The sequence below is a fragment of the Flavobacterium sp. F52 genome (genome assembly GCF_000278705.1).
Lineage (GTDB): Bacteria > Bacteroidota > Bacteroidia > Flavobacteriales > Flavobacteriaceae > Flavobacterium > Flavobacterium anhuiense.
In genome coordinates this window covers 173,014-285,600 of record NZ_AKZQ01000034.1, presented here as the reverse complement: position 1 = coordinate 285,600, position 112,587 = coordinate 173,014, and the positions used below count along the sequence as shown (strand labels likewise).

Here is a 112,587-nt window from a genome sequence, read left to right as displayed (position 1 = left end):
CAACTTAATCTAGAATAAGAAAGATTTTTTTAAGTTCTAAGATTGCTCAGATACTAAGTTTTTCTTGTTTTCGATTTCAGTTTTGAATAGAACTTCTAATCTACATTGCAAATGTATGCGATGAAGACAAAGAAAGCTCTTAATCTAGAATAAGAAATATAATTTTAGAGGCCATCTAGTTTAGAAACTAGTATTTTATTTGACAAATTTACGTTAAATAGAATTTTGGCAATGTTTTGCGGTACAGTAACTTAAGCTTTTAAGTTAAAGTTAAGAATGTTAATTTTTTCACACAATGAGGAAAACCGTAAGGTTATCTATTTTGCGAATTTTAATTTTGGTTTGTAGAAATTTGAAAACGGTGATGACCTTTACCTTTTTGGGAATCATTTAATTTCTATAAAAAACTGTTTTTGGAGAAACGTTTTTACATTGAAATTTTGACATATTCATTTGATCGTGGGTATTTGTATATAAGTTTGCAATATACATTAATGTCTAATTTTTTTAGGGTTTTAAGATTAAGTCGACGGACGTAATTTTAAAACCCTTTTTTTTACCACAATAATGAAAAGCCAATTAGCCAAAATTGAATACTATCGGTATTGATTTTGAACTTTTGAGGCGAGAAACCGTAATAGCTTTTAAATGCTGCCGAAAAATGCGAAACGTCTTTGTAGCCGCATTTATAGGCCGCTTCGCTTACCGTAGCGGTTTTGCTTTGAAACAATTCTTTGGCATGTTCCATTCTCAATTTTATGATATAGCTTTTGACAGTTGTTCCAAAACAAGCTTTAAAACCTTTTTTGAGCTTGAATTCGTTTAACGAAATAAGTCTCGAAAGTTCAGGTAGAGTAGGTGTATTTCTATAATAGTTTTCTAATATTTTTTTAGCTTCTAACAGTTTGCTGTAATCTTCATCGTTTATATTTTCTGATGCTAGAGGTTTAATGTTTAAAGTTTCTAGCTGATGAATAAGAAGCTCTTTAATTTTACTTTCGATATAAATTCTTTTTAATAAGCCTTCGCGAGAACAGTTTTTTATTTCGGATGTTACCCACTGAATTGCAGGTGTAAAAGGAAGGTATTTTGAGGTTAAATAAGTAGATTGTTTATTGAGTATTTTTTTTGAAAATTTCTCATGAAGCTGCCAATCTTCATTAATTATATTATAATAAAATTCTTTGGAAAGAATAATAGACATGTAATTGATGTTTGTGAGAGCCGGTATTGTAAAGAAACCTTTAAAATTATTGGTATAAAAAATATTATGCGTGTTTTTTTTAGAATACTTTTCACTTTCCAATTGATCAATATGGGTTTCAACATTACTGCTATAAATAAAATTCATCACAACCGATTCTTCATCGATTTCAAACATTACGGTTCTCGGAGTTGAATAATACATCTGAGTATCAAGGAGAACTAATCCTTCGGTGATCAGATGACGGCTTATAATTTTTTCAGAATTTCCATTTTGAATGTTGATGTTTTCTTCTTTTAAAATACTTTTTGGATAATATTTATCTCCAATTTGAATTTTAATGATTGGCGTTTCAGAGGTTAGAAGTGTGGCTTTGATTTTCAAAATATAATCCGTTTTTACAAAATAATAATCCGTTTTTCCCTATCTTTTTTCAAGATGTAGATGGTATTTTTGCAGCAAAGTTATTTATAATTAGTCTAATTAAATATATGTCAACTCAAAAATTTTTATTTGCCTCTTTATTTTTTCTAACTACGTTCTTATCATTTTCCCAGCAAAATCAAGGTTTTACGGTAACTGGCAAGGTGGTCGAAAATTCTGGAGAAACAATACCGTTTGCAACAGTCATTATCGAAAAAACTGGCTTGAGTGTTATTTCGGATGAAAACGGAAACTATATTTTAAAAAATGTACCATCAGGAAAACATACGCTGAAAATCTCTGCAATGGGATTTGCGGTTCAGAAAAAACAAATTGAAGTCTCAGGTAATTTAGAGGTTTCAATTACAATGGACAGCCAATTGCAGGAGTTAGAAAGTGTAACGGTACTTGGAAGATCGCAAACTGACAAGGTAAATAAACAAGCTTACAGTGTAACAGCTATTGATGCTAAAAAACTTCATAATTCAACTCTAGATTTATCGCATGCTTTAGACCGTGTTTCTGGTGTTCGCAACCGTGAAGCGGGCGGAGTGGGTTCAAGATCAGAGCTTTCTATCAACGGATTCTCAGGAAATCAGATTAAGGTTTTTATTGACGGAGTTCCGATGGATAATTTTGGATCCTCTTTTCAAATGAATAACATTCCGATCAATCTAGCCGATCGTGTAGAAGTGTACAAAGGTGTTGTGCCAATCTGGCTTGGTGGTGATGCCCTTGGAGGTGCCATAAATATTGTAACCAACAGCAAACCAAGAACTTTTGTAGATGCATCATATTCTTTTGGATCTTTTAATACGCATCGATCAAGTATAAATGCGGGTTATACGGCAAAAAGTGGTTTTACGACAGAAATTAATGCCTTTCAGAACTACTCTGACAATGATTATTGGGTAAATGTTGATGTGGCCGATTTAAATACGGGAGCTTATTTTCCGAATCAGAGAGTGCGACGTTTTCATGATAAATACCACAACGAAACAGTGATTTTAAATGTCGGAATAACTGGGAAAAAATATGCCGATAAATTGATGATTGGTTTTACGGGAGGGGAAAATAAAGCCGATATACAAACAGGTGCCAGAATGGTTAGCGTGTTCGGACAGATTTATAGAAAAGGTAGCATTGTAATGCCAACTTTAAAATATCAGGTAAAAGATCTGTTTACAAAAGGATTGAACGTAAATGTTACGGGTAATTACAACTTTGGTTACGAACAGAATATCGATACCGTTTTTAGAAGATACAATTGGTTTGGCGATTACAAACAGTATGAAGGGGCTGGGGGAGAAAGAAGCCGTACGCTTCGTAAGTTCTATAACAACAATGGTATTGCAACGGCCAATGCAACTTATACACTTAACGAGAGACATTCTTTTATGGTCAATAACACGTTTAATACGTTCGATCGTAAAGAAAGTGACGAATTGGTTCCAGAATCTTTGGTTTATAAACAGCCTAAAAAAACACAAAAAAATGTTTTAGGATTGGGGTATAAATTAGATTATAATGATAAATGGAGCACTTCTGTATTCTTAAAAGATTATTCATTAAAAACTACCTATTCAAGAAGTTATAATCCGTCTGGAAACGCTGGAGATATTGCCTATCAGAAATATGTAGACCATACTTCCACAACTGGATATGGGGCTGCTACGAGCTATTATCTGAAACGTAATCTGCAGATAAAGGCTTCTTATGAAAAGACTTATAGATTGCCAACTCCAGAGGAAATATTTGGTAATGTGAATGATAATTTAGAGGGAAATCTTTCCTTAAAACCAGAATCAAGCAACAACTATAATTTAGGAGCGAGTTATCAGACTAGTTTCCGCGAAAAAAATGCTTTATCATTTGATGTGAATCTTTTGCATAGAAATGCAGTCGATTTTATTCGTCCGACATTGAATAATAATCAGACGATGACTACCAATGTCAATCAGGGAAAAGTGACCAATTATGGTATCGATGGTGAGATTAGATACTCGTATGGAAGTCGTTTTACGGCTGGTTTCAACGCAACGTACCAGAATATTAGGAACAAAACAATGTACGAGCCAAATCAAAATTATGTGTCTCCTTTTTATAATGACCGAATTCCAAACATGCCATACCTTTTTGGAAATGCAGATGCGACAGTGTTCTTTAATAATGTTTGGAAAAAAGGAAATAATCTGTCTGTTGGCTATAATCTGCTTTATGTCCATACGTATTATTTGTCTTGGCCAAGTATGGGAAGTAAGGACAGTAAACTAGAAATTCCGCAGCAGTTCAGCCACGATTTAAATGCTGTTTATACCATGGCAAATGGGAAATACAATATTGCTTTTGAATGCAAAAACTTTCTTGACAACAAGCTTTATGACAATTTCTCATTACAAAAACCTAGCAGAGCTTTTTACATCAAGTTGAGATATTATTTCAGCAAATCAAATAATTAAATTTTTAATACAAACACCATAATACAATGAAAAAAAGTACAACATTAGCTTTATTATCAGCTGTTTTAGCCTTTACAGCTTTTTCTTGCAGCAGTGATTCAGATAAATCAGGAGGAGAAACTGGCGGCGGAACTGATACAGGAAAAACGAAATATATTATTACTGCAACAACTGGAGCAGCGGGAATTGCAGATTATTTATTAACTGCAGATGATGTGTCTACAGGTTCTATTACCACCACAGGAAACGGATTGGAGCAGGATGGAACATATCGTTATTACATTACAGCGCAAAATAACTTCTTTAGTTTGCTTTACGGACAAGGAAATCCAGGAGCTGTAACAACTTATAATTTAAACGGTGAAGGAAAATTGGTTAAAAAATCTGATTTCCAAGCAGAAACAGTACACGTATTTGCTGCTGTAAACAAAGATATTTTGACGATTAAAGTTCCAAGGAGCGGTGCCTCTATCGCTTCTATGTACAAAATCGACGCTGAAAAATCGCTTATTACTGGCGAAGCACAGCAAGACACTAAAAAATTGGCCGGAAACGGAGAAAGAGCTTTCTTTACTTGGGCGACTCAGGTGGGAGATAAAGTCTATATGCCTTACATGAGTATCAAAGGAGACGGAGTAGACAATTTTGGTACTGCAAATCCAGATAGTACATGGGTTGCAGTTTACAATTACCCAGAATTGAAATTAGAAAAAGTAATCAAAGATAACCGTACCAGTTATTTAGGGGCTTATTTCACAAACGGATTATTCCAAGACGAAAATGGAGATGCCTACGGTTTCTCTGGAGCAATTGCTACTAGCAACGCTGTGATGACTTCTACAAAACCTTCTGCGATTGTGAGAATCAAAAAAGGAACTACAGAATTTGACAAATCTTATTTCTTTAACGTTCAGGAAAAATCTGGTGGATATAAAATTTCTTCTACTACTTATATTTCAAAAGGTAAATTCTTATTGTTACTGTATGGAAATGTGGGTAAAAACAATGGTGCAGTTAAAATGGCAATCGCAGACGTTTACAACCAAACATTTACATGGGTAACAAATGCCCCAGCTACTTTAACTTCTGTGACTAGTCGTTACAATATTACTTCAGAAGATGGAAGTTCTGCAATTGTAGGTATCAATACTCCTGACGGAAACTGGATTTACTCAATCAACGGTACAACTGCCGTTGCGACAAAAGGTATGAAAGTTGAAGGCGGACAAATTACTGCAATCCAAAAATTAAAATACTAATATTTTTTTACCGTAAGTGCTTTTTTATGAGTACTTGCGGTTTTTTTATTTATCCTATTTATTTATCCAATTATGTTTTCTTCTTCAAAACCAAATAATAAGAAAAAAAGTAAAAAGTCGCTTTTTAAGCGTATTATGGCTTGGCTGCATTTGTGGCTTGGTCTAGCATCTGGAATCATTGTGGTCATTGTCAGTCTTACAGGCTGTATTTATGTTTTTGAAAATGAAATAAAAGATTGTATTGAAGACTGGCGTTTTGTAAAACCTCAGAAAGAAGCATTTTTACTTCCTTCGCAATTAGTCTCGATTGCTGATAAAAAAATGAAAGACAAAAAAGCAACCAGCGTGACTTTTGGCGGAAAAGATGAAGCGGCTATTGTTGGTTATTTTGTGGAGAAAAAAGAAGAGAGTGAAAAGGGAGATCATGGGGAAAAAGGAGAGCATAAAAAAGCAAGAAAAGATGTTGCTAATAATCAAAATGCAAAAGGAAAATCAGAATTAAAAGCTCAGTCCAACGAAAAAGGAAAAGGAAAAGGAAAAGGAAAGGGCGAAAAGCGTAAAGGCGGAAGAAGGCAAGGAACTTTTATAAGTGTTTACATGAATCCGTATACGGGAGATATATTACATGTAAAAACTTTTACTAGAGGAGAATCGCCAGATTTTTTCAGATGGATTTTAAACGGACATCGTGCTTTATGGCTTCCTTATGATATTGGGAGACCCATTGTCGGAGTCGCAGTTTTAATCTTTGTTGTTTTGCTGATCTCAGGTATTGTTTTATGGTGGCCCACAAAATGGATTAAGTCTATTATTGATAAAAGTTTTAAAATTAAATGGGATGCCAGCTTTAAACGTGTCAATTATGACATGCACAATGTATTTGGTTTTTACAGCTGCATTTTTCTGTTTTTTATTGCCGTAACAGGCTTAGTTTGGAGTTTCGGATGGTGGAGCAAATCTTTATATTGGGTAACATCTGGAGGAAAACCTTTGGTTGAGAATCGTGAATCTCCAAAATCTGATACCACCCACGTAACAGCATTTAATATTACAACAGCCGATAGAGTTTTAATGAATCTAAAAAAAGAAAATCCTCAGGCAGCCGGAATTATGATCAGTATTCCTGCGAAACCTGCAGATCCGATTGGTGCTTTTGTTTATAAACAGAGACATACCTTTTATAATATGGACCGATATAGTTTTGATCAGCAGACTTTGAAAGAAATTTCGATTAAAACCCCTTTTTCAGGAAAATATATTGAAGCCAATATTCCAGACAAAATCAGACGTATGAATTATGACATTCACGTAGGAAGTGTTCTTGGACTTACAGGGAAAATTATTGCATTTTTGGCTAGTTTGATTTCTGCCAGTTTGCCTATTACAGGATTTATTATCTGGTGGGGAAAACAGAAATTTGGCAAAAAGAAACCTGCTGCAAAATCAAAAGTGGCAACTAAAGCAATTTCCGTTCCTAAAGTGAAAAATACAACAGAACAAGAAGTTGCTGTTTAAACATATTAAAATTAGTTTTTTAATTCCTTTTTGTTTTTTTTTTGATAAAAGGCAAAACTTGTAAAAGTTTTGCCTTTATTTTTTTAATTATATCCGTTTGATTTAAGCCATTCTTCGCAATCTCTAGTCCAAAATTTACTAGTATCAGCAACTCCCAATCCAAATCCGTGGCCACCTTTTTCATATACATGCATCTCGGCTGAAACGCCATTTTTCTTTAATGCCAAATAATAATTGATACTGTTTTCTGGAATTACGACTGTATCATCTGTAGCATGAATTAAGAAAGTGGGCGGGGTTTTAGAAGTTACTTTCTTTTCATTCGAAAAAGAATCTATTAACTCTTTTGAAGGATTATTTCCAAGCAAATTGGTTTGAGAGCCTTTATGCGTGATTTCGTTTTCCATTGAGATTACAGGATAAATCAAAAGAGAAAAATCAGGACGCGCACTTACTTTGTATGCCGATTCATACACCTTATCATCATAATGAGTTGAAGCAGTCGAAGCCAAATGACCTCCCGCGGAAAAACCTAAAATTCCAATTTTGTTGGGATCAATATTCCATTTTGCTGCATTTTGTCTCACGTAACGAATAGCCTCCTGAGCATCTTGCAGTGGTCCAACACTTTTATTTTTCATAGTGAGATCGGTTGGCATTCTATATTTCAAAACAAAAGCGGCAATTCCAATACTATTGAACCATTCTGCCACTTTTGTTCCTTCTTTTTCAAATGCTAAATGCGTGTAACCGCCTCCCGGACAAATTACAACAGCAGTTTGATTTGGCTTTACTTCTTTCGGAATAAAAATACTCAAAGTGGGTACAGAAACTTGGCTCGTACTCTGCAATTTTCCGTCTTTTAAGATTTCTTTTTCTTTGTAATCGGTTGCTTTTATTTCATCAGGGATTTTGTTCCAAAGCGGTATAGTCTGATTTTGGGCCCTTATCGAAAATAATCCAGAAAAAAGGAGAAAACTCAAGGTAATTGTTCTTAAAGATTGTGTTTTGGTGTGTTTCACTTTAAATTGTAATTATTTGTTTTGTAAATATTTATGTTTTTTGTATTTGAAAATGCAACCGATAAACAGAAGAATTTAAAAATACATAAAATTGGTTTGCTTAAGGTTGGCTTTTGGGACAATTTTACCCCAACAAAAGTATAAATTTCACCTATTGGCTTTTAACAAATATATTGTTTAATGTGTAATTTTGTATTCCTTTTTTTATATAATATGTTTATTTTAACGAACTAAATTATTTTTTTACACAATATTATTTGGATTGTACAGATTAAAAACTATATTTGTGCAATCGATTACATTTGTTTTCTTTTAAGGTGTTAATTTATTGATTATGCTATTTTTAGAAAGCAGTAAATATAGTCTTTTAAGATTGCCAAAATTATAAAACTATAATACCCACTTACTATGAATCAAACCGAAACCGTTGCAGTAAATCAGAGTCTCAAAACCACAGGGAAATACCGTTGGAGTATTTGTGCATTATTATTTTTTGCAACTACAATTAATTATTTGGACAGACAAGTACTTTCTTTAACATGGAGTGATTTTATTGCGCCAGAGTTTCACTGGACCAATAACGATTATGGAAATATCACTGCTTTATTTTCTATTTTCTATGCAGTTTCATTATTATTTGCAGGCAGATTTGTAGATTGGTTAGATACTAAAAAAGGATTTCTTTGGGCAATTGGAATTTGGTCTGTTGGAGCTTGTCTTCACGCTTTCTGCGGAATTGCAACTTCGGGAATTATTGCGGGAGAATGGTTTGTGAGTTTTCATGGTTCAAAAGAGATAATCAGTACAATAAGCGATACAGCGTTGGTAATCAATGTAAGTGTGGCTTTATTTATTTTTGCGCGTTTCGTTTTAGCAGTAGGAGAAGCAGGAAATTTCCCTGCAGCAATTAAAACAACTGCAGAATATTTTCCTAAAAAAGACAGAGCTTTTGCAACCAGTATTTTTAATGCAGGTGCTACAGTAGGAGCTTTGGCGGCTCCGGTTACAATTCCTTTTATTGCAAAATACTTCGGTTGGGAAATGTCATTTATCATTATTGGAGCTTTGGGATTTGTATGGATGGGATTCTGGATGTTTATGTACGATAAACCAGAAAGACATTCGAAAGTTACACCAGAAGAATTGGCTTATATTCAGCAAGATGATATTGAAGACAGTAAAATCGGTTTTAAACCAGAAGCTGGAGGTAAAGTGTCTTTAGCAGATTGTTTTAAATACAAACAAACTTGGGCTTTTGCATTTGGTAAATTTATGACAGACGGTGTGTGGTGGTTTTTCTTATTCTGGACTCCAGCGTATTTAAGTTCGGTTTACGGAATGGATTCAACAGAAGCGGCATTGCCATTGTTTGTACTGTATATGATTACCTTATTGTCTATTATTGGAGGATGGCTGCCGACTTATTTCGTAGAGAAAAAAGGAATGAATCCGTATGAAGGAAGAATGAGAGCGATGTTAATTTTTGCTTTTTTCCCATTGTTAGCTTTAATAGCGCAGCCTTTAGGATATATTAGTTACTGGGTTCCAGTAATCATCATCGGAATTGCAGGTGCGGCTCACCAATCTTGGTCGGCAAACATCTTTACAACAGTAGGAGATATGTTTCCCAAAAAAGCAATCGCAACCATTACAGGAATTGGCGGTTTAGCAGGAGGAATTGGTTCTACATTGATCAATAAAGGATCTGGAGTATTGTTTGATTATGCAAAAGATACTAATATGGTTTTTATGGGGTTCAAAGGAATTGAGGCTGGATATTTTATCATCTTCTCAATTTGTGCCGTTTGCTACTTAACTGGTTGGATTGTTATGAAAACTTTGGTTCCTAAATATAGTCCAATAACAGATTTATAAAGATAAGCACACAAAATTGAAATATTTTTTTCATTTCAATTATGGTTATTCCATTTAAAAAATTAATTTTGTGCAATCGATTACATTATTTAAATTATGACAAAATATAGTTCAAGATACGCGTCAAGCCCAGAAGCTGTAAAAAAATATGATACGCAGCAATTGAGAGAAGAATTCTTAATTGATGATTTAATGCAGGAAGATGAAGTGGTTTTGGTTTATTCGCATTATGACAGATACATTGCAGGTTCTGCAGTTCCGGTAAAAGGAGATTTAGTTTTAGAAACAATCGATCTTTTAAAAGCGCCATATTTTTTGGAGCGTAGAGAATTAGGAATTATCAATGTTGGCGGAAGCGGTTCTGTGGTAGTAGAAGGAACAACTTATGAGTTAGGTTTTAAAGATGCTCTATACATCGGAGCAGGAAATAAAGAAGTAATTTTTAAAAGTGATGACAAAAACAATCCTGCGAAGTTCTATTTAAACTCTGCACCTGCGCACACTAGTTATCCAACCAAAAAAGTAAGCTTAGCTGAAGCTAATAAATTGCAGTTGGGAACAATGGAAACGGCAAATCACCGTACCGTAAACCAAATGATTATTGGTAGCGTGGTAACAACTTGCCAATTGCAGATGGGAATGACAGAATTGAAACCAGGAAGTGTTTGGAATACCATGCCAGCTCACGTACATGATCGTAGAATGGAAGTGTATTTCTATCTAGATATTCCACAAGATCAGGCAGTTTGCCACTTTATGGGACAACCGCAGGAAACACGACATATTTGGATGAACAATCATCAGGCAGTAATTTCTCCGCCTTGGTCTATTCACTCAGGTTCTGGTACTAGCAACTATACATTTATCTGGGGAATGGCCGGTGAAAACTTAGATTACGGAGATATGGATGTTTGTAAAATCACTGATTTAAGATAAAATGACAAATTTATTTGATATAAAAGGAAAAGTTGCCCTTATTACAGGAAGCACGCACGGACTGGGAATGGCAATGGCAAAAGGATTAGGTCAGGCGGGTGCTACAATTGTGGTAAACGGAAATTCTTCTCAGGAAAAAATTGATCATGCAGTAGCAGAATTAAAAGGCGAAGGAATCAATGCGGTAGGCTATAAATTTAATGTAACAGAAGAACAAGAAGTAAAAGAAGCTGTTGCTAAAATTCAAAGCGAAGTTGGGCCAATCGATATCTTGATCAATAACGCTGGAATTATTAAAAGAATTCCGCTTCTGGATATGGAAGTTTCAGATTTCAGAGAAGTAGTCGATATTGATCTTGTAAGTCCGTTTATTGTTTCTAAGCATGTAGCAAAAGGAATGATTGAAAGAAGACAAGGAAAAATCATTAACATTTGCTCTATGATGAGCGAATTAGGAAGAAATACAGTTTCTGCTTACGCTGCTGCAAAAGGAGGCTTGAAAATGCTGACGAAAAACATGGCAACAGAATGGGCAAAATACAATGTTCAGATCAACGGAATTGGTCCTGGATATTTTGCCACAGAACAAACCAAACCTATTAGAGTTGACGGTCATCCGTTTAATGATTTTATCATTAGCAGAACTCCTGCAGCAAAATGGGGAGATCCAAGCGATTTGGCCGGAGCAGCAATATTTTTATCTTCCAAAGCAAGTGATTTTGTAAACGGTCACATTTTATATGTAGATGGTGGAATCCTTGCCACAATCGGAAAACCTTCAAACGAAGAATAATTTTCAAATTATATTTAAAAAGATATGAGCCAGACTTTCATTAACGATAATTTTTTATTAGAAAATAAATATGCTGAAGAGTTATATCACAATTACTCTAAAAATCAGCCTATTATTGATTACCATAATCACTTAAATCCGCAGTTTATTGCCGAAGATAAAATCTTTGAAAATATTACTCAAGTTTGGATCAATGGTGACCACTACAAATGGCGTGCAATGCGTACTTTGGGAATCAACGAGCAGTTTGTAACAGGAAATGGTTCAGATAAAGATAAATTCTTAAACTGGGGAAAAACTGTTCCGTACACCATGCGTAATCCGTTGTATCACTGGACGCATTTAGAATTGGCTCGTTATTTTGATATTTATGATTTATTGAATGAAAAGTCGGCTGAGAAAATTTATTTAGAAACTTCTGAGAAAATAAATTCTCAGGCGTACAGCACGCAAAATCTTCTTAAAAAAGTAAACGCTGAATTGGTTTGTACTACAGAAGATCCAATCGACTCTTTAGAATTTCACCAAAAATTCGCAAATAATTCGACTGGAATTAAAATGAGTACGGCTTTCAGACCTGATAAAGCCATCTTAATTGCTAATGATGGTTATAATGCATATCTGGACACATTAGGGGATGTGTCCGGTATTGCAATTAACACGTATGCTGATTTACAGTCTGCTTTACGAAAAAGAATCGAATTCTTTAATGCAAACGGATGTAAATTAAGTGATCATGGATTGAATCAAATTGATTTTGAAAACTTTACAGAAAGTGAAATCAATGCGATTTTCAAAAAGAAAAGAGAAAATGGAGAGTTGTCTCCAGAAGAAGTTTTAAAATTCCATAGTGCTATTTTAGTTTTCTTATCAGAAACCTATCATGAGTTTGGATGGGTACAGCAATTTCACTTAGGTGCATTGCGTAACAACAACGCTCGTATGCACAGAATCTTAGGCCCAGATACAGGGTGGGATTCTATTGGAGATTATCCTCAAGCACAAAAATTATCTGCTTTCTTAAATGCTTTAGACAGTAAAGATAAATTGACCAAAACGATTATCTACAACCTAAATCCTGCTGATAACGAAGTTATGGCAACGATGATTGGAAATTTCAACGACGGAAGCGTTCGCGGAAAGGTGCAATTTGGTTCAGGATGGTGGTTTTTGGATCAGAAAGATGGAATGACAAAACAATTGAATGCGCTTTCAAACATGGGCTTAATTAGCTGTTTCGTTGGAATGCTGACAGATTCAAGAAGTTTCTTATCGTTCCCAAGACACGAATATTTCAGACGTATTTTGTGTAATCTTTTGGGAGACGAAATCAAACGTGGCGAACTTCCAAACGATATGGAATGGATCGGAAAATTAGTTTCTGATGTTTCATACAACAACGCTAAAGAATATTTTAAGTTTTAATTTTTCTAACCATTCAGACATTAAGAAAATTAAGTTTTTGCTCTAATAAGTAGTTACTTAAATAATAAAGATAAGTTAAGCTTAATTTTCATAATCTCTTAATGGTAAAATATAAAAAAGATAGTATGAGTAGAGTAGTTGCATTTGGAGAAATCATGCTGCGTTTATCGACAGAAAGACATTTGCGTTTTTCGCAATCTACAGCATTTGGTGCTACTTATGGTGGCGGTGAATTTAACGTATGCGTTTCTTTGGCAAATTATGGTGTAAATGCTGAATTTGTTACCAGACTGCCTGAAAATGAAATTGGTTTTTCTGCATTGAAAGAAATCAGAAAAATGAATGTTGAATCTAAAAACATTGTTTACGGAGGAGAACGTTTAGGAATTTATTTCTTAGAAACAGGAGCAGGAACGCGCGGAAGCAATGTAGTTTATGACCGTGCTCACAGCGCCATGTCGACTATACAAAAAGGGCAGGTGGACTGGGAAAAGGTTTTGGAAGGTGCAGAATGGTTTCACTGGAGCGGCATTACGCCAGCAATTTCAGAAAGTGCGGGCGAAGCTTGTTTAGAAGCAATTAAAGTCGCTCACAAAAAAGGAATTAAAATTTCATGCGATTTAAACTATAGATCAAAACTTTGGCAATACGGAAAAACTCCTAGCGAGGTTATGCCAGAAATGCTGAAATATAGCAATGTAATTTTAGGAGATATTGATACAGCGTATTTCATGTTGGGAATTCCAAAAGTGAATCCGAATTATCAGGATGAAAAATCACTTCCAGCTGTTTATGATAAATTGTTCGAATTGATTCCGAGTCTGAAAGTGGCAGCAACAACACTGCGTTATTCTGTTAGCGCTTCGCATCAAAGAATTGGCGGAATTTTATATGACGGAAAAGCGATTTACAGTGCAGCAGTTAAAGAAGTTACGCCAGTTGTAGACCGCGTTGGAAGTGGAGATGCCTTTATGGGCGGATTAATCTACGGTTTGTTGGAATACAATAATAACCAAAGAGCTTTAGATTTTGCAGTTGCAGCTTGTTGTTTAAAACATACAATTGCTGGAGATTACAACTTGGTTACCTTAAAAGAAGTTGAAAATATGATTGATGGTGATGGTTCTGCATTAGTATCAAGATAAGAAATATAAAAATGGCAAAATATTCACGAATTGAAGTAGCTCAGACCATGAAAGAAAACGGTATGGTTCCGTTGTTTTTTCATTCTGATATCGAACTAAGTAAAAAAGTTTTAAAAGCCTGTTATGATGGAGGTTCCAGATTAATGGAATTTACGAGTAGAGGCGATTTTGCTCATGAAGTTTTCGGTGCTTTAAATAAATATGCTCTAGCAGAACTTCCAGGAATGATTTTAGGAGTGGGTTCTGTTACAGATGCAGCATCGGCTTCATTGTATATGAGTTTAGGAGCAAATTTTATTGTGACTCCAGTTTTTAGAGAAGATATAGCTATAGCTTGTAATCGCAGAAAAGTGCTTTGGTCGCCAGGTTGCGGTACTTTGACAGAAATAGCAAGAGCAGAAGAATTAGGTTGCGAAATTGTGAAATTATTTCCAGCTGATACTTACGGACCAGAATTTATTAAAGCGATAAAAGGTCCGTGTCCTTGGACGAATATTATGCCGACAGGAGGGGTTTACCCAACAAAAGAAAGTTTAAGTTCATGGCTGAATGCAGGAGCAACCTGTGTTGGTTTAGGTTCGCAATTAATTTCAAAAGATATATTAGACCAGAAAGACTTCGATGGTTTAACTGCAAAAGTAAAACAGGTTCTTGACATTATAAAAGATATTAGAAAATAGATTAAGGGGTAATCATGCCTGACTCCTTATTTTATAAGTTTTTTAGATTTTTAGAGATTGTAATTGAACATTACGCTTGAAAAATTTAGCTAGCCATTCCTCACAGCCGGCTTTATTTTATCCAATCGGGTGTAATGTTTCTTTTGCAATTTTAAAGGCAGAAATAGAGAGTTAAGGTTATAAATGGTTATTTATAACAGATTAAAGAAGTAAATCAAAATGGAAAAAATAAACAGATCAAACGCAGGACTTACAGAAAAACTTCCAATTAAAATCGTGCAATTTGGAGAAGGAAACTTCTTGAGAGCTTTTGTTGAATATGCCATTCAGAAATTGAATCAAAATGCTGATTTTAATGCTGGTATTGCAGTGGTGCAGCCAATTGACAAAGGTTTGGTAAACATGATCAATGCGCAGGACGGATTGTATACTTTGTTTATGAAAGGAGTTAAAAAAGGTGAGGAAATTCAGGAAAAAGAATTGATTACTAATATTGTAAAAGCAATTGATCCGTATGCTTCTTTTCAAGATTATTTAGCTTTGGCTAAAGAAGAAGAGTTAGCTTTTATTATTTCTAATACAACTGAAGCGGGTATCGAATATATCGCTTCAGATTTGCCAACCATGCAGCCACCGGTTTCTTTCCCTGCAAAACTAACTGTTTTACTTCACGAAAGATTCAAACATTTTAATGGTGCTGCAGATAAAGGATTGACCATTATTCCTTGCGAATTAATCAATTACAACTCTGATACTTTAAAAGAAATTGTTTTCAAATATAGTGCTGACTGGAAATTAGGAGCAGAATTTGAGGCTTGGTTAACCAACAGCTGTTCTTGGCATAATACATTGGTTGACAGAATTGTTCCAGGTTATCCGAAAGATCAAATTGAAGAATACAATGCACAATTAGATTACAAAGATGATTTGATTGTAAGTGCAGAAACTTTCTTTTTATGGGTTATTGAAGGTGATGATAAATTGAAAGCAAAATTGCCGTTTGACAAAACAGATTTAGATGTAAAAATCATTTCTGATATGCAGCCGTACAGAACTCGTAAAGTGAGAATCCTTAACGGAGCACATACTGCAATGGTGCCATTCTCGTTGCTTTACGGAAACGAAACAGTAAAAGAAACTGTAGATAATCCGTTTACAGGAGATTTTATCAATAAAGCTTTGTTTGAAGAAATCAATGAAACTTTAAACATGGATAAAGCAGAATTGGCGAGTTTCTCAGAAGAGATTTTAGACCGTTTCAGAAATCCATTCATCAAACATTTATTGTCTTCAATCGCTTTAAACTCGATTTCTAAATTTAAAGTTCGCGTATTGCCAAGTTTAACAGGATATGTAGATGTTCACGGAAAACTTCCGGTTCATTTGACTTTTGCTTTTGCAGCTTTAATTCGTTTCTACAAAGGAACTTGGAACGGACAAGATTTACCGGTTAACGATAGCGAAGATATTACAACATTCTTCAACGGACTTTGGAAGTCTGACGATTACGAAAAAATTGCTCGTTTGACATTGCAAAACAAAAATTTCTGGGATGAGGATTTAACAGAAATTCATGGTTTAACAAGAGCAATTACAATTGCTTTGGAAGAAATAGATTCAAACGGAATTGAAGCTGGTTTTGCTAAGTTTCAAGAAAGAATAAAATAAGAAAACACAACAAAAAGAACAAAGAACAAAGGTTAATTATGGCAACGCAGAAAAAATTAATAAAAGTTCACCCGACCGACAATGTTGCGGTTGCTTTGGTGGATCTTACTGCAGGCGAAGTGATTGATTTTGAAGGACAATCAATTACAGTAGAGTCTGATGTAAAAATGAAACATAAGATTGCAATGGTTCCTTTTAATGTAGGGGATAGAATCATTATGTACGGTGTTTTGGTTGGAAAAGCAAGTGCAAGAATTGAAAAAGGCGGATTGCTTTCTACTGCTAACGTAAAACACGAAAGTGATAAAGTAACAGGAAAAACGGAAACCATTGGCTGGACAGCTCCTAATGTTGATAAATGGAAAGACAGAACGTGGCAGGGCTATCATAGAGAAGATGGACAGGTTGGAACAGAAAATGTATGGTTATTTTTTCCATTGGTTTTTTGTGAAAACAGAAACATCGAAATCTTAAAGGATATTTTTGAGAAAGAATTGATGAAACCAAAAGAAAACGATTACCAATTATTGTTGCGTTCTTTGGTAAAATCAGAAACAGGTGGAGCGGGAAATCAAGAAGCTTCAAACGATGCAAACTTGTTCAATAATATTGAAGTTAAATTCATTACACACCAAGGAGGTTGTGGTGGAATTCGTCAGGATTCTCATAGTTTAGCTAAACTTTTGGCTGGTTATGTAAATAATCCAAACGTGGCTGGCGCAACTGTGTTGAGTTTAGGATGCCAAAATCTTCAGATTTCAATTTTCAAAGAAGCTTTAGATGCGATTAATCCAAACAGTAAAAAACCTGTTTTAATTTACGATCAGCAGTCTATCGGGACAATTGAAACGATGTTAAGCAGTGTGGTAAAAGACACTTTCGAAGCGATTAAAAAAGCAAACGAAATTAAGAGAGAGCCAGCTCCATTATCTAAACTAAGAATTGGTTTAGAGTGCGGTGGATCTGACGGATTCTCTGGAATTTCTGCAAACCCAACATTGGGAGTGTTATCAGATCATTTAGTTGCTTTGGGAGGAACTACAATTCTTTCTGAATTTCCTGAATTATGTGGAGTAGAGCAGGAATTAGTAAATCGTTGTATAGATGATAAGGATGGAAAACGTTTCTTAGACTTAATGCAATGGTACGAAAAAACAGTTGTAGATGCAGGTTCAGGATTTGATATGAATCCTTCTCCAGGTAACATTAAAGACGGTTTGATTACAGATGCAATGAAATCGGCTGGTGCTGCTAAAAAAGGTGGAACATCGCCAATTACGGGAGTTTACGATTATGGAGAATATATTAGCGAACCAGGCTTTACGTTATTATGTACACCAGGAAATGACGTAGAATGTACAACGGCAATGGTAGGTTCTGGAGCGAATATGGTATTGTTTACAACAGGTTTAGGAACTCCAACAGGAAACCCGATTGCTCCAGTTGTAAAGATTTCATCAAACACACAGTTAGCAAACAAAATGTCTGATATTATCGATATTGATACTGGTGGAATTATTACAGGTGAAAAAACTATTGATGAGATGGCTGACGAAATGTTAGAATTCATTATTGACGTTGCCAGTGGTAACATTAAAACAAAAGCAGCTATTTTAAATCAGAACGATTTTATTCCTTGGAAAAGAGGGGTGTCATTGTAATTTTTTAGGTACAAAGTTGCAGAGATGCAAAGTGACAAAGGTTTACATAGAAGACGCACAATATGGTGCGTCTTTTTTTGTGTTAGATTTATCTATAGAGATGTACAGTAGTTTGTCTCTTGTTTTTAGAGAAAGCTTCGGAGAAGCGAAATATTTATAGCAAAAGGTTAACGGCTACAACATAAAGCTCCAGAGGAGCTTGCAAAAAAAAAAGCCCATTCTAAAAATGAGCTTATATAACTTATATGGTGAAAAAAAATTAAAAATTAGTTCTCGTAGAAGATTTACGAATATGTAATTCTGGTGCTAGAACTACCTTTTTTTCAATTTTGATCGCATCTGTTTTGTCGACTTGTTCTAAGAAAACGCGGGCAGACATTCTTCCCATTTCAAGCGGTGACTGATCTACAGAAGTAATCGATAATTCCATGAATTTAGTAAAAGGCTCGTTACTGAAACCCGCAACACAAAACTCACTTGGAATGCTGATATTTCTTTCTTTTAATTCTTGTATGGCACCCAATGCAGCAAAATCACTCGAAGAAAAAATAGCATCAGGAGGAGTTTGCAATTGTAAAAGTTTGTCAACCGATTCTTTACCTGCGTCAACGCTACTTTTGGTATAAATAACGTATTCTTCTTTAAAATCAAGTCCGCTGTCTAATAAGGCTTGTTTGTATCCTAAAAATCTATTTTTAAAGATGTCCAACGATTGGTCTCCAGAGAAATGAGCAATGTTTCTGCAGCCTTCATCGATTAAATGTTTTGTGGCCAAATAACCGCCTTTGAAGTCATTTATAGTTACAGAACTCACTCCGTCAATATGTTTGCTTCTATCAAAAAATATCAGTGGTACATTTTTTTCTAATACATTTCTAAAAGCGCTGTCATTCTCGTCTGAAATTCCGGTAACAGACATCATGATACCGTCGACCTGCGCGTCTACGAGTGTATGAAGATTTTCATTTTCTCTTTTGATGCTTTCATGAGTCTGACAGATAATAACCTGATAACCGTGGGGATAAAGCTCTTCTTCAATTCCTCGAATCACAGAGGCAAAAAAATTGCTGTCAATACGCGGCACAATAACTCCGATATTATTACTTCGGCCACTCTTTAAAGCTAGAGCCAATTTATTTTGCTTATAATTCATCGCAGCAGCAGTCTTGATAACTAGCTCACGCGTCGCCTCCTTTATTTTAGGATTATTGTTTAACGCTCTGGAAACTGTTGCAGCTGTGATGTTTAATTTTTCAGCAATATCGTAAATAGTTACTTTTTCACTCATTCAAAAAAAGTTTATCGAATTATTTTTAAACAAAAGTACATTTTTTTTCATTATGCAATGAATATTGTTATCGATTACCATAATTTAAAACTCAAACGTTTTAGATTCTACAATGATAATAAATTATCTAAATTTTTGCATTAAATGTAATTAAAATTTGTAATAAAAATTAAATATATAATTTTTTTCTAAATTAATTTGGTCTCTTAGAACAATTTTTCTACTTTCGTGTAATCGATTACATAAAACATGAAGTTTTTGATATTCAAACAAGAAAAATCTGTGCAAATGATTACAAATAAGATAGTCGCAACAAAAAAGATTCTTTTTTTAGCCTTTTTAGGACTTTTAGTGTCATCATGTGCAAGACATTCTTCTCCTGGTTCCTCAGAGAATCCATGGCAAAAAATGGATTTGGTTATAAGAAGTATTCCTCAAGTGCATTTTTCAGATAAATTGTATAACATAAACGATTTTGGAGCTGTTGCTGACGGAAAAACGTTAAACACTTTAGCATTCCAAAAAGCAATACAAGAATGTGCTGCAAATGGTGGTGGTCGAGTTTTAGTTCCAAACGGAAAATATTTGACAGGTGCCATTCATTTGGAAAGTAATGTTAATCTTCATTTAGAAGATCATGCTGAGATTCTTTTTAGTTTAAATCCGAAAGATTATCCTATCGTTCATACTTCGTGGGAAGGAACTGAAGTAATGAATTATTCTCCGCTTATTTATGCAAAAAACAAAACCAATATTGCCATTACTGGAAAAGGAACATTAAATGGTCAAGCTGACAGCACAAACTGGTGGATTTGGTCTGGCGGAAAAAATTATGGCTGGAAAAAAGGAATTCCGTCTCAAAATGATCCGACAAATCGTGAAGTTTTGGTCGATATGGCAGAAAAAGGAATTCCTGTATCAGAAAGAGTTTTTGGAGACGGACGTTACTTAAGACCAAATTTCATTGAGTTTTTTGAATGTAATACTGCTTTAGTAAAAGATATTAAAATTATCAATTCTCCATTTTGGATTTTGCATCCAATAAAAACAAACAACATGATTATTGACGGCGTAACGGTTAACAGCCATGGCCCGAACAATGATGGTTGTGATCCAGAATATTCACAAAATATTTTAATTAGAAACTGCACTTTCAATACAGGCGATGACTGTATTGCGATAAAAGCAGGACGCGATGGTGACGGAAGAAGAGTAGCTATACCAAGTAAAAATATCATTGTGCAAAACTGCAAAATGATTGACGGTCATGGTGGTGTTGTAATTGGAAGCGAAATTTCTGCAGGAGTAAATAATGTTTTTGTAGAAAACTGTGTGATGGACAGTCCGAATTTGGATCGTGCCATTCGTATAAAAACCAATTCAAGGAGAGGCGGAATCATTGAAAATATCTATGTGCGAAACCTTGAAGTGGGAACGGTAAAAGAATGCGTCTTGAAATTAAACATGTTTTATAATGTATACGGATCTCAGACAGGGAATTTTATTCCAACCATTAGAAATGTAAGCTTAGAAAATGTGACTGTAAAAAACGGTGGTAAATACAGCGTTTGGGCAGAAGGTTACGCAGAATCTCCAGTTGAGAATATTACTTTGAAAAATGTAAAGATTCAAAAGGTTGATTCCCTCTATTTATTAAAAAACGTAAAAAACATAAATTTTATAAATACCTACATCAATGAGAAAAAAGTAGAATCTATTACAAACTAAACACTATCAATTAACCAAACTTTAAACCACATGAGTATTAAACAATTATCTAAGAAAAAAGACAAGTACTTTGTATTTTTCTTTTTCCTGAATTTCTTACTGTGCAGTTCTATATATGCGCAGACAACCACAATAGAAGGGAAGATTACCGACGCTACTGGTATGTCACTGCCAGGGGTAAACATTAATGAGAAGGGGACAAAAAATGGAACTTCGACAGATTTTGAAGGAAGTTTTAAGATTAATGTATCAAACAGTAAAGCTATTTTAATAATAAGCTATTTAGGATTTCAGACGCAAGAAGTAAGTGTAGCTGGAAAATCAAAAATCAATGTAACGCTTGCTGAGCAATCCAATTCATTAAACGAAGTTGTTGTAGTTGGATACGGATCTGTAAAAAAGACGGATCTTACGGGATCTGTTAGCACCATCAGTGCAGCAACTATTACAGAAAGAAATACTACAAGTCCATTAGAGGCAATTCAAGGAAGCACGCCAGGAGTTCAAATTTCATCTGCTTCAGGACGTGCAGGAGACGGATACAAAGTGGTAATCAGAGGGAACAACTCATTAGTGGGTTCATCGCCTTTATATATCGTAGACGGCGTTCCAGTTGATAATATTGACTTTTTGAATCCGCAGGATATTTCTAGAATGGACGTTTTAAAAGATGCTTCTTCGGCTGCAATTTATGGTTCTAGAGGAGCGAGCGGTGTGATTATCGTAACTACAAAAAGTGGTGCTAATGTTAAATCTGGAATTAACGTAACTTTTGATACTTCTTACGGAACTAAAACAGCCACTAGAATGCCAAAAATGATGACTGGAGAAGAGTGGTGGAAATTCCATCAGGTAGCCTACATGAGTGCAACGCCTCAAACGCAGACGCCAGCACAATTGGCAGCTTTAGCAGGAAATCAGAGTCCTTTATTGGTTTCTCGTGCCAACAGCGGTTATAATTTTGACTGGACAGATGCTGTTCTTAAACCAGGTATGACGCAAAACAATTATTTGAATGTTACAGGACGTTCAGATTCTGGTTTGAGCTATAACTTAGGATTTGGTGTTCAAAGCGATAAAGGGCTTATCGAAAATGATTCGACAGATAAATATTCTTTTAAGTTAGGATTGAATCATAAAATCAATGATAAATTTACGACAGGCGCCAATATTACGGTTGCACGTCTTGATACTCAATTAGGTAGTGATCTAGCAATGCAGGATGCTTTCAGATTAAGTCCGCTAATGTCGCCTTGGGCTGTTGATGCACAAGGAAACGAAAAAGTGGGAACGCTATTTTTCCTTCCAGGGAAATTAACTTATCCTGACGGTTCATGGGCAATTAATAAAACAAGTACCGTAAACCCTTTAATGGAAATTGCCAATTCTTCTCAGACAGAAAAAACATGGCAAACTGTTGGAAATGTTTTCTTCCAATATCAGCCGTTAAAATGGCTTTCGTTCAAAACAACATTTGCAGCCGGTATTGAAAATACTGTTACCAGTGCTTCTTATAAAGCGCAAACCAATGCAGGTGTAACCTTAAATGGAAAAAATTCGGCATCAATTAAAAACTTCAACAACTTTAATTACACTTGGGATAACCAAATCGATTTGAAACAGACCTTTAAAGAAGTGCATGATTTTAGTGTTTTATTATTGCAGAGTTTGTACTCAAATGTTGATGAAACGTCTTATTTATATTCAAACAATCAGCCTTTTGATGTTGGATCAAATAATATGGGATCTGGAGTTCAGACGAGTTATAACATTAGCTCAGGTTATCAAAAGAATACTTTAAGTTCTTATGCAGTTCGTTTAAATTATGCTTTTAAAGACAAATATTTATTGACAGCTTCTACAAGATGGGATGGTTCTTCTGTTCTATCTGAAGGCAATAAATGGCAGAGTTTCCCTTCTGTAGCTTTAGGATGGAAAATCAGCAAAGAATCTTTCTTAGCAAACAGTTCTGTTGTTTCAGATTTAAAGTTACGCGCAAGTTTAGGTTATACAGGAAATGACAACGTTGCGCCTTATACTTCTCAGGCTTTATTAAATCAGCAGACTTTTTATGCAAACGGAGCCAATGTGGTTTCGGGCTGGCAGTCTGAAAATTTAGCGAATCAAAATTTAACTTGGGAAAAAACACGAGAGTTAAACTTTGGTCTTGATTACGGATTCTTAAACAACAGAATTACAGGTAGCGTAGACGTTTATGACAGACTTTCAGATAAATTAATTTATAAACAAGAATTGCCTCTTGAAACAGGTTATAAAAACACATTTGCTAATGTTGGATCTGTTAGCAATAAAGGAGTAGAGGTTTTGTTAACTACAAAAAATATCAAAAGCAAAAATGTAAATTGGGAAACTACTTTCACATTTACTAAAAACGTAAACAAATTAGAGTCAATTTACAATCAGGATCAAGTAAGTGATATTGGTAATAAATTAATCTTAGGATCTGAATTAAATCCAAACTACAATTATGTTTATGATGGAGTTTGGCAAGAAAGCGAAGCGGCGCAGGCAGCATCTTACGGAATGGCTCCTGGACAGGCAAGACCAAAGGATTTGAACAATGACGGGAAATTCAACCAAGATGATAGAACTGTAATCGGAAACGCAAATCCAGACTGGCAGGGAAGTTTATATTCTAAATTGACAGTTGGTAATTTTGATTTCAATTTTTCAGTTTTAACAAGCCAAGGGCAAACGGTTTTGAGTACTTTCCACCAAAATTTTGCTGATGTAAGTGATAGAGGACGTCAGAAATTGGCAATGGATTATTTTATTCCAACAAATGGAACAGGAATCGCGGCTAATGCAAATAATGAACACCCAAGACCAGGTCCTGTTGCTACTGGAGCAGGAGCTTATTGGACTTCTTTATTTGGGTATTACAGAGACGTTTCTTACGTGAAAATTAAAAATATATCTTTAGGATACACATTGGATTCTGAATTATTGAAAAGACTTAAAATCAGTAATCTGAGAATTTATGTGAATGTTTTAGACCCATTTGTATTTACAGATTTTGATGGATATGATCCTGAATGGGCTGGTGCTGCTTTTGGAGTAAACCGTCCAGCATCAGTGACTACGCAATTGGGATTAAGTGTTAAATTTTAATAAAGATATCAAATGAAAAAATTCATCATATTATTAGGAATCATTGTGGGAACTTTAAGTTCTTGCAGTAATTATATAGAAGAGGAAAGTTTGTCAAATGTTCCAGCTGACGGAACTTATAAAACAGCTGCTGGTTTTCAATTATTAATAAACACAAATTATGCTTGGCTTAAAAGTATTTACGGAGGAAATCCGTGGCTTTTTGAGGCAGGAACAGACATGTACGCCGAAGGAAGAACTCCAGAGCCTGCAGGTCTAAGTCAGTATACGCTACTAATTCCATCTTCAGACAATGTTGCTGATTTGTACAGACCTTGTTATCAGTTAATTCAATCTGTTAATAAAGCAATTTATTATTCAACAGTAACAGAACAAACTGCCAATTTGAATACGCTATTGGGAGAAGCTAGATTTTTAAGAGCTCAAGCCTATTTCTTATTAGTTCAGACCTATGGAGGTGTACCAATTGTAAGCGAGAATATTACAACACCTGTTTTGTCTTTTACAAGAAATAGTGCAGAAGAAGTATATGCACAAATTATATCAGATTTAGATTTTGCTTTGGCTAATGTAGGAACTGCTGCTTACAGCACATCTGGTAAAGTAAACAAAAGAGCTGTAAACGATTTATTGGCAAAAGTGTATTTGACAAGAGGATACGAAACTTTTGGTAAAGCGGACGATTTTTCAAAAGCTGCCGCTTATGCTGATGCGGCAATCGCCGGACAGACTTTAGCAATTGCTTTCGATCAGTTGTTTAAACCAGGAAACGATTTAAATGCAGAAACCATTTTTTCTGTACAATATGACAAGGCTTCAACAAGTACAAGTCCTACAACTTTAGGTAACAACCAGTTTTACTATTTCAGTTCGTATTTAGGAGGAGCAGAAACAGGAGCGCCATTAAGAAGCTACAATTTGTGTCCTACAGATTATGCTTTAGGTTTATACGAGAAAGGCGATGCGAGATGGAACGCGACTTTTATGACTGAAATTGTAGAAGGGCCAGAAACAACAAACGGAGTTACAAAAACAGTTTTATATTATCCGTACTATAGAAGTTCAAATCCAGCTTCTTTAAAAGTAAGACATTTTTACGAGCCAAAATGGTTTACGCCTGCTGATAAGACAGCTTGGATGACTGCTAATGCTTCTAGACTAGCTTCGACATTTGTATATCATCCTTGGGGAGAATATTCTGCAGCTCATACGTTAATTAAAAACTTAGACTGTTATACTATTCCAGTTAAGAAATTTGACGATCCAGATCCAACAACGCCATCAAGTACAGGACCTGTAAGCACAAGAGATATTATTGTAGCAAGATTGGGAGAAACTTATCTTGTAGCTGCTGAAGCGTATTTAAAAGCTGGAAACCCAGGAACAGGATTAGAACGTTTAAACGAGGTAAGAAGAAGAGCAGGAGTTGCTAATGCCACTTTAGCTCAGTTTAATATCGATTATATTCTTGACGAAAGAGGAAGAGAACTATTAGGCGAATACAAACGCTGGTTCGACTTAAAACGTACAGGAACTTTGGTAGCAAGAGCTTCAGCTCATAATTATAAAATTAAAGAAGCAAATTTTGTTGGTGTTGACGGCAAGCTTAAAATATTAAGACCAATACCACAATCTGCTTTAGATTTAAATCAAAATAAAGATTTCCCTCAAAATCCTGGTTATTAGTAATTTGTTAGTTTTTTGAGAACTATGTTTTTTGAAGTAGTTAAAAGGGAGTTTGACTATAGGTCGAACTCCTTTCTTAACTAAAGAGTAAAGAGTAGAAATGCGAAAATTGAAATTAATATTAGTGTTGTTTTTTAATGCAATTGTAATGCAAAGCCAGCAGTACAAGGTCGACACGTCGTATACCATTAAAAGCACTTATGCTAAATTAATTAAGAAATATCCATTTATCACGATTCCAGAAATAAAGTCAAATCCAGACGTTAAAGAAACATTCGATTTGGTTTACAATCAAGAACAAGATCGCGTTTTACATTTTGATGCTTTTGTTAATACCAAAAAGAAAAAAAATCCTGCCGTAATTATGATTCATGGCGGAGGATGGAGATCGGGAAATAAAAACCAGATGCAGTTTTTAGGTGCAGCAATGGCAGCAAAAGGCTATTCTTGTTTTTCGATCGAATACCGATTATCATTAGAAGCAAAATATCCAACAGGAGTTATTGACGTTAAGAACGCGATAAAATTTATCAAAGACAATGCAGCGAAATTTAATGTAGATCCAAACAAAATTGCGGTTTTAGGCTGTTCATCGGGAGGGCAAATGGCAGCTTTGATTGGTACAACAAATACTAATCCGCTTTTTGAAGATAAAAATTTTAAAAGCCGTTCTTCTTCAAAAGTTCATGCGATAATTGATGTAGACGGTGTTTTGGCATTCAAACATCCAGAATCTTCAGAAGGAGATATGGCAGCATTTTGGCTGGGAGGAAAATCAGATGAGATTCCTGAAAATTGGAAAAATGCTTCAGCACTGAGTCATACGGACAAAAATACACCGCCGCTATTGTACATCTGCAGCAGTATTCCGAGATTTCATGCAGGAAGAGACGACATGATTCAGATTTTGAACCAATATAAAATCTATAATGAAGTGCAGACTATTCCAGATTCGCCACATTCATTTTGGTTTTATGAGCCTTGGTTTACACAGACAATCTCGTACAGCGTACGATTTTTAGATAAAATTTTTAAATAATTTAGAATACAAATGAAAGCAAAAATCACCACAGCAGTTTTATTTTTCGCAGGCTTAACAGCCATAAATGCACAGAAATATGATATCAAAACCAATAAAACGTATGCCGAAATATCTGCAAAAACAGATGGAAAATGGGAAGGAAGAAAGTACAAAGGCGGTACGGTGTTTAAAAATGTGGACCGATTAAAGTTGGCTCCAGAGCATACTGACCATTCTTTTGACATTCGTTATGAAGGACCGGGCTGGGAAAACAACAGAATTGGATACCGTTTGTATTTGGATTGGAGAAATGCTATTGATATCTTCGGAAAAAAGACATCAGAAAATATTTTGCCAAAAGTAGGGCAGGACGGTTTCGATTCGTACCATGAAATGAGCGATTGGGGAGCAGATATTTTAAAAGCAGGAAAAGGAATCGGAATTGGTTCTATCGACCGTTATTTAAACAATGAAAAATTACACTTTCGTGAAGTTGATTCAACCATTGCAACAGTGGCTAATAAAGCTAAGGAGTCTACAGTAAAAGTAAATTATTATGGATGGAAAACAGCTTCAGATAAAATCGATTTGGTTTCAGAATTGATCATTAAACCAGATCAATTGTATACGCAACATACGATTAAAGCATCACAAGCAATCAAAGGAATCTGTACTGGAATCGTAAAACAAAAAACAGCCGAATTGCTTAAGAAAGAAAGCAAAAACAAAAAATGGGCCTATTTGGCAACTTACGGAGAACAATCTTTGGTTCCAGATAAGTTAGGAATGGCAATTTTTTATGAAATTAGTACTATCGAAAACATAGCAGATACAGACTTAGATTATCTTTTAGTTTTTAAACCAACTACAAAAGCGGTGACTTTTTACCTTTTGGGAGCTTGGGAACAAGAGGTAAACGGAATCAAAACAAAAGAAGAATTTGCTCAATATTTAGATAGACAATTGGAAGTGCTGAACAAAAAAGGCAAAATGTAAATTGTTTTTTGGCACTCCCGATATTATCGGAATAGAAGATTAAAATGATTTAAAAATCTGCTCAATCTGCCGAATCTGCGTGAGAATAATTCTAACACATAGAAACATAGAATTTATTGTATTTTAAAAGAGTATCAAAAGAAGCTCGCTTCTTACACAGCATACTATGTTTTTTATTGCAAGTGAAACACCTTTTATTAAGTATTCTAAACTATGTGTCTATGTGTTTTTAAAAAAAATAGTTGAATTTAAATATATGTTGAAATGAAAAATAGTAGAAAGCACAATTACTTCATCTCGGCTCTGATGGTCTTTGTTATGACTATTACGAGTTGTAAAGTAACCTCACAGGAACCTGCAAAAGATATCGTAATTGGAAAAAATGCGAAATGGTCTGATAAAATGGCTTTAACCTTGATGAAACGCCATCCAGAATCGTATATGATTGACGATGCTAAAAAGCCAAAGTGGGATTACGTTCATGCTTTAGTGCTGCATTCAATAGAAGAATTATACAAAAAAAATCCTGATGCGAGATACAAAAATTACGTAAGAAGTTATGTGGATCAGTTTGTACAAACAGACGGAAGCATTACTACGTATGAGTTCGATAAATACAATATTGATTTAGTATTGCCGGGACGCCTTCTTTTTGATGTATATGAAACTTCAAAAGATGAAAAATACTTAAAAGCATTACAGCTAATTCGCAAACAGCTTGCAGAGCAGCCAAGAACGCAAAGCGGCGGATTCTGGCACAAACAAATCTATCCAAACCAAATGTGGTTAGATGGTTTATACATGGGAGAGCCATTCTACGCAGAATACACAGCAAAATTTGAAAACGGAAAAAGTTTTGATGATATCGCAAAACAATTTGAAATAATTCAATCAAAAGCTACAGATCCAAAAACTGGATTATTGTATCATGGTTGGGACGAAAGCAAACAAATGCCTTGGGCAAATAAAGAAACAGGAAACTCTCCAAATTTTTGGTCTAGATCTTTAGGCTGGTACGTAATGGCTTTGGTTGATGTTTTAGATTATATGCCAAAAGACCATCCAAAAAGAAAAGACTTGATCAAATATTTAAACAATGCTTCTGAAGCGATTCTTAAATTTCAAGATAGCAAATCAGGTTTGTGGTATCAGGTTACAGACAAAGGTGGTCAAAAAGATAACTATTTAGAAGCTTCTGGTTCGGCTATGTTTGCTTACGCATATGCAAAAGGAGTAAACAAAGGCTATTTGCCAGCTAAATTTAAAAAAGCAGCCAACAAAGCTTTTGACGGATTAACGACAGTTTTAATCAAAAAAGTAGACGAAGACGGCGGAATCACTTTAACCAACTGCTGTCAAGTGGCAGGTTTAGGAGGAAATCCTTACCGTGACGGTTCTTACGAATATTACGTAAACGAAAGAAAAAAAGACAACGATCCTAAAGCAACAGGGCCTTTTATTTTGGCTGCTATTGAGTTGAACAGATAATTGATAATTGAAAATTGAAAATTGATAATTGATAATTGTCAATTGTTAATTATCAATTGCAATGCCTTGTCTTGCTGAGCGGAGTCGAAGCATCGCAAAGAATACGTAAGTTACAAACCCGACAGGTTTTTAAAACCTGTCGGGTTTAAATAAAAAGTATAGTTAAAAATGAAAAAAATAAAAATCATCCTATTCCTTTTCTGCATTATTTCTTTTCAAAAGAATACAGCACAAGTCTGGACGCCAGATAACGGAGACGGAACCTACACCAATCCTGTTATTCATGCCGATTATTCAGATCCGGATGTTGTTCGCGTAGGCGATGATTATTATATGACAGCTTCATCTTTTAACTGTATTCCGGGCTTGCCAATTTTACATTCAAAAGACTTGGTAAATTGGAAAATTATTGGGCATGCTTTGGTAAAACAGCCACCGTTTGAAACGTACGATAGCGTACAGCACGGAAACGGAGTTTGGGCGCCAAGCATTACCTTTCATAAAAATGAATTTTACATTTATTACCCAGATCCCGATTTCGGAATCTATATGATAAAAGCCCAAAAAGCAGAAGGGCCGTGGTCTGAACCGCTTTTGGTTAAAGCAGGAAAAGGATTGATCGATCCGAGTCCGCTTTGGGATACAGATGGGAAAGCGTATCTGACTCATGCCTTTGCAGGAAGCCGTGCACAGATTAAAAGTTTGCTAGTGGTTTGTACCATGAATCCAGAAGGAACCGTTGTGAATAATGACGAAGTAATGGTGATTGACGGGCATAAAGGCGAAGAAACTATTGAAGGGCCAAAATTTTACAAACGAAATGGATATTACTACATTTTTGCTCCCGCAGGTGGCGTTCCAACAGGATGGCAGACAGTTTTAAGATCGAAAAATGTTTTCGGACCTTATGAAAAAAAGAAGGTTCTAGAACAAGGTTCGACCGCTATAAATGGTCCGCATCAAGGTGCTTGGGTTACGACACAGACAGGAGAAGATTGGTTTTTCCATTTTCAAGATAAAGGCGCTTACGGAAGAATTGTGCATCTACAGCCTATGAAATGGGTAAACGACTGGCCGGTTATGGGAGAAGATTTTGATAAAAACGGAATTGGCGAACCCGTAACAACTTACAGAAAGCCAAATGTCGGCAAAAAATATCCTATAGAAGTTCCGGCAACTTCAGATGAATTTAACGAGCCTAAATTGGGATTGCAATGGCAATGGCAGGCCAACAAACAAACCAATTTCGGATTTCCGACAAGTTTAGGATATCTGAATCTGTTTTGCAACACTACAACAGCAAACATTTTTAATGCGCCAAATGTATTGCTGCAAAAATTTCCGGCAGAAGAATTTACCGCTACAACAAAACTGACTTTTAATTCGAGGCTAAAAGGCGAATCAACAGGTTTGATTGTAATGGGATTAGATTACAGTTTTCTATGTTTTAAAAATGTTGATGGAAAACTATACTTGAATCAGAAAACGGGAACTTTTGACAAAACGGTTTCAGAAACGGGAACAAAACCAATTTTAATAGAAAGCAATACGATTTACCTTAGAGTTCAAATTAAGAAAGACGGCATGTGCAGTTTCTTTTACAGCTTAGACGATAAAAATTATCAGTCTATCGGAAATGATTTCAAATCTAGAGAAGGAAAATGGATTGGTGCCAAAGTCGGACTTTTTGCTTTAGGTGAAGAAATAAAAAATGATTCTGGAAATGCTGAAGTAGATTGGTTTCGAATCACGAAATAAAAAAAGTGTAAAAAAGGAAGAAAAAGGGAAATTTTTAATTTTTTTCAAAAAAACGGCTTTCATAATTTGATTCTGCTGAACGAAAATTAAAAAGCAATATCAAAACACATTTCGTAAGAAAAAGGCTTCTTAAATATGTGTTGAAATGATTTTTCTTACAATTGCATTGAAAATAAGCTTAATTTTTCACTTTTTAGAAGATAAAATAGTTTCTTACAACAAAGCATTAAAAAACATTAAATGATGCAATTAAAAAAAACAGCTTTAATGCTTATTCTATTTTTAAGCATTGGAATTCATGCTCAAACAACCTACAAAAGATGGCCCGACATTATTCGTAAGAGTGATGCTGCTTGGTTTGCAACAGCTGATGCAAAAAGAATAGCCGAAAACGTATTGCTCTACCAAAGAGATATTGGAGGCTGGCCAAAGAATATTCAGATGCAGGATGAACTGAGCGAAAAGCAGAAAAAAGAGGTAATGGCACTCAAAAAAACGGCCGTAGAAACGACAACAGACAACGGAGCAACTTGTCAGGAAATGCTTTTTATGTCTAGAATGTACGCACAGGTAAAAGACGAACGCTACCGAGAATCTTTCTTAAAAGGATTAAATTATTTGCTTGAAGCGCAGTATGCAAATGGAGGATGGCCTCAGTTTTATCCGTTAAAAAAAGGCTATTATACTCATATTACCTACAATGATGATTCGATGGTGAATATTATGAATGTCATAAAAGCTGTAGCAGATGAATCGGATTATTACAGTATAAAACCATCAAAAGAAGTTGTAGAAAAGTGCAAAAAAGCATTTGATAAAGGAATCGACTGCATCTTAAAAACACAATACAAGCAAAACGGAGTTTTAACCGCATGGTGCGCTCAGCATGACGAAGTTACATTGGCTCCCGCAAATGCTAGAGCTTTTGAATTGGCTTCGCTTAGCGGTTACGAATCGGCAAAAATAGTATTGCTTTTAATGTCGATTGATAAACCTTCGAGAGAAATGGTAACCGCTGTAAAAAGTGCTGTGGAGTGGTTTGAAAAGACTAAAATCACCAATTTAGAAGAAAAAAGAGTCCTAAGTGACGCTGGAAAAATTATAGATAAAAAAATGATTCCAACAGCCAATGCCAAACCCATTTGGGCAAGGTTTATGGATTTGGAAACCAATGAACCTTTCTTTTGCGACCGCGACGGAATCAAGAAAAAATCATTAGATCAAATAGGAGCAGAAAGAAGAAATGGCTATTCTTGGTATACAGACGCACCGCAGGAAGTATTGAAAAAATTTCCAGAATGGGCAGTTAAAAACGGCACTAAAGTAGGCGCTTCCGAAAAGAAAAATGTAAACTATATTACCGTAGCACAAGACGGTTCAGGCGATTACACCAAAATTCAGGATGCCGTTTATGCAACTCCTGCTTTTCCGTATGAGAAAGTGACAATATTTGTAAAAAACGGAACCTATAACGAGAAAGTCCGAATTCCAGAATGGAATACCAACGTGGTTTTGCAAGGCGAAAGCAAAGAAAACACCATCATTACCTTTGATGATAATTTTTCTAAAATTGCTCTAGGAAGAAACAGCACCTTTTATACCTACACGCTTTTGGTTGAAGGAGACGATTTTTCGGCATCAAACCTAACCATAAAAAATACTTCGGGAGAACGCGGACAGGCTATTGCATTGTCGGTTACAGCAAATCGCGCCAAAATAACAAACTGCAATCTGCTTGGAAATCAAGACACTTTATACCTATCAGGAAAAGAAGCCAAACAGTATTTTAAAGACTGTTATATCGAAGGGACAACCGATTTTATCTTTGGAGGCGCGACAGCTTTGTTTGAGAATTGTACCATTCACAGCATCAAAAGTTCGTATATCACAGCTGCTTCAACTCCAAAAGGAACGCCGTTTGGATTCGTTTTTAAGAATTGTAAACTCACAGCAAATCCAGAAGCAAAAGAGGTTTATTTAGGAAGACCATGGCGCATTTATGCCAAAACGGTTTTTATTAATTGTGAAATGGGCAGCCAAATTAAGCCAGAAGGCTGGGAAAATTGGTCGAAACCCGAAGCAGAAAAAAACGCCTTTTATGCCGAATACAATTGCACAGGCGAAGGTTTTCAGCCAGCAAAAAGAGTAAAATGGTCACATCAGCTTTCTAAAAAAGAAGCGGCGCAATATTCTATTGAGAACATTCTTAAGGATAAGGTTGGAGCGTGGTATTTTTAGTATTCAGTCGCAGTCTCAGTTTACAGCGCAAACTGTAATGCTATGTGGTTAATTTTTTAACGCAAAGCACACAAAGATACGCAAAGAACACAAAGTTTTTGTAAAGGAGACAAAGTTCGCAAAGATTTTCACGTAGAGACGCGATTTTTTACCGCAAAATTTTATTTTAACACAATGTACACAAAGAATACGCAAAGTTCACAAAGATTTGATAAAGAAGACAAAGGACACAAAGCATCGACAAAGCTCTGTGTCCTTTGACAAAGTAAATAAAGAAAAAAACTTAGCGACCTTTGCGGTATAAGAAAAGAAAAAATAAATCTGCATAATCTGCTAAATCTGCGAGATTAAAATTTTCACGCAGATTTAAAAAAGATCAAAGCAGATTAAAAAGATTATTTAGAATTAAATCTGCGTCTATTTGCTAAAATCAGCAAAATCTGCGTGAAACAAAAAAATAATATTTAAAAAATGAATCTAAAATATCTGTTCTTAATGCTCGTTTCTAGTGTCTGTTTTGCACAAAACGCAGATTTTCCGTCAGCAAAAGTCGATTCTATTGTAAAGAACATAAAGCTTCCAGAAATTCCTTCTTTTCAAATCAATATCTTAAAATTAGGAGCAAAGGGAGATTCTGTTTCAGACAATAAAAAGGCTTTTGATAAAGCGATGGCATTGTGTAAAAAGAACAATGGCGGAACTATTATTGTTCCAAAAGGAATCTATAAAATAAACGGACCAATTCATTTTGTAAGCAATGTCAATTTGAAGCTGGAAAAAGGTGCAAAAATAAAGTTCAGCGACAATCCAGAAGACTATCTGCCAATGGTTTTAACAAGTTGGGAAGGAACGATGCTGTATAATTACAGTCCGCTTATTTATGCTAACAACTGCACCAATATTGCCATTTCTGGCGAAGGAACTATTGATGGAGAAGGAGGAAAGACGTGGAAAACCTTTAAAGCAAAAGAAAACGAAGGCAAAAACCGTAGCCGTGACATGAATCATAACAACACTCCATTAAGCGAAAGAAAATTTGGAGAAGGCTACTTTTTAAGACCGCAGATGATTCAGTTTTTAAACTGCAAAAATATTTTAGTCGAAAATATCAGAATCGAAAATTCGCCATTCTGGTGTCTGCATCTTCTGAAATCAGAAAGCATAACCATTCGCGGCATAAGTTATAAATCGCTAAACCATAACAACGACGGAATCGATCCCGAGTACGCAAAAGACGTTTTAATAGAAAATGTAACTTTTGATAACGGAGACGACAATGTTGCCATAAAAGCAGGAAGAGACCACGAAGGAAGAGCTAATACAGCCACGCCAAGCCAAAATATTATCATAAGAAACTGTAATTTTAAAGGACTGCACGGAGTCGTAATCGGCAGCGAAATGTCGGCTGGAGTTCAGAATGTATTTGTAGAAAACTGCAAAACGGCGGGATATTTAAAAAGAGGCATTTATTTAAAAACCAATGCCGATCGCGGCGGATATATCAAAAATATATTTGTTAGAAACATTCAATTAGATCAAGTAGAAGATTGCCTGTACATCACAGCAAATTATCACGGAGAAGGGAAAGGTTATCAATCGGATGTATCAAATGTATATTTCTCAAATATTACCTGTAACAAAGCATCAGAATCGGGAATTGTAATTCAAGGATTCGCAGATAAAAAAATCAAGAATATTTCATTAAAAAACATAGAAATAAAAGAAGCTAAAAATGCACTGTCAAACGAAAATGCAGAAAATGTCTTGATGACAGATGTTTTTATAGGCAAACGAGCAACAGTACCAACGGCAGTTTCGAAAAATTAGAGACAAAGTTACAAAGTAACAAAGAGACAAAGTTTTTAGTGCAAAGATTTTCACGTAGAGACGTACCGCAGTGCGTCTACTTTGCAGTTGATTTTTACCGCAAAGCACACAAAGAAAGCGCAAAGTTCGCAAAGTTTTTTTTGTAGAGACGCACCGCAGTGCGTCTACGCAAAGAATATTCGCAAAGCTTTGTCTTCTTAAAACTAAATCTTTGCGAACTTTGCGCTTTCTTTGCGCACTTTGCGGTTAAAAAAAACACGCAGCAGTAAAAAAAACTTTCGCAGTAAAAACAAAAACAAAAGAAAATGAAAAAATACATCATCCTAACATTCCTCATCACCACGGTATGTTTCGCACAAAAAACATCCCTGTATTGCATTGGCGACTCCACAATGGCCAATAAAAAAGACCCAGATAAAAATCCAGAACACGGCTGGGCGCAGGTATTGCAACCCTTTTTCAAGGAAAACGTAACCGTAATCAACAAAGCCGTAAACGGACGAAGCACTAGAAGCTTTATCAACGAAAAACGCTGGGATTCTATTTACAGCAAACTGAAAAAAGGAGACTATGTCTTTATAGAATTCGGACATAACGACCAGAAAATAGAAGACTCTGCGCGCTATACAAATCCGCATACAGCTTACAGATACAATCTGATTCGTTTTGTAAAAGAGAGCAGAGAAAAAGGCGCAATTCCGGTATTGCTAACCTCAATTAGCAGACGCAACTTTAACGAAAAAGGCGTTTTAGTGCCTACACATGGCGATTATCCTTTAGAAACCCGATTGGTGGCGCAAGAATATAAAGTGCCTTTTATCGATTTAGAATATCATACTGAATTATTAGAACAATCCTACGGACCGGACAAATCAAAACAACTGCATCTGCATTTTAAGGCGGGAGAGAATCTTTATTACGACAAAGACAAGGCCGATGATACCCATCTTTCTTTATTAGGAGCCACAAAAGTTGCTGAAATTGTGATTGCTCAAATTAAACTTTTAGATGATACTTCAGTTAAAAATTTAAAGAACGGGATTAAATAGTTGATTTATTAACAATTCACAATTAATGATTGTCATCTAGCTTTGTCTCCCTGAACGAAGTCGAAGGACATTTGCAAAATCCATTAAGTATGCTCAACTGGGTTTCCTTTGACTATGCTCAGGAAGACATAAAATAAGGATTTGGAGTTTGGACTCGAGCGATAGTGAACAGGCGAAGTATTTAAAAAAATGGAATTTTAAAATTTTGTCCTAAAATGCAATTTTTAAAACTTACAGGAGCAATTAAAATCTTTTACGAATAAGATATTTGCACGTGTAGATAATATTCTGGTTGTGAAATTCTCAGATTATTTTTTACATTTTTTACAAGCCATACGGAAGGAGGAAATTTATATTTCCTCCTTTTTTTTGTATAATTTCTAATTTAGATATCTTTTTTTTTGTGAAATATAATAAAGAGAGCAATTTTTAAAGAAATATTATTTTTGAAGATCATTGTCACTTATTGCCAATGATTCTAAGCCTTTTGGGATGTTTTTATATATGAAATGTTGCAAATAAAAATGTTTCATCTTATAAAATGAAACGTAATTTGTTGTTTATTAGTTTATTTTGTATACAATAACTTTTAATTTTATAAAAGTATAACAATCCACAAATTTAACTTCTAGATTATAGGTCTTAATCTAGTATTGAAGCCAACTTTATTTTTATTGCAAACCTTCAAATATAATTTTACTAATTTTTTTTGATTCTAGATGTTGAGTTTAAGAGGTTAAAAGTCTGGATTTCAAACCATAAATTTTTAAATCTATTTTATACACGCCCTTTTTAAATCTATTTTATACACCTTACTAAAGATATATTTCATTTTTTCGATGGTTCCAATATTCGGTATGACCATTTTTTGTTTGTTTATTTGTCTGATTACTAGATTAGTATGTGTTTTTTTTTGACTTTTTATGTCAGTGTGCATTAAAATTGTCCTAAACTGACATACTAAAACCTTTTACTGGTAATTTAAACAGTAAAATAGGGAGAATTTTGCAAAATATTCTCTAGTATAAATTTTATTTAAAACAAACAATTAAGAAAGATCTAATACAAGCACTTTGATAATTAAACATTTTATTTTTTGTGAATTATTGGATTTCTTTTAATTTAAAAAACGATTTATGAAAACAAAAATTACATTTATTTTGTTGTTATGGTTGTTTATGATAGGAGGTGTGGCATTTGCCCAAGTGCAGATAAATGCACCAACCACCTATCAGCCTGTAAGTCTTAGCCAAGGCGGAGCCCCCGGCACTTACAAGGTAGACATTGTCAACAATAATCCGGCAGTACTCAATGCGACATTTTCGTTGGCATTGCCTGCAGGGATGGAGTATGTGGCAGGAACCATAACGAGGAAGATTAACGCATAAATGGACGACAATTGAAAAAGCAATTCTGACTAAAAACTTTTTGTTTTTATATATAAAAGAGCAAAACAATTATATTATTTCTATTTCCAGAAAAGATTGTAGAAAAATGGAAGAGCTGTTGACTTTTGTTGAACAGAATGTCATACACATCATAAAAGTTTAAAATTAACCTTATAGTGTCAGTTTTATGGCATATTAGGGTTATTACTAATTTTTTACCGATGTAAGTTTGTAATATTTTTAAAAATAGGAGAGATGCAGAAGGAAAAAGTTTTAGTATTTGACAGCAAAGGGATTTTCTTAAGGATGTTCAAAAGAAGGTTTAAAGAAGAGTTCGATTTTGTGGAAAATTCTTTTTTTGACAAAACGGTAACCACAGAATCTGATCGGATTGTTTTTGTAATACATAATCATAACGAATTGCTTAATTTTCTGTCGCAGGAGAAAAGAGGATCAAACGTTTTGGTTTGCTTATTTAATTTACAGTTCTATAGAAGTTTATCGTTTTTGGAAGGAACAAATAATTTTATCTTGTTTGATGAATCAAAAACTAGAACTGAAATTTTAAAGGAATTAAAGGCCTTTTTTGATAATAAATTGGATTCTAATACAATTAAAAAAAGTTTATTACCGCCAAATGTTTCTTACCGAAAGTTTCAGGAATATTACAAGGCAATGTACTTTTTGATGTAATTTATTTTATTTTTTATATTTTTTCACTCGTACATTTAATAGAAATGGTACTTTCAAAGCGGGATAAAATGCTGTTTTTATCCTGCTTTTTCATTTTTTGATTAATTCTTAGAAAAACAGCTTTCTGCAAAACTAAATGTTGAAATAAAGTATTTTCAAATAATAACTGGCTTACTAAAAGTATTAATTTAAAAATACCTTTTTAGATCTTGCAGAAAAAGATGTAAAAGTGTGATTAAGCAATTTTAGATTTTGAAAATCTGAATATAGAGTCTATAAAAACTAAGATTAATAAAAGCATTATTGACGTATTTGTTATAAAAAATATGTACCTCAATAAAACTCTTATTGAGTAAATTTTCCTTTTTTGAGGATTTTTTACGCTCCAAAAATTAACAAATAGAAGAGGTATAAGCCATCTTTTTGAATAAAGTTACTTTTAATTTTATACTTTCTATGGAGTACTAAAACAGTTGTTATAAAAACACTTTTAAAGTAAGTGTTTGATTGTTAATGTGTTGTGTTTGCTGACATTTTAGAAAAAATGGAAGTCAATTTATTGTAAAGAAAATGAATGAAAAACTGCATTAAATTTAACAGCAAAATTGTTGTAACTATCACACAAACTTTTATTTTTGTGGCTTAATTTAACAATATATAAGCATGAAAGATTTATTAGTAAAAATCAACGCCGAAATTGAAACATTCAAAGCTGAAGCTGAATCTTTGACTGAAAAAGGAATTAAAGCTGCTGGACCAAGAGCACGTAAATCGACTTTGGAAATTGAAAAACTTTTAAAAGAGTTTAGAAAAGTTTCTATCGAAGAATCAAAAAAATAATACAACTAACCCCGCTATAAAGCGGGGTTTTTTATAACTCATAATGAAGGAAGGAAAAAAAACTTAGCATCTTAAAACCTTAGCAAGTTAGCGACTTAAAAAATCATATCCACTTTAGTTTCGTAGCAATTGAGCATGCCTCTGCCGTATTGTTAACTTTCATTTTTTCCAGAATATTTTGCCTATGGCGACTCACGGTATTGATGCTAATAAAAAGTAGAGCAGCTATTTCTTTGCTTTGCTTTCCTGCCTGAAGCATTTTAAGGATTTCTTTTTCTCTTGCAGAAAGGAAAAATTCATTCTCTTTTTCGTTTTGTTTTACAATATTTCCATTCGCCGTATTTAGAATCGCACCTTCGTATTGTAAAGCTAAAGAAAAATCAAAATTATAAAGGCAAAGCGCTAATTCTACATCTTCATAATCATTTGAAAAATAAAACATTTTGTGCTGCAAAGATTTTCCAGACGTTTTATCATTCATTCTTAATCTGCTGATTACGCAAAAATCTTTTCGCTCCTCTACAGGAATGGTTTTTATAAACTGAAAAAAATGAAGTTCTAAAAGATATTTTTGCAATACGTCATCAGCATTTAGTTTGCCAAAAAGTTCTTCTTCCCAAATACTCTCAATTTCCTGTACCTGATCTTTTTTAAAAATACCAAGTTCTTCGGAAATTTTTCCAGAATAAATATAACTTTTGTTATTATACAAATCGCTTAGGACAGCAATCCCGTTTTCTAAATCAGCAAATTTCTGTGCAATTTCCTGAAATGCTTTTAAATCCTGCATAGGCAAAGTGCCCGAGTTTTTTTGCTCTAAAAGCTGTTTGCTTAAATCATCTTTTATGTTTTTCATAAAAATGGTTATTTATCAGTATTGTCTTATGCTTTTATGGCGAATATATTTGTGGGATTATAGGACTGAAATATAATAAAAAATGGTATTTAAACTAATCATAAAATTCCTAATCATTTTATTCGACTTATTATCAAGCTCTTTTGCAAATGCCGTTCAATAGAGTTTGATGTAAAGCAGAAGTAATTCTTAATACTGAACCAAATCATGAAAAATCTTTTTTTAACTATTTCTTTTATAACTATCATTTCTGTTCAAGGACAGAATTCCACAATAAAAAGACTCGATGGGAGCACAATTTCGTCGGATAGTTTGACAGCCACAATTGAAAGTCTTATGGCTAAAGCCGACGTAAAAGGATTAGCCATATCAGTTTTTAATTCTAAAAAACCTATATACACCAAAACTTTTGGTGTTGGTAACGTCGAGGCTAAAAAGAAATTAGAACTGCAGACCAATCTTTACGGAGCTTCTTTGAGCAAAGCAGTATTTGCTGTTTTGGTTTTGAAATTGGTTGACGAAGGGCTAATAAGTTTAGATAAACCGCTTCAGGATTATCTTCCTAAACCTATATACGATTATGATTTTAAAGTTTGGCATGAAGATTTTAAGGAATTGAAATCGTATCCCGAATATAAAAAGATTACAGCCAGAATGTGTCTAGACCATACATCGGGATTGCCGAATTGGCGATGGTTTGAGCCGGATGAAAAACTGAAAATTAAGTTTGAGCCCGGAACCCGATATAGTTATTCGGGAGAAGGACTTACTTATCTTCAGGTGGTATTAGAAAAAATTACAGGAAGAACTTTAGAAGATTTGGCTCAAGAGAAAGTATTCAAACCGTTGGGAATGACTAATTCAAGTTATCGCTGGCAGGAAAAATTCGAAAAAGATTTTGCCTATGGATATGATAATGATGGAAAGATCCAGGAAAAAGACAAAGACAACGCGCCAAGAGGAGCGGGAACGCTAGAAACTACGATTGAGGATTATAGTAAGTTTATAACGGCTGTTTTAAACAAAAAAATACTTAGCGCTAAGTCATATAAAGAAATGTTCAGTCCGCAGATTCGTATTCGTTCCAAAAATCAGTTTGGACCAGGAGCGTTAGAAGACGGAAATTGGAATGATAAAACAGAGCTTTCGTATGGCCTAGGCTGGGGAATAGTAAAATCACCTTATGGATATGGTGCCTTTAAAGAAGGTCAGGGATCAGGGTTCCAAAATTATAGTATTGTATTTTCAGACAAAGGCATCGGTATGCTGATTATGTCTAACAGCTATAAAACAGGTGAAATAGTGAAATATTTACTGGAAACAGGAATAAAAGACACTTATACGCCATGGGAATGGGATCAGTACATTCCGTATGATAAAAAATAAGATGCTAAGGTTCTATGATGCTAAGACTCTAGATTAAAAAAACTTAGTATCTAAGCATTTTAGAACCTTAGTACCTTAAATAGAATTTCTATCAATAAAATTAAAGGGAACTTTTACCTGTGCTTTTTCTTTGTTCAGAATCATTCTCGCCGCTGTTTCTCCCATAATATTGAAATCGGTAGACATAACGGTAATACCCAATAATTCTTTTAGCGGAGTGTCGTTATAAGAAATCACGCCAATCTCTTTTCCTAAAACAAATTCTTCATCACGAATCTGCTTCATTAAATTCACTAGATCAGACTCTTCAATGGTGATAAATAAATCTCCTTTTTTAAGAATCATATCATCATAAACTTCACTTAAGATTTCAAAGTTAATTTCATGTTCCACACAGAACTTTCTAAATCCGTGTAAAATCCGTCTTGGATAAGGATAAACGGCTTTATCTGGGTATACTAGAATTAATCGTTTGTATTTTGCAATTTTAGAAAGACCTTCTTTTAAGGCATTATAAATATCATTTTCAAAATCCTGATAAATCTTAATGACATCGTCACCCGTTCCTAATTTGATATTATCTAAAATAACCAGTTTTTCTTGCGGAATTTTTTTTATGGCGCTTACCACATTATCAGTAAAACTTAAATGCCTTAATTCGTCTGTCTTAAAGTGCGTTGTAATGACATAATAATCGTAAGCTCCTTCAAACTTATCTAAGATATTCAAAAATAAAGTTTCGTCGCAGTGGTAAATTTGAAGATCAACATGAGCGTTGGCTCCTAGAGTATCAATAAATGAACTATAGGTTTTCATTTTGTAAGAACTCAATTTGTTGGTCAAAAACAAAATATTGACTTTAGATTCTAATTTTGTTCGAGTAATATAATAGCCTTTTCCTCTAATCGAAGAAATGATTTTTCTTTCTTTTAAAATGTTATAAGCTTTCTCAACAGTATCACGAGACATATAAAACTCTTCGCTGAAACTATTTATAGAAGGAATTTTTTGATTGATTTTTAAATTTCCGTTAGCGATGTTCTGAAGTATAGAGTCAACAATCTGCTTGTATTTAGGAACTCGAGAATCTTCATCTATTTTAATAAGTTTAATCATGTTCATTTTTCAGGAAATCTGTCTCGTATTTCAACGTGACTCTTTTTTAATTCTAAATAATTTAAAAAAATCTCTTCTATAAAAAGAATCTGTTAAGCAGAATCATTTTCATAATGAAAAAGAGAAATTGACAAGGCTTGTAATCTTTTTTTTATGATTTCTGAATTTTAACCCAAATGAAGAATTAATAATTACGAAATCGATTGCTAAAATAGCCATTTTAAATTTATTTACCCAATAATTGCAAGCCCTTATTTCTAATAATCCTTAGTTTTAACAAAAAATATGAAATCCGTAAAGGATAGTACAGGACAGTTTTCTTTTTGACATTCTCTTATTTTACAAAACCAAATACTAACAAACCTAACCTAAACCAAAAACAATAATATGGAATCATTATTAGGAATCATTTTTCATTCTATCGGAGGATTTTCTTCGGGTAGTTTTTATATGCCTTTTAAAAAAGTGAAAGATTGGGCTTGGGAAAGCTATTGGCTTGTGGGCGGATTTTTCTCTTGGCTGATTGTTCCGCCAATTGCAGCTTACCTAACGATTCCAAATTTTACTGAAATTATTGCAGCAGCTTCTCCATCAATAAAAACCTTCACTTTTACAATGGGTTTAATCTGGGGAATAGGCGGTTTAACTTATGGTTTGGGCGTTCGCTACTTAGGAATGTCTTTGGGAAACTCCATTACTTTAGGATTTTGTTCTGCATTTGGAGCTTTAGTTCCGTCAATTTATTATGATATCGTTCCGACTGAAGGGAAAATATCATTCTCTCATATGCTTTCTAATTCTGGCGGACAGCTGGTTTTAATAGGAGTTGTAGTGTATCTGATTGGAATTGCAATCTCAGGAAAAGCAGGAATGCTGAAAGAGAAAGATTTTGCCACTGGCCATGAAGATAAGGACAAAGACTTCAATTTAGTAAAAGGTCTTATTGTAGCCGTGATTTCAGGAATTTTAAGCTCATTCTTCAATTATGGAATTGAGGCAGGAAAATCAATGGCAGAACATGCTGTAATAAATGGCGCTAATCCGTTATTTCAAAATAACGTGACTTATGTTGTGCTGCTTTGGGGAGGACTTACAACCAACTTTATCTGGTGTCTTTATTTGAATTTTAAAAACAAATCAATTAAAAATTATACCGACAAATCTACTCCAATAACAAAAAACGTTTTGTTTTCTGCTCTTGCTGGAACCATGTGGTTTTTACAGTTTTTCTTTTACGGAATGGGAGAAAGCAAACTTGGAAATGGTGCCAGTTCATGGATTCTTCATATGGCAACCATCATTTTAACGGCAAATTTTTGGGGATTTTATTTGAAAGAATGGAAAGGAGTTTCTAAAAAAACATTAAGAACTTTTTTCTGGGGAATTGGGCTTATTATGCTTGCAATCGTTTTGGTAGGAATTGGTAACTCATTATAAATACAAGAAATAATTTAAAATACTATATGTCGAATACAAACACAATTAATAATATGAATTTTAAGCATGTAAGCTACCTTTGGGATGAGGCTAAGGCAGCAGCATTAGCAGGTGATGAAGTAGCGCTTTTTATTTATCGTTCTAACTTGCTAGGGGCTGATTTAAGATTGACCAACTATGGTGGTGGAAACACTTCTGTAAAAATTACAGACAAAGATCCTCTTACTGGAGAATCTTCTGAAGTAATGTGGATTAAAGGTTCTGGCGGTGACATTGGAACGTTGACAAAATCAGGTTGTGCAGCTTTGTATTTGGACAGACTTCGTAATCTTGAAAATGTTTACAGAGGTATTGAGTTTGAAGATGAAATGGTAGAATTATTCAACCACTGTATTTTCGATTTAGCGTCAAAAGCGCCTTCTATCGATACGCCTTTACATGGTTTTCTTCCATTCAAACATATTGATCACTTACATCCAGACGCGGCAATTGCTATTGCTGCTGCAAAAGATGGAAAGAAAATCACAGAAGAATTATTCAACGGAGAAATTGGCTGGGTAGGCTGGCAGCGTCCAGGATTTGATCTTGGTCTTCAGTTGAGAGCTTGTTTAGAAGAAGCAGAAAAAAAAGGTAAAAAACTACGCGGCATCATGTTAGGTTCTCATGGTTTATTTACTTGGGGAGATACTGCGTTTGATAGTTATATCAATACGCTGGAAGTAATCGAGAAATGTGCTTCTTACTTAGAAGATAATTATGGAAAAACGCGTCCAGTTTTTGGAGGAAAGAAAATTGACAGTCTTCCAGAGGCAGATCGTAAATTGAAAGCAGCAAAAGTAGCTCCGATTTTAAGAGGTTTCTGTTCATCAGAGCGCCAAATGATTGGTCATTATACAGACGATGCAAGAGTTTTAGAATTCATTAATTCTAATGATCTTTCAAAATTAGCCCCATTAGGAACTTCTTGTCCAGATCACTTCTTGAGAACTAAAATAAGTCCTTTGGTTTTAGAATTAGATCCAAACGAAGATTTATCTGATGTTGCAGCTGTAAAAGCAAAATTACAGCCAGCATTCGAAGCATACCGTGCGATGTACAAAGACTATTACAATGCATGTAAAAAATCAAATTCACCAGCAATGCGTGACCCAAACCCAGTGGTTATTTTATATCCGGGAGTGGGTATGTTTACATTTGCTAAAGATAAAACAATGGCGCGTTTAGCATCTGAATATTATATCAATGCGGTAAACGTAATGAAAGGCGCTGAAGCCGTTTCAGAATATACGTCATTGCCACACCAAGAAGCTTTTGATATTGAATATTGGTTATTGGAAGAAGCAAAATTACAGCGTATGCCAAAACCAAAAGCATTGTCTGGAAGAGTAGCTCTTATAACTGGTTCTGCGGGCGGAATTGGTAAAGCTATCGCGAAAAAATTTGCTCAAGAAGGAGCTTGCGTGGTAATTAACGATATCAATGAAGAGCGTTTGGAAGGTGCTTCTGCAGAGTTTGTAAAAGCATTCGGAAAAGATGCTGTTTCGAGCACTTTATTGAATGTTACTGATGAAGTAAGTACAGAAAAAGCATTGGACGAAGCTTGTTTAGCTTTTGGAGGTGTTGATATTGTCGTGAATAATGCTGGAATCAGCATTTCTAAATCTATCGCAGAACATACTCTTGAAGAGTGGGATAGATTATACGATATTTTGGTTAAAGGACAATTTATTGTTTCTAAAGCCGGAATCGAAGTAATGCGCAAACAAGGTTTTGGAGGTGATATCGTAAATATCGTTTCTAAAAATGCTGTTGTGGCTGGTCCGAACAATCCTGGTTATGGTTCAGCAAAAGCGGCTCAAGCGCATTTAACACGTTTAATGGCTGCAGAACTTGGAGCTGACAAAATTCGTGTGAATACAGTAAATCCTGATGCTGTAATTTCAGATTCAAACATTTGGTCTGGAGGATGGGCAGAAGGTCGTGCAAAAGCATACGGAATTACAGTTGAAGAACTTCCGGCTTACTATGCAAAACGTACGTTATTAAATGAAATCATATTGCCTGATGATATTGCAAATGCTTGTTTCGCTTTTGTTGGAGGTTTCCTAAATAAATCTACAGGAAACGCCTTAAACGTAGACGGCGGCGTTGCAATGGGCTTTTATAGATAAAGATTGTTTAGGTTTTTATATAAGTTTGTTTAAGCAAAAGTGGTTTTTTGTGGTCTAGCGTTCGAATTCTTTCGAACGTTAGATTTTTTTAGCATATAACAATTCGCTTTAACAAACAAAACTTAACAAAAAAGTGAAGTACAACCAGAGTTTGGCTACTGTGAAATTTATAAGTTCAAAAAATATTTAAAATACACTAAGATTTAGAAGGCGAATCCGTAAAATCCACGTCTAAAAACTAGGTATTGTGTGTTAAAAAAATATACTAAACGTATAAAATTTATATATTGTAAACTCTATAAAAAGATAAATAACTATGTTAATCTCATCAAACCACATCGATTCTCATAACGGGGATTTAATTAAAAAACACGAAAATAAGCTAATTTTTACGGCATCAGAAATAAATGATACAGAAGCGATTATTCAAAAATTAATCGATTTTCAAATTGCAATTCCATCTTGGGCCTTAGGAACTGGAGGAACACGTTTTGGACGTTTCGCTGGTGGAGGAGAGCCTCGTTCATTAGAAGAGAAAATTGAAGATGTTGGATTGCTTCATAAGCTTAACAGTGCGTCTGGTGCGATTTCACTTCACATTCCGTGGGATATTCCAACAAATTATAATGAAATAAAAACATTAGCAGCACAGCACGGATTGAAATTTGATGCGATGAATTCGAACACATTTCAAGATCAAGCAAACGCTGAGCATACTTATAAATACGGTTCTTTACAAAACGTGAATAAAGCAGTCCGCAAACAGGCAATTGCTCACAACATAGAAGTAATTAAACACGGAATCGAATTAGGATCAGAGTCTTTGACAGTTTGGCTGGCAGACGGTTCTAATTTTCCAGGACAATTAAATTTTAGAAAAGCGTATCAAAATACATTAGAAAGTTTAGAGGAAATCTACGATGCATTACCTTCAAATTGGAAATTATTCTTAGAATACAAATGTGCAGAACCTAACTTTTATTCAACAACTGTAGCAGATTGGGGACAATCTTATTCGTATGTGAAAAAATTAGGAGATAAAGCGCAGACTTTGGTTGACTTAGGACATCACTTGCCAAATGCTAATATCGAGCAGATTGTTTCTTTATTATTGATGGAAAACAAATTAGGAGGTTTCCATTTTAATGATTCAAAATATGGAGACGACGATTTAACAGCAGGCGCATTAAAACCATATCAATTATTCTTGATTTTTAATGAATTGGTAGAAGGAATGGACGCAAGAGGAATGAATCATGCTAAAGATTTAGGCTGGATGATTGATGCTTCTCACAATATCAAAGATCCATTAGAAGATTTATTGCAATCTGTTGAAGCGATTATGATTGCTTACGCACAAGCACTTTCTGTTGATAGAAAAGCATTAGAACAAGCTCAAGAAGAAAATGACGTGGTAAAAGCGCAGGAAATTCTTCAGAATGCTTTCCGTACAGATGTTCGCGCATTGGTAGCTGAAGCTCGTCTTCGTTCTGGCGCAGCATTAAATCCAGTAGCGTTATATCGTTCGCTTCAAGTTAGAGAAAATCTAATTGACGAAAGAGGTTTAAAAACAGTAGCAACGGGATTATAATTATCAATTATCAATTATCAATTGATAATTGATAATTAACAATTTACAATTAAAAAAAATGAATGTAGTTGCGATTTTTGATATTGGCAAAACAAACAAAAAGGTTTTTTTATTTAACGAAAATTACAAAATTGTCTGGGAGAAATCGGTTAATCTTGATGAGACCACAGATGAAGATGGTTTTCCTTGCGAAGATATCGAAGTACTGAAAAACTGGATTTTAGATCGATTATCTGAAATAAAAGAGCTGACAGATTATGTTTTAAAAGCCATCAATTTCAGCACTTACGGAGCCAGTTTTGTTTATATAGACAAAAACGGAAAAGTTTTAACTCCTCTGTATAATTATCTGAAAGATTATCCAGAGGATTTAAAATCTGATTTTTATAAAAAATACAAAGGAGAAAAAAAGTTTGCTGTAAAAACAGCTTCTCCAGTTTTGGGCAGTTTAAATTCGGGAATGCAGATTTACCGATTAAAAGAAGAAAAGCCAGAAATCTTCGAAAAAGTGAAATACTGCCTGCATCTGCCGCAGTTTTTAAGTTTTCTTTTAACGAATGAAGCATACGCCGATATTACAAGTATTGGCTGTCATACTAATTTATGGAATTTCAAAAAAATGAAATATCATAAATGGCTGAAAGAAGAAGGCATTTTAGATAAAATTCCGCCAATGCATTTTGGTAAAGATGTTATCAAAAATGCTGATAATCTTGCCATTGGCGTTGGACTTCACGATAGTTCATCAGCGATTATTCCGTACACAATCAATTTTACAGAGCCTTTCGTTTTATTGTCAACAGGAACTTGGAGTATTTCTCTAAATCCCTTCAATACTAAACCGTTAACTTTTGACGAATTACAAAACGATTGCCTTTGCTATATGCAATACACCAACAAGCCAGTAAAAGCGGCGCGTTTGTTTGCAGGAAACGAACATGAAGTACAGACCAAACGTTTGGCAAAGCATTTTAATGTTCCAGTTGATACATACAAAGAAGTTTATTTTGATAAGAAAATTGTAGCTAATTTGAGAGCTCTTAATTATCAGATTATCTATCCTAAAAAATACGATTTTGATATTCTAAAAGAATGTCCTTTTCAAAAAAGAGAGCTTTCATATTACAAAGATTACGAAACAGCTTATCATCAATTGATGCTGGATTTGGTAGAACAACAAGTTTTTTCTACCAATTTGGTAATTCATAACAGTCCGGTAAAAAAGATTTTTGTGGATGGCGGTTTCAGTAAAAATTCGATTTACATGAATTTATTGGCAGAAGCTTTTCCAGATGTTGAGGTTTATGCGGCTTCGATGGCACAGGCAAGTGCATTGGGAGCAGCATTATCCATTCATCAAAACTGGAATCCAAAACCAATTCAAAACGATTTAATTGACTTGAAATTCTATAAACATTAGGTTAAAACGGTCTGTATGTTGTAAATTTGCTGAGAAACGTATTTTTTACATTTACAGTACACGCCTAATGAACAACACACTAAATACTACAATATGAAAATTGGACTTTTTATACCTTGTTATGTCGACCAATTTTACCCAAAAGTAGGAATTGCAACCTACGAATTACTCCAAAAATTAGGTTGTGATGTCGAATTTCCGATGGGACAAACCTGCTGCGGACAGCCAATGGCAAATAGCGGTTACGCACATTTGACAAAAGGATGCGATGCCAATTTTATTGCCAATTTTTCTGGATTTGATTACATCGTCTGTCCTTCTGGAAGTTGTGTTTTGCATGTGAAAGACCATTTGCATGACGAAAAACAAGAAGAGAAAGCGACAGCAATTCGAAATACAGTTTACGAACTTACCGAATTTATTACCGACGTTTTAAAAATCGATCACATTGACGGAAGATTTCCTTATAAAGTAGGAATGCACGTAAGCTGTCACGGTCAACGCGGATTAAAGCTTTCGCAAATGTCTGAATTAAACGCGCCATTTTTCTCTAAACCAGAACAACTACTACACAGTATAAAAGACCTTGATTTGGTAGCTCTAACCAGAAAAGATGAATGCTGTGGTTTTGGAGGAACTTTCTGTGTGACTGAAGAAGCCGTTTCGGTAAAAATGGGGCAAGATCGTATTAAAGATCACGAAAGTCATGATGTGGATTATATTACAGGAGGTGATATGTCTTGCTTAATGCATTTGGACGGAATTCTAAAAAGGCAGAAAAGCAGAATTAAAACCATTCACATTGCTGAAATATTAAATTCACTCGAAAATTAATTTTTTCTACCATTAAGAAATTAAGTCATAAAGCTTGGTTAAATATTTCTTAGTAAAAAAATAAGAGATTTAAGAGATTTTAAAAAACTTAATTTTCTTTTAATCATAAAGAAATTAAGTTCATAAAGTTTAGCTTAATTTATTTAATATCTTAATGGTAAAAACAACTTTTATAAGATGTCATCAGAAAAAACAATACCGCACAGCGAAGCCGCAGCAAAGTTCAATAAAGATGTAGAACGTGTCAATTGGCACGATGAAACGCTTTGGTTTGTGCGTGCTAAAAGAGATAAATCAGCGCACCAAATAGCAGATTGGGAATTGCTTCGCGAAACGGCTTCTCAAATAAAATTTAATGTACTTTCTAATATTCATGATTATTTAGTCGAGTTTGAAGCTAATGCGCAACGAAACGGAATAATTGTACATTGGGCTGCCGATGCAAAAGAACACAACGAAATTGTACATTCTATCATGGCAAAACATGATGTAAAGCAAATGGTGAAATCCAAATCGATGCTTACAGAAGAATGCCATTTAAACGATTATTTAGCCGAAAAAGGAATAGAAGTAATTGATTCAGATTTAGGAGAATATATTGTACAGCTTCGTAAAGAACCGCCAAGTCATATTGTACTTCCTGCGATTCACTTAAAGAAAGAAGATGTAAGTGAGACTTTTCACGAACATTTAGGTACAGAAAAAGGAAATTTCAATCCGCAGTATTTGACAGAATCAGCTCGCCAGAGTTTGAGAAATACTTTTTTGACTAGAAAAGTAGCTTTAACAGGAGTTAATTTTGCTGTTGCAGAAACAGGAGAATTTGTGGTTTGCACCAATGAAGGAAATGCCGATATGGGCGCGCATTTAGCAGATGTTCATATCGCCTGCATGGGATTTGAAAAACTGATTCCGAAAAGAGAACATTTAGGTGTTTTCTTGAGATTATTAGCAAGAAGCGCAACTGGACAGCCAATTACGACTTTTTCAAGCCATTTCAAGAAGCCAAGAGACGGAAAAGAAATGCACATTGTAATTGTGGACAACGGAAGAAGCACGCAATTAGGAAGAGAAGATTTTAGAAATTCATTGAAATGTATTCGTTGTGGAGCGTGTATGAATACTTGTCCCGTTTACAGACGAAGCGGCGGACACAGTTATCACAATGCAGTTGTAGGACCAATTGGTTCTATTTTGGCGCCAAATTTAGATATGAGCAAAAATGCCGATCTGCCTTTTGCTAGTACGCTTTGCGGTTCGTGTACCAATGTTTGTCCGGTAAAAATTGATATTCATGATCAATTGTACAAATGGCGTCAGGTTTTGGTAAAAGAAGGGCATACGCCAAAAGCCAAAACCATTGCGATGAAAACAATGGCGACCGTTTTGGCAAATCCGACCGTTTTTAATATTGCCGGTAAATCAGGGCGATTTGTAATGAAGAATATTCCAGGAATGGTCAATAATAAAATGAACAAATGGTATGATCAGCGAGAAATGCCAGATGTTCCAGAAGAATCTTTTAGAGAATGGTACAAGAAAAATTCGAGAGAATCTAAAGCAAAAGGAGATGAGTAGTAAAGGTGAAATTTTAAAAAGAATAAAACTGAATCAACCCGATTTGGTTTCAGAACTGCCAGATCTTACAGTTTTAGGTTCAGAACAATTTGATGTGTTAGAAACGTATAAAACGGTTCTGAAAGGCATTGGAGGAGAGCCTGTAGAAGTTGCAGATTATAATGAAATCATCAATTACATCAAATCCAATTATAATCTTGAGAAAAGACTGATTACAACCCTTCCAGAACTTTCAGAGATTGCTTCTTTAGACTGGAAAACAGTAGATCCGCATTCACTTCAGGATGTTGAATTAACGGTTGTAAAAGCACATTTTGGAGTAGCAGAAAACAGCGGACTTTGGGTAACTGATGATATTTTAGGACAGCGTGTTGCTCCTTTCATTGCACAATATTTAGCTATTATTGTTCATAAAAAAGATCTTGTTCCAACAATGCAGCAAGCGTATCAAAGAATTGGAAACATGGAATATGGTTTTGGAACTTTTATTGCAGGTCCGTCAAAAACAGCAGATATTGAGCAATCTCTCGTTCTTGGCGCTCACGGAGCAAGGGGATTGATCGTGTTTTTATTGGATTAAGTTTTTCATCTTATTGCAAGGTGAAAATATTCGCATAGAAATAAAGCTCAGTAGGGAATAGTTTATTAAAAAGAAAAGACTAAACATAGAATGCAGGAATGTTTGCCATTTCTGCATTCTTTTTTTAAAATTTTCCTAAAATTAGCTTATAATTGTACTCTTTACACGAATATAAGAATGTACATTTTGAAGCGTTTAGTTCTACATCTTCTACTGTTAATTGGATTTTCTTGGGTAGGATATTCGCAGGATTATCCCATCAAATTTCTTGACATATCAGACGGTTTGTCTAACAATTCCATTACCACAATTTATCAGGATAAGGAAGGCTATATGTGGTTTGGAACCTATGATGGCTTAAACCGATATGACGGATATAATTTTAAAGTTTTTAGAAACCGAATCAACGATAAAAAATCTCTTTTATTCAATACCATTTATAATATAGAGGGTGACTCTAGAAATAATATCTGGGTAGGAGGAACCAGCGGAATTTGTATTTACGATAAAACAAAAGCATCATTTCATACGGTTCAATATACGCTGTGGAACGATAATCCCAAAGTGCTACAAGATATTATACATCAGATGCGCTCCGTGTCAGATAATTTGGTTTTGGTTGCTTCGCAGAAATTAGGATTATTGGCTTTTGAAAATGGTTCTTTCACAGGAAAACATATCCCGCTCAACGCATTAGGAAATAAGATTACGATTTCTAATTATGATGCTATTGCAATTCAGGAAAATAAAGAAAAATCAGGATGTTGGGTATACGTGCGCAATGTTGGAGTTTGCTCTTACAATTATAAAGCAAAAGACTTAAAAATTATTTTTCCACTTTCAATAGGAGTAAAGGCCATTAAACTTTCTTCTGACGGAAATCTTCTGTTAGGAACAGACGAAGGTTTGTTTTTAATGAATACCAAAACAGGTTCTGTTTCAGAAAATTATTTCACCAATAAATGCAGCGTTACAGATGTTATAGTAGATAAAAAAGGAAAAATTTGGGTTACAACAGATGGTTGTGGCATTTTCTACATTAATCCGAACACTAAAAAGCTTCTTTCTTATAACGAACAATTAGCCAAAAGCAATTCGGTTTGGAGTTTATACGAAGACCAATCAGGCAATAAATGGTTTGGCTCACTTCGTGGCGGAATAAGTATGCTGAGTGATACACCAAAATATTTTAAAAGTGTTCGTTATAATGCCACAGATCCAGCAGACAATTTTATTTTATCTTTTTGCGAAGATGAAAATAAGAATGTTTGGGTCGGTACAGACGGTGCAGGCTTAAAATATTGGGATAGAAAAAACAACAGTTATACAAATTATGGAAATTCTCTGTCTAGTCCTTTTATAACAGGAATAGTTCGTGATAATACTAACGATATCTGGATTTCAACTTGGGCTGGAGGAATCAATAAAATAAACAAGAGTACGAATAACGCTAAAAAATATTCTTGCTATAATCCTTATACCAAACAAATTGAGAAAAATATCTGGTTTGTCTTTAAAGATTCAAAAGCAAATATTTGGGCAAGTTCGACAAATGAAGGTACGCTGTATCTTTTAAATCGAAAAAAAGATGTCTTTGAACCTTTCGATAAAAGAATCGACAACCTGCAGTGTATGATTGAAACTTCTGATGGAAAGTTATGGGCAGGAAATTATACTTCGCTCTTATCTATTGACAAAAATACTCGAAAAATCACTAAAAAAGTAATTGGAAATCCTATCAGATGTATTCATGAAGACAAGGATAAAAATCTTTGGGTTGGAACTCAAGAAGGAGGTCTGCTTTTATTTGACCGAAAGACCAATACTTTTAAAAGATTAACAATAGACGATGGTTTGCCTTCAAACTCCATTCTAAGGCTTTTGGAGGATCAAGAAGGAAACTTGTGGATGAGTACTTATAATGGAATCTGCCGATACGATAAAAAGACTAAAACATTCCGTAATTTTTCTGTAAATGACGGACTTCAAAGCAATCAATTTAGTTTTAATGCTGGAATAAAACTATCATCTGGGGAATTTCTTTTTGGAGGCATAAACGGTTTTAATGTTTTTTATCCCCATACAATAAAAGGCTTTATCCAAAAAAATAATGTCTTGCTAACAGATTTTTACGTCAATAATCAGCTTATTGAAGAAAGTAAAGCTGAGGTTGATGTGAGTTCTAATAAAATCAAAGAAGTTAGCTTGGAATACGATCAAACCACTTTGTCATTAGAATTTGTGGCGCTAGACTACAATAATGCAGATAAGATAAATTATGCCTATTTTTTGGAAGGTTGGGATCAGCAGTGGAACTATGTGGGCCAAACCAGAAAAGCAAATTATTCGCGACTTCCAGAGGGGAAATACACCTTTAAAGTAAAGACAACCAATTTTCAAGGCGGATGGAATAAAGAAGTAAGTCTGGTTTCTATAACAGTTTTACCGCCTTGGTATAGAACTTGGTGGGCTTATGCCTTATATCTTTTAGCAATTGGGGGAATACTATTTTTATACTTGGATTATAACAAAAACAAAGAAAAATTAAAGTATAAGGTTAAAATCGCAGAGCTTGAAAGCAAGAAAGAAAAAGAGATTGCCGAAAAGCAGTCGTCTATGTTTACTTATATTTCGCATGAATTTAGAACACCGCTTTCGCTGATTATTAATCCGCTGAAAAAAGCAGTTCAAAAAGAAATTGTCGAAAAGGGCTCTTCTGGAAGTGATTTGGCAATTGCTCATCGAAATGCCAGAAGACTTTTAAGTTTGGTAGATCAATTACTTTTACTAAGAAAAGCAGAAAACGATGCCGATTCCTTGCGTTTGTCTCCAATAGATGTAAATAATCTTTCGAATGAAGTGTATCAATGCTTCGTCAATCAGGCAAAGGAAAAACAGATTAGTTATAATTTTATTATTCCAGAGCACGAAATTACCATTATTGGGGATTATGAAAAGATTGAAATTTCACTGTTTAATTTAATGTCAAATGCTTTTAAATACACGCCAATTGGAGGCGAAATCAATTTGACAGTAACTGAAAATGATGATGAAGTTTTTCTTGAAATAAGTGATAGCGGAGATGGAATTGATAAAAAAGATATTGATGTTATTTTTGAAAAATTCAGACAAATTAATTCGAAAGTTTCAGTTGGAACTGGTTTTGGCATTGGACTTTATATTGTTAAATATTTCGTTGACAAACATAAAGGATCTGTACTCTGCAGCAGTGAAAAAGGAAAGGGAAGTACATTTAAATTGGCATTTTTAAAAGGAAACAGTCATTTTGAGGATATAGAAATTACCAATGAAAAACCACAGCGAAGCCAATTATTTGATGAATTGATTCCAGATGAAATCGAAGAGCCGATTCCTGCTGCAGTAACTTCTATTGCCGACAGTGATTTTAAGAAGACTATGTTAAGCGATAAGCGAACCGTTTTGATTATTGATGATAATGCAGAAATTAGAGCGTACCTTATTAAGCTTTTTGCTGATAATTATATAGTCTACAGTGCTGAAAATGGCGAAGAAGGTTTAAAAATGACCAAAAAACATATGCCAGATCTTGTCATTAGCGATATTACAATGGAAGCTATGGACGGTTTAGAGCTGTGCCGAAGAATTAAAGAAGATAACGCTCTATCACATATTCCCGTTATTTTATTGACAGCATCTAAAAATCCAGAAACTCATTTGCAAGGAATTAATGAGGGCGCAGATGACTATATCACAAAACCATTTGATGATGATATTCTCACAGCAAGAGTCGATTCTCTATTGCGAAATCGCCATAACTTGCGAACCTATTTCTTAGATAGTATAACATTAAAAGAAAATACTCAGAAAGTTCCTGTTGAATATCAAGAGATATTAAAAAAATGTATCGAAATTGTTGAAGCTAATATTCATAAAAAAGATTTCACGATTCGAACTTTTGCCCTTGAAATGGGAATGAGCCACAGAACGCTTTATACTAAGATCAAAATTATTTCTGGTCAAACCTTAAATGCTTTTATTCGTTCTTTGCGAATCAGAAGGGCAGCGATGCTGATGCTGACTGAAGATATGAATATTACTCAGGCGAGTACCGAGGTTGGATTTGAAGATCCGAAATATTTCAGGCAGCAGTTTGTAAAACTTTTTGGAATGACTCCTTCAGAATATATCAAAAAGTATAAAACGTCATTCAATTCTGACTTGAATATCATTAAATAGGCTCTAGATTCATTTTTACTGTTGCAGAATCAGCTGCTTTTTTTAGTGAAAGCTTGAATTTTTTTTATCCAGCTCAAACGTTTTAGCTTAAAAACTGCATTTTATTCAATAATTATATATTTTGTAAAAAATCCCACATGATTTTAAATACTCTTTAAAATTTAATTCAAAATAATGGTTAATTACAATTTTGACCTCCTTTTTTTTCCAATTTACCCCTCATTAGAAGTTTTATTTAAACATTTCTTTGCAGTAATAGCAATCAACAAATAGGTTTTGCTGTTAGTCATAAGTGTTAATTAAGATAGTTAGTTATCTGTTTAAAGAACTGAGCACTCTTTAAACTTTCAGATCAGTAGTGGTTGGTTTTCATTACTTATCATCCCGCAGTTTATTTAGGCTGCGGGTTACTTAAAAAAGACATTTATTATAAACGGAAAGAAATAAAAAGAAATATCTAACCATGTAACCAAACTCAAATAATATGAAAATGACCACATAATAATCGTTTTACTTTTTTTACCGCCTCACATAAAAAAAGCATTACCTCGAGTAACCTACGAGATTTAAAAAACAAACTTTGACTTTTAGAAAAAAAACTAACTAACCTAACCTCAAAAATTAAAGAAATGAAAAAAAATGTATTTTTATTTTTTCTTGCTCTTTTTGGCCTTCTCGTAACAGGATGCCAAAATAATGAATCAGGATTTCCAAGTTCTGATAATCCTACGGTGGTAGTTTCTACAAAAGAGATTTATGGAGCTCCGAGTAGAAAATTTGAAATTAAAGCTGCGCTTGCAGACGATTTAGGATTAAAAAGCGTACAAATTCAGATTCCAGAATTATCTCTGGATAAAGTGATTTCTTTTGGAACAGATCCGCTTTTAAAATCGTATGATTTAAGTTATTTTTTTGAAATTCCTGCAGATCGAGGAACATCGGAATCTTTCAAAATTAAACTAGCTATTACAGACGTTTCAGGCAATGTTGTCACCGAAGAGATTAATCTGCGTTTAGATGGTGAGTTTGCGGCTCCCAGCATAACAATGATTACACCAAAAGAAGGAGCAGTTATTTTATTGTCTACAAGTAATGAAATGCCAATAAATTTTGTAGTAAACGATGATTCAGGAATCGATTATGTACAAGTAAAATGCGAAGCTTTAGGAATCGATGAAATGATTCAGTTGTCAGGATCTCCGCAGTCATATACATTCAACAAAACATATAAATTGCCAGTAACTGCTGCTAATTATGTTTTAACAATTACTGCTAAAGATAAATTTGCGATTCCAAATTCAGGAGCACTAAACGTAAATATTGTGGCTACTAATGAATATCCAGCTATCTATTTATGCGATCAGCCAAAAGGGACTAATCTGACTACAGATGCAGTTGGAGTTCCGATGTATTTCCATGAAAAAAGCGGACAGGATTTCGAATTCAAGTATTACGCCGATAAAGACAACAAAGAAGTATATTTCTTAGGTCAGGAATCTGATTTTGCCCCTCATTGCTTTGGTTTAAATGCTTCTGGAGAATTAGTAGATGATGTGGCTTCAACGCCAATTATTTTGCCAACAAAAGGATATTATAAAATCAAAGTAAATCCAAATACTTTAAAATATACTGCTGAGAAATATACTCCAATAAGTAAAGTTTGGGCAGATATTGCAAATGGTTTATGGCATGATGATGCTGCGTTAAGAAAACCATTTGTAAGTGTTTGCGGTGGCGGAATTCAAGGAGCAACTTGGGATACTTGGGATGCCTGGACTCAAAAAAGTTTACACTTAACTAATAATCCTGCCAATCCATATCAATTGGTTGGAGAATACACTTTAACGGGAACTATAGAAGCAACTTTCACAGGCCAATGGTGGGATCCTTCTTGGAGATTAATTAAAAATGGAATTGCAACCATGTCGCCGGGAGAAAATGGAAATGCGAAATATCCTGCCGCTCCAGGTGTTTACAAAGTAGTCTTAGATACCGAATTGGAAAGAGTATTTATAACAAAAAAATAGTTGGTTATAACGTAGTTGTAACATTAAACAAATAAAACAGCTTGATATGAAATTTAAATATATAGGATTTTTTATTGCCCTTTTGTGTACTGCTGTATCTTTTGGACAAATAAAAATAAAAGGTACTGTTAAGGATAAAGCCAATGTGCCGATTCCAGGAGTAAATGTAATAGTAAAAGGAACTTCGACATCGGCAGCAACTGATTTTGATGGAAATTATACTATCAGTGTTCCAAACAAAAATGCACAAATCGAATTCTCGTTTGTAGGTTTTACTTCCCAAATTGTCTCGGTTGGAGATAAAACAGAAATTAGTGTAGTAATGCAGGAATCAAGTCAAGCATTAGATGAAATAGTGGTAGTAGGTTATGCGGCCGTAAAAAAGAGCGACGTTACGAGTTCGATTTCTTCTGTAAAAGGAAAAGAATTGCAAACTATGACTGTTGGTAACGTAGCAGAATCGCTTCAAGGAAAAGTTTCTGGAGTGCAGGTTACGGGACAAGGAGGTCCAGGAGCGCAGCCAAGAGTTTTAATTCGTGGTATTTCGACTTTAAATTTAAACACAGATCCATTGTATGTAGTAGACGGAATTCCGATGGGAACAAGCATCAATTTCTTAAGCAACAACGAAATTGAATCTATGGAAGTTTTAAAAGATGCTTCTGCAAGTGCTATTTACGGTTCTCGCGCGTCTAACGGAGTTATTTTGATCACCACTAAAAAAGGTAAAGAAGGCAAAACCAGATTTACTTTCGATTTAAGCTCTGGTATGCAGATTATGAATAATCCATACGATATGGCTGATGCTGAAACTTATGCTCGAATAATGAATACGGCCAACAATAATTCAGGTTATGCTGATTATCTGCCAAATCCGTCACAATACAGAGGAAAAACGATAGATTGGTGGAAGGAAGGAATTAGAAAAGGAACACCCGTTACCAATGCTTCTTTAGGAATTTCAGGAGGCTCTGACAAACATACTTACGGAATAAGTCTGAATTATTATAATTCTGAATCTATTTACGGTATAGGCGGATGGGAAAGAATAACAATGAGAATTGCCAACGATTTTAAATTCTCAAAAAAGCTGTCAGCAGGAATTACATTAAATCCGCGTTATGAAACTTGGGGAGCACCTGGAAACTGGGCTGACTTCGATAAAATTGATCCCATTACGCCAATTTACAAACCAGCAGATCAGTTGAACGGAACAGAAAATGAATACAGCATTTATGCAAGATCTCCATCTTATGTATGGAATCCGGTTGCAGCTGTAAAAAGATATGATGACTATACCGATCAGTACAATTTAAACACAAACGGATATTTACAGTACGAGCCAATAAAAGGTTTAGTGATTCGTACACAAGCATCTGTTGAGGTTGGAGACAAAGTGAGAAATAAATTCGTTCCAGATTTTGTAATTGACGCAGCTCACGAAAAACAAGAAATTAATACCGTTGAAAAATGGAATACTACAAATGTAGATTGGACTTGGCAGAATACGATTACGTACTCTAGAAAATTTGCAGAAAAACACCATGCTTCTTTAATGGTGGGTAATACCATGGAAGAGTATAACGGCAATGATCTTTGGGGATATGGAGAAGGGGTGCCAAACAACTCAGATTCTATGAGAGAGTTAAATGCGGCAACCAAAAATAAAGACAGTAAAGGAAACAGCTGGTCAAGTTCCTTAATGTCTTATATCTCTCGTTTTTCTTATAATTATGATGAAAAGTATTATTTCACTGGAACATTTAGACGTGATGGCTCTTCCAAATTTATGACCAATAACAAATGGGCAAATTTCCCTTCTGCATCGGTTTCCTGGAGAATTTTAAACGAAGGCTTTATGGAATCTGCCAAAGATTTCGTTAGCGATTTAAGATTAAGAGCAGGATGGGGTAAAGTAGGAAATCAAGGTTTGCCAGATGCGGTTTATCAATCAAATATTGGGCAAGGATATTATGTAATTGGCGGAGGGGTTGTTGATACTTCTTTTCCTTCTTCAATGGCAAATAAAGACATTAAATGGGAAACGGTAGAAGATATGAGTTTTGGTTTGGATTTCGGTTTCTGGAAAAACAAACTTTCAGGCTCTTTGGAATATTATAAAAAGAAAACCAATGACATGCTGTTCTTAAAACAGTTTCCAACGTATAGCGGATTTCCAGATTATTCAAGAATGTGGACCAATGTTGGTTCTATGCAGTCAAGCGGTATCGATTTGCTTGTTTCTTATAAAGATAAAAAAGGTGATTTCTCTTATGGCGTAGACGTAACTTTTACAACGGTGAATGTAGATATGGTATCGCTTTCTTCTGATGGAGAAAGATTATACGGATCAGGAAACAGAACCTTAACTGTTAAAGGTGACGTTCCTGGGTATTTCTACGGATATGTGGCAGATGGATTGTTCCAAAACCAAACGGAATTAAACTCGCATACAGATGAGCACGGAACGAAATTACAGCCGTATGCACAAGTAGGAGATGTTCGCTTTAAAGATTTAAACGGCGATGGAAAAATAGATGAAAAAGACAGAACAAAAATTGGTTCTCCGTGGGCTGATTACAACATTGGTTTGAATTTAAATTTTGCTTACAAAGGATTTGATTTAGTGGCCAATTTCTATTCAAGTATCGGAAATGAAATCGTTAACCAGAATATATCGGATTTATACAATGGTGCAAGTTTAACTAACAAAGTAAGCGGATTAGAACAGATGGCTTGGCATGGTGAAGGAACTTCGAATTATATTCCTCGTTTGTCTAAAGATGATAACAATGAAAACTTTACCAAATTCTCTTCTCTTTATGTTGAAGATGGTTCTTTTGTCCGCATGAAAAACTTTCAGGTGGGATACTCTTTCTATAACAAATTTGGACTGGATAAATTGAGAGTATCATTGTCAGGACAAAATTTATGGACATGGACAAAGTATACAGGAGTTGATCCTGAGGTTGCTGGAGGAGATCCTAATCAGGGAGATAGAGTAAAAGGATCAGGTTTTGGAGGATGGAATTATCCAGTACAGCCAACAATCTTGATGGGACTTAATGTTGCATTTTAATCAAAACGATCATGAAAAAAATAATAGTATCAATAATAGCTTTTTCTCTATTAGCAGTTTCTTGCAGCGATTTTATTGAAAAAGAACAGAGAGGAACACAGACTTTAGAAAATTATTTTCAAACCGCGCAAGAATGCGAAAATTATGCCAATGAGTTAACACAGAGATTGTTGCTGGCCAAAGATTGGTGGACACTAACAGCTCCAAGAGTGACCAACGAAATGTCTACAGATGACGCTTGGATGGGAAATACAGGACAAGACAGCGGAGCTCATAGACCATGTTCGCAATACATTATTACTCCTGACAATATGGGAGATATGAATAGTATTTATACTGCGCATTATTATACCATTCAATCTGCAAACATTGGTTTAGAAAGAATGGCTAAATCGCCAATTACAGATGCCCAGAAAAACCAATATATGGGAGAATCTTTATTTGTGCGTGCATATTGCTACTACGAATTGGTAAATCTCTTTGGAGGTGTTCCTTTATATACAAAATCATTAGGAACAGGAGATTTAACTTTACAGAGAAGTTCTGCTTCAGAAGTATATGCGCAAATTGAAACCGATCTTAAAGATGCGGCGGCTAAATTAGAAAGTGCTCCTGTAAATAGAGACGGCAGAATAAACAAATGGGCGGCTTATGCTTTATTGGCACGTGTTTCTTTATTTCAAGAAAAATGGGCTGAGGCAAAAACCTATTCGAACAAAGTTATCACAGAAGGACCTTTTCAGTTAGAGGCAGATTTCTTAAATATCTGGAATGTCAACAATCATAACGGAGTAGAATCTATTTTAGAAGCGCAGTCATCTTCTGTTCAAAATAGAGATTTAGGAGCGGCTTTGCCAACTTTATCTGGAGCAAGAGGAGAAGACAAGAAGAATTTCCCGAGCAATGATGCTGCTGATGTTTTAGACGGATGGGGATGGTGTATGCCAACAAGTGACTTAGAAAATGCTTATCTTTCTGAAAATGATGTGATTCGTCGTAGAAGTACTATCACAAAATGGGGAGAAGCAGCTTATGGAGATGAAGTTTTAAACCCAACACATAAGTTTAGCTTAAACGATAATAAATCAGGACGTATTTGCCGTAAATATTATATTCCGATTGCAACTCGTCGTTCTTTAGATAAAAAAGACGGACACTTACCACTAAACATTCCATTAATTCGTTTGGCTGAAATGTATTTGACAAGAGCAGAAGCAAATTATCATTTAGGTGGAGATGCTTTAGCAGATATCAACATCATTAGAGCACGTGTGAAATTGGATCCAAAAACAGGAATTTCGGGACCAACTTTATTGAGACAAATCTACAAAGAACGCCGTTTAGAATTGGCTTTTGAAGGATTGCGTTTATTTGATATCCGCCGCGAAAAAGATCCAACAACAGGAAGACCGGTTATAGAATCTTTAATGGGACCAAACGGAACTTTTGTGAAATACAATTTAAGTTCTACAGATCCATATGAAACAACTAACTTGAGAGAACCGCAAGACAAAGGAATCAATTTTGATCCTTCTAAACACTTATTGTGGCCAATTCCGCAAGTAGAAATCGATTTAAGTGGTAATGTCATTAAACAAAATCCTGGATACTAACATGAAGTTTAATAATCAAAATAAAGTGAGTCTGCTGTGTGCAGGCTTACTTTTCGCAAGTTCCCTTTTTGTAAGCTGTGATGCTGAAAAATCTGAAAATTCAGGTTCAGAAAATGCTGTGGCGGAATTGAATGTGAGTTTAGACATGAATCTTCAAACCATGGAAAGTTTTGGAGCTTCGGATGCTTGGCAATGTAATTTTATTGGAAAAAATTGGCCTACTGATAAAAGAAATAAAATAGCCGATTTATTATTCAGCCAAGGTATGGATGCTGACGGAAATCCAAAAGGAATTGGATTGTCTTTGTGGCGTTTCAATCTTGGGACAGGAAGCGCAGAACAAGGTGACGCAAGTGATATTACAGACGAATGGAGAAGAACGGAATGCTTTACTGCTGATGGAGTTTCGTACAATATGTCAAAACAAGCAGGTCAGGTTTGGTTTATGAAAGCCGCGAAAGAACGTGGTGTAGACAAACTTTTAGCTTTTGCCAACAGCGCACCTGTTTATTTGACTCAAAATGGAAAAGCCCATGCGACGATCAAAGAATTTTACAATTTAAAAGAAGGTAAAATGCCAGATTTGGCCGATTTCTGGGCAACATCCTTAGAAAAGTTAAAAACAGAACATGGTTTGACTATTGATTATGTGAGTCCGTTTAACGAACCGCAATATGAATGGGATGGTTCTGGACAAGAAGGTTCTCCAGCGACCAATGCTAATATTTATAGTTTTGTAAATGTCCTTTCGCCAAAATTACAATCAAAAGGCTTAGATGCAAAAATTGTAGTGGGAGAGGCTGGGTCTTATGAATCTTTATACAAAACTGTTTCAGGAAAAGAAAGCAGATCCAATCAGATCGATTATTTTTTTGCTGCTAATTCTTCTAAAAATATTGGCGGTTTGAGCAATGTAAAAAAGACAATTTCTGGACATAGCTATTGGCAGGCTTGGCCGTTGCAAGAAATGATTTCTTCCAGACAGTCAGCAGCTGCGAGAATTCAATCGGTTGGTGGAGTTAGTCTCTGGTCATCTGAATATTGTGTGTTAGAAAGTCCGGGAACTGCTGAACTTCCGGGCGGATCAGGCGCAGGAAGAGATTTAGGAATGTCATTGGCGCTTTGGACAGCACGCATCATCAGCACAGACATTGCTGTTGGAGGTGTCACATCTTGGCAGTGGTGGACGGCAGTAAGTCGTGGTGATTATAAAGATGGATTAATTCACGTAGATGATGGAGCAAGCAACGGAGCAGGAAATGCCGATTACTGTAAAAATGACGGATACATCAGAGATTCTAAAACACTTTGGGCTTTAGGAAACTTTTCGTTCTTCGTTAAACCAGGAATGGTAAGAGTTCAAATTCCTAGTGTTGACAATTCAACTGCTTTGAATGATGTTATGGTTACGGCTTATAAAGATGCGACAAATAAAAAACTGGTAATTGTTGCCGTTAACATAAGCAAATCGGCGAAAGCCTACAAATTAAATTTTTCAGGCGGAGCTGTAACAGATAATAAATTAACGCCTTATACAACTTCTGAAACATTGAGTTTGAAAAAAGGAACAGCGGTTGATGTTTCTGGTTTTGAAATTCCAGCGAGATCTATAGTAACTTACGTAGGAACGTATAAATAAAAATAAAAAATTAACCGCAAAGTCGCAAAGACAAAAAACGTAATCCCGATAGCTATAGGGAGCAAAGCTAAAAATAAGCTTAGCGAACCTTGCTATAACTTGGCGTCTTTGCGGTTAAAAAACAAAAATATAAATGAGGAAAATATATCTCTCGCTTTTATTGGTAATTAGTTCGCTGTCTTTTGCACAGCGAACCGTTACCATCAGCACAGATAATGTAGTACAAACCATGGACGGTTTTGGAGGTTCTGATGCTTGGAGAACGCAATTTGTGGGTAAAAACTGGCCAGAACAGAAAAAAAATGCCATTGCAGATTTATTGTTTAGCAAAGAAATCGATGCGCAGGGAAATCCAAAAGGAATTGGACTTTCGATTTGGAGATTTAATCTAGGCGCTGGAAGTGCAGAGCAAGGAGAAAACAGTAAAGTTTCGGACGAGTGGAGAAGAAGTGAATGTTTCCTAAATGCTGATGGAACTTACGATTTTTCAAAACAGGAAGGCCAAAGATGGTTTCTGCAGGCAGCCAAAAAACGCGGAGTAGAAAAATTCCTGATTTTTACCAATAGTCCGCCAGTGCATATGACGAACAACGGATTGTCTTTTGCTTCTCAAAAGAATAAACTGAATCTAAAAGATGGTGCAATTCCAAAATTTGCTGATTTCTTAGTTCAAAGTATTCAGGGATTGGAGAAAAAAGAAGGAATCAAATTCGATTATGTAAGTCCGATAAACGAACCGCAATGGGAATGGATGCCAAAAAATGGGGATACCAACAGTCAAGAGGGAACACCAGCGACCAATCAGGAAATATATGATTTGACCAAATCACTTTCAGAGAAACTGAAAGCTAAAAAACTGAACACCGAAATCGTAATTGCAGAAGCAGCGCAAATCGATTATTTATATGAAAATGTAAATGCCGAAAATCGTGACAATCAGATCGATTATTTCTTCGGAAACACTAAGACCAATGTGACAAAATTTTCAAACGTAAAAAATGTAATTCTCGGGCATAGTTATTTTACTACTTGGCCAATTGAAAGACAAGTTTTAAGTCGAAAATTGATTGCCGCAGAAGTAAAACAAAAACCAGGATTAAAATACTGGCAGTCGGAATATTGCATTTTAGAAAATCCGGGAGAAGCTGAAATTCCGGGAGGTTCTGGCGGCGGAAGAGATTTAGGAATGCAGACTGCTTTGTTTGTAGCCCGTTTAATTCATAATGATATTGCCGTTGCCAATGCCGCATCATGGCAATGGTGGACTTCTATTACAAGAGTTGATTACAAAGACGGCTTAATTTATCTGGATGATGGAAAAAGTAACGGAGGTACGGCTCCAGATTATGTGAGAAATGATGGAGAATTTCACGATTCAAAACTGCTTTGGGCTTTAGGCAATTATTCGCTTTTTGTACGTCCGGGAATGCAGCGAGTTGATGTTCCAAACCAAAATGAATTGGATAAAGCAAACGATGTAATGCTGACCGCTTACAAAGACGTTCAAAATAAAAAACTGATTGTAGTAGCTGTAAACTGCGGAAAATCAGCTCATAAGTATAAAATCGAACTATCAAAAGGAACTTTAAAAAACAATGAGTTCATTCCTTACATAACTTCTGATGCATCAAATTTAAAAAGAGCTGAAGTTCAAAAAAATGGAAATTTAGAAATTCCTGCAAGGTCAGTAGTGACGTTTGTGGGAGAATTGCAATATTAAAAAATTGTTTCAAGTTTCAGGTTTCACGTTCAAACCTAACTTGAAACTTGAAACCTGAAACAAAAAATAACTAAAAACATGTTAACTAAGAAAACTCTAATTCCCGTCCTTCTCTTTTCGTGTGTATCGGCATTTAGCCAGATATCATTTGGAGATTCTAAAAAAATAAATGACAGCTGGAAATTCAATCTTCAAGAAACTCCAGATGCAAAAAATGTTGTTTTTGATGATACTAAATGGCAGAGTGTAAATGTACCGCACGATTGGAGCGTAAAAGGCCAGCTGAGTCCAACTCTGGCAAGCTGTACAGGTTATCTTCCGGGAGGGATTGGCTGGTACAGAAAATCAATCAATATTCCGCAAAGCAAAGCGGGAGAAAAAGTGTATTTGTATTTTGAGGGAGTTTACAACAGAAGCGAAGTTTTTATCAATGGAAAATCATTAGGAAAACGTCCAAACGGCTATATTTCATTCGCTTATGATGCTACACCTTTTGTGAAATTTGGAGGAGAAAACACCATTTCAGTACGTGTTGACCATAGTCAAAGTGCCGATTCAAGATGGTACACTGGTTCAGGAATTTACAGAAATGTTTGGTTGGTTTATGCAAACCCAGTTCACATTGCACAATGGGGTGTATATGCTTATCCAGAAGTGAAAAAAGGTGCTGGAACATTGAACGTTGAGGTTGATGTAGAAAATGGTTCTGCTTCTAAATCTACATTGACTGTTGTAAACGAACTGTTTTCAAAAGATGGAAAATCGGTTGGAAAAACAACTTCTAAAGTTGAAGTGGCAGCAAATCAAAACGGAAAAATTTCAGCCAAAATCAACGTTAAGAATCCTCAATTATGGGATTTAGACAATCCGAATTTATATCAGTTAAAAACAACCGTTTTACAAGACGGTAAAGAAATAGACAAAGCGGTAACTCAAACAGGTTTTAGAAGTTTTACATTCGATCCAAATAATGGTTTTGCCCTTAACGGAAAATGGATGAAAATGAAAGGCGTTTGCTTGCACCATGATGCGGGAGTTTTAGGATCTGCAGTTCCAAGAGAAGTTTGGGTAACTAGATTAAAAACCCTGAAAGAAATTGGAGTAAACGCAATCCGTACTAGCCATAACCCGCAAGCGCCAGATTTCTATGAACTTTGCGATGAATTGGGATTATTGGTTTTAAACGAAGCTTATGACGAATGGGAGTTTCCAAAACGCAAATGGCTAGAAGGATGGAATTATGGAACACCTGGATTTGAAGGCTCGTTTGATATTTTTGCTGATTGGGCAGAAAAAGATTTAGAAGATTTTGTACGCCGTGACAGAAACCATCTTTCCGTTTTTGGATGGAGCATTGGCAATGAAGTGGATTATCCAAACGATCCGTATTCTCACCCAGTTTTAGATCAGGGAAAAAACGGATTCGGACAGGCTGCTTATGGAGGCTATAAAAAAGACGCTCCCGATGCCATGCGACTTGGAGCAATTGCAAAACGTTTGGTGGCTGCAATAAAGAAATACGACAAATCTCGCCCGACAACAGCAGGTTTAGCTGGAGTTGCCATGTCTAACGAAACAGAATATCCAGGCGCTTTAGACATTACAGGCTATAATTACACAGAAAGCAAATATCAGTCAGATCACGAAAAATATCCAAAGCGAGTGATTTTTGGAAGTGAAAATGTACATGATATGGAACCTTGGCTCGCAGTAAAAAATAACAAACATATTTTCGGCCAGTTCCTTTGGACAGGAATCGATTATTTGGGAGAATCAGGAAGATGGCCTTCACGAGGATTTTACTCAGGTTTAGTTGATTTTGCTGGAATTATCAAACCAAGAGGCTATTTCCGCCAGTCATTATGGTCAGATAAGCCGATGGCTTATTTGGGAACTTATCCATTAGTAAATGAAAAAGATGTTTCTAAAGACGCATGGGCAATCTGGAATTACGAAAACGGTCAAAAAATCCGTGTGGTTTGTTATACCAATGCAGCAAAAGCACGTCTGGAATTGAACGGGAAAGTAGTGGGAGAAACGAAACCCTACGATGAAAAAACGGGAATAATCTATTGGGATATTCCGTTTGCTTCAGGAAAATTAGAAGCAGTTGGTTTAGATAAAAGTGATAAGGAAGTAAGCCGTTATGCCATTACTTCTACTCAACAGCCATTTGAGTTAACTATTGCCGATAAGGATATCACCATTAGTAAAGATAAAGGCGTTGCTAAAATTATGGTTCAGGTAAAAGACCAAAACGGACTTCCAGTAATGCTTTCAGACAACGAAGTGACTTGCACCATCAATGGAGCAGCGACTTTATTAGGTTTGGAAGCAGGAAACAATAGCGATATGACCGATTACACAGATAATGTACAGCGTGTTTTCCACGGACATATAGCAGCATATATTCAGGCAAATGGAGATTCGACAGCGCCAATAAAAGTAAAATTTACAAGCCAGTGGCTAAAACCTGTTGAGGTTACTGTAAATGTGAAATAAGAAAGCAAGAAAAGACCTGACAGGTTTTTAAAACCTGTCAGGTCTAATTTTTGTCTGCAACAATAAAATTTCATTATATTTAAAGTGTAAAAACCACACATAAAACAACAGATGAAAATTACAAACTTACTTACAATGGCTATAGGAGCCTTTTTTCTATCAGCCGCAACTAACGCTCAAAACACATTTCAAAAAGAAGAATTTAAACAATGGGCTCAGACTCCGCCCATGGGTTGGAATAGCTGGGATTGTTACGGACCAACGGTTGAAGAACACGAAGTAAAAGCCAATGCCGATTATATGGCAAAAGAGCTCAAGAAATTTGGATGGGAATATGTCGTTGTAGACATTCGTTGGTTTGTCGAAAATGATAAAGCAGGCGGTTACAATCAAACAGATCCACGTTATGTAATCGATCAATACGGGAGATATCTTCCAGCTGTTAATCGATTTCCTTCAGCAAAAGACGGACAAGGTTTTAAACCACTAGCCGATTATATCCATAAAAAAGGATTAAAATTCGGAATCCATATTATGCGCGGTATTCCGAAAAAAGCTGTTGAAGAAAAAATGCCAATTAAAGGAGCAAACGGAATCACAGCAGATCAGATTTATTCGACAGCATTGCAGTGCGAATGGCTGAGAGACAATTATACAGTTGTAGCGGATAAACCAGGAGCACAGGAATACTACAATTCTATTTTCGAATTATATGCACAATGGGGAGTAGATTTTATTAAAATTGATGATTTGTCTAGACCGTATCACGAAGGCGAAATTAATTTAATTAGAAACGCCATTGATAAATGTGGACGTAAAATTGTTTTAAGCACATCTCCAGGAGAAACACCAATTTCAGCAGCACCACACGTATCTAGACATGCCAATATGTGGCGCATGGTAGATGATGTTTGGGATACTTGGCCACATATCACGCATTTAATGGATGTGGCACAAAAATGGTATCCGTATATCGCCCCGGGGACATGGCCAGATTGCGATATGATTCCGTTAGGGCGTATTTCGATTAGAGGAGAACGTGGGAACGACAGAATGACTCGTTTAACAAAAGACGAACAATATACTTTAATTACATTTTTCAATATCTTCAAATCACCATTGTTTTTTGGCGGGGATTTACCAAGCAATGATGCTTTCACCTTATCGTTATTAACGAATAAAGAAGTAGTAAAAATGCATAACGAAAGTACTGCAGTAAAACAGCTTTTTCAGAAAGATGGAAGGATTGCAGTCACTTCAAAAAATGCAAAGGATGGGAGTGTTTATTTAGCTTTATTTAATATTTCAGATAAAGATTCGCAGAAAGTATCCGTAAATCTTTCAAATCTTGGAATTTCAGGTACTGCGGAAGTTTTAAATATGTGGACAGGAGAAAAATCTAAATTAAATTCGAAAGAAATTGGAGCCGATTTAAGACCTCACGCTTCAGTGTTATATCAATTAAAAAGTAAAAAATAAATGAAGAGAATATTTTTTTGCCTTGTATCATTACTAAGCCTTTTTGATCCTTTACAAGCCCAAAATACAGCAAAAGGAATTCCGCCCGTCATTGCCGAAAAAGATCTAACAGCTTATTTATTCGTTTATTTTATTGGGAATAAAATAGAAGAAGAAGCGGTTAATTATGCCGTAAGTACTGATGGATATCATTATTATGCCCTTAATAACAACAAACCTGTTATAGACAGTAAGAAAATAAGCTCGACAGGAGGAGTTCGTGACCCGCATATATTGCGTGGCGAAGATGGCAAGACTTTTTATATGGTTTTGACTGATATGACTTCTTCAAAAGGTTGGGACAGCAATCGTGCAATGGTTTTATTAAAAAGTACCGATTTAGTAAACTGGAAAAGCAGTATTGTCAATATTCAAAATACATTTCCAGGAAACGAAAACCTAAAACGTGTTTGGGCACCACAAACTATTTACGATACAAAAGCGGGTAAATACATGATTTACTTTAGTATGCAGCATGCAGGAGGATCGGATAAAATTTATTACGCTTATGCGAATAAAGATTTCACGGCTTTAGAAAGCGCTCCTAAACTGTTATTCGTTCCAAAGTCAGGAAATGCTTGTATTGACGGGGACATAATTGAAAAAGATGGAGAATATCATCTTTTTTACAAAACAGAAACCAATACGCCTGGAATCAAGGTGGCAGTTACAAAAGATTTGACTTCTGGAAACTGGATTGAAAATGACCATTATTTGCAGCAGACAGAAGATGGAGTAGAAGGTTCGAGTGTTTTTAAATTAAACAATTCAGACGAGTATATTTTGATGTACGATGTTTACACCAAAGGAAGATATCAATTTACAAAAACGAAAGATTTAGAAAATTTCAGCGTAATTGACAATGACATTTCAATGGACTTTAATCCACGTCATGGAACAATTCTTCCAATAACCCGTTCTGAATTAAAGCGAATTACAGACAAATGGGGAATGCCAGCAAAACTTCCAAAAGTAAATCATAATCCAGTTTTGGAAGGGTATTATGCCGATCCTGAAATTTTATATTCAAACAAAACAAAAAAATATTACATCTATCCAACAAGCGATGGATTTGACGGCTGGTCAGGTTATTATTTCAAAACTTTTTCGTCAGATAATTTAGTGGATTGGAAAGATGAAGGCGTAATTTTAGATCTTAAAAAAGACGTGGCTTGGGCAAACAGAAATGCTTGGGCACCATGTATCGTAGAAAAAAAGATAAAAGGAAAATATAAGTATTTTTACTATTTTACTGCAGCACAAAAAGTTGGGGTTGCGGTTTCTGATAATCCCACAGGACCTTTTAAAGACAGCGGAAAAGCAATTGTAGCTGCAAGACCAGAAGGAATAAAAGACGGTCAGGAAATTGATCCTGATGTTTTTACAGATCCCAAAACGGGTAAAAGTTATTTGTATTGGGGAAATATGTATATGGGCGTTGCAGAGCTAAATCCGGATATGGTTTCAATAAAAAAAGGAACAACAAAAGTAATTACTGTTGACAATACTTTCCGTGAAGGAACCTATGTGATTTATAGAAACGGAAAATATTATTTCTTTTGGAGCGAAGATGACACCAGAAGTCCAAATTACAAAGTAAGATACGGGATTTCAAATTCACCAACCGGACCAATTGAAATTCCTAAAAGCAATATTGTAATTCAAGGAAAACCAGAAGAAGGAATTTATGCTACGGGACACAATTCGGTTTTACAAATTCCTAACAAAGATGAATGGTATATTACGTACCATAGATTCTCATATCCAACAGGAATAAAAATGGGAGATGCTGGAGGCTTTCATCGTGAAGTCTGCATTGATAAACTAGAGTTTAATGCAGATGGAACGATCAAACAAGTTGTTCCAACTCATGGTGGAGTTGATGCTTTGAAAAAGTGATATCTATTTAAAAATAAAAAAAAGCTGTTTCTAAATGAATAGAAACAGCTTTTTTATTTTTATAAAAGTTTGAATTACGCCGTTTGATCGTCTATAGTTGCATCAGGAGCATTTTTTTTAACAGAGTCAATTCCATTTTCTCTTGCTGCTACGCTCTCATACATTTCGCTTGCACCAATAATTTGGCCATTTCCAGCTTTTAAATTGAAATATGGTTTTCCGCTGCTAGATTCTTTTCTGTCATAACGGTTATCGTCTGCTGCATTGTTTTTTACAGATTCGATACCATTACTGCAAGCTGCTTTTGTCGAGTATCCTTCACTCGTTAAAATAGTCTGACCGTTACCAGCTTTTAAATTGAATTGGAACTCTCCGTTGGCTCTAGTAGTGATTACAAATTTTCCCATGTAGTTTACTTTTAAAGTTAGGTATATAAATTTTGCTATTGATAAAAATACAAAACTTAGTAATATAAATCATACGTCAATTTGAAAAAATCATTACGATAATCATAATAAATTGATTTATGGAATTAAATTAAGCAGACTTTTTCCGATTTAAACAAATAATAGTATTCGTGTAAAGAGACAATTTTTGTAAAGAAATAGTATCAAGATAAATCTCTCTTGCTGTGTGTTGTATTTGTAATTTTTTTTATTTTTAAACTATGAAAGAAATCAGCGAAATTCTTAAAGCATATTCACAAGCTAAGGCAGAAGAAAAGAAAACAGCTTTGGCAACCGTAGTAAAAGTCGAAGGTTCGTCATACAGGCAGCCAGGAGCACGTATGTTAGTGACCGAAGATGGTATGCTGACCGGCGCAATAAGCGGTGGATGTTTAGAAGGAGATGCATTGCGAAAAGCTCTTCTTTCTATAAATCAAAAGCAAAATAAACTTGTTACTTATAATACTAGTAACGAGGATGATGCCGAAGTTGGTTTACAGCTTGGATGCAACGGAATTGTTCATATTCTTTTTGAATACATTGATGAGGAGGTCGAAAACAATCCGATTCAGCTTTTGCAGCAACTCGAATTAGAAAGAAAAGAAGCAGTAATAGTAACAGTTTTTTCTTTAAAGAGAAATGCTTCTCAGATAGGGACAACTTTGTTTTTTAGAAAAGACAGTCCAGTTTTAACTCTTGATAATGAAGCTTTAAGTCTGATTTCAGATGTAAAAGAAGCACTGAAAAATAAAACTACAGTTGTTAAAAAACTTCAAGAAGAAAACGGGAGAGAAGCTTTAATCGAATACATAAAACCATCTATTTCATTGGTTATTGCCGGAGCAGGAAACGATATCCAGCCACTGGTAAAAATGGCTGCTGTTTTAGGATGGAGAACTCATATTGCTGAAGGACGTGCAACGCATGCGACTGCAAAACGGTTTCCTAAAGCCAGTGAGATTTCGGTTGTAAAACCTGAGCAATTTCTGGAGAATATAACCATTGATGATCAGACTTATTTTCTTTTGATGACCCACAATTACAAATACGATCTGGCACTTTTAAAATTATTATTAGAAACCAATTGCCATTACATTGGCATTCTAGGTCCAAAATCTAAATTCAGCCGAATGCTGGATGATCTTTTAATTGAAGGAATTACAGTAAATGATGAACAGTTAAGCCGAATTCACAGTCCCATAGGTTTGGATATCGGAGCTGAAACCTCAGAGGAAATCGCCCTTTCGATTGTTTCTGAAGTTAAAGCCATTGCCTCTGAGCGTGTTGGGACATCGTTGAAATATAAACCAGGCAAAATTCATAATGAAATTCATTATGGAAAATAAAAATCATCAGAAAATTGGCATTATCATTCTTGCAGCTGGAAATTCGTCTAGATTAGGCAGACCCAAACAGTTATTAAAGCATAAAGAATCAACTCTTCTGAAAAACACGATTTTAGAAGCTTTAAAGATTCAGAATTCTTTTTTAATAGTAGTGACAGGTGCAAATCATGATATAATTGAAAAAGGGATTAATTTGCCTGAAATAAAACTTTCATTCAATTCTGAATGGGAAAAAGGAATGTCTTCTTCAATTGTCAAAGGAATTACGGAATTATTATTTCTAAATCCCGATTGCGAACAATGTATTATATCAGTCTGTGACCAGCCTTTTCTAACGAGTTCAATTTTCGAGAATTTAATCAGCGTATCTAAGAAAACTGGAAAAGGAATTGCAGCTTCAGCTTATGCAGAAACTTTAGGAACGCCAGCTTTATTTCATCAAAAATACTTTCAGAAACTTCTTGAATTGAAAGGAAAAGAAGGAGCCAAAAAACTCATTAAAAAATATACTGATGATGTCGTTTCAGTTTCTTTTGAAAAAGGAAATATTGATATTGATACGGAGGAAGATTATACTCAGTTGATTTCTTTTGATAATTGACAAAGGTTCAAAGTGACAGAGGGACAAAGTTTTTTATGCAGATTATGTAGATAAAGTTTGCCACCCTTCCTTTGTCAGGATGACAAAAAAACTTTGAGTCTCTGTGACCTCGCGAGATTAAAAAAGAAAAAAAATTTGCGAACTTTGCACCTTTGCGGTGAAAAATTATCAGCCATGTAACTTTCCAGCCAATTCCAAAACCTGCTCAATAGCCACATCAATTTCCTCAGAAGTAGTAAATCTACCCAAACTAAAACGAATAGAACTCAAAGCTTCTTCATCAGATAATCCCATTGCTTTTAAAACATGTGAAGGTTCGGAAATAACGGCAGAACATGATGCTCCATTTGAAACCGAAATATTTCCTAAAGCCAAAATCAGCTGTTCTGAATTTACGCCAGGAAAACAAATGTTTGAAGTATTATAAATTCGGTTTTCTGTATTTCCGTTAACGAAAGAACCTTTAAATTGTAATAAACCTTTTTCAAGTTTATTTCTTAAGGACTCAATTCGTTTTTGATCTTCTTGCTGCTCTTTCAAAGCAATTTCTGCAGCTTTCCCCAAACCGATAATGCCAGGAACATTTAGCGTTCCGCTTCGTAATTTTCTCTGTTGTCCGCCTCCAAGAGTTTGAGGTTTCAATTTTACTTTGGCTTTCGCCGAAATATACAAAGCGCCGACTCCTTTTGGGCCATAAAATTTATGAGCTGACAATGCTAAAAGATCAATTCCCAAAGTTTTTACATCAATCGGAACTTTGCCGACAGCTTGAGTAGCATCACAAATAAAAAGTAGATTTTTGGCTTTCAGTGTTTTAGAAATCGCGCGGATATTTTGTATGACACCAGTTTCATTATTAGAAAACATTCCAATGAAAACCAGTGTTTTATCTGTAATTATTTCTTGTAAAAGTTGAATATCTAAAAGACCATCAGCAGCGGTTGGAAGATAAGTGACTTCAAAACCAATGCTTTCCATAAAGTGGCAAGTTTCAAGAACGGCTTTGTGTTCGGTCTGAATGGTTACAATATGCTTTTTGCCTTGATCTGCGAGTCCTTTTATAGCAAGATTGATGCTTTCTGTGGCTCCAGATGTAAAAACGATTTCATCAGCATTAGCATTTATCAAATCGGCTGTTTGCCAAGCAGCATTTTCAACAGCTTCTTTTACTGTTAATCCAGCCAAATGTGTACTGGTTGAATTGGCATAATAATCCGTAAAATAGGGAAGCATCGCATCCAAAACGCGTTCATCAACACGGGTTGTGGCATTATTATCCAGGTAAATGATTTTTTGCTGTGACATAATTTGAGCTTATTTCAGTAAAAATACAATTTAAGAGTTAATATAGGTGGGAAATTAACCGCAAAGTACGCTAAGGAATTTCGCAAAGGTCACAAAGTTTTAATGGATATAATTTTTTGTTTCTCGCAGATTTCCAGATCTAAACAGATTTTTATTTATTTCTATATAAAGAATCTGCGCAAATCTTTCCATCGTATTCAAAATCTGCATTATCTGCCAAATCTGCGAGAGAAAAATAACTTTGCGAACTTTGCGAAAACATTGCGCCTCTGCGGTAAAAAAAATAACGAAATTGTAATTATTCTAAATAAGGAGAATGTTTGAATTTCATAACTTTTTGTGATTTAAGTTGATTAAATTTGTTAGAATGACAAAAGTGAATTTGCTAATTTAACAAATAGATTGCATGGCTTCTAAAAAATCAAATCAGAATAAAGTAACGTTGGAAGATGCTAATTCTCGTCGTGACTTTATAAAGAAATCAGGACTTTTTACCGCTCTTGCCCTGACGCCGCCCTCATTGGTAATGGCTTCAGATAAGAAATGGGATGAAAAAATAGCGGAATATCTAGAAACAGTACCGCTTTCTATTGAAGTAAATGGCACTAAACACAACTTGAACATAGAGCCGAGGACTACGCTGCTTGATTTACTTCGCGAACAATTACAGCTTACAGGAACTAAAAAAGGCTGTGATCACGGACAATGTGGTGCGTGTACAGTCCACGTAAACGGAACTCGAATTTTGTCATGCCTTTCTTTGGCCACGATGCAGCAAAATGCACAAGTAACTACAATTGAAGGAATTTCGAAAGGCAAAAAACTACATCCGATGCAGGAAGCTTTTATCAAACACGATGGTTTTCAGTGCGGCTATTGTACTCCTGGTCAGATTATGTCGGGAATTGCCTGTATAAAAGAAGGTCATGCCAATAGCAGAGAAGAAATTCGAGAATACATGAGTGGGAACATCTGTAGATGTGGCGCTTACCACAATATTGTCGATGCTATAACGGAAGTGAAGGAAGGAGGAAAGGAGATATGAAAAATTTTCAGATAATAAAAGCTTTGTCGTCTTCATCGGCAGTTTCAGGAAAAGCAAAAGATAATTCCTCGATGTTTATTGCTGGAGGAACCAATCTTGTCGATTTAATGAAGAAGAATATCGTAGCTCCAGACAAATTAGTGGACATCAACGGATTAGATTTAAAGAAAATCGAATTTTTGAAGGGAAAAGTTTCGATTGGTGCATTGGCAAAAAATAGTCAAGTGGCTGAAGATGCTTCGATAAAAGAAAAACATCCTTTACTTGCATTAGCTTTAGCTGCTGGAGCTTCTCAACAAATTAGACATATGGCAACAGTGGGAGGGAATATGCTTCAAAAAACACGTTGCTCTTATTATTACAATACAGATATGCCATGCAACAAAAGAACACCAAAAAGCGGATGCGGTGCCATTGGTGGTTTTAACCGAATGCATGCTGTTTTTGGTGCCTCAGAAAGTTGTATTGCTGTGCATCCAAGCGATATGTGTGTGGCTTTGGCTGCGCTTGATGCAACAGTTTTAGTGGAAGGTCCAAAAGGAAAACGAGAAATTAATTTTACCGATTTTCACAGACTTCCAGGAAATACACCAGAAAAAGACAATACGCTTGACAGTAGAGAACTGATTACGGCTATTGAAATTCCAGATAATAATTTTACTAAAAATGTACATTATCTAAAAGTTCGCGATAGAACAAGTTATGCTTTTGCATTGGTTTCTGTTGCAGTGGCTTTAGACATAAAAAATAACACCATCAATGGTGTTAGACTAGCTATGGGCGGTGTGGCACATAAACCTTGGAGATTAACTGAAACAGAAAAATTCCTGAAAGGAAAAACAGTTTCTGAAGATCTATTTAAACAAGCTGGCCATTTGTCTATGAAAGGAGCAAAAGGATACGGCGACAATAATTTTAAACTAACGCTTGGAGAGAATGCAGTAGCAGAAGCACTTACAATAGCAGCATCAAAATAATTAAATTATGAGTAAGACAAGTAATATTAATAGAGTTGACGGATTTGCTAAAGTAACGGGTTCTGCAACTTATTCGGCTGAATATAAAACATCTGGTGTGGTTTATGCCTGCCTAGTGGGAAGTACTATTGCAAAAGGAAGAATCAAAACCATTGACACCAAAAAAGCAGAATGGGCGCCAGGAGTTTTGGCGGTTATCACACATTTGAATGTAGATAAACCTGCAGGTTATCAGAAAGCCAAAGACAAACATAATTTTGGTCAGCCGCTGCAGATTTTCAAAGACGATTCGATTTTGTATTACGATCAGCCAATTGCTTTGGTGATTGCAGATACTTTTGAACGTATGCAATATGCGGCAAGTCTAATTAAAGCTGAGTATTTTAAAGAAGAACATTCGACAGAACTTAAAAAAGCAGCAGAAAAAGAAAAGAAAGTTGAAACCGATAAAGGAAATGATTACCATCGCGGTGAACATGATGGCTATAAAAATGCTGAGGTAATTCTGGAAACAGAATATACAATTCCAACCGAGGTGCATAACCCGATGGAATTGGCCAATATCATTGCCAAATGGGACGGAAACAAACCAATTTTATATACAAAAAGTCAAGGTGTAGAGGGAACGCGCAGAAGTGTAGCGGGAGTTTTTGGAGTGCCCGTCGAAGATGTTGAGGTTCATGCTGAATATCTTGGCGGTGCATTCGGAATGGGATTGCACACTTGGCCGTATGAAATTGCAGCTTTAATTGGAGCAAAAAAATTAAATCGTCCTGTAAAATTAGTTTTGCATCGTGAACAGATGTTTACCAATGTTGGTTTCAGGCCGTACACCATTCAGAAAATGGGTCTTGGTGCTACAAAAGAAGGAAAACTGACAGGCTTAACGCACGAAGCTGTAGCTATGACTTCGAGTTATGAGGATTTCATGGAGGGAACGGTAAATATGTCGAGATTTATTTATGATTGTCCAAACGTTTCGACTCGTTATAGAATTGTGCCTTTGGACACTTGTACGCCGATCTGGATGCGTGGGCCAGGTGAAGCAACAGGTTCTTTCGCCTTAGAAAGTGCAATGGATGAAATGGCATATAAATTAAACTTAGATCCAATTGAATTCAGAAAACGTAATTATGCCGAAAAAGATCAGGAGCAAAATAAACCGTGGAGCAGTAAATATCTGTTAGAATGTTACGAAGCGGGAATGGAACGTATTGGCTGGAACAATCGTAAAAATGAACCAGGTTCTGTTAAAGAAGGAAATTGGTTAGTAGGTTACGGAATGGGAACGGGAACTTTCGGCTGTTATCGAAGCCCAACTTCGGTAAAAGCAAAATTCTTAGCCAATGGCGATTTGGTTTTGCAATGCAGTGTAAACGATATGGGACCTGGAACCGCAACGATGATGACTGCTATCGGGGCTGAAGTAATAGGTATGCCAGCTGAAAATGTAATCATTGAAATGGGGAAAAGCGGATTGCCGAAAGGGCCTACTCAAGGCGGTTCGGCAACGACTTCATCTGTTGGTTCTGCAGTTCATGACGCTTGTAATTTATTATTGAATAAAATAATTGAATTGGGAAGTAAAAGTCCCGCTTTGAAAGGAATCGCTATTACGGATTTAACTTTTGAAAATGGTACGGTTTCTTCTAAAAAAGACAAGTCGAAGTCGGTTACGTTAGCTGCACTTTTAAGCAGCAATAAATTAGAAGATTTTGAAGTAGAAAATCTTTCTAAAGCTGCTGAAGAAGCGAAGAAATATTCAATTTATTCGTTTTCAGTTCATTTTGTGAAAGTATTAGTGAATCCGAATTTGGGTAAAATAAGATTGGCTCACGTGGTTTCTTGCGCTGATATTGGAACAGTAATCAACCAGAAAACATCTGCAGGGCAAATGTTTGGCGGGGCAGTAGGAGGAATCGGAATGGGATTGATGGAAGCACTAGAAATCGATCATCGTTTTGGGCGTCCGATCAATAACAATTTTGCTGATTATCATGTTCCTGTAAATGCGGATATAGAAAAACAGGAAGTTTTCTTCGTGAATAAAAAAGACCCAATCAGTAATCCAATGGGAACAAAAGGTCTGGGTGAAACAGCTTTAGTCGGAATGGCGCCTGCAATTGCAAATGCCGTTTTTAATGCAACGGGAAAACGTGTTAGGGATTTACCTATTACGTTGGATAAGATTATAGAATCCGCTAAGGTTTAAGCATAAAAAATAATTACAAGAGTCCCTTTGAGAAAAGAATTTCAAAGGGATTTTTTTGTGCTATAAGAAAGTCTTACAAAGCAGAAGAATAGTAAAGTTTTTTTCGACAGATTATCACACAATCTTGTCATTTCGACGAAGGAGAAATCTTCGCAAGTAGCTCCGCAATAATAAGCCAATCTTTGTAGAGTTTCTCGTGGAGATTTGCTTTGCCTGTTCGCTATCGCTCGAGTCTCCTTCGTCGAAATGACAAAAATGGGATTACTTTACCCAAAAAAAAATCGCAAAGCTTAAAAAACTTTGCGACTTTGTGCCTTCGTGGCATATATTAAGTAAAAACTTATTTAACCGTAATTGGCAATTCAACAGTTGTTTTATCCCAACCAATAACAAGATTTGCTACGTTACCTTGAGTTGTAAAAGCAATCGATAAAGCTTCGATAACATCAGAAACTGGTTTAACAGGAACTGAAACTCTTACAACATCTTTACTTTCGTCGTAAGCATAACCGCCCCATAAATCTAGTTCTTTGTTGATAATGATAGTCCATTTGTCTTTTTCTGGAATAGCAAATAAGCTATAGTATCCTGCAGGAACTTTTTTACCACCGATTGTTACATCTTTGTAGAATTTGATTTCTGTGTTTTCATTAGCGCCAACTCTCCAAACTTCTCCAAACTTAACCACATCACCAAAAATAGTTCTTCCTTTTACAGAAGGTCTTGCATAAAGAACTTTGATGACTGGGTTTGGATTATCTGTTTTTTTGAATTTAACCGCTTTGTTTGGGAAATACGAAATATCAACCGGACTTGCATCAAGCGGAGCAAATTTTACTATGTCTTGAGCTTGAACTGTAAAAGCAGCAAACAAAGTAACTGCTATTAAATAGAATTTTTTCATGGTTTACAATTTTTAGATTAACTACAAAGTAAATTAATAATGAAGAAAAATCATATAATTTGACGCCTGTTTTTTGTTAATGAATTGGTAATGACGCATTAATTCTGATATTCTTTTTTCTTCTTAACATACCAATCCTGCATAATGTAGAAAGCCTTTTTCTTTTCGCCATCATTTGAAATTAAACCTTTGCGATTGTAACCGTCCTGAATTCCTGGAAGCAATCTTTTTGGAGATCTAAAATCAACTAAAATCCAAGGGCTTGTTCCGCTCAAGTGTGGAATTTTTTCAATCATTTTTAAATTCTGAATGTATAAATATTCCTGATATTCTTCTGTCCAGCGCTCGTTTTTCTCTCCGTGGAAACCGGCTTTTGCATCGCCACCAAATTCAGAAACAACAATCGGTTTATTGTATTTAGATTTCCAGGTTATTTTCTCAGCATCTTCCAAATTTCCGCCATACCAGCCCAAATATTGATTGAAAGCCACAACATCTAAAACTTCTCCAATAGGATCATCAATAGTTTCTTTTTTGGTTAGTAAAGCAGCACTAATTAATCTTGTATTGTCTAATGATCTGGTGTGCGATGCTAAATTTCTAATGAAAGTATTTCTAGCATCAGAAATTGGAGTTTCATTTGCCATTGACCAAATAATAATGCTCGCTCTATTTTTATCTCTTGTGATAGAAGCAGTTAATTGATCTTCGGCGTTTTTGTAGGTGTTTTCATTTTTAAATTCTACTGTCCAGTAAACTGGAATTTCTTCCCAAACCATTAAACCCAATTTATCAGCTTCTCTGACCATATTTTCGTTATGCGGATAATGCGCCAGACGAACATAATTACAGCCTAATTCTTTCGCCCAGTTTAATAAGCGCAAAGCATCTTCTACAGAATTAGCACGTCCGCCTTTTCCATTTTCTTCATGAATAGAAATTCCGCGTAAAAAGATCTCTTTTCCGTTTAGCAGAATTTTATCTTCTTTGGTTTCGATGGTTCTAAAACCAATCTGATCGTTTAATTTTTTTCCATTAAAGTCAACAGTAACATTATATAATTTCGGATTTTCTGGCGACCAATACGAGATTTTTTTAGTTGGAATTTCGAAGTTTAAAATTCCGTTGCTAGCCGCTTTTCCTTTGAAATTGATTTTTAATTCAGGAATAGAAATCGAAATATTATTTTTCGAAGCATCTAAATTATTGATTTTAATAAAACCTGAAATAATATTTGCATTGCCTTTTTTCAGCTGAATAGTATAATCTTCCACAAATGATGATTCTTCTTCAATTAAAGTCACATCGCGCGTGATTCCGCCGTAATTCCACCAATCGGTGTTTACGGTTGGGACATCTTCTTTATGACGTGTATTATCAACTTTAATTACTAAATAATTTCCAGTAGGTTTTACAATCGAAGTTACTTCATAATTAAACGGAGTGAAACCGCCTTCATGTGTGCCAAGTTTTTTTCCGTTTAAATAAACATCGGCTTTATAATTGATAGCACCTAAATATAAAAACAGACGTTTATTAGCTGTTAAATTGTAATCAAAAGACTTTTTGAACCAAACATTTCCTTCATAATATTTCAGTTCCGCAACCTGCGAATTCCAATCGCCTGGAATATTGATTGTAGGGGATTTATCAAAGTCATATTCTACCAATTCCTGTTTGTTTTGAGCGTGATAGTTAGAAAAAAAAGCTCCTTTTGCCGGTTTTTCACTTTTGTCGTATTGATCCAAGTGAAAGCTATAAAAACCAGTTTGATAAGGATCTATAATATAATTCCAAACTCCGTTTAAAGAAGTGGTGTTTCGGTTTGATACGTTAGAAATTAAACCTTGTGATTGTCCAATTGAGAACGATGTCAGGAATAATAGTGTTAGAATTTTTTTCATTTTGTAAAATTATTTTTGTTTTAATCTGAAATATATTTTAACCGCAAAGGACGCTAAGTTTTACGCAAAGTTCGCAAGGCTTTGCGTGCCTTGCGAACTTTTCCTTTGCGCTCTTTGCGGTTAAGTTAATTAATTGGAATCTTCAAATATTCTCCTTTAAAGCTCTGATTTAATGCCGTCATTTCAATCGGATTACCGGAACCATCGGGAATTACTTCGATAGAAGCTTTTCCGTTTGCCATTCTTATCGATTCGCTTCCAGTTGGTGTTCCTTGATTTTTTAGCGTTTTTCCGCCTTTTAAACATTGAAAATAAACACTCGCTTCATAATCCAGACAGCGTAAATTATTATTGTCAACTGCAATGGCGGTAACTAAATAATTGCCGTTTTTTAGTTTTTCTGATGATAATTGCAGCGAAATCGCCGTATCATTTTTATTGAAACGATAATTCACTTTCAATGTATCAGAAACCGTTTTTCCTTCTTTTGTTTTTCCGACGGCAACTAAAATATTTTCTCCTTTCGTAAAATTGACATCCCAAGTTAAACCATTTGCAGGATACAGAGCAAGATTTCGCTGTTTTTCTCCTAATGATTTTCCGTTATGGGAAAAAGTCACTTTCTCGCAGTTACTGAAAACGCTAATCGTTCTCGGTGTGTTTTCAGGACCTTGGCGCTCAGTCCAAGTATGCGATTCGATGTAAGCGAAAGGTGCTGTCGCCCAATAGCTTTTAAAAACATAATACGCATCTTTCGGAATTCCGTTTCGGTCTGTCAATCCTTTTTGGTTCATATACGGAATATCGTCTTCTGGTCTCAAAGGCGTTGCAAAATCCTTAAATGCCCATTGAATATTTCCCACAAACGTTGGGTCATTCTCGGATATATGCAAATGCCAGTCAAATAAATCAACGATATAGTTTTCGCTCCAATCGCCAATTTGTGCAATATTAGCTACTTTGGTCTGAACAATCGCTTCTTCCCAACCTTCGGCTTTTATTACATTTTCACCTGTAATTGGGTTTTCGCTATGACGTCCAACATGACTATCTCCGCCATATTCGGCATGAATAAAATGTTTGTATTCTTTCTTATAAACATCAATCGCTTTTTGGTAGCTTTTATAGCTTCCAGAATACCATCCAGACCAGATAGAAGGAGAGAATACATCTACAATATGCGAGCCTTCGTAATATTTTCTAATAGCCGTTTTGCGGGTTGGATCCAGTTTGTGAGCGATGTCGTTTAATTCCGTTAAAAATTCATTCGTTTTCTTATCATTGTCGCCATCAGGAAAATCAGGAAGCCAATTGATTTCATTTCCTAAAGACCAGATAATAATACTCGGATGATTATAGTTTTGATTGATGATTTCTGCCAGCATATTTTTGGTATTCGTTTTCCAAACTTCATTTCCAATTCCACCACGACACCACGGCAATTCATCCCACACCAAAAGTCCAAGTTCGTCACAGGCCTTATAAACTTCCGGATCTTGAGGATAATGTGCTAAACGAACAAAATTGGCTCCCATTTCTTTAATAGATTTCATATCTGCCCAGTGCTGTTCGTTGCTCATAGCGGCTCCAACACCAGCTTGTTCCTCATGTCGATGCGTTCCGCGAATCAATAAACGTTTTCCATTCAAATAAAAAGGGCCATGATCTTTAAATTCAAACCATCTGAAGCCAACTTTTTCTGAAATACTGTCTTTAATTTGATTTTTTTCTGATAAAACAGCAGAAAGTCTGTATAGATTTGGTTTTTCAGTATCCCAAAGTTCGGGGTTTTTGATGTTTTCAAAAGTGATTGTTGAAGTTCTATCTGTAACCAAAACGGTTTTGCTCGCTACTTTTTTCCCTTTCGGATTTTTAAGCGTTACAGTAAAAGATAAGTCCTTTGAATTGTCAGGATTTACAAAAGAAGAAACAACTTGTAGAGAAGCTTTTTTAGCAGAAACTTCAGGAGTTGTAATTTTTATATTTTCGATATGATTTTTGTATTTCGAAACTAGCCAGACGTCGCGCGTGATTCCTCCATAAATGAAGAAATCGCTTTTTTGAGACGGAATAATTTCGATATCATAACTATTATCCACACGAACAAAAATATCGTTGTTTCCTTCTTTTATGAAATTCGTAATATCAATAGAAAAACCAATATAACCGCCAATATGCGATCCCGCTTCTTTTCCATTGACATATACTTTTGTGGTTACATTCGAGCCTTCAAAGTATAAAGAGTAAACTCTGTTTTTATCGATTTGCGGAATATTTAATTTTTTTTGATACCAGCTTGCATCGCGTCGGTAACCTGGATTTAAGTCGGTTGCATCTTCGGCATTCCAAGTATGCGGTAAATTTAAAGAAGTCCAGTTGGAAGCTTTTTGTGCTTCGTTTAATTTTTGAGTATCATTTTCTAAATAAAGCCAATTGTCGTTAATGTTCATCTTTGTCTGAGCAAAACTGCTCAGACAAATCTGAAACAAAACAAAAAGTGCAAAAATTGAAAATGTATTAAAGTGTAATTTCTTCATAATAAGGCTTTTTTAGGTTCAAAGGCAGAGAACCTTTGCACCTTTGTAACTTTGTCCCTTTGTTACTTTCTTCTAAGAAGTGCTTCCAGAAAATAATAATCGGCGTAAATTATTGGTTCGTCAATTTCGTCATGTTTTGGCCAGTTTCCTGTACTGTGATCAAATAAGAAAGGTGCTTTGATTTTAGCATCTAAAATATATTTGTCCGTTTGTACTGAAGTCATCAGTTTATCGGCAAAAGCCAAATAACTGTCATTTTTTGTGTAACCATACAATTCGTATAGGGCAGATGCAATTACCATTGCTGCAGAAACATCTCTTGCCGAATTTGGAATGCTAGGATCTTTAAAATCCCAATACGGAATTCCGTCTTCTGGCAGATTTTTATTCGTCATAAAAAACTTCGCTGTTCCTTCGGCTTGCTTTAAGTATGCTGGATCTTTTGTATATCGATATGACATCGTGAATCCGTAAACTGCCCAAGCCTGACCGCGAGCCCAAACCGAATCATCATTGTATCCTTGAAGAGTCGTTTTCTTTCTAACTTCGCCAGTTGTTGGATTATAATCAATAACATGATAGCAGGAATTGTCTGCTCTAAATTGATTTTTTAAAGTGGTATTAGCATGTTGAATCGCAACGTCACGATATTTTGGATTTCCTGATATTTTGGATGCTTCAAAAAGCAATTCCAGATTCATCATATTATCTATGATAACTGGATAATCCCAAATTTCCTTGTTGAAATCCCAAGAACGAATCGCGCCCACTTTTGGATTGAATCTTTTGCATAAAGTTTCGGCGCCTTTTACAATTACCGCTTCGTATTCTTTTTTGTTTTCCACTTTCAGCGCTTCTCCAAAACTGCAAAACACTTTAAAACCTACGTCATGCGAATTGCTGTTGACACTTTCCTTTTTGCTGAAAGGAGTCCATTTTTGAGCCTGTTCTTTATATTTTGAATCGCCTGTCAATCGGTACAATTGCCACAGATTTCCAGCAAAAAAACCGCTTGTCCAGTCTCTTGAGGGCACTTTGCGAATTTCGAGAGTTTTGGTATTCATGCTTCTCGGCATTGACATGGAATCTACTGGATAATCCAAAAGCATTTTGTAACGCGTTTCGAGTAGATTATTTGCCTCTGTTGTGCTTTTTGTTTGAGGTTTAACCCCAGATTTGCACGCTGTTGCCAGCGATGCAAACCCAAGGATTAAAATGAAACTAATTTTATTCATATTACTAATTAATCTTTATTTTTAGTTTCTATACTAAAATGTTAGACGCGGATTGTACGGATTCATTATCGCGAAGATGTTGATCTAAACTTTTTCTCTCGCAGATTTTGCAGATTTGCAGATTTTTTTTGTCTCCTGCAGATTAAAAATGTTTTTAATTTAATCTGCTCAAACTGTTAAATCTGCGGAAACCAATTAATCGTAACTTAAAAAAATCCGTTTAAATCAGCTCCCGATAGCGAATCCGTTTCATCCGTGTTCAATACTAATTGTGCTAATTTAATAACCTGGATTATTTGGTTTTAGATTCGGATTAATAGCCAGTTCTGTTCCAGGCAACGGCCATAAATAATCTCTGTTTGGATCAAAATTGGCATGTGGTTCTAAACCATTTGGTCCAAATACTTCTGGTCCGATTTTAAGCCTTTTGATGTCGTACCATCTCACATATTCAAACGCCAATTCTAATCTTCTTTCGTCAATAACCATTTTTCTGAAATCGGTTTGAGAAAGTCCTGGAGTTACATTTGCCGGGAACGAAACCAGTTTTCCAGCTTTATTTCTCGCTCTTGCACGAACGCGATTCACGTAACCATCAGCTTCAGTTGTTCCCGGATTAATTTCGTTTAAAGCTTCAGCAGCAGTTAGTAAAACTTCTGCGAAACGCATTGTAATGTAATTGTGCTGAGAAGTTCTTCCATTCGCTCCAGCTTTCCCCGGAAAACGGAAATATTTAGCAATATGCGGACGTGGCGCTTTTTCATTGTCGCTTGAAGGATAAACCTGAAGCGATCCGCCTGGACCGGTTTTCTTTCTGATAATGGTATCAAAACTTACGGCTCTTCTATAATCTCTCTGATCCCAAGTATTGAATACTTTTAATGACGGAACAGCAACAGAAAACCCTTGTCCGTAACTATAACTGTCATCTTTTAACGATCCTGTAAAAAACGCGGTATAATCTTGACCGTAATTTCCAGAAGTCAAGTTGTTAAAGTCAATTGTAAATAAAGGTTCTTTTAAGGAAGCTGTTTTGGTAGCATTGAATAAATCCTGAAAATCAGCATCTAAACCTAAACCAAATTTTGCTTCGTTTGTAATAACAAATTTGGCTTCATCATACGCTTTTTGAAAATTTCCTAAAGTCAGGTAAACAGAAGCCAAATACCCTGCAGCAGTACCTTTTCCAGGAATAGCTTTTACTTTTGGTTTGTCATCTAGCCATTGTTTGGCAAATTCTAGATCGGCAATGATTTTTGGGTAAACGTCTGCTTCTTTTGTTTTGCTAAGGGAATTTACTTGATTCACATCATTTACAACAAAATCAACATAAGGAATATCTCCAAATAGGCGCACTAAATGATAGTAAGCAAAAGCTCTTGCAAAATACGCCTGAGCCACAATGGCATTTACTTTTGCTGGATCTCCGGGTGTTTTTTTAGCACCTTCAATGGCTTGATTTGCCGCGGTAATAATTACATACGATTGTGGCCAAAAGTTGGCTACAAGTGCATTGGTATCGTTCATCGACATGTCGTTTACGTCAATACGCGCAGCCTGAGTGGTTCTATCGCCGATGTCGGCCATATCATCACGAAGCATAAGGGCAATTGTAAATTCTCTTCCCCAATAATTGTTGTGGGCAATATTAGCGAAGGCTCCATTTACAGCAGCTTGCAAATCGTCTGTATTGTTGAAAAAGTTCTCTGGACGAATAATTCCTACTGGTTTCTCTTCCAGATCAGAACAGCTGAAAAACACCATTGTTCCGAAGCAAAGAAAAGCTATATATTTTTTCATAGTTGTATTAGATTAAAATTTTAAATTGAATCCTGCTGTAAACGTTCTTACGTTTGGATATCCTCCGTAATCCAATCCTAAATTGGTATTGCTTCTTGAATTCGTATCGTTTAAATAATTCGTTTCAGGATCTGTACCTGGATAATCTGTAATCGTCCAAAGGTTTTGCGCGCTGATGTAAAAACGAACTTTGCTTAGGCCTATTTTTGACACAATTTTTTCATCTAAGCTATATCCGATAGAGATGTTTTTTAGACGGATATAACTTCCATCATAAACAAATCTTGAAGTAATTCTTTTGGTCCTAGCCGCATTTGCAGGAACATTTGTATCCGTATTAGTCGGTGTCCAAGCATCTAAAACTTCAGTTGTAGCATTGTTGTTTCCAGAAGCCAATTCCATCAAGGTATAGTTTAGGATTTGATTTCCTTGCGAACCTTGAAAGAAAATATTCAGATCAAGATTTTTATAGGTGAAATCATTGTTAAATCCGAAGATGAAATCTGGATTTGGGTTTCCAATGATGGTCTTATCCTGAGAATCTAATTTTCCATCGCCATTGTAATCTCTGAATTTTTCTCCTCCTGGAGCCGTTTCAAAGTTTCCTGGCAATACCGTTTCTCCTTGCTGAATTACACCATCATAAATAAATCCGAAGAAAGAGCCAACCGGCTGTCCAACTCTTAAAATCTGTGACTCAGTCGCTAAGAAATGTCCAGGCGCAGAGTTGATTAAAAGATCTTTATTATCGGCTAATTTTAATACTTTGTTTTTGTTTGAAGAAATATTAAAGTTGGTTGACCAAGTAAAATCTGCACCAATGAAATTTCTCGTATTAATACCCAATTCCCATCCTTTATTTTCTAATTCACCCACGTTTTGAAGCTGAGAAGCAATTCCAGAAATTCCAGGAAGTGGTCTGTTGAACAATAAATCTTTGGTAATCGTTTTATAATAATCTGCCGTTATGCTGATTCTATTGTCAAACAAACCTAAATCAATTCCGTAATCTTGCTGATAAGACGTTTCCCATTTTAAATTCGGATTATCTAATGAAGTCAGCTGAACCGCATTGGTAATCACGTCACCGCTTACATAATAGATTTCAGAGAATCTAGAAAGAGTAGAGTAGGCACCAATTGAAGGATTTCCTGTTGCTCCGTAACTTGCTCTTAATTTTAAGTTTGAAACCGTTTTATTGTCTTTTAAGAAGTTTTCTTTGCTAATGTTCCATCCAATTGCTCCAGAAGGGAAAGTTCCGTATTTGTAGTTTTTACTAAAGCTAGAAGAACCGTCTCGTCTTGCTGTGAAGGTCAGTAAATATTTATCAGCATAATCAAAATTCAACCTTCCGAAAGCAGAGATTAATTCCGTTTCAGATAATCCAGAATCCGGTTTTAAGAAAACTGTTCCTGCTCCCAAATTTCTATACGAATTGGTATTCGTTAAAAAACCTCTTGAAGCAGCATACGAATTCTCGTTTTTGTTTTTTTGATATGAATATCCTCCCAAAACCGTCAGCATTCCTTTGTCGATAATTTCACGTTTGAAAGTCAAATAATTCTCTGTTAAGAAAGAAGAAAATCGTGTATTGTTTACAGAAGCTTCTCCTTTGATATTTTTTCCGGCAATTAATGTTGAAGGAATAAATCTCCCAGTTTGCGAATTACTATCGGTTAAACCTAAAGTGGTTTTAAAATCTAAATCTTTTGTAATTTGATATTGGGCAAAGAAATTGTTTCGGTTTGTAACAGAAACGGTTTCCAAGATATTCTCCATTGCTGTTGCGTAAGGATTGTCAATATCATCACCAATTGGAGCTGTTGTCGTGTAAGTTCCGTCAGCATTGTAAATTCCTTTATCAGGCATAAAACGATAAGCCGATGCGATAACACCCGCAGCTCCAGTTCCTCCAGCGCTAGTCTGGCTTACAATTCCTTCTTTGTTCTGTTTGCTTGTAAAAGTGTTTAAGCCCACTTTGAATTTTGGAGATAAATCAGCTTCAAGATTTCCTATGATTGTGTATTTGTCAATTCCTGAATTGATTACAACACCATTTTGATTGAAATACGTTCCAGAAACATAATATCTTATATTTTCAGATCCGCCAGAAAAAGACAATTGTGAGTTAGAAATCATTCCTTCACGATAAATTACATCTTGCCAATCTGTATTTGCTGGACCTTGCGTGTGCGTTGTAAAGCTTTTTCTGTACGCCGCAAATTGATCGGCATTCAATAAATGCAACTTGTTATTTACCGATTGCACAGAAGTCGAATTGCTAAACTCAATAACTGGTTTTCCTGGTTTTCCTTTTTTTGTCGTTACCATAATAACCCCGTTAGAACCTCTTGATCCGTAGATAGCAGTTGCAGATGCATCTTTTAAAACCTCAATAGAAGCAATGTCCTGCGGTGCTGGCATAGAAACGCCTGCAAAACCATCTACAACAATCAGAGCATCTCCACTTGCATTAATTGAAGTTCCTCCACGAACTCTGATTTTTACAGGAGCTCCAGGTTCACCACCGTTATTGGTCATTACCGAAACACCCGCAGCACGACCTTGTAAAGCCTGCTCAGCATTTAAAAGAGGAAAAGCAGTCAGTTCTTTTGCTGTAACAGAAGATACAGAACCTGTTATGTCGCTCTTTTTACGTGTTCCGTAACCTACTACGATAACTTCGTCTAGTGCCTTTGTATCTGGTTTTAAGCTTACATTGATTACGCTTTTGGTTCCAACTGGAACTTCAACCGTTTGAAATCCGACGAAATTGAAAACTAAGACAGCATTTTTCTCTCCTACAATCACAGTATAATTTCCGTCCATATCGGCAGAAGCGCCTACAGAAGAATTTTTGATGTAAACATTGGCACCAGGAAGTCCAAGTAAATCTTCACTAGAAGTTATTTTTCCAGTCACTTTTCGTTCTTGTGCGTGCATCACGATATTTATCAGTAAAAAAGATACCAGTAAACACCATTTAAACGATTTGTTTGTTTGGTTTGTAAACATTCATTTTTTGGTTTTAGAGTTAATAAGTTAGATTAAGTAGAAAAACAATAAACTCATTCCGATGACGAGAATGACAAATAAAATTTGAAGCACTAAGTAACTCGTTTTTTTGATTTTCATATCGCAAATGTAAAAGCCGAAAACGATATAGAAATACAAAAAAGGGTATCTAAAAATACAGATACCCTTTTTAAACCCTTTAAAACCGATGATTTTTAAAGTACAGCTGAAGATTTATAAAATTTGTCGGCGTATTGAGAAGGCGTTTCGCCGTACTTTTTCTGAAAGCATTTGCTAAAGTATTTCGGATTGTTGAAGCCTACTTTATAGCTGATTTCAGAAACGGTTAACTTGTTTTGCTCTAATAATTGAGCCGCACGTTTTAATCTTATTTCATGAATAAATTCATTTGGAGTGCAATTCGTCCATGCTTTGATTTTTAAAAATAGCATGGTTCGGCTTACGCCTAATTCTGAACAGAAAAACGGAATATCAAATTGTTCATTTGAAATGTTTTCTTCCACGATTTTGAAAGCTTTTTTCAATAGTTCTTCGTCCAATGATGAAACCGTTATTTCTGACGGAATAAAACTGTCCTCGCTTGAGAATTTGATTCTTAAACGTTCTGTGGTGTTCAACAGATTTTTAACACGAAGCTTAAACTCCATTAGATTGAATGGTTTACTGATGTAATCATCTGCACCGCTTTCTAATCCTTCAAATTTGTAAACCAAAGATGATCTCGAAGTCAGCAGAATAACAGGAATATGGCTGGTTTTGATGTTTTCCTTTATTTTAGAACACAATTCAGTCCCTACCATTTCTGGCATAATGACATCGCTGATAATCAGATTTGGAACAAATTTTAATGCTTTTTCCAGAGCAATTTTACCATTTTCAGCCTCAATAATATTGTAATCTTTTTTCAGAAGGTTTTTCATGAATTTTCTCAGAACCTTGTGATCTTCAACCAATAAAATCGTCTGTTTTTCTTCATTGACAATTAAATCTTCGATGTCTTCATGTTCGATGACTTCCGAAGGTTCCAATTGCGCTTGGTATTGCTCAATATCGTCACTAATTTTAAAATCAGGAATGATTTCACTGTCCAGAAGATGTTCGCGTCCCAGCGGTAAAGTCACTTTAAAAATTACGCCGCCACTTGGTTTATTGGTAACATCGATTTTTCCTTTATGCAGTTCTACAATGTTTTTTACGATTGAAAGTCCAATTCCAGTTCCTTTATTGTAGTTTTTCTGAACCTGATTGTGTGTTGGAACTTCAAAAAATAAATCAAAAATTTTATCAATATGTTCTTCTGATATTCCAACGCCAGAATCTTCAACTGCAATGAAAAGATTCTGCTGATCGTGATTGATTTTAATATTTATCGAACCGCCTTTTGGAGTATATCTAAAAGCATTCGAAATCAGATTGTAAAATACACGTTCGAGTTTATATCGGTCAAAATAAACCAGAATTTCTTCGTTTTCGGTTTCAAATGTATAATCGTAACCGCCGTCTTTCGCATATTCTCTAAAGGATAAAAAGATTTCTCTAGTAAATTTGACAATATTTCCGTTTGCCGATTCAAGCGTAACCTGATGATTTTCTAGTTTTCTGAAATCCATTAAACGGTTAATCAAACTCAGCAAATGATTGGCGCTGCTTTCAATCACCAGAAGCTTTTTGTACATTTCGTTAGTTCCATTATAATCAGAAAGAATTTGCTGTAATGGTCCTAAAATCAGAGTCAATGGCGTTCTGAATTCATGCGAAATATTGGTAAAGAAATCCAATTTCAGCTTGTTGTTTTCTTCAATTCGCTGTGTTTCCAAATATTCCAGTTCGAGTTTCTGTTTCAATCTTGCTTTCGATTTCATAATCCAAATCAAACCATATAGACCTAAACCAATTACAATTCCATACAACATAAATGCCCAAATGCTGCGCCAAGGAGCTGGATTTACAATAACTGTCAATGTTGTCGGATTCTGATTCCAAACGCCATCGTTATTGGCACCGCGCACTTCAAACGTATATGTTCCTGGATTTTGGATTGCAAAATTGGCTTCACTGTTTTTAGTTGTTGTCCAGTTGTTTTCTAAACCGGTTAAACGATAACTGTATTGATTGTTTTTAGATCGAATATAATTCGGAATCGCAAAACTGATCGAGAAATTGGCCTTGTCATAATCTAAAGTAATCGTTTTGGTAAAACCAATGCTTTGTTCTAAAATTCCATCTTTATCGTGCGCATGAACAATTTCGTTTTTAATCTTCAAATCAGTAATTAAAACCTGTGGAGCATATTTATTCAAGGAAATCTTTGTAGCATCAAAAAATGTTGCTCCAGACGGACTTCCAAAATAAAACTGATTGGAACTTAATTTTAAAGCCGAATTATCATTAAATTCATTACTCGCCAAACCGTCTTTCTGGTCGTAAATAACAACCGTTTTCTTAATTGTATTATATTTTATAATTCCTTGATTGGTGCTAATCCATAGGTTTTTATCATCATCTTCTAAAATAGAATGTATAGAAGTGATAACCGTATTTCCAAATCTCAAATTGATTCGGTTGAATTTTTTTCCATCAAAATAATGCAATCCTTTTGCTTTTGTCCCAACCCAAATTTTGTTTTGAGAATCTTGAAACAAAGTCAGAATATCATCGCCAGACACAGTCGAATGGTCGTAAAAGAAATGCTGAATCGTATATTTCTGCGGATTGAAATTTTTGAGCGGAATGCGGTTCAAACCATTTTGAGTTCCAACCCAAAGAAAATTTTGCTTATCGACTAAAATCGTGCGCAGGATATTATTGGTAAGGAAAACTGGTTTGGTGTTATCATTTCCAATAGCATCAAAGGTTTTGGTTATGGTGTTGTACCGAATTAAGCCTTTGCCGAAAGTTCCAATCCATAAAATTGAACCTTCAGTTTTAAGAGCATAAACACCGCTGTCTTTTAGTAATTCGCTTAAATCTGAAGAAATTCTGTTATCTTCAATTCTTTTAGAAATGGTATTGTAAGCTGATAAGCCTTTCGAAAAAGTTCCAATCCATAAAATATGATCATCAGAGAGGCACATCGCTTTGATATCATTTTTATTCGTTTGTCCAGTTTTGCTGTTGATGTAACTTACAGACTCAGTATTTCTATTGTAAATCGTAATTCCGCCTCCTTCAGTCCCAAAATAAATATTCTGGTTTTTGTCGGCAATTATCGAACTTACCACATCAAAACTCATCGGAATCTTTTTCGAATTCTGATTATAATTAGAGAAATTGACGTTTGAAACATCCCAAAGATTCACACCTTTGTAATAGCAGCCAATCCAGATTGAACCTTTTTTATCCATAAAAACAGACTTCACTTTGTCGATTCCGTTATTGTTATTGCTATTATTTATTTTCTGAAGGCTTTTATCTTTTCCAAGAATATAAATTCCGTCATAGGCGCCAACCCATAAAGAGCCTTGATTGTCAATTACTAAAGATCGAATATCGGTATTGATTTCGCGGTATTTTTCAGCTGGCAAAAAAGAAACAAAAGCTTTTTCTTTTGGATTGAATTTTAAAAGGCCTTTGTTTTTTGTTCCCACCCACAAACTGCCGTCTTGGTCTTCAATAACCGACTGAACGTTTAATAAATCTGTTGTGTTTAACGGATAATTTTTAAAGAATAATTTTCCGTTCATTCGATTTGTCAGCTTACATAACCCTTTTGTTGTTCCAATCCAGATTTGGTCTTCTTTGGTTTTTAAAATGCTGAGAATATTATTGCTAGGAAGAGTAGAAGCATCATCGTCTGAATGAAAAACAGAAGTAAATAATCCTGTTTTTTTATTGTAAATAGTTAATCCTTTTGAAGTTCCAAACCACATTTCGCCACCAATTTCTCTGATGCTCCAAACAGCGTTATTGCTTATCGTATGATTTGCTTTCGTATGAAGATATCTCGTAAAACGGTTCGAAACAGGATCATAACAGTTTAAACCATTGTAAGTTCCCACCCAGATTTTTCCTGCGTTGTCTTCTTCAATAGCTAAAATATCATTGTTGCTAATCGAATATTTATCTGTAGCATCATTCCTAAAAATCGTAAAACGGCTTCCATCATATTTATTCAGACCATCACGTGTACCAAACCACATTTGTCCAAACTTATCCTGATGAATGGCAATAACGGAACTCTGCGAAAGCCCGTCTGTCGTTGAAAAATTTTTAAGACGATATTTATTTTGGGAAAACATGTTTCCGAAAACAAATACAATTGCGAGAAAAGCTATTTTATATTTCATAGCGTTTGTATTTAATGTTTTTTGCCACAGATTTTACAGATTATAATGATTTTTTTCTGTGTGTTAAAAATTAGCCACAAATTCACGAATTATTTATAATCTAAATTTGAATAATTCGTGAGTTTTTAGCCATTTTAACACAAATAAAATCAAGTCAAAGGATTAGAGAAATTCGTGAATTCGTGGCTAAAAATCCTTATAATCTATGGCAGATATTTTGGCTATTTTAATCGTTTATTTAATTGATAATCATACAGTGAAGGAATCTTCTCAATCGGAATGTTCAAAAATTCTATATATGGATCAATGTCGTATTTGATTTCAAATTTCGTATTTCCGTGAACGCCAATGATTCTGGCTAAAGCGCCGTCTTTCATTCCGTACAATAAAACTGGTTTTGATGCATCAGGATTTTCAACCTGTACATTTAAATTCCAAAAAGTGCTGAAAGGCCCGTGAGAAGGTTTCCAATAATCAGCGCCGCCGCCTCCAAATAAAGCATAACTATTATTTTTATCGGCTTTTAGATGAACCGTGATATTGTCAAACAAATTTTGATGATTGGCTCCTGAATGCTGATCTAAAACAGGATCTGTAAATATTTCGCAGTTTTGATACACATTTTTAGTCGCAAAAGTGTTGAAACTTAAAGGATGAACCGCTGAATTGTAGATCTTTAGATTTTTAACCAAAACATTATGTACGCCGCCTAAACTTACTGTATAATGCGCCAAATGCGATCCATCTGTTGTAACATCTTGAATGGTTACGTTAGAAACTTCTTCGGCTAAAATTCCGCTGTCAGCATTGGTAATTTTAACATCTTTCACCCATGAATTGAATAATCGGGTTAAGAAAATCCCATTATTTCCGGGTTCTACATGATGCGCCACCCTCGGAATGTCAGGGAACGTAAAACGAAGCTGTTCAATTCCGACTTCATTTAAATGTTTCCATTCAACCAATTGTGCTTGATAACTCGGTTTTATCGAAATAGTTAAAGGTGTTTTTAAAGTGATTTTAGAACCAGAGATTTTAGCGATTTCAACCTGCTGCCTTACAATAGGAAGCTTTGGGAATTTCCAGTGATGCGAACCTGGCTTTACTTTAGCACCTTGATACAAATCTTTGATGATCTCGCCGTTTTCGCCATCCTTATTGAACAATTGCAATTCGACAACATCGCCAACTTTCAATCCTTTTACATCAGAAACAGTAACAATATGTTCGCCCATTTTTCCCGAACTGACTTTAGCCAACGGATTAGATTCTGGTTCGTATTTATCTAAATATGATTTTACACGCTCACCGGGAACCTGCGTCCATATAAAACCTCCAGACCACGCATATTGCGAAAAAGGAAGATCGATATTGTTTTCTGGCTCTCTCTGTCTTTTGTCAAATGTGGTCAAGTATTCGCGAAGTTCAGCCAAAACATCAGAATCTTTAAGATACATCATCGGTCTTGGACAATAGATTTCAGTTCCGTTTTCAGCAGAACCAGCGCCTCGAAGTACAAAATTGCTTCGTTCGATGTAGAGAATTTCACTTAAAATAATACGTCCTGCTGGCAATTGCATGATTACATTTCCCTCAATAGCATTGGCTGCTTTAAAGGCTTTTAAAAGTGATTTTGAATCGTCTAAATTGTCATTGGCTTTTACGCCAAAATCTGTTGCGTTAATGATCTTTCCATTAGTTTCAGGAATGGAACTTTCGCCAAAACGATATCCTGCGTAACTAAAATCAGGCAGATAATTGGTTTTTGAAGTAAGAATTTTGGGTATTTCCTGCGCCAGTAAAGTGTTTATAAAAAAGCCACAGGATAAAAGAATGGCTTGGCGAATCATGGTTTTGTGGTTTTTGTGGTTAGTTAGTTTTTTTGTTTTTGCCGCTAAGGCGCTAAGCCGCAAAGTTTTTTTATTAAGGCTCAACTTTGACAAAGTTATCATCAAGACTTACAATTCGTAAAACAAAAAACTTCGTGCCTTAGCGCCTTCGTGGCAAACAAAATTATAAAGATCGTTTAATCCCTATTTCAAGTCCGCGCAATTCTGCCAAGCCTCTTAAACGCCCAATCGCAGAATAACCCGGATTTGTTTTTTTCTTTAAATCATCCAGCATTTGGTGTCCGTGATCTGGACGCATTGGCAAAGTGCTGTTGTTTCTTTTCTCTACTTCCAAAATTGCTTTTACAACTTCGTACATGTCAACGTCGCCTTCTAGATGATTGGCTTCATAGAAACTCCCTTCTTCGTCGCGTTGTGTACTTCTTAAGTGAATAAAATTCATTTTATCGCCATGACGTCTTACCATTCCAGGCAAATCATTATCAGCGCGAACACCGTAAGAACCTGTACACATTGTAAATCCGTTTGATTTAGAAGGAGCAGCGTTCATTAATTCAATCAAATCTTCTTCCGTACTTACAACTCTTGGCAAGCCTAAGATTGGGTAAGGAGGGTCATCTGGGTGAATTGCCATCAATACGCCTTTACTTTCAGCAACGGGAATAATTTCTTTTAGAAAGTGAAACAGATTATTCTTTAAAGCCTGTCTATCAATATGATTGTAAGCACTTAAGGTTACCAAGAAATCTTCAACTGTATAAGCTTCTTCAGCTCCTGGAAGTCCCGCTAAAATGTTTTGCTGCAATTTTACTTTGTCTTCTGGAGTCATGGCTTCAAAATAGCTTTTTGCTTTTTGTTTCTGCTCTTCAGAATATTCGTTTTCTGCGCCTGGCCTTTTTAAAATAAACAATTCAAAAGCAGCAAAAGCATTGATATCAAAACGTAAAGCTTTTGAACCGTCTTCAACCGTATAAGAAAGATCTGTTCTTGACCAGTCTAAAACAGGCATAAAGTTGTAGCAAACGCATTTGATGCCGCATAAAGCTAAATTCCTGATGCTTTCTTTATAATTTTCAATGTATTGCAAATAATTTCCAGTCTGCTTTTTAATGTCTTCATGAACTGGAATACTTTCTACAACCGACCAAGTCAAACCAGAAGGGCCTTTTTTAGGGTCTCCATCTTCATGTTCGATTTCAACTTTTCGTTTAATAATTTCATCGACGCTCCAAACTTCTCCGTTTGGAATATGATGTAAAGCCGTTACAATTCCAGTTGCGCCAGTTTGTTTGATGTCTTGTAAAGAAACAGGGTCATTTGGTCCGAACCATCTTAATGTTTGTTCCATTTTGTATTATGTTGTTTTGTGAGTTAGTTTTTAAATGCTCGTTGCGGCAAATCCGCCATCAACTTTTAAGATAGTTCCCGTTACGAATTTAGACATGTCACTGCATAAAAATAAAAGAGCACCGTCAATATCTTCTGGAGTTCCAAATCTTCCCATTGGCGTATGATCGATGATTTTTTCGCCTCTTGGCGTTAGTTTTCCTTCTGGAGTTAACAATAAAGCGCGATTTTGTTCGCCAATAAAAAAACCTGGAGAAATAGCATTTACACGAAGTCCTTCACCATATTTTTGAGCCAATTCGACCGCCATCCATTGTGTGAAATTGTCGATTGCTGCTTTTGAAGCAGAATAACCCACAACTCTTGTTAAAGGTCTTTGCGCTGAAGCAGATGAAATGTTGATGATATTTCCTGATTTCTGTTTAGCGAAAAGCTCAGCAAAGACCTGAGTTGGAAGCATAGTTCCAATAATATTCAAATCTATAACTTTTTGTAAATCATCGCTTTTCATATCATAAATTGCTTGATCTGGCTGAATTGTTGCGCCCGGCATATTACCTCCAGCTGCATTGATTAAAATATCTAAGCGGTTGTATTTTTCAACAATTAAGTCTTTTACTTTTTCTAGTTCTTCTTTGTTTAAAACATTTGCTTGAACAGCAAATGCTTGTCCGCCGTTCGCTTCGATTGCTTTTACTGTGTTTTCAGCTTTTTCTAATGATTGCGAAACGATTCCGACAACAACGCCTTGCTGCGCCAAAACATTTGCAAATCGGCTTCCTAAAACACCAGCGCCGCCTGTTATTAATGCAATTTTTCCTTTTAAATTAAATATTGAATCCATTTTAATTTTTAATTTTCAATACTTTAAATCCTAAATTCCATTTTGGAAATAAAGTACATTTTGTATAATTAGTTTTTACTTTTTTGATTTAGTTAGTCTCTCAGTTCAAACTGGGTTTTTGGAATTTGGATTTTCAAATTTGGAATTTATTTTCTGATAGTTTCAATCAGTTCTAAAACCCTCTTAGTTTCTTTTTCGATGGTTTCGTAAGCGCTGTATTCCATTACTTCTTTACTAATTAATTTGCTTCCCATTCCGACAGCAGAAACGCCAGCGTTAAACCAAGTTTCAATGCTTTGTCTCGTAGTGTCAACACCGCCTGTTGGCATAAAGATTAAATTTGGAAAAACATCTTTTATGGCACTCATAAAATCTGATCCTAAAATATTTCCAGGGAAAAGTTTGATGAACTTTACTCCAGCATTTTCAGCAGCAATAATTTCAGTTGGTGTCATACAGCCTGGGGCGTATAGAACTTCTTTGGCCACTAAAAACGAAGCTATTTCAGGTACAAATCCAGGACTTATAAAAAAATCAGCACCAGTTAAATAATACGTTTCTGCTTGCGCTAAATTTTTGATGGTGCCAATTCCTAAAAGCATTTCAGGCATTTCAGCATTTCTTACTTCGATCATTTTTTTGAAGTTTGAAAGTGCTTCAGAGCCACGGCTTGTATATTCGACAGCTCTGATTCCTGCATTGTACAGTGTTTTTAAAATGGCAATGCTTTTGCTTTCGTCAGCATTAAAATAGAGCGGCAGCATTCCCTGTTTTAAAATGACATCTATAGAGTTCTGAATACTGCTCATAATTATATTTTTACCTTAATAACAATTTTTTTCAGTGGACCGCTTCCAATCATAGCCGAATGAACGTCTTCTGGAAACAGGATTGTAAATTGTTTTTCTTTTATTTCAAAAAACATATCTGGTTTATCATGAAAGAAACGAACATCTCTTTCGTCATTATAATCTCCATTGGGACTAATGCATTTTTCTCTAGGTTTCCATGCAAAGGTTTCTGGACCAATAATAGAAATCTGAATATCGATGTTTTTATCATGACATTCAAAACCTTTAATGCTTTCTTCCCTCGTGCTTCCTTCGCCAACAATTACGATAAGTTTTAAACCTTCGCCAATTTCATAAGTGCCTTCTTCAAGATTGGCAATATCATTTTGGTTTACATAATCAAAAGCTTTTTTGAAATTGGGGTGCAGACCGTAGTATTTTGCTGCATTATGTAATGAGTCTATTATCATTTTGTACGGTTTTTATTTTGGTTTTTTGATGTTATGTGTATATTTGCGTGTGCGTACACGGTATTTTACAAATGTATGCAAAATGTGATGTAAAACAACTTATTTTTGATAAAATAAATTAATTTTACTCTACTACTTTTATATTTTTAACTTAAAAAGAATCAATATCATAACAATTAAAAAAATTGCCGAATTAGCTAATGTCTCTGCTGGAACAGTGGATAGGATTATACACAAACGAGGACAAGTGGCTCAGGAAACCGTTGACAAAGTCAATGCGATTATTGAAGAATTTGGCTATACGCGAAATATTTTGGCAAGTAATCTAGCGCTGAATAAGAAATTTCATTTTGCAGTTTTCCTTCCAAAATCTGAAACATTAGAATATTGGAAAAGTCAGGCAGAAGGTATTGAAAAAGCAGCTTTGGAGTTTAGCAAATTTGGAATCGTATTGGACTACTTTTTTTACGATTACAATCTGGCATCTTTTAAGGAAACGGCTCAGGAAATAATGAAGTTTGATTGTGATGGTTTGCTATTTGCTCCAATTTTTTATGAGGATTCGGTTCGATTTTTAAAAGAATATGAAAAGAAAAATATTCCGGTTGTGATGATCGATTCGAATATTTCTGAAGAAAGTGAACATGCTTATGTGGGTCAGGACGCTTTTCAGAGTGGCTATTTAGCTGGAAGATTAATCAGTTTTGCTGTGAAAAATGAAAGACAAGTTCTGATTTTTAAAATTACCCGCGAGATTGAAAGCACTTCGGTTTATCAGCAGCGCATCAAAGGATTTTACTCTTATTTTGAAGATCATAACGAATTGACTCATTTTAAATTCTCAGAAGTAACTTTGAAAGATTCAGGAATTGATCAGCTGAGTTTGGAAATGTTTTCTGGAGTAAACAGTGTTTTTGTGCCCAATTCAAGAGCTTATATTGTGGCTCAGTTTTTAGAAAAAAACAATATAAAAGGTGTTCGAATAATTGGTTTTGATTTGCTAAAAGAGAATATCGAATATTTAAATAAAGGTGTAATTGATTTTTTAATCAATCAAAGGCCAGAAGAACAGGGGTATTTGGGAATCAATTATTTGTATAAAAAAATGGTTCTTCAGGAAGAAACAGAACGAACACATTATATTCCGCTGGAGATTATTTTGAAGGAGAATTATTTTCCTGTAAAGCGATAGTTGTTTGCCACAAAGACACTAAGGCGTGAAGTTTTTTAAAACAAAAAGAGGCGAACATAGCCCAAGGTTTCAACCTTGGGAAAGGTATTGTGATTTACATTGCGTTCCAATGGTTGAAACCATTGGTTATCTTCATCTAGAAAACAAAATCTTTGTGCCTTAGTGTCTTTGTGGCAAAACCATTATTTCTTTACCTTCACAATCAAAGGATTATTGATCTTCTCAGCAAAAGAACTCAAATATTTTTCCCATTCCTGTTTAGTTTGAAACGGACTTCCTTTTTTCCATCCAAAACCAACATAATAAATGGCTTTATTGTTTTTTACTGAAATATTTCCATAGAGATTGCTTAAATCTTTTTCATCAGTAATGTGATTGTCAAAACTTAACAAAGTGTTTTTTGGAGCAACTAAACCTATTCCAATTTCAGAATCGTCAATGGGTTCCCAATAGCTCAACCAACCTTCTTTTAGATTTGTGCCAATAGTTCCTTTTTTATCGTGAAGCGTTAATCCAGCAGCAATTTGTTTGGTTCCTGTAATATTGATTTCAAAACGCGAAAGCTGGCTTCCGTAATCTAAACTGATTAATTTCGATTCCGTTATTTTATTTCCTTTTGCATCCCAATCTGCATAAGTCAAAATAAAACTGGTTCTGATTGGCCCCGTTGTAATAGTTTTCCAGCTGATAAAATTTTTAGAAAAATAGTATTTTCCATCCACATTTACAGCAATTCCGCCCACACCACGGCTGTCACCAACGTGAAAATTATCCAAACCTTCACCGGTATCTTTATGATAGGTTCCAGTTCCGTTAGTCGCTTTTTCGTACCATTTGTTAATAATCGGATAATCGACTCTTTTTAGCCATGCATCGATTCCGCTGGTTAGCGTTCCGCCTGGAATTTTATCTTCAACCATTTTTTGAGCTACAGGACCATAAGTTCTAAATGCGACTTTGTTGTTTTCCCAAGCATAATCGTCTGTGCGTTCTGGAACAAAGCGAGAATAACAGCTGATTGCTTTTGAAGCCGGAGGATTTGTTCCAACTATAACTTCAAAATCCTGTTTTGAAGAAGCTTTGATTTTAGGCTGAAAAAGCAATACATCTGCTTTTCCGTCGCCATCATTATCTACTGTTTGAGTTTCTAAGAAAGCATTGCTTCCAATTTCTTTTACGGCATAATTTTCAAGTTTTGAATCTGCATGTAATCCAAGTGACTTTTTAGTCAATTCGATAGTTTCAAATTCTCTGTCAACTTTCAAATTGTTGGTAACGGTAATGATTTTATTCTGAGAAAAAGCAGCAAAATTAGCTGTCAGAATGGTTATGATAAAAAGATGTTTTTTCAAAATTCTCAGTTTTTTAATATTTCAAAAATTAGATTTGATAGACTATAAAAGTACAAATCAAAACGGAATTGAAAATACAGAATAGGGGTAATTCTGTACATAATTTTGAAAATGAGCAGAAAAGCTTTGAGAATGAAATAGATTATTTTTCGTAATTTACATTTCCTGATTTTTATTTCGGGAGATTATATAATTAAATGAAAATCAATAAAATGGTTAAATGTATTATTTTCGATTGTGACGGCGTATTGGTCGATACAGAAAAAATTGGTAACGGAATATTGCTGGAAATGGCTCAAGAGCACGGATTTGAAATGGAATTGGAAGATGCCTACCGTCATTTTAACGGTCGAAACTTAAAAGATTGTTTCAGACATATTGAAGAAGCAATCGATCAGAAGCTTCCAGAAAATTTTGAAACCGAATATCGCGAAAAGAGTTTTGAGGCTTTTAAAACGCAAGTCAAACCTATGGAAGGTATTATAGATTTTATCGAAAATATAGAAAAATTAGAAATTCCATATTGCGTTGCTTCGAGTGGACCGGTAGATAAAATTCGTTTGAATCTTGAAGTGGCAGTATTGCTGGATAGATTTGAAAATAAAATATTTAGTTCGTATCAAATTGGAAGCTGGAAACCAGAACCTGGAATATTTCTTCATGCAGCGGCAGCAATGGGTTTTGAGGTAAAAGACTGTATTGTTGTTGAAGATAGTAAAGCAGGTGTAAAAGCTGGAGTAAGCGGCGGATTTAAAGTGTATGGTTTTGCAAATGGTTTCAATAATGAGGATTTAGAAGAAGAAGGAGCGGAGCTTTTTACTTCGTATGAGGAATTAAGCGAGATACTAGGTTTTTAGTTTTGTTTCAAGTTTAAGGTTTCAAGTTTCAAGTTAAACCCCGATAGCTTTTAAAAACCTGTCGGGATTGCTTTTACGATTAAATTATTCCGTTAGGAATATTTGGTCGGTAGAAAAAAAAAAACGCATTTGCATAGTGTCCTGTAGGGCCACCTGTTTTTGCGTAATGAATGTTATACGTATGTTCAAACGTTCCTACGGAACGTGTAACTCTGAATCTAATTCGAAAATCTACCAACCAGACATTCCTACGGAATGAAGAACATCTTTTTGCACTTTTACAAAGTTTAATTTTCTCATTGCCACATTTCCTAATTATCAAATTCACTCATTAAAATGTAATTTGTTGCAATAAAATAAAATTTTATATATTTGAATTTCCACATTCTCTTTTTTGCTTTAATAATAATGAATAATTGTTATTTACACATTTAAAAAGAAAGAATGTTTTTGTCTAGAAAATGACTTTTCCCAAAGAAGCATTTCCGGATTGTGATTGCAAAAAATCACAAAACTAACCTACAGACCCGCGACAGAATGATGAAATTTAAAACCAGAATTTTACTTCTATTCCTATTATTTTCTTCGATTACCAACTCCCAAATCAAAAAGATTGGAGTTCCCTTTATAGCCAATTATAGTCCGAAAGCTTATAAAGCTGCATCAGAAAATTGGGATGTTTTGCAAGATTCTAAAGGCATGATGTTTTTTGCCAACCATTTTGGAATCATGCAGTTTGATGGTGTTCGCTGGGCGATTGTGACGCAGCCAGAAAATCGAAGCATGGTTCGTTCTATGGCAATTGACAGAAAGGATAAAATATATGTTGGCGCTCAAGGCGATTTCGGGTTTGTAATTCAGCTTCCAAACGGACAATATCAATACACTTCTTTAGTAAAACTGCTTCCTAAAACTGCTAGAAATTTTGGAGATGTGTTGCATACGATTATTCGAAATGGTGAAGTGATTTTTTTCTCCTATGAAAGGCTTTTTATTTATAAGAACAATACAATCAAGGTAATAAATGCAAAAAAAGCTTTTGATGATTTCTTTGAAGTTGGGAAAGAAATTTATATTTCGGATAACGAAAAAGGATTATTAAAACTAAAAAACGATGCTTTAGTTCCAGTAGAAAATGGCCAGAAGTTTCTTGGATTACAGGTTCGAAAGATTTTTCAAACCAAAAACGGACTTTTGCTATTCACTCAAAAAAATGGCCTTTTCATTTTCGATGAAAATCAAATTAAACCATTTACAACAGAAGTGGATCATTTGCTGAAGCAGAATCAGATTTCGGCAGGAATTCAGCTTTCTGATGGCTATTTCGGAATCGGAACCCGTCAATCTGGGTTGATAGTTATAGACGGTGAAGGACATTTGATTCAGCATATTGATAAACAAATGGGACTTCAGAATGAATATGTGACCAATTTTAAAATTGATAAGGAAGGAAATCTGTGGGTGACGCTCAAAGGCGGAATTTCATTGATTCAGATTTCATCTCCTTTGTCTAAAATTATAGACAGCACTAATTCTGAGACCAAAATCTATTGCAGTCAGATTTACCAAAATAAATTATATATCGGTACCGACAACGGTTTGTATTGGCTGGATTGGGAAGCTTACAAAAGCGGAAAAAGAGAAAATGTAACCTTTCAGCACATTTCTGGAATGTCTGAAAATGTCTGGAATGTGGGAGTTTTTGGTAATTCATTACTAGCTTTTGAGAAAAACGGAATATTTGAAATCAGTGGAAATTCCGCGAAAGCGTTGGCAAAAATTGATGGCGCTTGGCAAGGAATTCTAATTCCAAATCATTCTGATTTACTGCTTGTTGGAGGTTATACAGGATTGTATCTTTTGAAAAAAATAAATGGTTCTTGGGTTTTTCAGCATCGTATAAAAGGTTTTGATGAAAGCAGCAGAATTATGGAAACCGACCAACAAGGCAACATTTGGATTGCGCACGGATACAAAGGAATTTATAAACTCAAATTCAACGCGACATTTGATTCCGTTAAGGATACTCAGTTTTATAATGATAAAAACGGATTTCCGTCGAGTTTGTTTTTGAATACATTTAAAGTGGATAATCAGATTTTGTTTGGCACCACAAAAGGCGTTTACAGACAGGATTTGTCTTCTAAAAAAATGATTCCAGATCCAGTTTTCAAAAAATATCTGGGGTTAGAAAATCATATTCGATTATTAAAACCAGATCATCAAGATAATATTTGGTACATTTCTGGCGAAAATACTGGGAAAATGAGCAGGCCGAAAAATGGAAGCTCTAAGATTGAAGAACTTCCTTTTCGAAAACTTCGTTATATATATGTTCCTGGTTTTGAAAATATTCAGACTACAAAAGGAGGTGATGTTTTTTTTGGAACGCAAGAAGGTTTGATTCATTACAGTGCCATTAAAAACAAGAAATATCAAACAAAATATAAAGCTCTTATTTCTGAAGTAAAATGCATTTTTCCTAAAGATAGCCTATTGTTTTCCAGCCGTTATGATGTTTTGCCTAATAAAACAGGATCAGAAAATGATAAACTTTCAACGGTATTGCCATATTCTAGTAATGCGCTTCATTTTTCTTTTGCATCATTATGTTTTGAAGATGCCGATGCGACGAAATATGAATATTGGCTAGAAGGTTTTGAACCAACGTGGTCAGATTATAGTCTTCAGACCGAGAAAGAATATACGAATTTGCCTGAAAACGAATATGTCTTTCATGTAAGAGCAAAAAATATGTATGATGTGGTGAGTGAAGAAGCCGTTTTTCACTTTGAAATTTTACCCCCTTGGTATAGAACTTTTTGGGCTTACTTATTTTATTTTGCGCTTTATAGCATTGTAATTTACTTAATTGTTAGATATCAGAAATCTGTTGCGGAGCGTCAACGTCGTCAATTGATAGAGAATCAGGAAAAGGAATTGCTGCGAAGCCGTGCCGAACTTAACGAACAGAAACTCACATTGGAACAGCAGAATATGGCTATTATTCGAGAAAATCTTGAAACGACCATAAATCTTAAAAATGCTAAGGTGGCTTCAAATACGGTCAATTTGATTCATTTAAATGAAATTTTGCTTTCTATTAAAGATTTGATTGGACAGATTGATAAGAAAAATGATCCAAATGTAAACTTTAGCCTGCTGACCAAAATCAATAAATTGATTGATCACGAATTGCAGGGAGACAAACATTGGAACGAATTTGAAGAAATCTTTAATCAGCTGCATGACAATTTTATGCAGCGGTTGAAATCGACTTATCCAGAATTGACTCCTCGTGATATGCGCTTGTGCGCTTATCTGCGAATGAACTTTAATACGAAGGAAATTGCTCCGCTTTTGGGAATTTCTGTTCGCGGGGTCGAAGATACCCGTTATCGCATTCGTAAAAAATTACAGCTTCCGTCTGATACGAATATCACCGAATTCATTCTTAATTTTTAATTTTTCTCAGAAAAATGGAATTTAAAGTGATTTTGTGCATTTCATCGATGATTTGTTACATTTCTTCGATAGTACCGTAGTCAAACCGTACTCCAAAATGTAAGTCTTGCCTGATTTTTTAGTTAATATTGCGCTGTTATTGTCAGAAAATACAATCTGCTTTTCAAGTTGAATGTATTGATGAAATAACATTTACTAACTAAAAACCTATCAAAAATGAAGCAAAATGACTTTTTTTTCGGCCGACCACCGAAAAGCAATTCTTATTTATTTAAACAATTTTGTCTGGCAGTTTTATTCTTATTGCTGCCATTTCTTAAGACTCAGGCCCAATGTAATACGCTTGTCTGGTCTGATGAATTTAATGGCACTACGGTAGATTTGACCAAATGGCAAAGTATCTCAGGAAATGGATGTCCGTCGCTTTGCGGATTTGGAAATGCTGAGGCACAGCGCTACGATCCCAATCAGGCAACAATTGTAAAAGAAGGAACAAACAGCTACTTAAATATTGAAGCAAAATATGCGCCGAGTTCGCAATTTCCTGATCAGCCGTATGCTTCTTCAAAATTAACTACCGAAGGAAAATATTCGCTTAAATATGGAAGAGTAGAAGCGCGTATGAAACTTTCTAACGGAATGGGCGCTTGGCCAGCTTTTTGGATGTTGCCAGTAGGAGGAAACTGGCCTTTTACAGGAGAAATTGATATTATGGAAGCCAAACATAGAAACCCGAAATCTATAGATGGAACTATTCATTACGATGGCGGTGGCTATCAGTTTACAGGAAGAAGTTACAGTTCTCCAATTGATTTATCGGCTGATTTTCATGTGTATGCTGTAGAATGGGGTCCAAATATCATTAAATGGTTTGTTGATGATGTGTTGTTTCACACTGCAACGCCAAATACAACGGTAAATGGAGGATGGCCTTTTAATGACAACAATTTTTATATTATTCTGAATTTAGCAGTTGGAAGCTATGGAACGCCTTACACGAGAGTAAACGGTGCAGGAGTTGAGCCTATTCCTGCCGATTTCCCAGCAAAATTACAAGTCGATTATGTTCGTGTTTACGATGGGAGTTTTAAATATGCGGTAACAGGCGATAACAAAGTGTACCAAAATGAAACTAGTAAAACCTATTCTGTAAATGCAATTGCGGGCGCGACCTACAACTGGACTGTTCCAGCGGGAGCAACAATTGCATCAGGACAGGGAACAAATTCGATTACTGTAAATTGGGGAACTTCTGGAGGAGATGTTTCTGTAGCGGCAACAGTTTCAGGCTGTAATGTCAATACCTACAAACTGGCGGTTACAACCGAACCTGCCTTGCCAGTTGAAAAAATACATGAAGATTTTCAAAGCAATCGAAATGTATTGTATCCTGTAAAAACGGGAGTTTTGACAGAAGCTGTTGCGAATCCTTCTGCTACGGGAATTAATACATCGGCTTTGGTTGGAAAATACGTTAGAAATTCAAGCGAATTGTATGATGTTTTGAATATCAGAAATGTAACGATTACGAATGCGAACGATTATGTTTACGGAAGAAAAAGGCTTTCGTTTGATATTTATACTTCGGCTCCAGTTGGAACAAAAATATCCATGCAGCTGGAAAATAGCAATGTAACCACTGCAACCAATTATCCGTTAGGAAGACATAGCGGTTTTAAAGCGACAACAACGGTTCAGAATAAATGGGAAACCATAGAATTTGAGTTCGAAAAAGTAATCGATCCAAATACAAGTGCTTTGGCGATTAATAATGTAGTGATTCTTTTTGAATCAAATTCTAATTCTGGAGCAACGTATTATTTTGATAATTTGCTGACAAAAGCAGCGCCAGAAAAACCAATTGTAGCAACAGACGTTCTGCAAAACTATGATGGAGCCAATAAAATCATAAAAGGAACTACAACTGGAACGTATTCTGTTGTAGCAAATCCGGGAGCAAATTCGGTTAACTCTTCTGCAAATGTGGCAAAATATGTCCGAAATGCATCAGAACAATACGATGTTCTTTTCTTTAATACACAAACTTCGATTGAAGATGCTGGTTTATTTAAAAATCAAACCAATAAAATCATGATCGATGTGTATACCACAGCACCAATTGGTACGGTTGTAAGCATGAATTTTGAAAATAGCGCCACTTCGCTTCCAGCCAATTATCCGACAGGAAGAAATAGTAATTATGTAGCCATTACAACCAAACAAAATCAATGGGAAACATTAACTTTCTATTATAATTCCAGTCCGGATGCTGGAACTTCAAACTTAGCTGTGAACCAAATGGTTTTATTGTTTAATTCAGGTTCTTACACAAGCGATACCTATTATTTTGATAATATCAGAATTGGTTCGACTAAACTTCCAGATACGTTTACTCCTGGTGTGGTATATGAAGATTATCAAACGATTCACAATATTACTTTTAGAGATGCGATTGGGACTTATACGCCAAATACGGCAAATCCAAATGCAAGCGGCATTAATACTTCTTCTAATGTTGGAAAATATGTTCGTAAATCAACAGAATTGTATGATAACTTCTCATTCAATACGACTTTAAACAATATTGGAGATTTTAAAGCGGGAACTAAAAAGTTTGCGATGGATGTTTACACTTCTGCACCAGTTGGATCAATAATTTCTTGGCAGGCAGAAAGCAGCGCTTCGGTTCCGTCCAATTATCCTGTTGGAAGGCATAGTATTTATCAGGGAGTTGTAAAACAAAGCAATGCTTGGCATACTATTACTTTTACTTATGTAAGTACTCCAGATGCTTCGACGCCAGATGCTGATGTAAACCGTTTTGTTTTCTTGTTTGAGCCGGGAACTAACTCTGGAAACACGTATTATTTTGACAATTTAAGAGCTTTAAATTTAGTCTCTACAGAAACTCCAGCAGGATTGCCTTCACCTTGGATTAGCACCGATTTAGGTGCAGTTACGCCAGCAGGAGAAGCGGCACACTCAAACGGTACTTTTACCATTAAAGGAGCAGGAAATGATATTTGGGATACAAGCGATCAATTTCAATTTGTGAATCAGTCTATTACTGGAGATGCTGAAATTATTGCTAAAGTAAATTCGTTAACCAATACCAACACGTACGCAAAAGCAGGAGTAATGTTCCGTGAAACGCTAACACCGACTTCAAAACATGCGATGACAGATGCAAGCGCCGCGGCAGGAATTGAGTTTTTAACCCGTGATACGACTTCAGGAGCAACAACTGCTACAGTTACGACAGGAGTGGCTCCAAAATGGGTTCGTTTAGTAAGATCTGGAAATGTATTTACTTCTTACGCTTCAGATAACGGAACAACATGGACACAAGTTGGAACTCCAAAAACAATTGCAATGGCAAGCACAATTTATGTGGGAATGGCAGTTACTTCTCATGCAAACGGAACTTTGACAACAGGAGTTTTCAGTGATGTAACGGTTAGAAATATTACAGCAAATCCGAATGTGAATTTAGCTTTAGGCAAAACTGCAACGGCTTCTACAGAAGAAAATGCAACACTTTCAGCAAACAAAGCTACAGACGGAGACGGAACAGTATCAAGATGGGCGAGTTCTTTTGCGAATGCAACCGAATGGATTTATGTGGATTTAGGAAGTAATTATACTCTTAACCGTGTGGTATTAAAATGGGAAGCAGCTTATGCAACTCAGTATAAAGTACAGCTTTCGACAGATAATGTTTTCACAGAAAATGAAACCATCAGCACACAAACGACAAGTGATGGAGGAACTGACGATTTAGCGGTAAGCGGAACAGGAAGATATTTACGCATTTTATGTACAGCAAAAGCTTTGGCTCCGTATGGATACTCATTGTATGAAATTGAAGCTTACGGATCTTCGTCAACGGCTAGAATGGCTTTGAATGTTGAAGAAGAACCTCAAACGGAAGAAGCTGTTTTTGCAGTATATCCGAATCCGACGACTAATTATGTTCAAGTTTCATCTCCTGAAAACTTAAACAATAAAGTCATTACGATTTACGACAACACAGGAAATCTGATTCTGCAAAATAAGCTTCAAGGAAATGAGAGTGTAATTGATGTAAGCAGACTTCGTCGAGGAATCTACATTTTAAACTTCAAATCAGACCAGAAAAGCTGGAGCAAGAAGTTGATTAAGAAATAATTTTAAATCCGTTGGGTGCAATTCAAGGAGGGCATACCAGTTGCACCTGGCGGATCATTCAGTCATTTGAAAATGACTTTGGTTTTAGAATCTAATTATTATGTAACCCCAAAATTATTTAGATATGAAAAACAATAAATTTCAAAGATTTTCTATTCTGACCGCACTGTTTCTAGTGTTTTCGACTTTTATGTACGGTCAGGGGCCAGTTCCTTTTACGATAAGTAATAATTCCAC

Annotated in this window: 71 protein-coding genes (1 of these 71 only partly in view); 51 read left to right on the top strand and 20 right to left on the bottom strand. The window is 35.3% G+C overall.

The genetic code is table 11. The features are described 5' to 3' along the window. Positions 1-556: 556 nt before the first annotated feature. Positions 557-1,588 carry an AraC family transcriptional regulator gene (locus FF52_RS17755; RefSeq protein ID WP_008467685.1) on the bottom strand — a complete coding sequence of 344 codons (1,032 nt, stop codon included), beginning with the start codon at positions 1,586-1,588 and terminating at the stop codon, positions 557-559. A gap of 107 nt (positions 1,589-1,695) precedes the next feature. Between FF52_RS17755 and FF52_RS17750 the strand changes: the two genes are divergently transcribed. The 3 genes from FF52_RS17750 (at position 1,696) to FF52_RS17740 (ending at position 6,860) form a co-directional block, all read left to right on the top strand. Next, entirely contained in the window at positions 1,696-4,086 is a 2,391-nt protein-coding gene (locus FF52_RS17750; RefSeq protein WP_008467684.1) for a TonB-dependent receptor, read from the top strand. 26 nt (positions 4,087-4,112) lie between these two features. After that, positions 4,113-5,345, top strand: coding sequence for a DUF4374 domain-containing protein (locus FF52_RS17745; RefSeq protein WP_008467683.1), 1,233 nt, complete (start codon positions 4,113-4,115; stop codon positions 5,343-5,345). A gap of 72 nt (positions 5,346-5,417) precedes the next feature. Continuing rightward, entirely contained in the window at positions 5,418-6,860 is a 1,443-nt protein-coding gene (locus FF52_RS17740) for a PepSY-associated TM helix domain-containing protein (RefSeq protein WP_035691834.1), read from the top strand. Between the two features lie 83 nt (positions 6,861-6,943). Here FF52_RS17740 and FF52_RS17735 read toward each other — a convergent pair whose 3' ends face one another. Continuing rightward, positions 6,944-7,882: an alpha/beta hydrolase gene (locus FF52_RS17735; protein ID WP_008467681.1), complete on the bottom strand. Its 939-nt coding sequence runs from the start codon at positions 7,880-7,882 to the stop codon at positions 6,944-6,946. A gap of 408 nt (positions 7,883-8,290) precedes the next feature. Here FF52_RS17735 and FF52_RS17730 point away from each other — a divergent pair, with 408 nt between their 5' ends. The 8 genes from FF52_RS17730 (at position 8,291) to FF52_RS17695 (ending at position 18,065) form a co-directional block, all read left to right on the top strand. After that, positions 8,291-9,757 carry an MFS transporter gene (locus FF52_RS17730; RefSeq protein WP_008467680.1) on the top strand — a complete coding sequence of 489 codons (1,467 nt, stop codon included), beginning with the start codon at positions 8,291-8,293 and terminating at the stop codon, positions 9,755-9,757. Positions 9,758-9,853: 96 nt separating this feature from the next. Further along, positions 9,854-10,693, top strand: coding sequence for a 5-dehydro-4-deoxy-D-glucuronate isomerase (gene kduI / locus FF52_RS17725; protein ID WP_008467679.1), 840 nt, complete (start codon positions 9,854-9,856; stop codon positions 10,691-10,693). 1 nt (position 10,694) lies between these two features. Beyond that, positions 10,695-11,486 (top strand): gluconate 5-dehydrogenase, encoded by a 792-nt coding sequence (locus tag FF52_RS17720; protein WP_008467678.1) that lies wholly within the window; start codon positions 10,695-10,697, stop codon positions 11,484-11,486. A gap of 24 nt (positions 11,487-11,510) precedes the next feature. Continuing rightward, a complete protein-coding gene (uxaC, locus tag FF52_RS17715) occupies positions 11,511-12,911 on the top strand; it encodes a glucuronate isomerase (RefSeq protein WP_008467676.1) in 1,401 nt (466 codons plus the stop codon). A 125-nt stretch (positions 12,912-13,036) separates the two neighbouring features. Next, positions 13,037-14,056: a sugar kinase gene (locus FF52_RS17710; RefSeq protein ID WP_008467674.1), complete on the top strand. Its 1,020-nt coding sequence runs from the start codon at positions 13,037-13,039 to the stop codon at positions 14,054-14,056. Positions 14,057-14,067: 11 nt separating this feature from the next. Next, entirely contained in the window at positions 14,068-14,736 is a 669-nt protein-coding gene (locus tag FF52_RS17705) for a bifunctional 4-hydroxy-2-oxoglutarate aldolase/2-dehydro-3-deoxy-phosphogluconate aldolase (protein ID WP_008467672.1), read from the top strand. Between the two features lie 219 nt (positions 14,737-14,955). Beyond that, positions 14,956-16,404 (top strand): tagaturonate reductase, encoded by a 1,449-nt coding sequence (locus FF52_RS17700; RefSeq protein WP_008467670.1) that lies wholly within the window; start codon positions 14,956-14,958, stop codon positions 16,402-16,404. A 38-nt stretch (positions 16,405-16,442) separates the two neighbouring features. Continuing rightward, a complete protein-coding gene (locus tag FF52_RS17695; RefSeq protein WP_008467667.1) occupies positions 16,443-18,065 on the top strand; it encodes a UxaA family hydrolase in 1,623 nt (540 codons plus the stop codon). 259 nt (positions 18,066-18,324) lie between these two features. On the opposite strand, the gene FF52_RS17690 is transcribed toward FF52_RS17695, so the two are convergent. After that, positions 18,325-19,353, bottom strand: a complete 1,029-nt coding sequence (locus FF52_RS17690) for a LacI family DNA-binding transcriptional regulator (protein ID WP_008467665.1) — start codon at positions 19,351-19,353, stop codon at positions 18,325-18,327. Between the two features lie 288 nt (positions 19,354-19,641). Here FF52_RS17690 and FF52_RS17685 point away from each other — a divergent pair, with 288 nt between their 5' ends. The 13 genes from FF52_RS17685 to FF52_RS17625 all read left to right on the top strand — a co-directional run bounded on the left by FF52_RS17685 (position 19,642) and on the right by FF52_RS17625 (position 39,197). After that, complete coding sequence (locus tag FF52_RS17685; protein WP_035691863.1) at positions 19,642-21,081, top strand: glycoside hydrolase family 28 protein; 1,440 nt, start codon at positions 19,642-19,644, stop codon at positions 21,079-21,081. Positions 21,082-21,111: 30 nt separating this feature from the next. Continuing rightward, complete coding sequence (locus FF52_RS17680; protein ID WP_008467661.1) at positions 21,112-24,213, top strand: SusC/RagA family TonB-linked outer membrane protein; 3,102 nt, start codon at positions 21,112-21,114, stop codon at positions 24,211-24,213. Positions 24,214-24,225: 12 nt separating this feature from the next. After that, positions 24,226-25,899: a RagB/SusD family nutrient uptake outer membrane protein gene (locus FF52_RS17675; RefSeq protein WP_008467658.1), complete on the top strand. Its 1,674-nt coding sequence runs from the start codon at positions 24,226-24,228 to the stop codon at positions 25,897-25,899. Positions 25,900-25,999: 100 nt separating this feature from the next. Next, the gene (locus FF52_RS17670; protein WP_008467657.1) at positions 26,000-26,938 is read left to right on the top strand and encodes an alpha/beta hydrolase; all 939 of its coding nucleotides are present in this window, start codon (positions 26,000-26,002) and stop codon (positions 26,936-26,938) included. Positions 26,939-26,950: 12 nt separating this feature from the next. After that, on the top strand, positions 26,951-27,916 hold the full coding sequence (locus FF52_RS17665; protein ID WP_008467655.1) for a DUF4861 family protein: 966 nt from the start codon (positions 26,951-26,953) through the stop codon (positions 27,914-27,916). A gap of 264 nt (positions 27,917-28,180) precedes the next feature. After that, positions 28,181-29,404 carry a glycoside hydrolase family 88/105 protein gene (locus tag FF52_RS17660; RefSeq protein ID WP_008467653.1) on the top strand — a complete coding sequence of 408 codons (1,224 nt, stop codon included), beginning with the start codon at positions 28,181-28,183 and terminating at the stop codon, positions 29,402-29,404. A gap of 168 nt (positions 29,405-29,572) precedes the next feature. Next, the gene (locus tag FF52_RS17655; RefSeq protein ID WP_008467651.1) at positions 29,573-31,162 is read left to right on the top strand and encodes a glycoside hydrolase 43 family protein; all 1,590 of its coding nucleotides are present in this window, start codon (positions 29,573-29,575) and stop codon (positions 31,160-31,162) included. Positions 31,163-31,402: 240 nt separating this feature from the next. Further along, positions 31,403-33,400, top strand: coding sequence for a pectate lyase (pelA, locus tag FF52_RS17650; RefSeq protein ID WP_035691829.1), 1,998 nt, complete (start codon positions 31,403-31,405; stop codon positions 33,398-33,400). A gap of 471 nt (positions 33,401-33,871) precedes the next feature. Then, positions 33,872-35,227, top strand: coding sequence for a glycoside hydrolase family 28 protein (locus FF52_RS17645; protein ID WP_008467647.1), 1,356 nt, complete (start codon positions 33,872-33,874; stop codon positions 35,225-35,227). 305 nt (positions 35,228-35,532) lie between these two features. Then, positions 35,533-36,276 carry a rhamnogalacturonan acetylesterase gene (locus FF52_RS17640; protein ID WP_035691826.1) on the top strand — a complete coding sequence of 248 codons (744 nt, stop codon included), beginning with the start codon at positions 35,533-35,535 and terminating at the stop codon, positions 36,274-36,276. Between the two features lie 1,136 nt (positions 36,277-37,412). Beyond that, a complete protein-coding gene (locus FF52_RS17635) occupies positions 37,413-37,664 on the top strand; it encodes a hypothetical protein (RefSeq protein ID WP_008467643.1) in 252 nt (83 codons plus the stop codon). 255 nt (positions 37,665-37,919) lie between these two features. Continuing rightward, positions 37,920-38,357, top strand: coding sequence for a hypothetical protein (locus FF52_RS17630; protein ID WP_008467641.1), 438 nt, complete (start codon positions 37,920-37,922; stop codon positions 38,355-38,357). A gap of 663 nt (positions 38,358-39,020) precedes the next feature. Then, positions 39,021-39,197, top strand: coding sequence for a histone H1 (locus FF52_RS17625; RefSeq protein WP_008467640.1), 177 nt, complete (start codon positions 39,021-39,023; stop codon positions 39,195-39,197). Positions 39,198-39,300: 103 nt separating this feature from the next. Here the strand turns inward: FF52_RS17625 and FF52_RS17620 are convergent, their stop codons facing one another. Beyond that, complete coding sequence (locus FF52_RS17620) at positions 39,301-40,053, bottom strand: response regulator transcription factor (RefSeq protein ID WP_008467638.1); 753 nt, start codon at positions 40,051-40,053, stop codon at positions 39,301-39,303. A gap of 207 nt (positions 40,054-40,260) precedes the next feature. Here FF52_RS17620 and FF52_RS17615 point away from each other — a divergent pair, with 207 nt between their 5' ends. Further along, on the top strand, positions 40,261-41,439 hold the full coding sequence (locus FF52_RS17615; RefSeq protein WP_008467637.1) for a serine hydrolase domain-containing protein: 1,179 nt from the start codon (positions 40,261-40,263) through the stop codon (positions 41,437-41,439). Between the two features lie 75 nt (positions 41,440-41,514). On the opposite strand, the gene FF52_RS17610 is transcribed toward FF52_RS17615, so the two are convergent. After that, on the bottom strand, positions 41,515-42,555 hold the full coding sequence (locus FF52_RS17610; protein WP_008467635.1) for a GntR family transcriptional regulator: 1,041 nt from the start codon (positions 42,553-42,555) through the stop codon (positions 41,515-41,517). 387 nt (positions 42,556-42,942) lie between these two features. Here FF52_RS17610 and rhaT point away from each other — a divergent pair, with 387 nt between their 5' ends. From rhaT to FF52_RS17530, 16 genes are all read left to right on the top strand, one after another. Further along, on the top strand, positions 42,943-43,992 hold the full coding sequence (gene rhaT, locus FF52_RS17605) for an L-rhamnose/proton symporter RhaT (RefSeq protein WP_008467632.1): 1,050 nt from the start codon (positions 42,943-42,945) through the stop codon (positions 43,990-43,992). A 26-nt stretch (positions 43,993-44,018) separates the two neighbouring features. Next, on the top strand, positions 44,019-46,163 hold the full coding sequence (locus tag FF52_RS17600) for a bifunctional rhamnulose-1-phosphate aldolase/short-chain dehydrogenase (protein ID WP_008467631.1): 2,145 nt from the start codon (positions 44,019-44,021) through the stop codon (positions 46,161-46,163). A gap of 316 nt (positions 46,164-46,479) precedes the next feature. Beyond that, positions 46,480-47,754 (top strand): TIM barrel protein, encoded by a 1,275-nt coding sequence (locus FF52_RS17595; RefSeq protein WP_008467630.1) that lies wholly within the window; start codon positions 46,480-46,482, stop codon positions 47,752-47,754. 58 nt (positions 47,755-47,812) lie between these two features. Beyond that, positions 47,813-49,174, top strand: coding sequence for an FGGY-family carbohydrate kinase (locus FF52_RS17590; RefSeq protein ID WP_008467629.1), 1,362 nt, complete (start codon positions 47,813-47,815; stop codon positions 49,172-49,174). Between the two features lie 93 nt (positions 49,175-49,267). Continuing rightward, complete coding sequence (locus FF52_RS17585) at positions 49,268-50,008, top strand: (Fe-S)-binding protein (RefSeq protein WP_008467628.1); 741 nt, start codon at positions 49,268-49,270, stop codon at positions 50,006-50,008. Positions 50,009-50,185: 177 nt separating this feature from the next. Continuing rightward, complete coding sequence (locus tag FF52_RS17580) at positions 50,186-51,586, top strand: lactate utilization protein B (protein ID WP_008467627.1); 1,401 nt, start codon at positions 50,186-50,188, stop codon at positions 51,584-51,586. After that, positions 51,579-52,166 carry a LutC/YkgG family protein gene (locus FF52_RS17575; RefSeq protein WP_008467626.1) on the top strand — a complete coding sequence of 196 codons (588 nt, stop codon included), beginning with the start codon at positions 51,579-51,581 and terminating at the stop codon, positions 52,164-52,166. The genes FF52_RS17580 and FF52_RS17575 overlap by 8 nt, the downstream gene beginning before the upstream one ends. A gap of 177 nt (positions 52,167-52,343) precedes the next feature. Next, positions 52,344-56,384, top strand: a complete 4,041-nt coding sequence (locus FF52_RS17570; RefSeq protein WP_035691823.1) for a two-component regulator propeller domain-containing protein — start codon at positions 52,344-52,346, stop codon at positions 56,382-56,384. Between the two features lie 629 nt (positions 56,385-57,013). Next, positions 57,014-58,411 carry a hypothetical protein gene (locus FF52_RS17565; protein ID WP_008467622.1) on the top strand — a complete coding sequence of 466 codons (1,398 nt, stop codon included), beginning with the start codon at positions 57,014-57,016 and terminating at the stop codon, positions 58,409-58,411. A gap of 46 nt (positions 58,412-58,457) precedes the next feature. Continuing rightward, positions 58,458-61,490, top strand: a complete 3,033-nt coding sequence (locus FF52_RS17560) for a SusC/RagA family TonB-linked outer membrane protein (RefSeq protein WP_008467621.1) — start codon at positions 58,458-58,460, stop codon at positions 61,488-61,490. 11 nt (positions 61,491-61,501) lie between these two features. Then, positions 61,502-63,103 (top strand): RagB/SusD family nutrient uptake outer membrane protein, encoded by a 1,602-nt coding sequence (locus FF52_RS17555; protein WP_008467619.1) that lies wholly within the window; start codon positions 61,502-61,504, stop codon positions 63,101-63,103. Position 63,104: 1 nt separating this feature from the next. Beyond that, complete coding sequence (locus FF52_RS17550; protein WP_035691861.1) at positions 63,105-64,742, top strand: glycoside hydrolase; 1,638 nt, start codon at positions 63,105-63,107, stop codon at positions 64,740-64,742. Between the two features lie 133 nt (positions 64,743-64,875). Next, positions 64,876-66,462, top strand: coding sequence for a glycoside hydrolase (locus tag FF52_RS17545; protein ID WP_008467616.1), 1,587 nt, complete (start codon positions 64,876-64,878; stop codon positions 66,460-66,462). A 78-nt stretch (positions 66,463-66,540) separates the two neighbouring features. After that, positions 66,541-68,964: a sugar-binding domain-containing protein gene (locus FF52_RS17540; protein ID WP_008467614.1), complete on the top strand. Its 2,424-nt coding sequence runs from the start codon at positions 66,541-66,543 to the stop codon at positions 68,962-68,964. A gap of 111 nt (positions 68,965-69,075) precedes the next feature. Beyond that, positions 69,076-70,443 carry a glycoside hydrolase family 27 protein gene (locus FF52_RS17535; protein WP_008467612.1) on the top strand — a complete coding sequence of 456 codons (1,368 nt, stop codon included), beginning with the start codon at positions 69,076-69,078 and terminating at the stop codon, positions 70,441-70,443. Then, a complete protein-coding gene (locus tag FF52_RS17530; RefSeq protein WP_008467609.1) occupies positions 70,444-72,381 on the top strand; it encodes a family 43 glycosylhydrolase in 1,938 nt (645 codons plus the stop codon). It begins immediately after the preceding gene. Positions 72,382-72,455: 74 nt separating this feature from the next. On the opposite strand, the gene FF52_RS17525 is transcribed toward FF52_RS17530, so the two are convergent. Next, positions 72,456-72,788, bottom strand: a complete 333-nt coding sequence (locus FF52_RS17525; RefSeq protein WP_008467608.1) for a YegP family protein — start codon at positions 72,786-72,788, stop codon at positions 72,456-72,458. A gap of 260 nt (positions 72,789-73,048) precedes the next feature. Here FF52_RS17525 and FF52_RS17520 point away from each other — a divergent pair, with 260 nt between their 5' ends. Further along, complete coding sequence (locus FF52_RS17520) at positions 73,049-74,173, top strand: XdhC family protein (RefSeq protein WP_008467607.1); 1,125 nt, start codon at positions 73,049-73,051, stop codon at positions 74,171-74,173. Further along, positions 74,163-74,774 (top strand): nucleotidyltransferase family protein, encoded by a 612-nt coding sequence (locus FF52_RS17515; protein ID WP_035691857.1) that lies wholly within the window; start codon positions 74,163-74,165, stop codon positions 74,772-74,774. Before FF52_RS17520 ends, FF52_RS17515 begins: the two co-directional genes overlap by 11 nt. A 168-nt stretch (positions 74,775-74,942) precedes the next feature. Here FF52_RS17515 and FF52_RS17510 read toward each other — a convergent pair whose 3' ends face one another. Beyond that, a complete protein-coding gene (locus FF52_RS17510; protein WP_008467605.1) occupies positions 74,943-76,079 on the bottom strand; it encodes a cysteine desulfurase family protein in 1,137 nt (378 codons plus the stop codon). Between the two features lie 406 nt (positions 76,080-76,485). Between FF52_RS17510 and FF52_RS17505 the strand changes: the two genes are divergently transcribed. The 3 genes from FF52_RS17505 to FF52_RS17495 are packed head-to-tail and all read left to right on the top strand — an operon-like array spanning position 76,486 to position 80,313. Next, complete coding sequence (locus FF52_RS17505; protein ID WP_008467604.1) at positions 76,486-77,124, top strand: 2Fe-2S iron-sulfur cluster-binding protein; 639 nt, start codon at positions 76,486-76,488, stop codon at positions 77,122-77,124. Next, the gene (locus FF52_RS17500; protein WP_008467603.1) at positions 77,121-78,101 is read left to right on the top strand and encodes an FAD binding domain-containing protein; all 981 of its coding nucleotides are present in this window, start codon (positions 77,121-77,123) and stop codon (positions 78,099-78,101) included. Before FF52_RS17505 ends, FF52_RS17500 begins: the two co-directional genes overlap by 4 nt. Positions 78,102-78,108: 7 nt before the next feature. Beyond that, the gene (locus FF52_RS17495) at positions 78,109-80,313 is read left to right on the top strand and encodes a xanthine dehydrogenase family protein molybdopterin-binding subunit (RefSeq protein WP_008467602.1); all 2,205 of its coding nucleotides are present in this window, start codon (positions 78,109-78,111) and stop codon (positions 80,311-80,313) included. A gap of 340 nt (positions 80,314-80,653) precedes the next feature. On the opposite strand, the gene FF52_RS17490 is transcribed toward FF52_RS17495, so the two are convergent. From FF52_RS17490 to FF52_RS17435, 12 genes are all read right to left on the bottom strand, one after another. Continuing rightward, complete coding sequence (locus FF52_RS17490) at positions 80,654-81,217, bottom strand: DUF2911 domain-containing protein (protein ID WP_008467600.1); 564 nt, start codon at positions 81,215-81,217, stop codon at positions 80,654-80,656. A 98-nt stretch (positions 81,218-81,315) separates the two neighbouring features. Continuing rightward, positions 81,316-83,121 carry a glycoside hydrolase family 2 protein gene (locus FF52_RS17485; RefSeq protein ID WP_008467598.1) on the bottom strand — a complete coding sequence of 602 codons (1,806 nt, stop codon included), beginning with the start codon at positions 83,119-83,121 and terminating at the stop codon, positions 81,316-81,318. A gap of 125 nt (positions 83,122-83,246) precedes the next feature. Then, positions 83,247-85,658, bottom strand: coding sequence for a glycoside hydrolase family 2 protein (locus tag FF52_RS17480; RefSeq protein ID WP_008467596.1), 2,412 nt, complete (start codon positions 85,656-85,658; stop codon positions 83,247-83,249). Between the two features lie 62 nt (positions 85,659-85,720). Next, on the bottom strand, positions 85,721-86,893 hold the full coding sequence (locus FF52_RS17475; protein ID WP_008467593.1) for a glycoside hydrolase family 88 protein: 1,173 nt from the start codon (positions 86,891-86,893) through the stop codon (positions 85,721-85,723). Between the two features lie 279 nt (positions 86,894-87,172). Further along, a complete protein-coding gene (locus FF52_RS17470) occupies positions 87,173-88,693 on the bottom strand; it encodes a RagB/SusD family nutrient uptake outer membrane protein (protein WP_008467592.1) in 1,521 nt (506 codons plus the stop codon). A gap of 12 nt (positions 88,694-88,705) precedes the next feature. Continuing rightward, positions 88,706-91,708 (bottom strand): SusC/RagA family TonB-linked outer membrane protein, encoded by a 3,003-nt coding sequence (locus FF52_RS17465; RefSeq protein ID WP_008467590.1) that lies wholly within the window; start codon positions 91,706-91,708, stop codon positions 88,706-88,708. Between the two features lie 215 nt (positions 91,709-91,923). Then, a complete protein-coding gene (locus FF52_RS17460) occupies positions 91,924-96,015 on the bottom strand; it encodes a two-component regulator propeller domain-containing protein (RefSeq protein WP_008467588.1) in 4,092 nt (1,363 codons plus the stop codon). A 221-nt stretch (positions 96,016-96,236) separates the two neighbouring features. Then, entirely contained in the window at positions 96,237-97,865 is a 1,629-nt protein-coding gene (locus FF52_RS17455) for a right-handed parallel beta-helix repeat-containing protein (RefSeq protein WP_008467587.1), read from the bottom strand. A 163-nt stretch (positions 97,866-98,028) separates the two neighbouring features. Next, positions 98,029-99,213: a mannonate dehydratase gene (gene uxuA, locus FF52_RS17450; RefSeq protein WP_008467586.1), complete on the bottom strand. Its 1,185-nt coding sequence runs from the start codon at positions 99,211-99,213 to the stop codon at positions 98,029-98,031. A gap of 30 nt (positions 99,214-99,243) precedes the next feature. Beyond that, positions 99,244-100,056, bottom strand: a complete 813-nt coding sequence (locus FF52_RS17445; RefSeq protein WP_008467585.1) for an SDR family oxidoreductase — start codon at positions 100,054-100,056, stop codon at positions 99,244-99,246. Positions 100,057-100,202: 146 nt separating this feature from the next. After that, positions 100,203-100,865, bottom strand: coding sequence for a bifunctional 4-hydroxy-2-oxoglutarate aldolase/2-dehydro-3-deoxy-phosphogluconate aldolase (locus tag FF52_RS17440; RefSeq protein WP_008467584.1), 663 nt, complete (start codon positions 100,863-100,865; stop codon positions 100,203-100,205). A 2-nt stretch (positions 100,866-100,867) separates the two neighbouring features. Beyond that, positions 100,868-101,317 (bottom strand): YhcH/YjgK/YiaL family protein, encoded by a 450-nt coding sequence (locus FF52_RS17435; RefSeq protein WP_008467583.1) that lies wholly within the window; start codon positions 101,315-101,317, stop codon positions 100,868-100,870. Positions 101,318-101,438: 121 nt separating this feature from the next. Here FF52_RS17435 and FF52_RS17430 point away from each other — a divergent pair, with 121 nt between their 5' ends. Beyond that, positions 101,439-102,509, top strand: coding sequence for a LacI family DNA-binding transcriptional regulator (locus tag FF52_RS17430; protein WP_316928762.1), 1,071 nt, complete (start codon positions 101,439-101,441; stop codon positions 102,507-102,509). Between the two features lie 182 nt (positions 102,510-102,691). Here FF52_RS17430 and FF52_RS17425 read toward each other — a convergent pair whose 3' ends face one another. Next, positions 102,692-103,861: a DUF4861 family protein gene (locus FF52_RS17425; protein WP_008467580.1), complete on the bottom strand. Its 1,170-nt coding sequence runs from the start codon at positions 103,859-103,861 to the stop codon at positions 102,692-102,694. Positions 103,862-104,058: 197 nt separating this feature from the next. On the opposite strand from FF52_RS17425, the gene FF52_RS17420 reads away from it, so the two are divergent. From FF52_RS17420 to FF52_RS17405, 4 genes are all read left to right on the top strand, one after another. Next, positions 104,059-104,718, top strand: a complete 660-nt coding sequence (locus tag FF52_RS17420) for an HAD family hydrolase (RefSeq protein WP_237718560.1) — start codon at positions 104,059-104,061, stop codon at positions 104,716-104,718. 537 nt (positions 104,719-105,255) lie between these two features. After that, positions 105,256-108,183: a triple tyrosine motif-containing protein gene (locus FF52_RS17415; RefSeq protein ID WP_157498646.1), complete on the top strand. Its 2,928-nt coding sequence runs from the start codon at positions 105,256-105,258 to the stop codon at positions 108,181-108,183. A 216-nt stretch (positions 108,184-108,399) separates the two neighbouring features. Continuing rightward, a complete protein-coding gene (locus FF52_RS17410; RefSeq protein ID WP_008467577.1) occupies positions 108,400-112,350 on the top strand; it encodes a family 16 glycosylhydrolase in 3,951 nt (1,316 codons plus the stop codon). A gap of 124 nt (positions 112,351-112,474) precedes the next feature. Beyond that, positions 112,475-112,587, top strand: the 5' end (the start) of a protein-coding gene (locus FF52_RS17405; protein ID WP_008467576.1) for a beta-1,3-glucanase family protein. Its footprint extends 2,536 nt past the window's final position; only the first 113 of its 2,649 coding nucleotides appear in the window; its start codon is at positions 112,475-112,477; its stop codon lies beyond the right edge, outside the window.

Bases quoted from the DNA above. Each gene is read 5' to 3' on its own strand.
- FF52_RS17750 (WP_008467684.1), top strand. From the start codon at position 1,696: ATGTCAACTCAAAAATTTTTATTTGCCTCTTTATTTTTTCTAACTACG.
- FF52_RS17745 (WP_008467683.1), top strand. From the start codon at position 4,113: ATGAAAAAAAGTACAACATTAGCTTTATTATCAGCTGTTTTAGCCTTT.
- FF52_RS17740 (WP_035691834.1), top strand. From the start codon at position 5,418: ATGTTTTCTTCTTCAAAACCAAATAATAAGAAAAAAAGTAAAAAGTCG.
- FF52_RS17730 (WP_008467680.1), top strand. From the start codon at position 8,291: ATGAATCAAACCGAAACCGTTGCAGTAAATCAGAGTCTCAAAACCACA.
- kduI (WP_008467679.1), top strand. From the start codon at position 9,854: ATGACAAAATATAGTTCAAGATACGCGTCAAGCCCAGAAGCTGTAAAA.
- FF52_RS17720 (WP_008467678.1), top strand. From the start codon at position 10,695: ATGACAAATTTATTTGATATAAAAGGAAAAGTTGCCCTTATTACAGGA.
- uxaC (WP_008467676.1), top strand. From the start codon at position 11,511: ATGAGCCAGACTTTCATTAACGATAATTTTTTATTAGAAAATAAATAT.
- FF52_RS17710 (WP_008467674.1), top strand. From the start codon at position 13,037: ATGAGTAGAGTAGTTGCATTTGGAGAAATCATGCTGCGTTTATCGACA.
- FF52_RS17705 (WP_008467672.1), top strand. From the start codon at position 14,068: ATGGCAAAATATTCACGAATTGAAGTAGCTCAGACCATGAAAGAAAAC.
- FF52_RS17700 (WP_008467670.1), top strand. From the start codon at position 14,956: ATGGAAAAAATAAACAGATCAAACGCAGGACTTACAGAAAAACTTCCA.
- FF52_RS17695 (WP_008467667.1), top strand. From the start codon at position 16,443: ATGGCAACGCAGAAAAAATTAATAAAAGTTCACCCGACCGACAATGTT.
- FF52_RS17690 (WP_008467665.1), bottom strand. From the start codon at position 19,353: ATGAGTGAAAAAGTAACTATTTACGATATTGCTGAAAAATTAAACATC.
- FF52_RS17685 (WP_035691863.1), top strand. From the start codon at position 19,642: ATGATTACAAATAAGATAGTCGCAACAAAAAAGATTCTTTTTTTAGCC.
- FF52_RS17680 (WP_008467661.1), top strand. From the start codon at position 21,112: ATGAGTATTAAACAATTATCTAAGAAAAAAGACAAGTACTTTGTATTT.
- FF52_RS17675 (WP_008467658.1), top strand. From the start codon at position 24,226: ATGAAAAAATTCATCATATTATTAGGAATCATTGTGGGAACTTTAAGT.
- FF52_RS17670 (WP_008467657.1), top strand. From the start codon at position 26,000: ATGCGAAAATTGAAATTAATATTAGTGTTGTTTTTTAATGCAATTGTA.
- FF52_RS17665 (WP_008467655.1), top strand. From the start codon at position 26,951: ATGAAAGCAAAAATCACCACAGCAGTTTTATTTTTCGCAGGCTTAACA.
- FF52_RS17660 (WP_008467653.1), top strand. From the start codon at position 28,181: ATGAAAAATAGTAGAAAGCACAATTACTTCATCTCGGCTCTGATGGTC.
- FF52_RS17655 (WP_008467651.1), top strand. From the start codon at position 29,573: ATGAAAAAAATAAAAATCATCCTATTCCTTTTCTGCATTATTTCTTTT.
- pelA (WP_035691829.1), top strand. From the start codon at position 31,403: ATGATGCAATTAAAAAAAACAGCTTTAATGCTTATTCTATTTTTAAGC.
- FF52_RS17645 (WP_008467647.1), top strand. From the start codon at position 33,872: ATGAATCTAAAATATCTGTTCTTAATGCTCGTTTCTAGTGTCTGTTTT.
- FF52_RS17640 (WP_035691826.1), top strand. From the start codon at position 35,533: ATGAAAAAATACATCATCCTAACATTCCTCATCACCACGGTATGTTTC.
- FF52_RS17635 (WP_008467643.1), top strand. From the start codon at position 37,413: ATGAAAACAAAAATTACATTTATTTTGTTGTTATGGTTGTTTATGATA.
- FF52_RS17630 (WP_008467641.1), top strand. From the start codon at position 37,920: ATGCAGAAGGAAAAAGTTTTAGTATTTGACAGCAAAGGGATTTTCTTA.
- FF52_RS17625 (WP_008467640.1), top strand. From the start codon at position 39,021: ATGAAAGATTTATTAGTAAAAATCAACGCCGAAATTGAAACATTCAAA.
- FF52_RS17620 (WP_008467638.1), bottom strand. From the start codon at position 40,053: ATGAAAAACATAAAAGATGATTTAAGCAAACAGCTTTTAGAGCAAAAA.
- FF52_RS17615 (WP_008467637.1), top strand. From the start codon at position 40,261: ATGAAAAATCTTTTTTTAACTATTTCTTTTATAACTATCATTTCTGTT.
- FF52_RS17610 (WP_008467635.1), bottom strand. From the start codon at position 42,555: ATGATTAAACTTATTAAAATAGATGAAGATTCTCGAGTTCCTAAATAC.
- rhaT (WP_008467632.1), top strand. From the start codon at position 42,943: ATGGAATCATTATTAGGAATCATTTTTCATTCTATCGGAGGATTTTCT.
- FF52_RS17600 (WP_008467631.1), top strand. From the start codon at position 44,019: ATGTCGAATACAAACACAATTAATAATATGAATTTTAAGCATGTAAGC.
- FF52_RS17595 (WP_008467630.1), top strand. From the start codon at position 46,480: ATGTTAATCTCATCAAACCACATCGATTCTCATAACGGGGATTTAATT.
- FF52_RS17590 (WP_008467629.1), top strand. From the start codon at position 47,813: ATGAATGTAGTTGCGATTTTTGATATTGGCAAAACAAACAAAAAGGTT.
- FF52_RS17585 (WP_008467628.1), top strand. From the start codon at position 49,268: ATGAAAATTGGACTTTTTATACCTTGTTATGTCGACCAATTTTACCCA.
- FF52_RS17580 (WP_008467627.1), top strand. From the start codon at position 50,186: ATGTCATCAGAAAAAACAATACCGCACAGCGAAGCCGCAGCAAAGTTC.
- FF52_RS17575 (WP_008467626.1), top strand. From the start codon at position 51,579: ATGAGTAGTAAAGGTGAAATTTTAAAAAGAATAAAACTGAATCAACCC.
- FF52_RS17570 (WP_035691823.1), top strand. From the start codon at position 52,344: ATGTACATTTTGAAGCGTTTAGTTCTACATCTTCTACTGTTAATTGGA.
- FF52_RS17565 (WP_008467622.1), top strand. From the start codon at position 57,014: ATGAAAAAAAATGTATTTTTATTTTTTCTTGCTCTTTTTGGCCTTCTC.
- FF52_RS17560 (WP_008467621.1), top strand. From the start codon at position 58,458: ATGAAATTTAAATATATAGGATTTTTTATTGCCCTTTTGTGTACTGCT.
- FF52_RS17555 (WP_008467619.1), top strand. From the start codon at position 61,502: ATGAAAAAAATAATAGTATCAATAATAGCTTTTTCTCTATTAGCAGTT.
- FF52_RS17550 (WP_035691861.1), top strand. From the start codon at position 63,105: ATGAAGTTTAATAATCAAAATAAAGTGAGTCTGCTGTGTGCAGGCTTA.
- FF52_RS17545 (WP_008467616.1), top strand. From the start codon at position 64,876: ATGAGGAAAATATATCTCTCGCTTTTATTGGTAATTAGTTCGCTGTCT.
- FF52_RS17540 (WP_008467614.1), top strand. From the start codon at position 66,541: ATGTTAACTAAGAAAACTCTAATTCCCGTCCTTCTCTTTTCGTGTGTA.
- FF52_RS17535 (WP_008467612.1), top strand. From the start codon at position 69,076: ATGAAAATTACAAACTTACTTACAATGGCTATAGGAGCCTTTTTTCTA.
- FF52_RS17530 (WP_008467609.1), top strand. From the start codon at position 70,444: ATGAAGAGAATATTTTTTTGCCTTGTATCATTACTAAGCCTTTTTGAT.
- FF52_RS17525 (WP_008467608.1), bottom strand. From the start codon at position 72,788: ATGGGAAAATTTGTAATCACTACTAGAGCCAACGGAGAGTTCCAATTC.
- FF52_RS17520 (WP_008467607.1), top strand. From the start codon at position 73,049: ATGAAAGAAATCAGCGAAATTCTTAAAGCATATTCACAAGCTAAGGCA.
- FF52_RS17515 (WP_035691857.1), top strand. From the start codon at position 74,163: ATGGAAAATAAAAATCATCAGAAAATTGGCATTATCATTCTTGCAGCT.
- FF52_RS17510 (WP_008467605.1), bottom strand. From the start codon at position 76,079: ATGTCACAGCAAAAAATCATTTACCTGGATAATAATGCCACAACCCGT.
- FF52_RS17505 (WP_008467604.1), top strand. From the start codon at position 76,486: ATGGCTTCTAAAAAATCAAATCAGAATAAAGTAACGTTGGAAGATGCT.
- FF52_RS17500 (WP_008467603.1), top strand. From the start codon at position 77,121: ATGAAAAATTTTCAGATAATAAAAGCTTTGTCGTCTTCATCGGCAGTT.
- FF52_RS17495 (WP_008467602.1), top strand. From the start codon at position 78,109: ATGAGTAAGACAAGTAATATTAATAGAGTTGACGGATTTGCTAAAGTA.
- FF52_RS17490 (WP_008467600.1), bottom strand. From the start codon at position 81,217: ATGAAAAAATTCTATTTAATAGCAGTTACTTTGTTTGCTGCTTTTACA.
- FF52_RS17485 (WP_008467598.1), bottom strand. From the start codon at position 83,121: ATGAAAAAAATTCTAACACTATTATTCCTGACATCGTTCTCAATTGGA.
- FF52_RS17480 (WP_008467596.1), bottom strand. From the start codon at position 85,658: ATGAAGAAATTACACTTTAATACATTTTCAATTTTTGCACTTTTTGTT.
- FF52_RS17475 (WP_008467593.1), bottom strand. From the start codon at position 86,893: ATGAATAAAATTAGTTTCATTTTAATCCTTGGGTTTGCATCGCTGGCA.
- FF52_RS17470 (WP_008467592.1), bottom strand. From the start codon at position 88,693: ATGAAAAAATATATAGCTTTTCTTTGCTTCGGAACAATGGTGTTTTTC.
- FF52_RS17465 (WP_008467590.1), bottom strand. From the start codon at position 91,708: ATGTTTACAAACCAAACAAACAAATCGTTTAAATGGTGTTTACTGGTA.
- FF52_RS17460 (WP_008467588.1), bottom strand. From the start codon at position 96,015: ATGAAATATAAAATAGCTTTTCTCGCAATTGTATTTGTTTTCGGAAAC.
- FF52_RS17455 (WP_008467587.1), bottom strand. From the start codon at position 97,865: ATGATTCGCCAAGCCATTCTTTTATCCTGTGGCTTTTTTATAAACACT.
- uxuA (WP_008467586.1), bottom strand. From the start codon at position 99,213: ATGGAACAAACATTAAGATGGTTCGGACCAAATGACCCTGTTTCTTTA.
- FF52_RS17445 (WP_008467585.1), bottom strand. From the start codon at position 100,056: ATGGATTCAATATTTAATTTAAAAGGAAAAATTGCATTAATAACAGGC.
- FF52_RS17440 (WP_008467584.1), bottom strand. From the start codon at position 100,865: ATGAGCAGTATTCAGAACTCTATAGATGTCATTTTAAAACAGGGAATG.
- FF52_RS17435 (WP_008467583.1), bottom strand. From the start codon at position 101,317: ATGATAATAGACTCATTACATAATGCAGCAAAATACTACGGTCTGCAC.
- FF52_RS17420 (WP_237718560.1), top strand. From the start codon at position 104,059: ATGAAAATCAATAAAATGGTTAAATGTATTATTTTCGATTGTGACGGC.
- FF52_RS17415 (WP_157498646.1), top strand. From the start codon at position 105,256: ATGATGAAATTTAAAACCAGAATTTTACTTCTATTCCTATTATTTTCT.
- FF52_RS17410 (WP_008467577.1), top strand. From the start codon at position 108,400: ATGAAGCAAAATGACTTTTTTTTCGGCCGACCACCGAAAAGCAATTCT.